The sequence below is a fragment of the Halobaculum roseum genome, assembly GCF_019880245.1.
Lineage (GTDB): Archaea > Halobacteriota > Halobacteria > Halobacteriales > Haloferacaceae > Halobaculum > Halobaculum roseum.
Genome location: NZ_CP082286.1, coordinates 2,006,552 through 2,117,221, shown reverse-complemented (window position 1 = coordinate 2,117,221; position 110,670 = coordinate 2,006,552). Strand labels below are relative to the sequence as shown.

The 110,670-nt window shown below is 70.4% G+C and carries 114 protein-coding genes and 2 tRNA genes (2 of these 116 only partly in view); 59 read left to right on the top strand and 57 right to left on the bottom strand.

The genetic code is table 11. The annotated features are described in order from the left end of the window. The 13 genes from btuC to K6T36_RS10665 all read left to right on the top strand — a co-directional run. On the top strand, positions 1-783 hold the 3' portion of the coding sequence (btuC, locus tag K6T36_RS10720; protein WP_222921276.1) for a vitamin B12 ABC transporter permease BtuC. It extends 360 nt beyond the left edge of the window; only the last 783 of its 1,143 coding nucleotides appear in the window; its start codon lies beyond the left edge, outside the window; its stop codon occupies positions 781-783. Next, the gene (locus tag K6T36_RS10715) at positions 780-1,664 is read left to right on the top strand and encodes an ABC transporter ATP-binding protein (protein WP_225935100.1); all 885 of its coding nucleotides are present in this window, start codon (positions 780-782) and stop codon (positions 1,662-1,664) included. The genes btuC and K6T36_RS10715 overlap by 4 nt, the downstream gene beginning before the upstream one ends. Before the next feature lie 144 nt (positions 1,665-1,808). Further along, on the top strand, positions 1,809-2,867 hold the full coding sequence (cobT, locus tag K6T36_RS10710) for a nicotinate mononucleotide-dependent phosphoribosyltransferase CobT (protein ID WP_222921275.1): 1,059 nt from the start codon (positions 1,809-1,811) through the stop codon (positions 2,865-2,867). Next, the gene (locus K6T36_RS10705; protein ID WP_222921274.1) at positions 2,864-4,162 is read left to right on the top strand and encodes a cobyrinic acid a,c-diamide synthase; all 1,299 of its coding nucleotides are present in this window, start codon (positions 2,864-2,866) and stop codon (positions 4,160-4,162) included. Before cobT ends, K6T36_RS10705 begins: the two co-directional genes overlap by 4 nt. Before the next feature lies 1 nt (position 4,163). Further along, positions 4,164-4,883 (top strand): HAD family hydrolase, encoded by a 720-nt coding sequence (locus tag K6T36_RS10700; RefSeq protein ID WP_222921273.1) that lies wholly within the window; start codon positions 4,164-4,166, stop codon positions 4,881-4,883. Beyond that, positions 4,874-5,881 (top strand): CobD/CbiB family cobalamin biosynthesis protein, encoded by a 1,008-nt coding sequence (locus K6T36_RS18920; RefSeq protein ID WP_225935099.1) that lies wholly within the window; start codon positions 4,874-4,876, stop codon positions 5,879-5,881. The genes K6T36_RS10700 and K6T36_RS18920 overlap by 10 nt, the downstream gene beginning before the upstream one ends. Continuing rightward, positions 5,872-6,666: an adenosylcobinamide-GDP ribazoletransferase gene (gene cobS, locus K6T36_RS18915; protein WP_345778295.1), complete on the top strand. Its 795-nt coding sequence runs from the start codon at positions 5,872-5,874 to the stop codon at positions 6,664-6,666. The genes K6T36_RS18920 and cobS overlap by 10 nt, the downstream gene beginning before the upstream one ends. Further along, positions 6,666-7,349, top strand: coding sequence for an NTP transferase domain-containing protein (locus K6T36_RS10690; protein WP_222923428.1), 684 nt, complete (start codon positions 6,666-6,668; stop codon positions 7,347-7,349). The genes cobS and K6T36_RS10690 overlap by 1 nt, the downstream gene beginning before the upstream one ends. Then, the gene (locus K6T36_RS10685; protein WP_222921272.1) at positions 7,346-8,359 is read left to right on the top strand and encodes an aminotransferase class I/II-fold pyridoxal phosphate-dependent enzyme; all 1,014 of its coding nucleotides are present in this window, start codon (positions 7,346-7,348) and stop codon (positions 8,357-8,359) included. The genes K6T36_RS10690 and K6T36_RS10685 overlap by 4 nt, the downstream gene beginning before the upstream one ends. After that, positions 8,349-9,119: an adenosylcobinamide amidohydrolase gene (locus tag K6T36_RS10680; RefSeq protein ID WP_222921271.1), complete on the top strand. Its 771-nt coding sequence runs from the start codon at positions 8,349-8,351 to the stop codon at positions 9,117-9,119. Before K6T36_RS10685 ends, K6T36_RS10680 begins: the two co-directional genes overlap by 11 nt. A gap of 64 nt (positions 9,120-9,183) precedes the next feature. After that, complete coding sequence (locus K6T36_RS10675) at positions 9,184-9,918, top strand: cob(I)yrinic acid a,c-diamide adenosyltransferase (RefSeq protein WP_222921270.1); 735 nt, start codon at positions 9,184-9,186, stop codon at positions 9,916-9,918. Beyond that, positions 9,918-11,510, top strand: coding sequence for a cobyric acid synthase (locus tag K6T36_RS10670; RefSeq protein WP_222921269.1), 1,593 nt, complete (start codon positions 9,918-9,920; stop codon positions 11,508-11,510). Before K6T36_RS10675 ends, K6T36_RS10670 begins: the two co-directional genes overlap by 1 nt. Before the next feature lie 30 nt (positions 11,511-11,540). Further along, positions 11,541-12,530, top strand: coding sequence for a class I SAM-dependent methyltransferase (locus K6T36_RS10665; protein WP_222921268.1), 990 nt, complete (start codon positions 11,541-11,543; stop codon positions 12,528-12,530). Positions 12,531-12,639: 109 nt separating this feature from the next. On the opposite strand, the gene K6T36_RS10660 is transcribed toward K6T36_RS10665, so the two are convergent. Both K6T36_RS10660 and K6T36_RS10655 read right to left on the bottom strand, forming a co-directional pair. After that, positions 12,640-12,903: a type II toxin-antitoxin system RelE family toxin gene (locus K6T36_RS10660; protein ID WP_222921267.1), complete on the bottom strand. Its 264-nt coding sequence runs from the start codon at positions 12,901-12,903 to the stop codon at positions 12,640-12,642. Continuing rightward, positions 12,896-13,171 carry a ribbon-helix-helix domain-containing protein gene (locus K6T36_RS10655; protein ID WP_222921266.1) on the bottom strand — a complete coding sequence of 92 codons (276 nt, stop codon included), beginning with the start codon at positions 13,169-13,171 and terminating at the stop codon, positions 12,896-12,898. The genes K6T36_RS10660 and K6T36_RS10655 overlap by 8 nt, the downstream gene beginning before the upstream one ends. A gap of 303 nt (positions 13,172-13,474) precedes the next feature. On the opposite strand from K6T36_RS10655, the gene K6T36_RS10650 reads away from it, so the two are divergent. Beyond that, positions 13,475-13,547 (top strand) — tRNA-Thr (locus K6T36_RS10650). A 156-nt stretch (positions 13,548-13,703) separates the two neighbouring features. On the opposite strand, the gene K6T36_RS10645 is transcribed toward K6T36_RS10650, so the two are convergent. After that, complete coding sequence (locus K6T36_RS10645; RefSeq protein ID WP_222921265.1) at positions 13,704-14,468, bottom strand: mechanosensitive ion channel family protein; 765 nt, start codon at positions 14,466-14,468, stop codon at positions 13,704-13,706. A 297-nt stretch (positions 14,469-14,765) separates the two neighbouring features. On the opposite strand from K6T36_RS10645, the gene dph5 reads away from it, so the two are divergent. Further along, positions 14,766-15,578 carry a diphthine synthase gene (dph5, locus tag K6T36_RS10640; RefSeq protein WP_222921264.1) on the top strand — a complete coding sequence of 271 codons (813 nt, stop codon included), beginning with the start codon at positions 14,766-14,768 and terminating at the stop codon, positions 15,576-15,578. Positions 15,579-15,673: 95 nt separating this feature from the next. On the opposite strand, the gene artA is transcribed toward dph5, so the two are convergent. Continuing rightward, complete coding sequence (gene artA / locus K6T36_RS10635; protein ID WP_222921263.1) at positions 15,674-16,687, bottom strand: archaeosortase A; 1,014 nt, start codon at positions 16,685-16,687, stop codon at positions 15,674-15,676. A 148-nt stretch (positions 16,688-16,835) separates the two neighbouring features. Here artA and K6T36_RS10630 point away from each other — a divergent pair, with 148 nt between their 5' ends. Both K6T36_RS10630 and K6T36_RS10625 read left to right on the top strand, forming a co-directional pair. Continuing rightward, complete coding sequence (locus tag K6T36_RS10630) at positions 16,836-17,357, top strand: DUF7342 family protein (RefSeq protein ID WP_222921262.1); 522 nt, start codon at positions 16,836-16,838, stop codon at positions 17,355-17,357. Positions 17,358-17,359: 2 nt separating this feature from the next. Then, on the top strand, positions 17,360-17,791 hold the full coding sequence (locus K6T36_RS10625; RefSeq protein WP_222921261.1) for a hypothetical protein: 432 nt from the start codon (positions 17,360-17,362) through the stop codon (positions 17,789-17,791). Between the two features lie 377 nt (positions 17,792-18,168). On the opposite strand, the gene K6T36_RS10620 is transcribed toward K6T36_RS10625, so the two are convergent. From K6T36_RS10620 to K6T36_RS10595, 6 genes are all read right to left on the bottom strand, one after another. Beyond that, positions 18,169-18,624, bottom strand: coding sequence for a type II toxin-antitoxin system VapC family toxin (locus K6T36_RS10620; protein WP_222921260.1), 456 nt, complete (start codon positions 18,622-18,624; stop codon positions 18,169-18,171). Next, on the bottom strand, positions 18,621-18,980 hold the full coding sequence (locus tag K6T36_RS10615; RefSeq protein ID WP_222921259.1) for a helix-turn-helix domain-containing protein: 360 nt from the start codon (positions 18,978-18,980) through the stop codon (positions 18,621-18,623). Before K6T36_RS10615 ends, K6T36_RS10620 begins: the two co-directional genes overlap by 4 nt. 240 nt (positions 18,981-19,220) lie before the next feature. Next, positions 19,221-21,887 carry a BGTF surface domain-containing protein gene (locus tag K6T36_RS10610; RefSeq protein ID WP_222923426.1) on the bottom strand — a complete coding sequence of 889 codons (2,667 nt, stop codon included), beginning with the start codon at positions 21,885-21,887 and terminating at the stop codon, positions 19,221-19,223. 480 nt (positions 21,888-22,367) lie between these two features. Then, the gene (locus K6T36_RS10605; RefSeq protein ID WP_222921258.1) at positions 22,368-23,687 is read right to left on the bottom strand and encodes a hypothetical protein; all 1,320 of its coding nucleotides are present in this window, start codon (positions 23,685-23,687) and stop codon (positions 22,368-22,370) included. After that, positions 23,680-24,360 carry a hypothetical protein gene (locus K6T36_RS10600; protein WP_222921257.1) on the bottom strand — a complete coding sequence of 227 codons (681 nt, stop codon included), beginning with the start codon at positions 24,358-24,360 and terminating at the stop codon, positions 23,680-23,682. The genes K6T36_RS10605 and K6T36_RS10600 overlap by 8 nt, the downstream gene beginning before the upstream one ends. A gap of 79 nt (positions 24,361-24,439) precedes the next feature. Next, complete coding sequence (locus K6T36_RS10595) at positions 24,440-25,633, bottom strand: AI-2E family transporter (RefSeq protein WP_222921256.1); 1,194 nt, start codon at positions 25,631-25,633, stop codon at positions 24,440-24,442. Between the two features lie 143 nt (positions 25,634-25,776). Between K6T36_RS10595 and K6T36_RS10590 the strand changes: the two genes are divergently transcribed. Beyond that, on the top strand, positions 25,777-26,730 hold the full coding sequence (locus K6T36_RS10590) for an AAA family ATPase (RefSeq protein ID WP_222921255.1): 954 nt from the start codon (positions 25,777-25,779) through the stop codon (positions 26,728-26,730). Between the two features lie 102 nt (positions 26,731-26,832). Here K6T36_RS10590 and K6T36_RS10585 read toward each other — a convergent pair whose 3' ends face one another. The 8 genes from K6T36_RS10585 to K6T36_RS10550 all read right to left on the bottom strand — a co-directional run bounded on the left by K6T36_RS10585 (position 26,833) and on the right by K6T36_RS10550 (position 34,609). Next, positions 26,833-27,495 carry a DUF7519 family protein gene (locus K6T36_RS10585; RefSeq protein ID WP_225935098.1) on the bottom strand — a complete coding sequence of 221 codons (663 nt, stop codon included), beginning with the start codon at positions 27,493-27,495 and terminating at the stop codon, positions 26,833-26,835. Positions 27,496-27,542: 47 nt separating this feature from the next. After that, complete coding sequence (locus K6T36_RS10580) at positions 27,543-29,060, bottom strand: DUF58 domain-containing protein (RefSeq protein ID WP_225935097.1); 1,518 nt, start codon at positions 29,058-29,060, stop codon at positions 27,543-27,545. Next, on the bottom strand, positions 29,053-29,736 hold the full coding sequence (locus K6T36_RS10575; RefSeq protein ID WP_222921253.1) for a DUF7269 family protein: 684 nt from the start codon (positions 29,734-29,736) through the stop codon (positions 29,053-29,055). Before K6T36_RS10575 ends, K6T36_RS10580 begins: the two co-directional genes overlap by 8 nt. Beyond that, positions 29,733-30,578, bottom strand: coding sequence for a DUF4129 domain-containing protein (locus K6T36_RS10570; protein WP_222921252.1), 846 nt, complete (start codon positions 30,576-30,578; stop codon positions 29,733-29,735). The genes K6T36_RS10575 and K6T36_RS10570 overlap by 4 nt, the downstream gene beginning before the upstream one ends. Positions 30,579-30,762: 184 nt before the next feature. Then, positions 30,763-30,906 carry a hypothetical protein gene (locus tag K6T36_RS10565; protein WP_222921251.1) on the bottom strand — a complete coding sequence of 48 codons (144 nt, stop codon included), beginning with the start codon at positions 30,904-30,906 and terminating at the stop codon, positions 30,763-30,765. 365 nt (positions 30,907-31,271) lie between these two features. After that, on the bottom strand, positions 31,272-32,024 hold the full coding sequence (locus K6T36_RS10560; protein WP_222921250.1) for a VOC family protein: 753 nt from the start codon (positions 32,022-32,024) through the stop codon (positions 31,272-31,274). 55 nt (positions 32,025-32,079) lie between these two features. Next, entirely contained in the window at positions 32,080-33,462 is a 1,383-nt protein-coding gene (locus K6T36_RS10555) for an ATP-binding protein (protein ID WP_222921249.1), read from the bottom strand. Positions 33,463-33,526: 64 nt separating this feature from the next. After that, positions 33,527-34,609, bottom strand: a complete 1,083-nt coding sequence (locus tag K6T36_RS10550; protein ID WP_222921248.1) for a hypothetical protein — start codon at positions 34,607-34,609, stop codon at positions 33,527-33,529. A gap of 124 nt (positions 34,610-34,733) precedes the next feature. On the opposite strand from K6T36_RS10550, the gene K6T36_RS10545 reads away from it, so the two are divergent. The 3 genes from K6T36_RS10545 to K6T36_RS10535 all read left to right on the top strand — a co-directional run bounded on the left by K6T36_RS10545 (position 34,734) and on the right by K6T36_RS10535 (position 37,618). Further along, complete coding sequence (locus K6T36_RS10545) at positions 34,734-36,068, top strand: FG-GAP repeat protein (RefSeq protein ID WP_222921247.1); 1,335 nt, start codon at positions 34,734-34,736, stop codon at positions 36,066-36,068. A gap of 65 nt (positions 36,069-36,133) precedes the next feature. Further along, positions 36,134-36,634 (top strand): hypothetical protein, encoded by a 501-nt coding sequence (locus tag K6T36_RS10540; protein ID WP_222921246.1) that lies wholly within the window; start codon positions 36,134-36,136, stop codon positions 36,632-36,634. Positions 36,635-36,694: 60 nt separating this feature from the next. After that, positions 36,695-37,618: a DUF7979 domain-containing protein gene (locus K6T36_RS10535; RefSeq protein ID WP_222921245.1), complete on the top strand. Its 924-nt coding sequence runs from the start codon at positions 36,695-36,697 to the stop codon at positions 37,616-37,618. Positions 37,619-37,647: 29 nt separating this feature from the next. On the opposite strand, the gene K6T36_RS10530 is transcribed toward K6T36_RS10535, so the two are convergent. Together K6T36_RS10530 and K6T36_RS10525 are read right to left on the bottom strand one after the other, a co-directional pair. Further along, on the bottom strand, positions 37,648-38,097 hold the full coding sequence (locus K6T36_RS10530; protein ID WP_222921244.1) for a TIGR04206 family protein: 450 nt from the start codon (positions 38,095-38,097) through the stop codon (positions 37,648-37,650). A 1-nt stretch (position 38,098) separates the two neighbouring features. Then, positions 38,099-39,208: an OBG GTPase family GTP-binding protein gene (locus K6T36_RS10525; protein WP_222921243.1), complete on the bottom strand. Its 1,110-nt coding sequence runs from the start codon at positions 39,206-39,208 to the stop codon at positions 38,099-38,101. Between the two features lie 229 nt (positions 39,209-39,437). Here K6T36_RS10525 and K6T36_RS10520 point away from each other — a divergent pair, with 229 nt between their 5' ends. The 8 genes from K6T36_RS10520 to K6T36_RS10485 all read left to right on the top strand — a co-directional run bounded on the left by K6T36_RS10520 (position 39,438) and on the right by K6T36_RS10485 (position 44,837). After that, positions 39,438-39,638 (top strand): VNG_1110C family protein, encoded by a 201-nt coding sequence (locus K6T36_RS10520; protein WP_222921242.1) that lies wholly within the window; start codon positions 39,438-39,440, stop codon positions 39,636-39,638. A 64-nt stretch (positions 39,639-39,702) separates the two neighbouring features. Continuing rightward, complete coding sequence (locus K6T36_RS10515) at positions 39,703-40,080, top strand: DUF7541 family protein (RefSeq protein ID WP_222921241.1); 378 nt, start codon at positions 39,703-39,705, stop codon at positions 40,078-40,080. Between the two features lie 166 nt (positions 40,081-40,246). Next, entirely contained in the window at positions 40,247-40,645 is a 399-nt protein-coding gene (locus tag K6T36_RS10510; protein ID WP_225935096.1) for a DUF6684 family protein, read from the top strand. A 133-nt stretch (positions 40,646-40,778) separates the two neighbouring features. Continuing rightward, positions 40,779-42,527: a cbb3-type cytochrome c oxidase subunit I gene (locus tag K6T36_RS10505; protein WP_222923424.1), complete on the top strand. Its 1,749-nt coding sequence runs from the start codon at positions 40,779-40,781 to the stop codon at positions 42,525-42,527. A gap of 29 nt (positions 42,528-42,556) precedes the next feature. Continuing rightward, entirely contained in the window at positions 42,557-42,751 is a 195-nt protein-coding gene (locus K6T36_RS10500; protein WP_222921240.1) for a hypothetical protein, read from the top strand. Beyond that, positions 42,748-43,056 carry a DUF7520 family protein gene (locus tag K6T36_RS10495; RefSeq protein WP_222921239.1) on the top strand — a complete coding sequence of 103 codons (309 nt, stop codon included), beginning with the start codon at positions 42,748-42,750 and terminating at the stop codon, positions 43,054-43,056. Before K6T36_RS10500 ends, K6T36_RS10495 begins: the two co-directional genes overlap by 4 nt. 123 nt (positions 43,057-43,179) lie before the next feature. Continuing rightward, positions 43,180-43,581 carry a universal stress protein gene (locus K6T36_RS10490; RefSeq protein WP_222921238.1) on the top strand — a complete coding sequence of 134 codons (402 nt, stop codon included), beginning with the start codon at positions 43,180-43,182 and terminating at the stop codon, positions 43,579-43,581. Positions 43,582-43,673: 92 nt separating this feature from the next. Further along, positions 43,674-44,837, top strand: a complete 1,164-nt coding sequence (locus tag K6T36_RS10485) for a hypothetical protein (protein WP_222921237.1) — start codon at positions 43,674-43,676, stop codon at positions 44,835-44,837. A gap of 109 nt (positions 44,838-44,946) precedes the next feature. Here K6T36_RS10485 and K6T36_RS10480 read toward each other — a convergent pair whose 3' ends face one another. Together K6T36_RS10480 and K6T36_RS10475 are read right to left on the bottom strand one after the other, a co-directional pair. Then, positions 44,947-46,554, bottom strand: a complete 1,608-nt coding sequence (locus K6T36_RS10480) for a glycosyltransferase family 39 protein (protein WP_222921236.1) — start codon at positions 46,552-46,554, stop codon at positions 44,947-44,949. Then, positions 46,551-47,948 carry an aryl-sulfate sulfotransferase gene (locus K6T36_RS10475; RefSeq protein WP_225935095.1) on the bottom strand — a complete coding sequence of 466 codons (1,398 nt, stop codon included), beginning with the start codon at positions 47,946-47,948 and terminating at the stop codon, positions 46,551-46,553. The genes K6T36_RS10480 and K6T36_RS10475 overlap by 4 nt, the downstream gene beginning before the upstream one ends. 347 nt (positions 47,949-48,295) lie before the next feature. On the opposite strand from K6T36_RS10475, the gene K6T36_RS10470 reads away from it, so the two are divergent. Then, on the top strand, positions 48,296-50,092 hold the full coding sequence (locus tag K6T36_RS10470; RefSeq protein WP_225935094.1) for an ABC transporter substrate-binding protein: 1,797 nt from the start codon (positions 48,296-48,298) through the stop codon (positions 50,090-50,092). Positions 50,093-50,097: 5 nt separating this feature from the next. Beyond that, positions 50,098-51,012: a phosphatase PAP2 family protein gene (locus tag K6T36_RS10465; protein WP_222921234.1), complete on the top strand. Its 915-nt coding sequence runs from the start codon at positions 50,098-50,100 to the stop codon at positions 51,010-51,012. A 24-nt stretch (positions 51,013-51,036) separates the two neighbouring features. On the opposite strand, the gene K6T36_RS10460 is transcribed toward K6T36_RS10465, so the two are convergent. The 8 genes from K6T36_RS10460 to K6T36_RS10425 form a co-directional block, all read right to left on the bottom strand. Continuing rightward, complete coding sequence (locus tag K6T36_RS10460; RefSeq protein WP_222921233.1) at positions 51,037-51,744, bottom strand: DUF4013 domain-containing protein; 708 nt, start codon at positions 51,742-51,744, stop codon at positions 51,037-51,039. 209 nt (positions 51,745-51,953) lie between these two features. Further along, positions 51,954-52,673 carry a thioredoxin family protein gene (locus K6T36_RS10455; RefSeq protein WP_222921232.1) on the bottom strand — a complete coding sequence of 240 codons (720 nt, stop codon included), beginning with the start codon at positions 52,671-52,673 and terminating at the stop codon, positions 51,954-51,956. A gap of 1 nt (position 52,674) precedes the next feature. After that, positions 52,675-53,367, bottom strand: coding sequence for an ABC transporter ATP-binding protein (locus tag K6T36_RS10450; protein ID WP_390182333.1), 693 nt, complete (start codon positions 53,365-53,367; stop codon positions 52,675-52,677). A 197-nt stretch (positions 53,368-53,564) separates the two neighbouring features. Then, entirely contained in the window at positions 53,565-54,323 is a 759-nt protein-coding gene (locus K6T36_RS10445; protein WP_222921231.1) for an ABC transporter ATP-binding protein, read from the bottom strand. Further along, a complete protein-coding gene (locus K6T36_RS10440; RefSeq protein ID WP_222921230.1) occupies positions 54,320-55,510 on the bottom strand; it encodes a branched-chain amino acid ABC transporter permease in 1,191 nt (396 codons plus the stop codon). The genes K6T36_RS10445 and K6T36_RS10440 overlap by 4 nt, the downstream gene beginning before the upstream one ends. Next, positions 55,507-56,460 (bottom strand): branched-chain amino acid ABC transporter permease, encoded by a 954-nt coding sequence (locus K6T36_RS10435; RefSeq protein ID WP_222923421.1) that lies wholly within the window; start codon positions 56,458-56,460, stop codon positions 55,507-55,509. The genes K6T36_RS10440 and K6T36_RS10435 overlap by 4 nt, the downstream gene beginning before the upstream one ends. Positions 56,461-56,586: 126 nt before the next feature. Continuing rightward, on the bottom strand, positions 56,587-57,936 hold the full coding sequence (locus K6T36_RS10430; RefSeq protein ID WP_222921229.1) for a substrate-binding protein: 1,350 nt from the start codon (positions 57,934-57,936) through the stop codon (positions 56,587-56,589). Positions 57,937-58,122: 186 nt separating this feature from the next. Further along, positions 58,123-58,797, bottom strand: a complete 675-nt coding sequence (locus tag K6T36_RS10425; protein WP_222921228.1) for a haloacid dehalogenase type II — start codon at positions 58,795-58,797, stop codon at positions 58,123-58,125. A 180-nt stretch (positions 58,798-58,977) separates the two neighbouring features. Here K6T36_RS10425 and K6T36_RS10420 point away from each other — a divergent pair, with 180 nt between their 5' ends. The 4 genes from K6T36_RS10420 (at position 58,978) to K6T36_RS10405 (ending at position 61,657) form a co-directional block, all read left to right on the top strand. Next, on the top strand, positions 58,978-59,733 hold the full coding sequence (locus K6T36_RS10420; protein WP_222921227.1) for a GNAT family N-acetyltransferase: 756 nt from the start codon (positions 58,978-58,980) through the stop codon (positions 59,731-59,733). 138 nt (positions 59,734-59,871) lie between these two features. After that, complete coding sequence (locus K6T36_RS10415; RefSeq protein ID WP_222921226.1) at positions 59,872-60,723, top strand: P-loop NTPase; 852 nt, start codon at positions 59,872-59,874, stop codon at positions 60,721-60,723. Positions 60,724-60,791: 68 nt separating this feature from the next. Further along, positions 60,792-61,079 (top strand): hypothetical protein, encoded by a 288-nt coding sequence (locus K6T36_RS10410; protein WP_222921225.1) that lies wholly within the window; start codon positions 60,792-60,794, stop codon positions 61,077-61,079. After that, the gene (locus tag K6T36_RS10405; protein WP_264083986.1) at positions 61,004-61,657 is read left to right on the top strand and encodes a fructosamine kinase family protein; all 654 of its coding nucleotides are present in this window, start codon (positions 61,004-61,006) and stop codon (positions 61,655-61,657) included. Before K6T36_RS10410 ends, K6T36_RS10405 begins: the two co-directional genes overlap by 76 nt. Before the next feature lie 73 nt (positions 61,658-61,730). On the opposite strand, the gene K6T36_RS10400 is transcribed toward K6T36_RS10405, so the two are convergent. The 3 genes from K6T36_RS10400 to K6T36_RS10390 form a co-directional block, all read right to left on the bottom strand. After that, positions 61,731-63,341: a long-chain-fatty-acid--CoA ligase gene (locus K6T36_RS10400; protein WP_222921223.1), complete on the bottom strand. Its 1,611-nt coding sequence runs from the start codon at positions 63,339-63,341 to the stop codon at positions 61,731-61,733. 239 nt (positions 63,342-63,580) lie between these two features. Beyond that, positions 63,581-65,575 carry an acetate--CoA ligase gene (gene acs / locus K6T36_RS10395; protein ID WP_222921222.1) on the bottom strand — a complete coding sequence of 665 codons (1,995 nt, stop codon included), beginning with the start codon at positions 65,573-65,575 and terminating at the stop codon, positions 63,581-63,583. A 144-nt stretch (positions 65,576-65,719) separates the two neighbouring features. Then, complete coding sequence (locus K6T36_RS10390) at positions 65,720-67,423, bottom strand: acyl-CoA mutase large subunit family protein (protein ID WP_222921221.1); 1,704 nt, start codon at positions 67,421-67,423, stop codon at positions 65,720-65,722. 126 nt (positions 67,424-67,549) lie between these two features. On the opposite strand from K6T36_RS10390, the gene K6T36_RS10385 reads away from it, so the two are divergent. From K6T36_RS10385 to K6T36_RS10375, 3 genes are all read left to right on the top strand, one after another. Continuing rightward, the gene (locus tag K6T36_RS10385; protein WP_222921220.1) at positions 67,550-67,993 is read left to right on the top strand and encodes a DUF5788 family protein; all 444 of its coding nucleotides are present in this window, start codon (positions 67,550-67,552) and stop codon (positions 67,991-67,993) included. A gap of 390 nt (positions 67,994-68,383) precedes the next feature. Beyond that, positions 68,384-70,180 carry a DNA polymerase/3'-5' exonuclease PolX gene (locus K6T36_RS10380; RefSeq protein WP_222921219.1) on the top strand — a complete coding sequence of 599 codons (1,797 nt, stop codon included), beginning with the start codon at positions 68,384-68,386 and terminating at the stop codon, positions 70,178-70,180. Then, positions 70,177-70,713, top strand: coding sequence for a Mut7-C RNAse domain-containing protein (locus tag K6T36_RS10375; protein ID WP_222921218.1), 537 nt, complete (start codon positions 70,177-70,179; stop codon positions 70,711-70,713). Before K6T36_RS10380 ends, K6T36_RS10375 begins: the two co-directional genes overlap by 4 nt. Before the next feature lie 64 nt (positions 70,714-70,777). Here K6T36_RS10375 and K6T36_RS10370 read toward each other — a convergent pair whose 3' ends face one another. Next, positions 70,778-71,803 (bottom strand): cell division protein CdpA domain-containing protein, encoded by a 1,026-nt coding sequence (locus K6T36_RS10370; protein ID WP_222921217.1) that lies wholly within the window; start codon positions 71,801-71,803, stop codon positions 70,778-70,780. Positions 71,804-71,988: 185 nt separating this feature from the next. On the opposite strand from K6T36_RS10370, the gene K6T36_RS10365 reads away from it, so the two are divergent. Together K6T36_RS10365 and K6T36_RS10360 are read left to right on the top strand one after the other, a co-directional pair. Beyond that, a complete protein-coding gene (locus K6T36_RS10365) occupies positions 71,989-72,279 on the top strand; it encodes a DUF5789 family protein (protein ID WP_222921216.1) in 291 nt (96 codons plus the stop codon). Positions 72,280-72,362: 83 nt separating this feature from the next. Further along, a complete protein-coding gene (locus K6T36_RS10360) occupies positions 72,363-72,812 on the top strand; it encodes a DUF302 domain-containing protein (protein WP_222921215.1) in 450 nt (149 codons plus the stop codon). Here K6T36_RS10360 and K6T36_RS10355 read toward each other — a convergent pair. The 3 genes from K6T36_RS10355 to K6T36_RS10345 form a co-directional block, all read right to left on the bottom strand. Continuing rightward, positions 72,788-73,213, bottom strand: a complete 426-nt coding sequence (locus K6T36_RS10355) for a hypothetical protein (protein WP_222921214.1) — start codon at positions 73,211-73,213, stop codon at positions 72,788-72,790. The two genes, K6T36_RS10360 and K6T36_RS10355, sit on opposite strands and share 25 nt — an antisense overlap. A gap of 103 nt (positions 73,214-73,316) precedes the next feature. Further along, the gene (gene nreA, locus K6T36_RS10350; RefSeq protein WP_222921213.1) at positions 73,317-74,591 is read right to left on the bottom strand and encodes a DNA repair protein NreA; all 1,275 of its coding nucleotides are present in this window, start codon (positions 74,589-74,591) and stop codon (positions 73,317-73,319) included. A 330-nt stretch (positions 74,592-74,921) separates the two neighbouring features. After that, on the bottom strand, positions 74,922-75,929 hold the full coding sequence (locus tag K6T36_RS10345; protein ID WP_222606564.1) for a transcription initiation factor IIB: 1,008 nt from the start codon (positions 75,927-75,929) through the stop codon (positions 74,922-74,924). Between the two features lie 85 nt (positions 75,930-76,014). On the opposite strand from K6T36_RS10345, the gene rnhA reads away from it, so the two are divergent. Together rnhA and K6T36_RS10335 are read left to right on the top strand one after the other, a co-directional pair. Further along, positions 76,015-76,605: a ribonuclease HI gene (gene rnhA / locus K6T36_RS10340; protein WP_222921212.1), complete on the top strand. Its 591-nt coding sequence runs from the start codon at positions 76,015-76,017 to the stop codon at positions 76,603-76,605. Between the two features lies 1 nt (position 76,606). After that, entirely contained in the window at positions 76,607-77,257 is a 651-nt protein-coding gene (locus tag K6T36_RS10335) for a DUF7108 family protein (RefSeq protein ID WP_225935092.1), read from the top strand. Between the two features lie 48 nt (positions 77,258-77,305). Here the strand turns inward: K6T36_RS10335 and K6T36_RS10330 are convergent, their stop codons facing one another. Continuing rightward, positions 77,306-77,671 carry a PadR family transcriptional regulator gene (locus K6T36_RS10330; protein WP_222921211.1) on the bottom strand — a complete coding sequence of 122 codons (366 nt, stop codon included), beginning with the start codon at positions 77,669-77,671 and terminating at the stop codon, positions 77,306-77,308. A 333-nt stretch (positions 77,672-78,004) separates the two neighbouring features. Between K6T36_RS10330 and K6T36_RS10325 the strand changes: the two genes are divergently transcribed. The 6 genes from K6T36_RS10325 (at position 78,005) to K6T36_RS10300 (ending at position 82,017) form a co-directional block, all read left to right on the top strand. Then, positions 78,005-78,538, top strand: a complete 534-nt coding sequence (locus tag K6T36_RS10325) for an inorganic diphosphatase (RefSeq protein WP_222606561.1) — start codon at positions 78,005-78,007, stop codon at positions 78,536-78,538. Positions 78,539-78,665: 127 nt separating this feature from the next. Continuing rightward, entirely contained in the window at positions 78,666-78,833 is a 168-nt protein-coding gene (locus K6T36_RS10320; RefSeq protein ID WP_222921210.1) for a hypothetical protein, read from the top strand. Positions 78,834-78,982: 149 nt separating this feature from the next. Further along, positions 78,983-79,906, top strand: a complete 924-nt coding sequence (locus K6T36_RS10315; protein WP_222921209.1) for a rhomboid family intramembrane serine protease — start codon at positions 78,983-78,985, stop codon at positions 79,904-79,906. Between the two features lie 4 nt (positions 79,907-79,910). Continuing rightward, positions 79,911-80,777 carry an endonuclease V gene (locus K6T36_RS10310; protein WP_222921208.1) on the top strand — a complete coding sequence of 289 codons (867 nt, stop codon included), beginning with the start codon at positions 79,911-79,913 and terminating at the stop codon, positions 80,775-80,777. A gap of 96 nt (positions 80,778-80,873) precedes the next feature. Next, positions 80,874-81,698 (top strand): SDR family oxidoreductase, encoded by an 825-nt coding sequence (locus tag K6T36_RS10305; protein ID WP_222921207.1) that lies wholly within the window; start codon positions 80,874-80,876, stop codon positions 81,696-81,698. Between the two features lie 4 nt (positions 81,699-81,702). Then, on the top strand, positions 81,703-82,017 hold the full coding sequence (locus K6T36_RS10300) for a DUF8152 family protein (protein WP_222921206.1): 315 nt from the start codon (positions 81,703-81,705) through the stop codon (positions 82,015-82,017). Positions 82,018-82,026: 9 nt separating this feature from the next. Here the strand turns inward: K6T36_RS10300 and K6T36_RS10295 are convergent, their stop codons facing one another. Both K6T36_RS10295 and K6T36_RS10290 read right to left on the bottom strand, forming a co-directional pair. Next, positions 82,027-83,259 (bottom strand): ArsA family ATPase, encoded by a 1,233-nt coding sequence (locus K6T36_RS10295; RefSeq protein ID WP_222921205.1) that lies wholly within the window; start codon positions 83,257-83,259, stop codon positions 82,027-82,029. Positions 83,260-83,514: 255 nt separating this feature from the next. Further along, entirely contained in the window at positions 83,515-84,615 is a 1,101-nt protein-coding gene (locus tag K6T36_RS10290) for a pyridoxal phosphate-dependent aminotransferase (protein WP_222921204.1), read from the bottom strand. Between the two features lie 75 nt (positions 84,616-84,690). Here K6T36_RS10290 and K6T36_RS10285 point away from each other — a divergent pair, with 75 nt between their 5' ends. Next, positions 84,691-85,230, top strand: coding sequence for a CinA family protein (locus K6T36_RS10285; RefSeq protein WP_222921203.1), 540 nt, complete (start codon positions 84,691-84,693; stop codon positions 85,228-85,230). A 133-nt stretch (positions 85,231-85,363) separates the two neighbouring features. Next, entirely contained in the window at positions 85,364-85,870 is a 507-nt protein-coding gene (locus K6T36_RS10280; protein WP_222921202.1) for a metal-dependent hydrolase, read from the top strand. A gap of 53 nt (positions 85,871-85,923) precedes the next feature. On the opposite strand, the gene K6T36_RS10275 is transcribed toward K6T36_RS10280, so the two are convergent. Then, positions 85,924-86,685, bottom strand: a complete 762-nt coding sequence (locus K6T36_RS10275; RefSeq protein ID WP_222921201.1) for a PHP-associated domain-containing protein — start codon at positions 86,683-86,685, stop codon at positions 85,924-85,926. Between the two features lie 179 nt (positions 86,686-86,864). Here K6T36_RS10275 and K6T36_RS10270 point away from each other — a divergent pair, with 179 nt between their 5' ends. Further along, positions 86,865-87,161: a DUF7565 family protein gene (locus tag K6T36_RS10270; protein ID WP_222921200.1), complete on the top strand. Its 297-nt coding sequence runs from the start codon at positions 86,865-86,867 to the stop codon at positions 87,159-87,161. A 148-nt stretch (positions 87,162-87,309) separates the two neighbouring features. Here K6T36_RS10270 and K6T36_RS10265 read toward each other — a convergent pair whose 3' ends face one another. From K6T36_RS10265 to K6T36_RS10240, 6 genes are all read right to left on the bottom strand, one after another. Next, complete coding sequence (locus K6T36_RS10265; RefSeq protein ID WP_222921199.1) at positions 87,310-87,765, bottom strand: transcription elongation factor Spt5; 456 nt, start codon at positions 87,763-87,765, stop codon at positions 87,310-87,312. 2 nt (positions 87,766-87,767) lie between these two features. After that, positions 87,768-87,941, bottom strand: a complete 174-nt coding sequence (locus K6T36_RS10260) for a protein translocase SEC61 complex subunit gamma (protein WP_222606548.1) — start codon at positions 87,939-87,941, stop codon at positions 87,768-87,770. 237 nt (positions 87,942-88,178) lie between these two features. Continuing rightward, positions 88,179-89,369, bottom strand: a complete 1,191-nt coding sequence (gene ftsZ / locus K6T36_RS10255; protein ID WP_222921198.1) for a cell division protein FtsZ — start codon at positions 89,367-89,369, stop codon at positions 88,179-88,181. A 173-nt stretch (positions 89,370-89,542) separates the two neighbouring features. Next, on the bottom strand, positions 89,543-91,066 hold the full coding sequence (locus tag K6T36_RS10250) for a D-aminoacyl-tRNA deacylase (protein WP_222921197.1): 1,524 nt from the start codon (positions 91,064-91,066) through the stop codon (positions 89,543-89,545). 84 nt (positions 91,067-91,150) lie between these two features. Continuing rightward, positions 91,151-92,476, bottom strand: coding sequence for a sodium:calcium antiporter (locus K6T36_RS10245; RefSeq protein ID WP_222921196.1), 1,326 nt, complete (start codon positions 92,474-92,476; stop codon positions 91,151-91,153). 126 nt (positions 92,477-92,602) lie between these two features. Then, positions 92,603-93,604, bottom strand: coding sequence for a calcium/sodium antiporter (locus tag K6T36_RS10240; protein WP_222921195.1), 1,002 nt, complete (start codon positions 93,602-93,604; stop codon positions 92,603-92,605). Positions 93,605-93,741: 137 nt separating this feature from the next. On the opposite strand from K6T36_RS10240, the gene K6T36_RS10235 reads away from it, so the two are divergent. The 6 genes from K6T36_RS10235 to K6T36_RS10210 all read left to right on the top strand — a co-directional run bounded on the left by K6T36_RS10235 (position 93,742) and on the right by K6T36_RS10210 (position 99,339). After that, positions 93,742-94,578, top strand: coding sequence for a shikimate dehydrogenase (locus tag K6T36_RS10235; RefSeq protein WP_222921194.1), 837 nt, complete (start codon positions 93,742-93,744; stop codon positions 94,576-94,578). 103 nt (positions 94,579-94,681) lie between these two features. Next, positions 94,682-95,500: a helix-hairpin-helix domain-containing protein gene (locus tag K6T36_RS10230; RefSeq protein ID WP_222921193.1), complete on the top strand. Its 819-nt coding sequence runs from the start codon at positions 94,682-94,684 to the stop codon at positions 95,498-95,500. Between the two features lie 74 nt (positions 95,501-95,574). Next, positions 95,575-97,251, top strand: a complete 1,677-nt coding sequence (locus K6T36_RS10225) for an anthranilate synthase component I family protein (RefSeq protein WP_222921192.1) — start codon at positions 95,575-95,577, stop codon at positions 97,249-97,251. Then, the gene (locus tag K6T36_RS10220; RefSeq protein ID WP_222921191.1) at positions 97,248-97,838 is read left to right on the top strand and encodes an anthranilate synthase component II; all 591 of its coding nucleotides are present in this window, start codon (positions 97,248-97,250) and stop codon (positions 97,836-97,838) included. Before K6T36_RS10225 ends, K6T36_RS10220 begins: the two co-directional genes overlap by 4 nt. Continuing rightward, positions 97,835-98,878, top strand: a complete 1,044-nt coding sequence (locus K6T36_RS10215) for an aminotransferase class IV (protein ID WP_222921190.1) — start codon at positions 97,835-97,837, stop codon at positions 98,876-98,878. Before K6T36_RS10220 ends, K6T36_RS10215 begins: the two co-directional genes overlap by 4 nt. A gap of 35 nt (positions 98,879-98,913) precedes the next feature. Then, positions 98,914-99,339, top strand: a complete 426-nt coding sequence (locus K6T36_RS10210; RefSeq protein WP_222921189.1) for a Rieske (2Fe-2S) protein — start codon at positions 98,914-98,916, stop codon at positions 99,337-99,339. 30 nt (positions 99,340-99,369) lie between these two features. Here the strand turns inward: K6T36_RS10210 and K6T36_RS10205 are convergent, their stop codons facing one another. The 4 genes from K6T36_RS10205 to K6T36_RS10190 form a co-directional block, all read right to left on the bottom strand. Continuing rightward, a complete protein-coding gene (locus K6T36_RS10205) occupies positions 99,370-99,822 on the bottom strand; it encodes a hypothetical protein (protein WP_222921188.1) in 453 nt (150 codons plus the stop codon). 283 nt (positions 99,823-100,105) lie between these two features. Then, positions 100,106-100,180, bottom strand: a tRNA-Met gene (locus tag K6T36_RS10200). 110 nt (positions 100,181-100,290) lie between these two features. Further along, on the bottom strand, positions 100,291-100,740 hold the full coding sequence (locus K6T36_RS10195; protein ID WP_222921187.1) for a GtrA family protein: 450 nt from the start codon (positions 100,738-100,740) through the stop codon (positions 100,291-100,293). Beyond that, entirely contained in the window at positions 100,737-101,666 is a 930-nt protein-coding gene (locus tag K6T36_RS10190) for a glycosyltransferase (RefSeq protein ID WP_222921186.1), read from the bottom strand. The genes K6T36_RS10195 and K6T36_RS10190 overlap by 4 nt, the downstream gene beginning before the upstream one ends. A gap of 122 nt (positions 101,667-101,788) precedes the next feature. On the opposite strand from K6T36_RS10190, the gene K6T36_RS10185 reads away from it, so the two are divergent. Further along, positions 101,789-104,176 (top strand): DUF2298 domain-containing protein, encoded by a 2,388-nt coding sequence (locus K6T36_RS10185; protein WP_222921185.1) that lies wholly within the window; start codon positions 101,789-101,791, stop codon positions 104,174-104,176. Positions 104,177-104,210: 34 nt separating this feature from the next. Here K6T36_RS10185 and K6T36_RS10180 read toward each other — a convergent pair whose 3' ends face one another. From K6T36_RS10180 to K6T36_RS10155, 6 genes are all read right to left on the bottom strand, one after another. Beyond that, positions 104,211-104,477 (bottom strand): HAH_0734 family protein, encoded by a 267-nt coding sequence (locus K6T36_RS10180; protein WP_222921184.1) that lies wholly within the window; start codon positions 104,475-104,477, stop codon positions 104,211-104,213. A 118-nt stretch (positions 104,478-104,595) separates the two neighbouring features. After that, entirely contained in the window at positions 104,596-105,432 is an 837-nt protein-coding gene (locus K6T36_RS10175; RefSeq protein ID WP_222921183.1) for an ABC transporter ATP-binding protein, read from the bottom strand. Then, complete coding sequence (locus K6T36_RS10170; protein ID WP_222921182.1) at positions 105,429-106,259, bottom strand: ABC transporter ATP-binding protein; 831 nt, start codon at positions 106,257-106,259, stop codon at positions 105,429-105,431. Before K6T36_RS10170 ends, K6T36_RS10175 begins: the two co-directional genes overlap by 4 nt. Next, positions 106,252-107,655, bottom strand: a complete 1,404-nt coding sequence (locus K6T36_RS10165) for a branched-chain amino acid ABC transporter permease (RefSeq protein WP_222921181.1) — start codon at positions 107,653-107,655, stop codon at positions 106,252-106,254. Before K6T36_RS10165 ends, K6T36_RS10170 begins: the two co-directional genes overlap by 8 nt. Further along, entirely contained in the window at positions 107,652-108,599 is a 948-nt protein-coding gene (locus K6T36_RS10160; protein ID WP_222921180.1) for a branched-chain amino acid ABC transporter permease, read from the bottom strand. Before K6T36_RS10160 ends, K6T36_RS10165 begins: the two co-directional genes overlap by 4 nt. A gap of 6 nt (positions 108,600-108,605) precedes the next feature. Beyond that, on the bottom strand, positions 108,606-109,940 hold the full coding sequence (locus K6T36_RS10155; protein ID WP_222921179.1) for an ABC transporter substrate-binding protein: 1,335 nt from the start codon (positions 109,938-109,940) through the stop codon (positions 108,606-108,608). A 137-nt stretch (positions 109,941-110,077) separates the two neighbouring features. Between K6T36_RS10155 and K6T36_RS10150 the strand changes: the two genes are divergently transcribed. Further along, positions 110,078-110,670 carry the 5' portion of an HVO_0234 family beta-propeller protein gene (locus tag K6T36_RS10150; RefSeq protein WP_222921178.1) on the top strand. 262 nt of this gene lie beyond the right edge of the window, so the window shows 593 of its 855 coding nt (coding positions 1-593); the start codon lies at positions 110,078-110,080; its stop codon lies off the right edge, out of view.

The following is a 110,670-nucleotide window of genomic DNA, read 5'->3' as shown; positions in this document are numbered from 1 at the left end:
TTCCGCAACCCGATGGCCGACCCGGGGATCATCGGCGTCTCCTCGGGGGCGGCCGTCGGCGCCGTCTCGTGGATCGTCGCCCCCGCGTCGCTGCTCGCGCTGCTCGGGCCGCTCCGGCCGCTGCTCGCCGACGGCGCCGGCCTCCAGATCGCCGCCTTCTGCGGCGCGCTGGCGGCCGGGTTCGGCGTCTACCTCATCGCGAGCCGCGACGGCCGGACGCCCGTGGCGACGCTGTTGCTCGCGGGCGTCGCCGTCCAGACGTTCCTCGGCGCCGTCGTCTCGTATCTCCTCCTCCACTCGGGGGAGTCGATCCGGCAGGTGACGTACTGGCTGATGGGCCACCTCAGCGGCGCGAACTGGGCGGAGGTGACCGCCGCGGCCGTGGTCGTCCCCCTCCTGACGCTCGTGTTGTTCGCGTACGCCCGCGACCTGAACGTCCTCCTGCTCGGGGAGACCGACGCCGTCGCCCTCGGCGTCGACGCCGAGCGGAGCAAGCGCGTCCTGCTGGCCGTCTCGTCGGTCCTGACCGGCGCGGCAGTCGCCGTCTCGGGCGTCATCGGCTTCGTCGGCCTCATCGTCCCCCACGGCGTCCGGCTGGTCGTCGGGCCGGATCACCGGGTGCTGCTGCCGACGAGCGCGCTCGCGGGCGGGAGCTTCCTCGTCGCCGCTGACACGTTCGCGCGCTCGGGCGTCGCCGAGCTCCCCGTCGGCATCGTGACGGCCGCCGCCGGCGCGCCCTTCTTCCTGTACCTGCTTCGCACCCGTGAGGTGTACGACCTGTGAGCGGACGCGAGGACGCCGGCGACGACCCACGCGACGGCGACGCGAGCCGGGACGCCCGCGATCACGGCGATCAGGACCGAGACCACGACAACGAGCCCCCGATGATCGCCGTCCGCGACCTCGTCGTCTCACGCGGGGGCGAGCGCGTGCTCGACGGCGTCTCCCTGTCGGTCGACCGGGGCGAACTCGTCGGCCTCGTCGGTCCCAACGGCGCCGGCAAGACGACGCTCGTCGCCGCGTGCAACGGCACCCTCGGGATCGACGGCGGCGCCGTCGAGCTGGCCGGCACCGACCGCCGGGAACTGTCCCAACGGGAGGTGGCCCGTCGCGTCGCCACGGTCCCGCAGGAGACGAACACGGCGTTCGAGTTCCCCGTCGAATCGGTCGTCGAGATGGGCCGGACCGCGTACGTCTCTCGGTTCGGGACGACCACCGAGGCCGACCGCGAGGCGGTCCGCCGGGCGATGGAGCGCGCGGAGGTGGCGGAGTTCGCCGATCGGTCGGTGACGACGCTGTCGGGCGGCGAGCGCCAGCGCGTGCTGTTCGCCCGTGCGCTGGCCGCCGAGACGCCCGGCCTCCTGCTGGACGAGCCGACCGCCAGCCTCGACATCAACCACCAGATCCGGACGCTCGAACTCGTCCGGGAGGCCGTCGACGACGGCAAGGCCGCGCTCGCGGCGATCCACGACCTGAACCTCGCTGCGCGGGTGTGCGACCGGCTCGTGTTGCTCGCGGGCGGCGAAGTCCGGGCGTCCGGAACCCCACGCGAGGTGCTCTCGGACGACGCGCTCGCGGAGGCGTTCGGCGTCCGCGCGGCCGTCAACGACGACCCCGCGGTCGGCTCGCCGATGGTGACGGCGCTGCGCGAGGAGGACCCGTAGCGACCCGGTCAAGCGAACTTGTCCTAGCGCACTCACAATTGTTATGCCGGGCGCCGTGTCTCGTACGGGCATGCAGCAGTCATCGACGACCGGCCGCCGACCGGGCGCGGCGAGGACACACCGGAGCGCGGGGGCGGGGCGCACGTGAGAGTCGTCCTCGTCGCCGGAACGACCGAGACCGCGGATGTTCCGGGGATCAGCGCCGCCGGCGCCGACCCGGAGCTGATGCGTCACACCCCCGGCGCGGACCTGGACATCGTGACCCACGGCGAGCCGACGCTCGCGCCGGTCGTCCCCGTGAGTCCGAGCGGCTGTCCGACCCCCGCGGTGGCGACGCGCGCCGCGCGGGAACTGCTCGGGTTCGACGTGGTTTGCGTCGACGCCGGGATCGCGGGTCGGACCGGGTCGCCAGCGATCGACGTGGGGAACGGGCCCGGCGCGGACGTGCGAGAGCCCACGGCGGTTCCCGATGCCGAGGAGACGTACGAACGAGCGCGCGAACTCGGGGCCGCGCTCCCCGACGACCGCCTCGTGATCGGCGAGACGATCCCCGGGGGGACGACGACCGCCCTCGGCGTCCTCCGGGCGCTCGGGGAGGAGCCGTCGGTGTCGTCGTCGCTGCCGGAGAACCCCCTCGACTTGAAGCGGCGGGTCGTCGCCGAGGGGCTCGACGAGAGCGGGCTCGCCCCCGGCGACGCCGCGGGCGACCCCCTTCGGGCGGTCGCGGCCGTCGGCGATCCCGTGCTCGCGGCCGTCGCCGGCCTGACCGTCGGCGCCGTCGAGTCCGGTACCACGGTGACGCTGGCGGGCGGGACGCAACTCGCGGCGGCCGCGGCGCTGGTCCGCCACGCGGGCGTCGACGCCCCGCTGACGCTCGCGACCACGTCGTTCGTCGCCGCCGACGACTCCGCGGGGATCGCGGGGCTCACCGATTCGCTGGGCGTCGACCTGACCGTCACGGACCCCGGATTCGACGCGGTCGAGCACCCCGCGATGGACGCGTACGTCGCCGGCGAGGCGAAGGAGGGCGTCGGCATGGGCGGGGCGCTTCGCCTCGTCGACGAGTCGGCCGCGGCGTCGATGGCCGACCTCCGCGAGCGGATCGTCGACGTGTACGACCGCCTGCTCGCCGGCCGCGAGCCGGGAGAGGACGCGTCGGGTGGGGGGACAGCGACATCCGAGGCTCCGGAGCCCGAGCGATGAGGGGGTTCGTCCTCGGCGGCACCGCCTCCGGCGTGGGCAAAACCGTCGCGACGCTCGCAGCGATCCGGGCGCTCGACGACGCCGGATACGCGGTCCAGCCGGCGAAGACCGGCCCGGACTTCATCGACCCGAGCCATCACGAGCGCGTCGCCGGCACCCCCTCGCGGACGCTCGACGCCTGGATGCAGGGCGAGGCGGGCCTCCGGCGGAACTACCATCGCGGCGAGGGCGACCTGTGCGTGGTCGAGGGCGTGATGGGCCTGTACGACGGCGACGGGTCGAGCACCGCGATGGTCGCCGACCTCCTCGATCTGCCGGTCGTGCTCGTCGTCGACGCGAGCGCGGGGATGGAGAGCGTCGCCGCGACGGCACTGGGCTTTCGCGAGTACGCCGCCCACGCCGGCCGCGACATCGAGGTCGCGGGCGTGATCGCCCAGCGCGCCCACGGCGGCCGCCACGAGCGGGGCGTCCGCGAGGCGCTGCCCGACGCGATGGCCTACCTCGGGCGGGTCCCGCCGAACTCCGATCTGGAGATCCCGGACCGCCACCTCGGGCTCCACATGGGCGAGGAGTCGCCGCTCCCGACCGAGGCGCTCGATGCGGCCGCCGACCACCTCGACAGCGAGGCGCTGGCGGGACTGGCGCGCGAGCCGCCGCGGCCGTCCGAGCGTGCGTCCCGCCCCCCGACCGGGAATCGCGTCGCCGTCGCCGACGACGCCGCCTTCGCGTTCCGCTACCCCGCGACGCTGGAACGCCTACGCGAGCGGGCCGAGGTCGTCACGTTCGCGCCGACGCGCGGCGACGCCCTCCCCGACTGCGACGCGGTGTACCTCCCCGGCGGCTACCCCGAACTCCACGCGCCCGCGCTGGCCGACAGCGACGCCCTCGACGACCTCGCGGACCGGGCGGCCGACGGGCTGCCCGTCCTCGGCGAGTGCGGCGGGCTGATGGCGCTCTCGGAGACGCTGACGACCGCCGACGGCGACACCCACGAGATGGCGGGCGTGCTCCCCGCCGACGTACGGATGCACGACCGATATCAGGCGCTCGACCACGTCGAGCTTCGCGCCCGCGGCGACACGCTCACCGCCCGCGAGGGCGGGACGCTGCGCGGCCACGAGTTCCACTACTCCTCGGCCGATGTCGCCGACGACGCCCGGTTCGCCTTCGAGGTGGTCCGCGGCGACGGCATCGCCGACGGGCTGGACGGCCTGACCGAGCACCGGACGCTCGGCACGTACGCGCACGTCCACCCCGAGAGCGGTGCGTTCGACGCGTTCCTGGAGGCGATCTGAGATGGGGGCCGGCGGCGCCGTCGACGACGGAGCGGACCGGAAACGCGGCGACGGGACGGACCGGGAACCCGGCGACGGCGTCGCCGCCGTCTCGTTCGACCTGTTCGGCACGCTCGTCGACGTGGAGCCGCCCGACGACCCGGCCGCCGCCGTCGCCGACGAGCTGCGCGCGCGCGGCGTCGCCGTCCCCGGCGACTGGGCCGACGCGTATCGCGAGGCGCACCTGGAGTACGAGGACGGCGTCGAGCGCCCCCTGCACCACCACGTCGCGGCGGCGCTGGCGAGCCGCGACCCCGGGCGCGAGCCGCGCGCGTTCGTCGACGACGCCGCCGTCGCGGTCCGCGCGGCGTTCGACCGTCCGGTCGAGACGCGCCCCGGCGCCACCGAGGCGGTCGCCGCGCTGAGCGAGGAGCACCCCGTCGGTGTCCTCTCGAACTGCAGCGTTGCCGGGCTCGTCGCGCGGTCGCTGGCGCGGTCGGCCGTCAACGAGGCCGCGTTCGACGCCGTCGTCTCCAGCGTCGCCTGCGGACGGCGCAAGCCCGACGCGCGGGCGTTCGAGACGGTCGCCGACGGGCTCGGCGTCCCGGTCGACCGGCTGGTCCACGTCGGCGACGACCCGGCGACGGACGGCGGGGCCGTCGACGCGGGAGCGCGGTTCGTCGCCGTGGACGAGGTGTCGCTTCGGGAACTGCCGTCGGTCGTCGCACGGCGATGGGACTGACCGCGCTCGCTGTCGTCGGGACGGCCGCGGCCCTCGACGCGGGGTTCTCGGAGCCCCCGGGGCGCGTGCATCCGATCGCACTGTTCGGGCGCGTCGTCGGCGCGGTCGACCGCGAATGGACCCGGCCCCGGGCCGTCGGCGTCGCCGCCGCGGTCGTCCTCCCGCTGGGATTTGCGGCGGTTGCGTGGGGCGTCGTCGCCGGGAGCGGTACCGTCGTCGCCGGGAGCGGTACCGTCGTCGCCGGGAGCGGTACCGTCGTCGCCGGGAGCGGTACCGTCGTCGCCGGGGGCGGTACCGGTATCACGGGCGACGACCGCGTCGCCGCCGTCGCGACCGCGGTCGTCGCCGGCCTCGCGCTGTTCTCGCTCACGAGCCTGCGGATGCTCGTCTCGGTCGCCCGGGACGTGACCGAGGCCGCCGACCGCGACGCCGACGCCGCCCGGGAGTCTGCGATCGCGCTCGTGGGGCGGGACACCTCGTCGCTGTCGGCCGCGGAGATCCGCAGCGCCGCCGTCGAGAGCGCCGCCGAGAACCTCGCCGACGGCCTCGTGGCGCCCCTGCTGGCGTTCGCGCTCGGCGCGCAGGCCTCGGTCGCCGTCGGCGTCGCCGCCGCTGCGTGGGTGAAGGGGGTGAACACGCTCGATTCGATGCTCGGTTACCCGGACAGGCCGGTCGGGACCGCGAGCGCGCGCCTCGACGACGCGGTTATGTGGGTGCCCGCCCGCGTGTCGGCCGTGTTGCTCGCCGTCGCAGCCGGGTCGCCGCGGTCGCTGGTCGACGCCCGACGCTGGGCGCGGGTTCCCGCCTCGCCCAACTCCGGGTGGCCGATGGCGACCGCGGCCGCTGCCCTCGGCGTCCGACTGGAGAAGCGCGACGCGTACACGCTGAACCCCGAGGCGGCGCTTCCCTCGATCGAGGAGGCGCGCGCCGGCGTCCGGACGGTCGCGCTCGCGGGGGCGCTGGCGTTCCTGCTCGCGGGGGTGGCGGCGTGGCTGTGAACGCGCTCGCGGCCCTGCGTGGCGCGCTCGGCTTCCTCTCACGGGTTCCGGTCGGTCACAGCGACGCCTCGTGGGAGGCGTTCCGCCGAACGCCGACGGCGATCCCGGCCGCCGGCTACCCGATCGGCGCGCTGCTGGCGCTTCCGTTGGCGACGATCGCCGTCGCGCCCGCCCGGGGCGCCGCCGTCCCGACGGAAACGGTCGCGGTTGCGTTCGTCGCGTGGCTGTACGCGGTCACCGGGATCACCCACCTCGACGGCGTCGCGGACCTGGGCGACGCCGCGGTCGTCCACGGCGACGCCGACCGCCGCCGCGAGGTGCTGAAGGACAGCTCCCTCGGCGTCGGCGGCGCGCTGGCGCTGGGGCTGGTCGTCCTCGGACTCGCCTCGGTGGCCCTGCTGCTTGCCGATCTCGCTCGGTTCGCCCCCGTCGCCGCCGTCGGCCTCGTGGTCGCCGCCGAGGTGGCCGCGAAGGCGGCGACGGCGACGGTGGTGTGTCTCGGCGACGCCGCCCACGAGGGGCTCGGGTCCGCGCTGACCGCCGAGTCCGGCCCCCGCTCGCTGCTCGGTGTCGGTGTCGTCGCCGCGCCCGTCACGCTCGTCGGGTGGCCGGCGCTCCTGCCGGGGATCGCGATCCTCGCCGCCGCCGGCGTCGTCGCCGCCGCGGCGCTGTGGTGGGCGCGGAGCCGCCTCGGCGGCGTCAGCGGCGACGTGCTCGGCGCGACGAACGAGATCGCCCGCGTCGTCGGGATCCACGTGGGGGTGATCGCGTGGACGCTCTCGTGATGTCCGGCGGGCGGGGCACCCGCCTCGGGGCGGTGGGCGCCGACACGGAGAAGCCGCTGGTCGAGGTCGCCGGCGAACCGATGATCGACCGGGTGCTCGCGGCGCTCTCGGCCGGGCGCGTCGACCGCGTCCACGCGGTCGTCTCCCCGAACGCGCCCGAGACCGCGGCGTACCTCCGCGACCGCGAGAGCGACGCCTTCGGCGACGATAGTGCCGACGACAGCGACGGCGACGACGCCGCGACGGCCGGCGTTTCGGTCGTCGACGCCCCCGGCGAGGGCTACGTCGCCGACCTGGGTTACGCGCTGGAGCGGGTCGAGCGCCCGGTGCTCACGGTCGCCGCGGACCTCCCGTTGCTGTCGGCCGGGGACATCGACCGCGCGATCGACGCCGCCGGCGACGCGTCGCTGTCGGTGTACGTCCCCGTCGAGCTGAAGCGCGAGCTGGGCGTCAGCGTCGACGAGGAGACGACGACGACGGTGGGCGACCGAACGGTCGCGCCGACCGGATTGAACGTCGTCGGCGACGACGACGGGGAGTACGGCGACGAAACCGCCCTCGTCGTCGAAGACGAACGCCTCGCGGTGAACGTGAATCGGCCGCGGGACATCCGGGTCGCCGAGGCGCTGTTGCGGCGGCGCGAGCGAACCGAGACAACTCCCGATCACGGAGACAAGCAATGAACTTCGACACCGCGCGCGGCACCCCGCGCACGCCCCACGGCAGCAGCGACGACCCCGACGTGCTGGACTTCAGCGCGAACACGAACCCGCACATCCCCGAGGGGACGGAGGCGGCCTACCGCGACGCCTTCGAGGCGGCGCGGACGTACCCCGCGGAGCCGCCGGCGGCGTACCGCCGCGCGGCCGCCGAGTACGTCGGCTGCGACCCCGAGGAAGTGATTCCGACCCCCGGTGGTCTCGCGGCGATCCGGCTGGCGATCGACCTCGCCGTGGACCCGGGCGACTCGGTCGCGGTTCCGTATCCGAGCTTCGGGGAGTACGCCCGCGAGGTTCGCCTCCAGGGCGGTGAACCGGCGTTCGTCCCGCAGGCGGAGATGCTGGAGACGGATCCCGCAGCGCACGCGCTCGCGATCGTCTGCAACCCGAACAACCCGACCGGGAACGCCTACGACGACGGGGACCTCCGGGCGTTCGCGGCCGACTGTCGGGCGGCGGGGACGCCGCTGCTCGTCGACGAGGCGTTCCTCGGGTTCACCGACCGCCCGTCGCTCGCGGGCGAATCCGACGTGATCGTCGCCCGCTCGCTGACGAAGCTGTTCGGCCTGCCCGGCATCCGCGCGGGCTTCGCCGTCGCGACCGGCGAGTGGGGGGAGGCACTCGCGAACGCCCGCCGCACCTGGAACCTCGGGGCGCCCGCGCTCGCGGTCGGTGCCCACTGCATGCGACAGGCGGGCTTCGTCGCCGAGACGCGCGACCGGGTCGCCGCCGAGCGCGAGCGCATGCGCGAAACGCTCGCCGACGCGGGGTACGGGGTGCACGCCTCGGATTCGCCGTTCCTCCTGCTCGATGTCGGCGAGCGCGGGGTCGACGCGGTCGTCGACGGCGCCGCCGACGCGGGGATCGCGGTCCGCGACGCCCGGACGTTCCGGGGGCTCGACAGTCACGTCCGGGTGGCGGTCCGGACGCCCGCCGAGAACGACCGCCTGCTGGAGGTGCTGCGTGGGCTTTGAAACCGCCGTCTCCGAGGCGGTTCTGCGCCTGCGGCGCCCCGACACGCGCTGGCTCTCGACGGGGTTCGACGGGGGGTTCGCCGAGGCGTCGACGGCGTACAACGTCTCGGTCCCCGAGGGGTGGGAGCGGACCGACCTCGACGCGTACGTCGCGGGGCGGCTCGACGCCGCCGGGTTCGCGAGCCCGGGAGACGACCCCGCGGGCCCGGCGCTCCTGACGGGGGTCGACATGGGCCACGCGCGGGTCGCGCGCGCCGGCCCGGTCGTCGCGGTCGCGACCGCGGGGGTGTCGAACCCCGCGGCGCTCCCGATGGACGCCGCCGCGGTCGCGGGCGGCGACGGGTCCGACGGCGTCCCCGCCCGAGCGGACGAGTCGCCCCGCGTCGACGCCGCCGACCGCCCGGGTCGCGGCACGGTGAACGTCCTCGTCGCGACGACGCGGCGCCTCGACGACGGCGCGCTCGCGAACCTCGTCGCGGTCGCCGCCGAGGCGAAGGCGGCGACGCTGCTGTCGGCGACGGGGTTCCCGGGGACGACGACCGACGCGGTCGTCGCCGGCAGCGCCCGCGACGGCGAGCCCGCGGCGTTCTCGGGGAGCGCGACGCCCGTGGGCAGCGCCGCGCGGGCGTGCGTCCGCGACGCGGTCCGCGCGAGCCTCGACTCGCGGTACGCCGCCGGCGACGTGCCGCTGCCCGACTCCGTCGACGACGCGGAGTACGGCGTCGTCACCGACCGCGAGACGGAGGTGACGCGGCCGTGAGTCGCCGGCGAGCCGGCCGAAGCGACCCGGAAGCGTTTGCCGACCCACACCGTAGGAGCCACCCATGACCGACCAGAACACCGCGGACGACGACGGAACCCGTACCGACGACCGAGAGGAGGACCACAACGAGACCCCCCGCGCCCGGACGCCGGGGAAGGGCGTCACCCCTGCCGCCCGCGACATCGAGCCCGCCGCGCCCGAGGAGTTCGGGCTGGTGCAGACGTGGTGGGGCGACGGGAAGGGGAAGACGACGGCCGCGCTGGGGATGGCGTTCCGCGCGGCGGGCCACGGCTACCGCGTGCACCTCCTCCAGTTCATGAAGGGTGGCGCCGACAGCGTCGAGGACGTCCGCGGCGAGTACAACGCCATCGCGGCGCTGCCGGGGATCAGCTACGAGAACTCCGGCCACTACGGCTGGCACGGGATGGCCGACGGCTCCGACGAGACCGACCACGCCGCCCGCGCGGCCGCGGGGTTCGAACGCGCGCGAGAGCTGGTCGATGGGTGGAGCGAGGTCGACCTCACCGAGCCGCTGCCCCTCGACGGAGACCCCGAGGACGGCGCACACATGCTCGTGCTCGACGAGATGGTGTACGCCGCCAACCGCGAGCTGGTGGACCCCGACGACCTGCTTGAGTTGATCGAGTCGAAGCCCGACCCCCTCGAACTCGTGCTCACGGGCGGCCACGAGGAGCCCGAGTACCTGCGCGAGGCGTCCGACCTGATCACCAACGTCCGCAAGGTGAAGCACCCGTTCGACGACGGCCACCGCGCCCGCAAGGGTACCGAGTACTGATGGACGGGAGCGAGCGCGCGAGCGCGGAGGGCGGCGACGACGCCGTCACCCTCCTCGTCGGCGGCACCGCGAGCCACGTCGGCAAGAGCACCGTCGTGGCCGGGCTGTGTCGCCGCCTCGCCGACGCGGGTGTCTCGGTCGCGCCGTTCAAGGCCCAGAACATGAGCAACAACGCCCGCGCGGCGCGCACGCCCGACGGCGAGTGGGGCGAGATCGGCGTCTCCCAGTACGTGCAGTCGCGCGCGGCCGGGGTCACGCCGACGACGGACGCGAACCCCGTCCTGCTCAAACCCCGCGGGGAAGGCGAGAGCCAGCTCGTGATCGACGGCGAGGCGGTCGGGCACTTCGCGGCCGGCACGTACTACGACGAGCACTGGGATCGGGCGCGGACGGCCGCCCTCGAGGCCCACGGGCGACTCGCGGCCGCCCACGACGTGATCGTCGCCGAGGGCGCCGGCTCCGTCGCGGAGATCAACCTCCACGACCGCGACCTCGCGAACGTCGAGACCGCCCGCTTCGCGGACGCGTCGATCCTCCTGTTGGGCGACATCGAACGCGGCGGCGTGTTCGCCAGCCTCTACGGGACGCTGGAGCTCATGCCCGCGGACCTCCGCGAGCGCGTCGTCGGGACCGTGATCACGAAGTTCCGCGGCGACCCCGCGATCCTCGAACCCGGGCTGGAGGACCTCGAATCGCGCACCCGCGTCCCGGTGCTCGGAGTGCTCCCGTACGACGACCCCGGGCTCCCCGAGGAGGACAGCGTGTCGCTGCCCGCCGACGGCGAGCGGGCGGTCGTCGGCGACGACGACGGCGTCGACGACGCGGCCGCGGTGACCGTCGCGGTGCCGCGGTTCCCGCGCGTCTCCAACTTCTCGGACCTGGAGCCGCTGGCGCGCACGCCCGGCGTTCGAGTCGCGTACGTCCCCCTCGACGACGACCTCGGGGACGCCGACGCGGTGGTGCTGCCGGGCACCAAGAACACGGTCGACGACCTGCTGGCGCTGCGGGCGGCGGGCTTCGGCGACCGCCTCCGGACGTTCGACGGGCCCGTCGTCGGCGTCTGTGGCGGCTACCAGATGCTCGGCGAGCGCGTCACGAACGCCGCGATCGAGGGGACCGGCGACGCCGACGAGGTCGCCGGGATCGGGCTGCTCCCGGTGGAGACGCGCTTCTCGACGGACAAGCGGGTCCGGGAGACGACCGTCTCCGTCGACGGCGCCGGTCCGCTCGCGGGGGCCGACGGGACGGTGTCGGGGTACGAGATCCACATGGGACGGACTGAACCGGTCGACTCGGACGCCGTCGCGACGCCGCTGGAGCCGGGGAGCGCGGCCGTCGGCGACGTGGTCGGGACGTACCTCCACGACGTGTTCTCCGCCGACCCCGTCCGGGAGGCGTTCGTCGACGCCGTCTTCGCGCACGCGGGCCTGACGCGCCCCGGTGGGGCGGCCGACGCCCGCGATCCCTACGAGGCGGCCGCCGACCTCGTCGCCGAGTTGGACCTCGCGACGCTGTTCGGCGACGCGGTGTCCCTCGACGCCGGGGCGATCGGGGACGCGTCAGCGGGCTCGGCGGTCGACCCGGACCGGTAGCCCTTTTCGCGCGGGCGGCCGAGGCCGGGTATGACCACGCCGTGCGTCCGCGCGCCCGTTCGGGAGGGCGAGGCGACGAGGGCGGCGCTCGCCGAGCGCGACCTGCTCGACGGCGACCGCGAGATCGCCGTCGAGGACGGCGAGATCTTCGTCCCCGTCGTCGACGCCGCCGCCGCCCGCGAGGCGGGCTACGAGGTCGTCGACCGCGAGACCGCCGAACGCGACGGCCCGACGCCGCCCGCGGAGGTGCTCGGGTTCGAGCCGTCCTACGAGCGCCTCGGCGACATCGTCATCCTCGACGAGGACGACCCCGACCGCGCACGGCGGATCGCAGACGCGATCGTCGAGTCGGACGTGCCCTGCGAGACGGTGGTGAACCGCGCCTCGAAGGTCGCCGGCGAGTACCGCGTCCGCGAGTGGGACGTGCTCCACGGCGACAGCACCGAGACGGTCCACCGCGAGTACGGCCACGAGTTCGCCCTCGACGTCGCCGAGGTGTACTTCTCCCCCCGCCTCGCCACCGAGCGGCACCGCGTCGTCGAGCAGGTCGAGGCCGGCGAGCGCGTCGTCGACATGTTCGCGGGCGTCGGCCCCTTCGCGGTGCCGATGGCCGCCCGCGGCGCCGAGGTGCTCGCCTGCGACGTGAACCCCGCGGCGATCCGCTACCTGCGCGAGAACGCCGAGCGCAACGGCGTCGCCGACCGCATCACCGCGCTGGAGGGCGACGTTCGCGAGACGACCGCCGACTACGACGGCTGGGCCGACCGGATCGTGATGAACCTCCCGCACAGCGCCGACGAGTTCCTCGACACCGCGGTGCGGCTCGCGGGAGACGACTGCGTGCTCCACCTGTACGACATGGCCCACGAGGACGACCCGTTCGGGCCGGGCGAGCGCGCGATCCGGGCGGTCGCCGAGCGCGCGGGCTACGAGGTCGAGGTGCTGACGCGTCGGGAAGTACGGTCGTACGCGCCGCACGAACTGAACGTCTGTCTCGACGTGCGGATCCGGCGGACCTGAGGAAGTAGGGGCGTCGAACCCGGGTAGATTGCCTGCTATCGGAGTTCCTCGCCGAGCGCAGTCGCATGTCTCCCGATCGGAAACTACCCCGAACTGGAAAAACAGGCACTCACGGCGGGAGGTGCCGGTCATAGATGTTTCGCCGGTGCCCGACGGCCTCCACGCGGATGAGATCGGCGCCGCGATCCCAGGTGATGATAGCCCGGTAGTCTCCCGCCCGGAGCTTGTAGTAGGGATATCCGGAAAGCGACTCCAGGCGGTGCTCGGTCCACTCGGTCGCCTCGCCCACTTTGTTCATCACACGGTCGGCGACCTGCGGGTCGAGGCCGTCCAAGTGGTCGAGGGCCTGTTCGGTGTACTCGACATCAGTCATCCAGCCCCAGCCGCTCGCGGGCCTCCTCTGCCGACACCGTCTCGCCCCGTTCCACCTGATCGCGACTCTCCTCCAGGTCGGCGAGCGTCTCTTCGGACAGCGTCGCCGGTGGGTTCACCCAGTCGCGCAGCGCGTCACGGATGGCCTCGGACTTGCTGGAGTACCCGCGGCGTTCCCATTCCTCGTCGATACGCTGCAGCAGGCTCTCCGGGACGCGGACGTTGATCTTCTCCATCCGGTCGTCACCGGCGTTCGTGTCGGTGCTCATGAGCTGTGATACATTGGTATCACACAAAAGACTGTCTCTCGGCTCGCACTGGTGGATTCAGAGTCCGGCGACGACGTTCTCCAGCAGCCCGTCGTTCGTGCTGTCGAAGGTCAAGTAGGACAAGGGCGGCGTCTCCCGATCGGGATGTGATGAACGCGTCCCGATCGAGTCTACAACTATCGCCACAGTCGGGGACCTCGGGATCGTTCGAACCCACTCCTGAGGAAAACGTGCGAGTCCGGGTCACGCCGACGCACATTCGCAACCCTTATTCCCGTCATGGCAGTACGACTGATCGCACGCGCCGGTGTAGCTCAGCTGGCAGAGCGATTCCTTCGTAAGGAATAGGCCGAGGGTTCAAATCCCTCCACCGGCTTCCTTGCTGCGAACGAACGTGGGCAGCGGAAGCCACCCGTGGAGGGATTTGAACTAGACCGGGCGAGCGAAGCGAGTCCGGGCGTAGTTCACAATCCCCTCCACCGGCGTTCTCGTCGCGTCGACTGTTCCCACGAGTCGTGACGCTCGCGTTCGATCAGTCGTCGTCGGTCGCGGGCGCGCCCTCACCCTCCCGGCGCTTGTTCCGGGGCCGGGGCGTCGCCGAGGACACCTGGCCGGCCCACCGACCGATGTTCTCCTGCACGTAGGTGTGGCCGCCCCAGCCGACGGCGACGCCGACGCCGATGGCGATGGCCGCGGCGAGCCCCCACGCGATCGCCTGGGCGAACACCGTGAGGATGCTGGTGTCGACGCCCATCGTCGACAGGCCGATCACGACGGCGGTGAAGTACAGGAACAGCCGTGTGCCCGTGGCGAACCACGAGGTGTACTCGTTCTCGGTCGCCGCCTCGGTGCGGGTGATCGCGTCGCCGATGAAGTCCGCGACGACGAACCCGAGGACGATCACGAGCAGGCCGCCGACGAACGCCGGGAGGTACGACACCGCCGTCTGGATCCACTCGGACAACAGCGGGATCGCGAGCACCTTCGCGGCCGCAAGCACGGCCAACGCGTAGACGAACCACTTGCCGAGCGTCCCGAACGCCTTCGAGACGGCCGACTCGGTTCCGCCGAGGATCGTCCCCAACGGCGTCGCCAGCACCGCACGATCGACCTCGACGCGGTCGGCGAGCACGCGGATCACCCGCGCGGCGCCGGTTCCCACGAGCCAGCCGATGAGGAGGATGACGACCGCCCCGATCAGCCGCGGCAGGAACGCGAGCGTCTCTGCGACTGCCGTCTGTAAGAACTCGGGAACCCCGATCTGGGCGACGACCACACCGCCAGTGTCGATGAACATGACTCCCTATATGAACGTCGCCGACCGCTTTGTTAGCCACCTCGCCGTGCGAGGGCGACGTCGGCAAGCAACGGTTACTCCTCGAAGGTGGCTGGGCGCCGATCTCGTCGACTGCGTGGGGTGTGGACGTCGACTCCGCGGGGTTGCCGCTCGTTGGGCGGGTAGGGAGTCCATTTCGAACCGGTACCGAGTCCGGCGGCGACGTCCCGTCGGCGTCGACCGCCCGTGCGCGAGGATCCACTCGTGACCGAAACGCCGGAGCGAAACCGGGAAGCGACGGGCGGACGTTCTCCGGATATGCTCACCTTCATCGGCCTCGGCCTCTGGGACGAGCGCTCGGTCACCGTCGAGGGACGCGAGGCGCTGCGGGCGGCCGACCGCGTGTTTGCGGAGTTCTACACCAGCCGCCTCGCGGGCACCACCGTCGAGGCGCTGGCGGATCACCACGGCGTCGACATCGAGGTCCGCGACCGCGCCGGCGTCGAGCAGGACCCGACGCCGATCCTCGATGCGGCCGCCGAGGAGGACGTGGCGTTTCTCACCGCCGGCGACACGATGATCTCGACGACGCACGTCGACCTCCGGGTGCGCGCGGCCGAGCGCGGCATCGACACCCGGGTGATCCACGGCGTCACCGCCCAGTCGGCCGCCTCCTCGCTGACGGGGCTGCAGAACTACCGCTTCGGCAAGGCCGTGACGCTCCCGTTCGAGTACGCCCACGGGGCGGACGGAACCCCGCAGTCCGTGATCGAGGGGATCGAGGCGAACCGCGAGCGCGGGCTCCACACGCTGGTGTATCTGGACATCAAGGTCGCGGGGTCGTCTCCGGCTGGGCCCGCCGAGGGCGAACCCGACGAGTACATGACCGCCGACCACGCCGCCGCGGCCTTAGCGCGCGACTGGGACGAGGACGCCATCGGAGTGGCCGTCGCGCGAGCGGGCAGCCCGGAGCCGGTCGTCGCCGCCGATACGCTCGCGGCGCTCGGCGAGCGCGACTTCGGCGACCCGCTGCACATGCTCGTGATCCCCGGTGAGTTGCACCACCTGGAGGCGGAGGCGCTCGCGGCGTTGGCCGGGTGTCCCCGGGACGTGTTGCCGGCGGTCGAGTAGCGCAGTACAGCGAGCACGACGCCACGGTCCCGTTCGGTCGGGTCGGTCGAAGACGCGGAGAACGGTAGACGAGAGGAGTGGGTGGGCGGCCGAGACTACGGCTCGTTAGGGTCGTCGGGAGCTTCGGACACGCCGCCGTCGGCTCGAACCGGCTCTCTCGGAAGATCAAGCGACTCCAGCAGGTCGTACTCCTCCTTCGTGATCATGTACAGCACGTCCTCGATCACGGTGACGAGTTCGGGGAGTTCGCGGACGACGAGGTAGGTGATCCCGACGAGCGCGACGACCGCGAGCACCTGCGAGATGACCCGATCGGAGAGGAAGAACGACACCATGTACGGGTCCGAGGAGCCGAACAGGAACAGCACCTCGTCGACGAACAGCTGGAGGTACTGGTTGCCGAAGGTGATCCCGATGAACGTGGTTCGGGCGATGTTGAGCAGCCAGATGATCGGGATGGAGACGGCCAGCGCGCGCAGCTTCCGGCCGAGGGGGGCGCGCACCGCGGCGATGAGCCCCGCGAAGATCGCCATGCTCCCCAGCCCGGTGCACGCGAGGACGACCTCGAACAGGAGGCCGTGTCCGTCGGCGGTGACGAACCGGTAGGCGTTCTGATACCCGAGGATCGGCCCCTCGACCAGCGCGGGCTCGTAGCCGAACTGCGCCATCGCCCAGCCGGTCTGTTCGGTGACGACGAGGATCAGCGTCCGCTTGAGCACCTCGATCGACTCGAACGGGAAGTAGACGACGCCCATCGCGGCGACCGCCCGCGAGAGCACCAGCAGCGAGTCGCGGCCGTTCCACAGCAGCCACCCGGCGTACAGACACGCGGGGACCGCGAGCAGCGAGAGCACCCCCTCGACGTAGCTCTTCTGCGTGAACGCGAAGTGCGGGAACAGCGCGAGCCAGAAGGCGGCGAACAGCACCCACCCCGCGGTCGCGAGCGTGCGCTCGGGCGGGGTCTCGGGTGTGTCGAGGCGGCCTCGGAGGGTCGCCAGCGCGCCCGCGTCGTCGCCGACGCGGTTGCGTCGGACGTACTCGACGCCCGCGCCCGCGAGGAACGTCGCGATCACCACCCACCCCAGCAGGTCGGTGTAGATGCTCGCCATTCGTTCGTGGATCGGCGCTGTCGGGTAAAGCCCTTGTCGTCTCGTGTGTGGCGGACACGCTGCCGTTCGTTCCACAGTGGAGCGCGGCAGTAGATCGACTATTCTATCCGAAGATAGATTTATTGAGCTTGCAACGCGAGTACTCGGTATGTCCGAGGAGGATCCCGGTGTCGAGGAGTGGAAGCGGCAGACGAGCGCGTTCGACAGGGTCGAGTCCGTCGCGAGCGGCCTCTCGCGTCCGCGTTCCGCGTCGTACATCGCGTCGGAGGCCCACGTCGCGGAGAACACGGCACGGGGGCACCTCGAACGGCTGGTGCGGATGCACGTCCTCGTCCGCGAGACGAGCGAGGGGACCGCCGTCTACGCGCCGGACCCGCTTCACACCCGAATGCAGGCGATCCGCGACCTGTTCGAGGAACACGACCACGAGGGGCTGCTCGATCTGAAAGCCGCGTTACAGGCGGAGATCCGGGACTGGCGCGAGGAGTACGGCGTCGATTCGCCCGAGGCGCTCCGAACGCACGGGGCGGACGCGGACTCCCCCGAGGAGACGCGAGCGATCGCGCGGACGGCGAACGACTGGGAGCTCGCGTCGTACCGGCTGGGACTCGTCGAGGAGGCGATCGAACGGTATCCCGAGTACGGCGGGAACTCGCGGGCGGTCGCCTGAGGATGGACGGCGGCACGTCAGATCCCGGGGCGGCGTCACACCGAGCGCTGCGCGCCATCAGGCGGGAACTGGAGCGGCATCCGGCGGTCGAGTCGGCTCGCGGACTCCCTGAGGGTTCGTTCGTCCAGGTGGTCGCCCAGCTCTCGACGGATCACCCGGCGATCGGCGGCGACGCGACCCTCACCGTTCGATGGTTCGCCGGTTCGAACCGGGCGGACCCACCCGAGTTCTCGTTCCACTACAGCGACGCCGACGGCGACTTCGGATGGCACCACGAGCCGAATCCCCACGTCGACGGCTGGGGGCACGTCCAGCGGCGTGGGAGGCACGAATCGTCGTACGCGTACCGTCCGTACGAGTTCGCCTCGCTGGAGCCGGCTCGTGTGGTCTGGGAGGTCATGGATCGGTGTCTCGACGAACTGTCCGAGGAATGAACGGCGGCGTCGCGATGGCGGAGCCCGACTGCCTTTAGCGGTCGTTGCGCTACGATAGGAGGAACCGTCCTGCAGTCGTGCGCTACGAGTTAGGGCGCCTCGGCGAACGCCGGATCCACCTCGTATCCCGCGAGGTCGTGTGCTTCGAGTCCGTTGCCGGCCATGTCGGCCAGTCTGTCGTCGTTCTCGAACGCGCCAGCTACGGTCATATCGATCGAGATGCGATGTTGCACAATACGTGTTCTGGCTCGGAGTGTTCGGTCGGCCGTCATTCGACCGCTCGACGGCGTGTCGGAGGCAACGCGATCGACGGCGCCACCGCTGGCCGATGTGAGCGCGTCGAAAGAACGGGTCCGCGTGAAGCGGAAATGGCCGGGTTACCGTTCCGGGATATCGATGTCGTCGGGAACGAGCGAGAACCCCAACGTCCGAAAGTCGCTGTCGAACGCGAACACGTGGTCGACGTTCCGCTCGCGGGCGAGCACTCCCGTCGTGTGGTCCACGAAGGATATCTGTTGGTCGTCGAAGCGCTCGAACTCCGCACAGACCGCCTCGAACTGCGATCGGTCCGGGTGGAGGACCGTTACCGCCGACGAGTCCCGAACCCGCCGAAGCGTATCCATCGCCTGCTCGTGGCCCGTCTTCCGAAGCACGAGCGTCGTCAGTTCGCCGAGAACGTAGCCGGAGGTGTACAACGGACGGAATCGGAGATCCCCGGCCGCGATCGCGTTCATCACCGCGCGAGCCCGCCGGTGTCGAGGGGCGTTCTCGACGAAGTGGGCGAACAAGGCGCCCGTGTCGACGAACAGCGGCGTCGTTCCGGGGCCGCTCATCCCTCGATCTCGCCGTAGAGCACGTCGTCGATCCCGTCCTCGTCGACGGGGTCGTCGACGGCGAACGAGGGCGCCGCAAACAGCGGGTCGTCGTCCGATCCGTCGGCGGTCCGGTCCGCATCTGCCGTGTACCACCAAACCACGGTTCGACTACCGAGCGTGACCTTCTCGAGACGCCCGTCCTCCGCCAACCGGCGTAACCGACGGTAGGCAGTCGATCGGTCGATGTCGAAGCGTTCGGCTACCTCGCCCGCGGTGTGAAACGGTCGTCCCTCCGTGAAGTATCGCAGGAGGTCGTCGTCCGCGATCCCGGAGTCGAACTGGCCGCGGTCGTCGCGGTCGGTGTGTTCGGACACGGTCGCTCGCGCTACCGTACCGGCCGTACACTAATAGGTGTTTTCCACGGGGATCACACACGACGTAGTGTGTGGATAGCACCGAATTCGTCCGGGCGCGAGTCTCGGCGGCGCCACCTGCCAGTTCGGACACGCGATCCGGGTCGGTCGATAGCCGCCGCTGGCCGATGTGAGCGCGTCGAAAGAATGGGTCCGCGTGAAGCGGAAATGACCGGGTTACGCCCGGTCAGTCGTGGTTAGTTAGTTGTCGCGGCGGACTGCCAGCAGTGCAGCGCCGATGAGGGCGATGACTGCCAGCACGGCGCCGAAGCCGGGCGTCGACGTGGACGTCTCAGTCTCGTCGCCGCCGTCGTCGGGCGTCGCGGTGGCCGTCGGCGTGCCGTCGTCAGGCGTCGCGGTGGCCGTCGCCGTCGCGGTCGCCGTCGCGGTCGCCGTATCCGTCGGCGTGCCGTCGTCAGGCGTCGCGGTGGCCGTCGGCGTGCCTGCGTCCTCGACAACAACACCGTCAGCAGAAGCGATCTGGTTGCCGCTCTTGCGGACGGATGCCGTGAACTCGTCCTCAGCCGACTGCTCCGTGAAGTTGAACGACGCGTTGAACGTGCCGTCAGCCTGCACGGTCACAGTCTCGGTGTTGAAGAACCGCGGCTGCGTCCCGTCGTTGGAGCGAACGCGGACCGTCAGCTCCGTACCGGGCGCGTAGTTGGTCGTGCCGGACACGACCTGGTCAGCGGCGGCCTCAACTTCGACAGGGTCGCTGTCGAAGTCAGTCTCGGCCGACTCGACCTCGAAGGTCGCGTTGACCGACTGGTGGTCCTCGTCGTCCTCGGACATCAGGAGACGGTCGTCAGCGACCGTGAAGGTCGCCTCGAACTCGTCGCCGTCAGCGAGGCCGTTGCCGCTCCCGCTCACGTCGGAGCCATCACGCTCGACGTCGACGTCCGAGGAGCCGGTGTCGACGGCGATGTAGTAGGCACCGTCACCCTCGACCAGGGTGATAGCGTCGAGCGAGTTCGTGACGTTGATCGTCTTGGGGTCACGGTTCTGGATCGGGTTCGTCTGCTCGATCGTCACCGTGACGCTGCCGTTCGCGATAGCGTTAACGAAGCTACCGTCGGAGTCGATGACACCCTCCAGACCGGTCGCGGTGACCTGGTGGATGAGGTAGTCGCCCGCGGTGATGGAGTCGTCCTGCGTGACGGCACCATCCTCGATGAGCGTCGAGATGTCGCTCTCCTCTACGCCGTCCTCGCCGTCAGCGTCGAGGTCGGCGCCACCGGGCGCGGTCCACAGCTGCATGTCGTCCGTGGAGCGCTCCTCGATGAAGAGCGTGCCAATGTCGTTCGGCGAATCCAGCGTGGTGGCTGCATCGGACGAACTCGTGTAGATCGTGTACTCGCCCGTCGCGAGGATGGCCGAGACAGACTCGTTAGCGTTGACAGTCACGGAGTCGTCACTGTCCTCGGCCGTGGCGATCGTACCCAGCGAGTTGTTGCCCGCCGTGTAGGTGTTGAACAGAACGGTAACCTCGCCGTCAGCGTCGCCGTTCGCACCGTCCTCGACGCTGATGTTTGCTTGGTAGCCGTCTTCCTGGCTGTCACCGACGATGAGGGTGCCGCTCGTCGCGGCGCCGTCCATCTCGATGGTGATCGCGGCGACGTCGCCCTGCGCGACCTCGACGTTACCATCAGCGAAGGCGGTCTCGCCCGCGCCGATATCGTTCACGGTGACCGAGTCGGAGTCCTCAGCGGTCGTGTCCGTGACGCTGAAGGTGAAGTTGTACTCGCCACCCTCGATGTCCGAGAAGTTGGCACCGTCGGTCTGCGTACCGTCGGTGACGGTCAGCTCGACACCGTCGTTGTCGTCCTCACCGTCGCCGTCAACGTCGGCGTCGAACGCGCCGAAGTTGTCGTCGAAGATGGCGACGAGGTCATCGTCCGAGAGGTTCTCGGACGTCACGGTGACGTTGTAGTCCTCACCGCGGTTCGTCGACTCGAACGCGATGTCGACGTTGGTCGTGCCAGCGTTGTCGACGGAGTCCTCATCGAACGCGGCGCTGAAGTCCTGTTCGCGGACGGTGAAGGTGGTGTCCGCGTCAGCAGGATCGCTACCGTTGTTCGAGATGAAGTAGGTCTGGCCAATTTCAAGCCCAGACGTGGTCGCGTTGACCCAGCCGTTGGACCGGCTCAGCTGGCGGACGGGCGAACCCGTCGACGAGTCGACACGCTCGTACAGGTAGTACGTGCCGGAGCTGAAGTCGTTGTCAGCGTCGACCGCATCGTAGGAAGCGGTCTGGCCCTGGAAGACGAGACCACCGTCGCTGAAGGTGGAATCGTCCGTGCCGTCGCTGCCGTCGGTGTTGTTGATCGTCAGCGCGATACCGTCGTACGTGTCTTCGGCAGTGCCGTCGACATTCTCGTCAACCGAGAATACGGCATTGGCCGTAGTATCGCTGTTGACGTCGGGAGCAGCAACGTTCGTGATTTCGAACGTCACATTAACCGTGTCGTTCTCTGCGGTGGTCGCACTAGTGTCGTCCTGCAGAGTGACAGTCACCGTGTCACTCGTAGAGTTGACATTAGTGGTACCGAACGTCACGGCACCCTCGTTGACCACCGAGTTGGTGACACCACTACTGGAGGTGTCAAGCGCATCAGGCAGGTCAACGATGACATCCTGGTTTCCGTCACCAGTGGTGTTGATGTTGTCTACAACGAACGTTACCGTGTGAGTGTTTGTCGTTCCCTCGTCCACAGACGTCGGTGAGATACTAGTATTCGTAGTATCCACGACGGCTGTCGCGGACGCCGCAGCCGCAGTTCCGGTGAACGCGACGGTGCCCGCGAAGACGGAGAACACCATCAGCGCCGTCAGGAACAGGGCGCGGATCTTGTTGTTAGTTTCTGTCATGGTTTGCTAGGTCGCACTGCAAGCGGCGACAACACCGTTCGCCCACACCTGTCGCAGAGCGCCCGCGACGCGGACTCGGCGAGGGATACTATCTGCTGTCACCATGGGTAGGGGTACGGACGTAACCAACGCCGGACCTTATAAATGTCTTGTGGTAAATCCAGAGGCGCGTCAACGCTTCACACACCAGATTTCGGGGGATAGCGGCCCGCTCGCCCGAACCGAGAATAAGTACTTTGTGGAGGATCGTGTGGTACGTTGGCACGCCGTCGCGACGGGATCTGGTCGGGGTTCCGGCCGCGCGCGCTGCGAGCCGACAGTCAGGTGGTCGAAGCCGAGCGACGAGGATCGACGGCTGTCGTCGTGGTGTGTGCCTCCTCGAACGTGGCGAAGTCGGAGACGGTTCGGCCGTCGTCGGGGTCCTCGGCGGGCCCGTCAACGAACACGGACTGGGAGAACGGCGCGACCGTCCCGACAGTGTCACTCCCGCTCCAACGCTCGGGCCACGGCGGCGCTGGCGTCGTTGACCGACCGCGCGACCGCCTCGACCCGCACGAGGTCGCGCAGTTCCCAGTCCAGCCGAGAGAGCGCGATCTCGTCGTCGGCGTCGACACGCGCCAGCCGATCGTCGACGTATCGCAACACGGCCGCGAGCCGGTGGGTCTGCACCCGGTCGAGCCGCGGGTACTCCCCGTCCTCGTGGGCCGCGACGACCGCCTCCCGGGCGCGAGTCCGGATCGCGTCGACGTCCTCGGGCGACGCGGGATCGATCGCCTCCCCGGAACCGACCCGCGACCGAAGCGTCTCGACGGCGCCGATCCCCGCGAGCGTCCCGTGTGCGCCGACGATCGCCTGCGGGAACCCACCGGTCGCCAGCGTCTCGCCGATCTCGTCGCGTCGAACGTCGTCGCGGAGGTCCCTGAGGGCCCGCTCGGCGGGCGTCGCCTCCCGGTCGGCCTCGGCGGTGAACGGCCCCTCGGCGAGGCCGACTGCGGCGCGACGATCGGCCACCCGGTCGGCGAGCGCGTCGGCCGCACCCGCGAGCGCGTCTCCGCGGTCACGCGCGCCGTCGCGTGCACGGAGACGATCGAACAGGTGTGACGCGTCCCGGAGTTCCCCGCGGGCGGACGCGAGCTGCTCGTCGGCCTCGGCCACGTCGAGCGCGGTCGTCGTGTCGCGCTCACGCGTCGCCAGCACGCGGTTCAGGCCGCCGATGCACGACCGGACGAGCCCCGCGATCGCGTCGTTGACCACGGTCGCCTCGATCGCGTCGGCGCCGAGGTACGTCCACCGCCGACGGAACGCGTGGATGTCCTCCCGAAGCCCCTCCCCGTCGTCCCGCACGTCGGGGACCGTTCGACCGTCGTCGACCGCGGCCCATCCGCCGACGACGTACCCCACCTCGCGACGGGCGTGGCGGAGGCTGCCGGCGCGTTCCCGAGGCGTCGGTTCCTCGGCGGCGGCGGTGAGCGCCTCGCGGGCGGCCGCCGAGTTCCGGTTGAACCGGTCGCGCATCGCACCGTTCGGGATCTGGTCGGCGCCGAACGGCGTCGGAACCGACGCCAGCGCCGACTCCAGATCGTTCGCGACGTCGTCGAGGTACGTCGACTCGAACGCGACCGGAAGCCGATCCGGGATCGACGGCGGCTCATCGGCGAGGATCGTCGAGAGCCGCTCGCCCGTGACCGTCGGCTGTGACTCGCCGATCGGGAGCCCCGAACAGCCCGCGAGCGACGCCGTGACCGTCGCGCCCGCGCCCGCGAGGACGGCGCGACGCGTTCGTCCGGACGACTCACGCATCGTCGCCCTCCGCGGTCTCGTTCGACGCCGGGACCGCGTCGGCGGTGATCGCCGGCTCGTGCTCGGCCGGCGGACCGCGCTCCGCACACGAGCTCCCGCTCATGCCCGACCCGTAGCTCGTGATCCGGTCGGGGTCGAGCGCCTCGGGGATCCGGACGAACCACGCCGTCGAGTCCCGGGCGTCCGGGTCGCAGGCGACGTCCGCGTCGCGAAGCACCCGGCCGAACTGCGTGTCGATGTCCGTCTCCGACCACGACACGTCGCACAACTGGAGCTCGTAGCAGCGACGGACCGGATACCGTTCGAGGTAGATCGTCTCCGAGTCGAACGTCGTCTCCGCGAGGAACGACCGGGCGGCCTCGACGCCCTCGACGTCGGCAAACCGGAGGCGGTCGGCTCGGTCGCGGGAGGCGACGAACGTCGGCCGTCGTCGCCGCGGCTCGCCGTCGGTGTCGGTCCGCGTCTCGTCGGGGAGCCACGCCAGCGGCTCGTCGGTCGCTGCGCGAAGGCTGCGGTGTGGCGGCACCGACTCGGGGTCGAACGGCTCGCGCGCCGGAACGGTCGGCGTCGCCTCGTCGCCGCCGCCCTCGCTTCCGCTACAGCCCGCGAGCGCGGCGAGCGCACCCGCGGCGCCGAGGAGGGTTCGTCGTCGAGTGAGTTCGGAGGGGACCATCGCGGGGAACTGCACGCGAGCGCGACAAGTGTCTTGTTCTTCGGTCGCTCGGTCGCCCGTCCGGTGGGCCCTGCGGGGCTCACCCGGTCGGGTCGGGATCGACGCCGGCCCCGTCGTCGACACCCGTTCCGGTCCCCTCGTCGACGCCCGGGTTCGAGTCGTCGTCCCGCCCGCGGTCGTTCCCCTCGGCGTCCTCGGAGTCGGTCAGCGTCGTCTGGGCGTCGTCGGCACCGAGCAGCCGCGGGAGCGCGGTGTTCGCGAACGTGAGCCCGACCACGAGCACGATCGGCGCGAAGAACAGCCCGTAGAAGCCGAGCACGACCGGGCCGAGCGTGTACGCCAGCATCAGCAGGCCGACGTGGGTCTCGTCGCCGCTCAACAGCGGCCGGAGCACCAGATCCGGGACCGTGTCGACGACGACCACCGCGACGACGAGGAACGCGAACACGTACCCGAGTTCCGCGAACGACCCGTCGAGCACCGGCGGGACCGCCATCGCCGCCGTCACCGGGAGGTAGACGATCTTCATCCCGACGATCGGAACGAGGCTCGCGATCCCCGTGAGCGCGCCCGCAAGCGCCGGGTACGGGACGCGGACGCCCGCGGGGACGAGGGCGTTGTACGCGCTGAACGTCGCGATCGCGATGAGCGAGATGGCGACCACGTTCAGGAGGTTGCCGAACAGCACCGCCTCCAACTCGCGGTCGACGGCCTCCAAGTACTCCCGGACGATCGCGTCGTCGTCGAACCGGAGCAGCCAGTCGCTGATGCGGTCGCCGTCGACGAGCAGGTAGTAGGTGACGATGGTGACGACGAACAGGTTGAGCACGAACTCCGAGACGACCTGCGTGAGGAAGGTGGCGTTGTCGGTCGCGAACTCGACGAACGGCTCCAGGTCGCCCGACTGGTACGCCGCGTAGATCCCCTGCACGCTGAACTCGGGGATGCGCTCGATCGCGGCGAACCACGCGATGTTCGACGCCGCCGCGCTCACCAGCGCGGTGTCGGCGGCGAACTGCCGCGCCTCGACGACGAGCAGGACCGCCGCGTAGCTGATGAGCAGGATCAACGGGATCGCGAGCGACGCGAGCACGATCCCCGCCCGCACTCGCGGCGGGAGCCGGAACCGCGCCAGGAACCGGTGGTACCGTCTCGTCGAGTAGTAGAGGAACACCGAGACGGTGAACGCCGCGATGAACCGGTACGCGAGCGCGCCGATGACGACCGCGACCGCGAGCCCGAACAGCGCGACGACGAAACGCTTCTCGTTCATGTGTAGATCCGCTCACGTGTCTCGAATAAATCATCCGGAACGGAACACTCGACCGCGTTCCCCGGCACATTGCACTCTTGATCGGGTCTCCCTAGCTCGCGTATCGAGAGGATAACAATCCGGTCGATCGCACAGCACAGAGCATGGAACCGGAGGCCGTACGGCGACAGTGTGACGAGCTCCTCGACGAGATCGCCGGCGCCGTCGTCACCGAGCGGTCGACGCTGCGGACCATCCTCGTCGGGATCCTCGCGGACGGACACGTCCTGCTCGAGGACGTCCCGGGGACGGGAAAGACGCTCACCGCGCGGTCGTTCGCGGACGCGCTCGGCGTGTCGTTCTCGCGGGTGCAGTTCACGCCCGACCTCCTGCCCTCGGACGTCGTCGGCTCGAACGTCTTCGACGAGGCGACGCGGGAGTTCGAGTTCCGCCCGGGGCCGGTGTTCGCGAACGTCATGCTGGGCGACGAGATCAATCGCGCGCCGCCGAAGACGCAGGCGGCGCTGCTGGAGGCGATGGAGGAGGGACAGGTCACCGTCGACGGCGACGCGTACGCGCTTCCCGACCCGTTCGTCGTCATCGCGACGCAGAACCCCGTCGAGATGGACGGCACGTTCGAGCTCCCGGTCGCCCAGAAGGACCGGTTCATGGTCAAGACCACCCTCGGATACCCCGATCGCTCGGGCGAACTCGAACTGATCGACCGCCGGGCCTCGCGGCGGTCGAAGTCGGCGTCGGTCGAACGGGTCTGCACCCCGGAGCGACTCGACGGACTGCGGGAGGCACCCGAGACGGTCCGCGTGGAGCAGGCCGTCCGCGAGTACCTCGTCGACATCGCCCGCGCGACCAGGGAACACGAACGCATCCGGACGGGCGTCTCGCCGCGGGGCGTCCAGAAGTTCTTCGAGACGATCCGCGCCCACGCCGCCCTCGAAGGGCGGGACTACGCGACGCCCGACGACGTCAAGACGATGGCGCGGCCGGTCCTCTCCCACCGGCTCGTCATCACCCCCGACGCTCGCGTCGACGGCGTCGAGACGACGGACATCGTCTCGGAGATCCTCTCGGACGTACCAGTTCCGCAGTTGAACGCGTGAGGCTGGGCTCCCGGCGTGGCCGATCGACGGTCGGTCGCGTCCGGAACGGCACCGCGTCGACGGTGGGGGTTCATCCGTGTGAAACGGGAGCGGAGACGACGGTCACCGGTGGGAGGCCAGCAGCAACGCGACCGCGGCGACGAGAAGCGCGACGAGCGCCGCGAGCGGGAGGCTGTCGACGCCGAGGCGGGTCACCCCGAGGACGGCCACGACGGCGGCGACGGCGAGCCCGCCGCTGAGCAGCACGTGTGCGAGTTCCGCCCGGACGGTGGCCGTCTCAGGGTGGGAACCGATCTGCCCCCCGAGCGAAACGGCGTTCTCGGCGGCGTCCCACGAGAGGATCGTCGCCCCCGCCGCGACCACGAGCGCCGTCGTGGACGCCCCGCGGACGACGCCGCTCGTGAGCACCGCGACGAACAGCAATCCGGATCCGACGGCGACGAGGAACCGACTCCAACGGAACCGCATCGGCACGAGCGCCGCGGCGAGGACCCACAGCCCCAGTATTCCTGGCAGCAGTTCGAGCCGTTGAGTGATCCGTGGGGGTTCCGTGACGGCGTAGCCCGCCGCGGCGACGACGACCAGACACCCGCACGCCGCCAGACCGACGCCGATGACACCGCGACCCCGTTGCCACAGCCGGCCGCCGAGGCCGAACGAGCCCACGCCGACGAGCGCCGCCAGCAGGATCCGTCGCTGGAGCGTCGTCTCGGCGATCAGCCCCACCGCGACGGCTCCTGCGGCGACGGCGAGGACGCCGCTCACGGCAGTCGGGTGTCGAAGGAACCGGTCCGCCGGCGACGTGGCGGCCGTCACCGGTTCCCCCGTTCGACGGTCGCCAGCGCCGCCCCCAGCGGCTCGTCGGGGTCCCAGTCGACGGCGGGGATGCCTGCGTTCCGGAGCGTCGTCAGGCGGTGATCGCGCTCCAGCCGGGCGAGCCGGCCGCCGGGGGTTCGTCCGGTCGTGACATCGGGGCTGACGACGGTCACCGCGGGGCCGTCGCTCTCGATGCGCTGGGCGATGCGATGGGCCCCGTCGTCGCACAGCGGGGTCAACAGGATCACCTGAGTGTTCGTCCCGACGTGTGCTCGAAGTTCGGAGAGCTGGCGGTCCAGGGTGTCGCCGTCGACGCGGTGTGAACCGACGGCGTCGTCGCCCGGTCGCGCTCGCCTCGGGCGGACCGACGGCGGCGGGGTCAGCGAGAACGCCGGATCTGACGCCAGGTATCGACGGAACCGGTCGGCGTGATCGACGCCGTTCCCGGGAGCGAGCAGACAACTGCTGCGTCCAAACGCCGCCAGGCCCACCCGGTGATTCGCGTCCAGGAGGACATCACCGAGGCGTCCGGCAGCGTCCACGGCGTGCGCGACCGCGTGGGGTTCGGACGGGTCGCTCGCGCGGTAGGCTTCGGGTCGTGCGTCCACGCAGATCACCACGTCCGCGAGCCGCTCGGTTCGGAACGCCACCGACGTGAGTTCGCCGGTCCGCGCGAACCGCCGCCAGTCGATGCGTCTCGCGGGGTCCCCCCGTTCGTACTCCCTGACGGAGTGGAACTCGATCCCCTCGCCCGACTCGTCGGTGACGAGCGGACCGCTCCGCGGGCGGCTCCGGGCACGCAGTGGAGCCGTAGGAACGCGAGACGAACACTCGATCACGGTCTCGGCGGTGACCGCGGTCTCGACTTCGACCGACCCGCCGGCGTCGCGACACAGCAGCGTCGTCGGCTGGAACCGGTGGCGACCCGGCCGGGCGCGCACCCGGTACTCGACGGACACCTCCTCGCCCGGTCGGAGCATCGTCGCACAGCGGGGCGATCCCCCACAGACGGAGAGCATCGCCGGCGTCCCGTCGACGACGCGGAGATCGAACAGCGTCCCGTCCCCCTCGTTTCGAACCGTCGTTCGCACGTCGACGGCGTCTCCGTCCGCCGGCGACTCGGGGTCGACGACACGGCTCACCGAGAGGTCGGGATCGGGGGCCGCCGTGACGAGCGGGTAGGCGGCGAAGGCGACGCCGACGGCCCCGACCAGCAGGAGCGAGGGTCGCTTCGCCAGGACGCCGACGGCCACCGCGAGCAGCGCGACGGCCACGATGCCACGCCACCGACCGGTCGATCGAACCGTCGGCGTCCGCTCCTCCGTTGCTCGGCCGTCCGAGATCTGCCTGCCCGCGGCTTGCCCACCCGCGGTCCGGCCGTTCGCGACCTGCCCGTTCTCGCCGGCTCCGTCCTCGGCCCCGTTCGTCCGCTCGGCGTCGATGCTCGGAGCGGAATGTGAAGAGGCGAACGGTCGGCTGAACCTCCCGAAGGGCCCGGTCACGGGGCTACTCACTCACCCCAGAATCTCGCTCGTCTTCGCGGTCTGTTCCCCTCTCGTCGGTCAACCGGACGATCGCGTCGACGGTTCGCCGGACCGACTGCGCGTCCAGGCTCCCGTTGCGTCCCCTCCATCCCCGTCCACCGCCGTCGCGAGCGTCGGACAGCGAGCGAACCGCGACGGGATCGGTCGTCCAACTCCCCTCCGCGACACGGCGCTCGGCGACGTTCCGCGAACAGCCGTCCGCACGCATCGTCGCGCGAACCGCAGCTTCGCTGAGCCGCTCGCGGCGCTCGTCGCTCGGGGGTTCCCCGGCTCGGCGGTGCCCGAACCCCCCGGTGGACCGATCCAACTGCTCACCGGGGTAGATGGCCGACTGAACCGCCTCGACCAGGGGTGGCTCAGCCTCGTCGACACCCCGAACGACGCGAGCACCGACGATGAGCACCGAGAGTCCGACTGCCAGCAGCCCGACGACCGCGACGACCACGTAGTCGCTCCCGAGCGTCGTGATCGCCGCCTCGACCGGGATCAGTCGTTCCGCCTCGGGGTCGAACACGACGGCGACGCCGACACCCAACACCGCGAGTCCCGCCACCAGGAGCACGCCACGGATCAGGCCCACCGCGAGGACCCGCCACCGACGCCCGTCGGTGGGTTCGGTCCCGTCGTCGACCCTGCGGTCGGTCATCCGTTCTCACCGTCCGCGCCGTCCGACCCGGCGAGTCGCCGGATCCCCTCCCTGGCGCGGGCTTCCTCCTCGGCGACGGAGGCGCCGCCGTAGTGGACGCGTTCGAACGCCGTCGCGATCGACTCGACGGCGCCGGTGTCCAGGTTTCGCTCGCGAGCGAGCCTCGCGCACTCGGCGGTCGTGATCGTTTCCGGCCGGTCGGGGTTTACCCGCTGCACCAACGTTACCCACGCCCGATCGACGACGTTCGAGGGGGTGACCCCGGGCCACGCCTCGGCCTCGGAAGCGGACTCGCTCGTCGACTCCGCCCCCGATCCGCCGCCGAGGAGCCCGAGAAGCGTCTCGCGGTAGCGATAGCAGATCGCTCCGACCGCGAGCAGCGCGACGAGGGGCCAGAGGAGTCGCAGTACTGTCGCGAGCAGGGCCAGCAGGCGGTCGAGGAACGTCAACTCGCCGGCCACGGGAGCCGTCGCCGAATCGAGTCCCGCGTCGCCGCCGTCGGGTTCGGCGTTCGACTGGTCGGCCGCGGCGTTCGACGACTCCGCCGGACCATCACCTGCGCTCGACTCCTCGATCGTCTCGTCTCCCGCTCCCACGTCCTCAGCCCCCTCGCCGTCGGCGTCCGCAGCTACCCGGTCGGCCTCGCGCTCCCCGTCGCCGTCGGCGATCTCCTGTTTGATGTCGGCCGCGTCGCCCTCGCCGATCGGCAAGCGGTCCCAATCCGGGTTGATCTCCTCGTCGGGATCCGTCGTCAGCGTGCTCTCCAGGGAGGTCGCCGTGACGCCCAGGGCGGCGATCGCCATCACGGCGATCACCACCGGGACGACTCGTGTCCGGGTCATACCGTCGCGAGCGCCCCTGTAGCTCTACTGAGAACGTGAAGATGCGACTCGGCGGGGGCTCGCTCCATTCCTCGGAGCGGAGAGGCGACGGGCGGATAGTTATACGGTGCTTAGTGGCACGAGAACGAACGGTAGGGAAGCCTTTCGCGACAGCGGCCGTGAACGTCCCGAGTGGATCGCGTTCTCACTGCATCGTCTCGATCGCGTAGTGTGCGATCGAGTGACCGCAGACCGGGCACGCGCTCGCCCGCTCGTCGACGTTCACTCCACAATGCCTGCACTCGTAGTGATCGATCCGGTCTCTCCCCAGGTCCGGTAGCAGTCCCATCCCGGATACCGACAGGATAGATCCACGCTTAATACCGAGCGACGGTCCCGGTCCGTTTCCGGCAGCCACGAGACATGTAACGGACTGAAACGGTGCCGGCGGCGACACGGGCGACCGTTGCGGTCAGTTTCGATCGGCGCCGCCTCCCACGAATAGCGGCGCCGGCTCGCTCACGGTCGGCGTGCGAGACCGGGATATCCGTCTCGGCGACGACGTGGAGGTCGTCCGATCGGGCGAGAATCCCGCCGAGAAGTCGAACGAGGACGGACGGGTCAACGGAGTCGAACGGGACGGACGAGTCGGCGGAACCGTAGCGGCTGAATCGTCCGCGTTCGTACTCCCGGAATCACCGATGGTCGAACTCGTTACCGCTCCAGCAGCTCGATCTCGTGGCCGTCGGGGTCCGTCGTGAACGCGTAGTTGTAGTCGCACGACTCGGGGTCGCGGTAGTCGGCCGACTCCCGCGTCATCAGGGTCTCCCAGTCGTCTTCGAGGTCGTCCGCGCGCACGCACACGTGCCCCCACGCGTCGCCCATCGTGTACTCGCGGCCGTCGTAGTTGTACGTGAGCTCCATCGCCATCGCCTCCTGGGCGGCGTCCTCGGGCTTCATGAAGTAGTTCGCGAACGTGTCGGCCTCCCAGCGGCCGGTGTGTTCGTATTCGAACGTCCTGGTCCAGTAGCCGAGCGCCTCGGTGGCGTCCTCGACGCGGATCATCGTGTGGTCGATCGACCAGCGGGCGCCGTGGTCGCGCTCGACGATCTCGATCTCGTGGCCGTCGGGGTCCTTGACGAACGCGTAGCCGGGGTTTTCCTCGGGCGGGCGGTAGTCCTCGACGCCCTCGTCCATCAGCTCGTAGTACGCCTCCTCGACGTCCTCGACGCGGACGGCGATGTGGCCCCACGCGTCGCCCAGCTCGTAGGTGTGATCGCCGTGGTTGTAGGTGAGCTCCAGGAGCGCGCCCTCGTCGTGCATGTCCTCGGGCCCGAGGTAGTAGTTCGTGAAGTCGCCGCCCTCCATCTCACCCTTGATCTCGTAGTCGAGGTGCTCGGTGTACCAGTCGAGCGACTCCTCCTCGTCCTCGATCCGCATCATCACGTGGTCGAGCGTGTACGCCATGTTCGAAACACCGGCCGCGCCGTCGAAAAGCGTACCGAACGGGGATGTCACCTGATCACACGTTCGGGTCGAACAATCCGACGACGTCGTCAACGGTGAACAACCGGAGGTCGTCGCGGTCGGCCTCCAACCGTTCCACTTCTGCCGTGAATCCAGCTTTCGAGAACAGTGCGTATGTCACGTCCCGCTGTGAACCGTGCCAGCGCACCTCCGGTTCGAGCGCCTCGAGATTGTCGAGGAGCGCCTCGTCGACCGGGCTGTTCGTCCACTTGCATTCGCCGAGGAGTAGCCTCTCGGTCTGTTCGTCGATCCCGACCACATCGATCTCGTCTTTCCCGTACCACCACCGACCGACACGAGAACAGGAAACGGGGAACGACGGTCTCGAGGCCGATTGCCTGCACACGTCCTCGAACGTCCAACTGACGTGTGTGGGAAACGTCTCGGCGATCGACGCTCGCACGGATTCAGTGTGTCCCTGTTCGAGCGTACTACGATTCGGCGCGACGTACCGAAACCAGAATCGCAAGAATTGATCGGAGAGTCGATACATTCCTCTTCCGTCGGGGTCAGTGACTGGGGTCTCGCGTTCGACGAGGGCGAGTTCTGAGAGGTTCTGTAGGTAGCGGGACAACGAACTCGCGTCTCGTCCGATCTCGTTGGCGATCTCCGAAACACGGGTCGCACCTGCCGCGATCGCTTCCAGTACCGCCATGTACGTCGTCGGTTCGCGAAGCTCCTGTCTGAGGAGGAACTCGGGTTCCTCGTAGAGGAACGATCCCTTCCTGAGGACGTTTCGTTCGACGTTCTCGAGCAGAGACTGTTCGAGGTCGAACTGTTCGAGATACGCGGGGATTCCGCCGACGACGCTGTATGTGCTGACGAGTGCTGTCGGATCGTAGTCCGGAAAGAACCCCCGAACCCCGTCGATCGCGAGGGGTTCGAGTCGCCACTGTCCGGTTCGACGCCCGTACAGTGGACTCTCGTAGCTCAACACTCCCTCTTCCATCATCGAGATAGACGACCCGAGTAACACGAGCGAGATCTCGGTCCCGTCGAGCGTTTCATCGACGATCGTCTGGAAGACGGACGGGACCGTTTCGTCCTCCTCGACGAGATACGAGAACTCGTCAAGCGCAACGACGAACGGGCCGTCCGCACGGCGGGCGAGGTATCGAAACGCGTCGACGAAGTCGTCGACCGCGGGAGTCACATCGTCGAACACGTCCGCACACCGTTCGGCGAACACGCGAGCGTTGTGCGTCGGCCCGCGCTGATCGCAGAGATGATACACCGACGGGGTCGCGAGTCCGTCGAGCACCTCCGTCACGAGCGTCGTCTTCCCGACGCGTCTGCGCCCGTAGACGACGAGGAGCTGTCGCGACCCCTCGGTGAGCTGTGAACGCAGCCACGAGCGCTCCGATTCGCGGTCGATCATTATGCACGCGATAATATGATCGCATGCATAATATAGGTTCGCCCGACCGGAATCGACGAGGCGATCAGAACCGCTTCTTCCGTTTCTCCGGGACGTAGCTCGGGTCGACCCGGCCCATGACCTCGGCGGCCGAGTCGTGGGTGAACGACGGCTCCTCGTTCAACGAGAAGGTGTCCGCGCGCGTGCCCGTCTCCCAGCGGAGCGCGGCGCCCGCGACGCCGCCGGAGAACGGCGTCAGCGACGCCCCGTACTCCGCACACAGCGCCTCGAGGAACTCCCCGCGGGTCGCCGCCCGCTCGTCGGCGTACGTCGGCTCGGTCTTGTTTCGCGCGACCGACGCGAACCGTTGGTCCGTCTCGCCGTGGCGCACGTGCCAGAGGTGGCTCGCGTACCGCCACCGCAGTCGCGCCGTCTCGCGCAACGCGAGCGTGAGCGCCTCGTCCAGCGACCGGTCCTCGTCCTCGTCGGGCGCGTAGTCGAGAAACAGCAGATCTCGGTCGATGCGCTTCAGCGCGCCGGTGTCGAGCAGGTCGAGGCACAACACCCCGTCGCCGTCGCGGACGCGCATCGTCGGGCGGTCGCCATCCATCTCCACGACGCCGGTTCGCGGACCGACCGCCAGCCGGTAGGCGGCCCGCAGCGCGAACAGGTGGAACCACTCGATCCGGCCGCCCGATGCCGCCTCCCCCGACAGCGGCGGGTCGAACGCGTCGGCGTCGACGACGCGCGTCGGCGTCGCGTCCGGCCCCGGAGCCAGCGTCGGATCCGAACCGTCGGTGTCGCAATCGGCCGCGTCGTACTCGCGGGTACGGATCCCCTCCGCGAGCACCGGCACGATCTCGATCGCCATCGGCACGGCCAGCAGCGGGCGGACCCCCCTGTGCGTGACGACGAACACGTCGGTCGTCGAGAACGGAACGAGCTTCTCTCCCAGCTCCGCGAGCCGGCACTTCATCGTGGGACCGTCGGCGGTGTCGAACCAGTGGGGCGCCGTGACCGGGCCGTCGAAGTGCGTCCGACGGACGTACTCCCCCATGCGGTCGGCGAAGCCGTCGTGGGAGTCGACGCCGACGCGGTACACCTTGTACCACCGCTCGCCGGTGCCGCGGCGAGTCTGTTGGAAACACACGAGCGCGTCGGAGTCCATCGATCTGTGGGAGCCGGACGGGCGGACATAACGCTTCGGCGCTGAATATCGGGATCGATTCTCGGATGTGTGGCGATCGTCCGCCCCCAAAGGTCATAGTTGTGGACGGACAGCCGCGAACGAGATGGTCCCCAGACGAGTCCTCCTCCGAGCCGTCGCCGCGTCGGCCGTCGGCGCACTCGCCGGGTGCGCCGGGTTGACCGACGACGGTGATCCCGCGGAACCGACGGACGGACGGTCGGCGGAGCCAACGGCTACCGACGCGACGCCGACCGCGACGGCGGAACCGACCACGACGCTGACCGCGACGCGGACCCCCGAACCGCGGACCGCGACGGCGACGCCGAACACGCCAGCGACGCCGACCACGGGCGTGGCCTCCGAGCGCGAGCTCGGGGCGGGCGTCGACGGGTTCGGCCGCGCGGTCGCGCTCTCGGAGGCAGCGGCGATCGTCGTCGCCGAGGGGCACGGCGCCTACGCGTTCGACGCGGCCGGCGGGTGGGAGGGACCGACGCTGCTGTCGCCGGAGGCGACGGACGACGAGGGGTTCGGCGGGCACGGCGTCTCCGCCGCGATGGTCGACACGAGGGCGGTGATCGGCGGGCCGTCCGCGGGGCCGGACCCGAACGGCGGGGCGATGTACCTCTTCGAGCGCAACGACGGCGAGTGGGTTCAGCAGCGACGGTTCGGATCCGCCGGCGACGACGACACCGACGAGTTCGGTCGGTCGGTCGCGTTCGACGGCTCGCGGATCGTCGTCGGCGACGTGCACAGGCCCTACACGATGGTGCCGTGGACCGGCGGCGTCGAGGTGTTCGCGATCGCCGACGGGGAGTGGCGTCGCGAGGCGTCGCTCGGGACCGACGCGTCCGACCTGTTCGGGACCGCCGTCGCCGTCGACGGCGACGTCCTCCTCGTCGGCGCCCCGTACGCGGACCCCGACGACGACGACCGGACGACCGGGGCGGTCTACGCGTACGAGTTCACGGACGGCGAGTGGGAACGGCGTGCGACGCTGTCGCCCGCGGAGTTCGACGGGGGAGAACACGTCGGTCAGTCGGTCGCCCTCGACGGGGATCGGGCCGTCGTCGGCGCCCCCGGCGACGGCGACGGGAGCGCGGTCGTCTACGAGCGGGAGGGACGCGAGTGGACGCTACAGACCGTGCTCCCCGCGCCGGGCGGCGACGCCGAGGGCGGGTTCGGCGACGTGGTCGCGACGGCGGACGGAACCGCCGTCGTGGCCGCGCCCGACGCCGTCGAGGGCGGTCGGGCGTACGCCGTCCCTGGCGACGACTGGTCCGACCCCGTCCGCCTCGCCGCCGACGTCGACCCGGACGCCGAGTTCGGGGCCGACGTGGCCCTCGCCGGCGACGCCGCGCTCGTCGGCGCGCCCGTGTCCGACGACGCGAGCGACGCCTACCTGTACGACCTGTCCTCCCTCCCGAACGGCGAGACGTAGCCGACCCCGGATACCCGGACCGGCGGAACCCGGTTGTTTTGTGGTCCAGACGCGTCCCGGCGGTCGTGTACTCCCGACACCACGCGGCGATCTCCGCGGTCGTCGCGGCCGGGTTGGTCCTCTGGCTGCCGCTGGGCGCGACACCTGCGGCCGCGGCCGGCGCGTGGGCGCTGCTCACCGCCGCGGGCGTCGCGATCGACCTCGACCACTTCCTGATGGCGCGGCTCGTCCGCGGCGACTGGGCGAACACGCGCCGAGCCATCGCGGATCCCCGCGCCGCCCTTCTCGACCAGTCGGAGCTGTTCGACCCGGGCGACCTGTGGCCGTTGCACCGGCTCCTCAGTCACGCGGTGCTCGCCCCAGTCGCGGTGGCCGCGGCGTGGGCTGTGGGGGACGCGCTCGCGGCCGCTGGCTTCGACGTGGCGGCGACCGCGGCCGCGCTCGCCACGGCGGTCGTCCTGTACGTCCACGTCCTCACCGACCTGATCTGGGACGTGTGGCGCCAGGACCGGTACCACGAGAACGTTCGGCGCGTCGCGGGCAACGACGACCCGACGGGGCCGTGAGCCGGTCGCCGCCCGGAGTACCCACAAAGCACATTCGGCCGGATCCGAGAAACCCGTGATATGGTCTCCACGCGACGCAGATCCCTCCTCGCGACCCTCGGTGCGGCCGCCGCCGCGGGCTGTCTCGGGGACGCTCCGACCGACCCGCCGGACGGTTCGGCGACCGACGCGGCCGACGCGACGGAATCGGACCCGAACGCCGGCCCGGAGGGCGGCGCCCCCGACGGTGACACCCTCCGCCTCGCCAACGCCGACGGGCTTCCGACCGACAGCCCCGTCAGCGTTCACCCGCGTCCGCTCGCGGAGCTCCTCGAACGCGGCGCCGCGACCGACGGGCCGGTTCGAGCGACGGGCGCGACCGTTTTGACCGGAAAGCCGCCGTTCTTGCCGGGCGAGCGGACGGTTCGACTCGTCGGCGACGAGGTCGACGACGGCGCGTACGCGCTCGACATCGACGGCGGGCTCCTGTACGAATGGCTCCTCGGCGCGACGGCGGTGGAGGACCCGCCGGCGGACGCCGACATCGTCGCGGTCGAGGGTCTCTCGGACGAGCGCCGGTCGCTGGCGGTCGAGGCCATCGAGGGCGGCCGGGCGACCGTCGAGCCGCACACGCCGCTGGGGACGTGGGCGCGCACAGAGTTCGTCGGCGGCTACGTCCGCTACGACGGAACGGTGTACCGCGGTCGCGAGCGCCAACAGACCGACGCCGCGTTCTTCTCGACGACGGTGTGGTACGTCGGGACGGTGACGCCGACCGAGGAGGCGGCGGGCGACGGATCCGCGACCGACGCGCCGACCCTGCACCTCGACCCGCTCCCCTCGGCGGCCGCTCGCGTCGTCGACGACCTGCTCGGGGACTGGGCGTCGAATCTCGACCCCGTCGAGGCGGACATCTCCGACCTCGACGATCCGGCGCGGCGGGCACTCGCCGAGACGGACTTCCTGCTCACGCACGTCACACCGTTCGAAGTGAGCATCTCGTGAGCCGCGGCGAGAGCTGAGCAGAGGGCACGTTACTGCCGCGTCCACGCGCGGTAGCGCCACGCCGCGACCGCCCACAGCGCGAGCGTCCCGACGGGGTAGCCGGTCCGCGACGGCTGTATCCCGAACCGAAGGGCGACGGAGGCGTTCACCGCGCCCGCGAGTACGAGCAGTCCGGCGGTGACCCGCGGGTCCTCGCGGTCGACGAGCGCCAGCGACGCGGAGGCGACCGCGAGGAGCCAACACGCGGCGGCGACGACCCACGGGACCAGCAGCGGCGACCCCGACAGCGCGAGGTACTCGGGGAGCGTTCGCGCCTCGATCACGGGCGTGAACGAGAGCCCGCCCCAGGCGAACCGGAGGAACGGGACGCTACTCGCGGAGAACAGCTGCACCGACCACGGAACGAGCCCGCACAGCAGCACGACGACCAGCACGCGTCGGGGAGTCGCCCGCGGGAGGCGCGCCCACACGCCGACCACGCTACTTCCTGGCGACGATCCGGAGCACGTCCTCGTCGGCGAGTTCGTGTCCCTGGCCGACCTGCTGTTCGTCGTGTTTGGCGGAGGGGCCCGAGACGCGCGCGAACTTGAAGCGCTCGTCGAAGCTCCCGCCGAGCTTCGCGCAGGCGTCGCCGACGGTGTCGCCCTCGCGGAGCACGAGCGGCTCGTCGTAGTCGACGCCGCGGCCCGGCTTGTCCATGTAGATCCGGATGAGCCCGAGCGCGTCGAAGATGCGCTCCTTCAGGACGTCGAGCCCCTTCTCCTCCACGGCGGAGATGAAGATCGCGTCGTCGGGGTCGATGCCGTGCTCGCGGAGGTTCTCGTTGACCGTGGGGAGGTAGTCCTCGTCGATGAGGTCCGCCTTGTTCACCGCGACGATGGAGGGGAGGTACTCACGGTTGTCCATTACGCCGTCGATGAGCTCGTCGATCGTGAGGTCGTGGGGGATGGTCACGTCGGCGTTGACGAAGCCGTGCGCGCGGAGGACGTCCTTCACCGTCTCCTCGTCGAGCGACACGTCGTCGCGCATCGTCACCTGGATGCCGTCCTTGTGCGTCTTCCGGACGGAGATGTTCGGCGGCTCGGTGTCGAGGCGGACCTTGTTCTCGTACAGCTCGTGACGGAGGCGCTCGTACTGGTCGATCTCGAAGACGGAGAGCATGAACACCACGAGGTCGGCGGTGCGCACGACCGACAGCACCTCCTTGCCGCCGCCGCGGCCGCCGGCGGCGCCCTCGATCAGCCCCGGCACGTCGAGGATCTGGATGTTCGCGCCGCGGTATTTCAGCATCCCCGGGTTGACGTTCAGCGTGGTGAACTCGTACTCGCCGGTCTCGCTGTCGGCGTTCGTGATGGCGTTGATCAGCGTGGACTTGCCGACCGAGGGGAACCCGACGAGCGCGACCGTCGCGTCGCCGGTCTTCTCGACGGCGTACCCCTGGCCGCCGCCGGAGGAGGACTGGTTCTCCAGCTTCTCCTTCTTCTGGGCGAGCTTCGACTTCAGCCGGCCGATGTGGGCCTCCGTGGACTTGTTGTACGGGGTTTCGGCGATCTCCTCGCGGAGTTCCTCGATCTCGTCCTCGAGTCCCATCACTAGCCGGTGGGCCGTCCGCGCGCCTAAACGCTTCCCTTCGACGGGGCGGGCCACACACCGTGGACGTTCCGGCGGAGTCACGGCATCGCGGGGTCCGCGTGGCCGTCGAGCAGCGGTATCCCAGTGCCCCGGTCGACTGTAGCCGTCCGTGCGTGCCTGTCACTCCCGTGCTTCGGACTTCGATACCACTATACCTCGGCGTGGCTCATGCGGTTTCAAGGACGGCATGCCGGATCCCTCCCGCCTCCGAGACAGCACGCAGATCGTTCTCCCGAAGCGGGAGCTGGACGGGATCCGGTCGACGCTCGAGTCGGAGTTCACCGTCTCGGTGTTCACGACGGGCGACCAGTGCCGGATCATCGGCAGCCCCGTCGAGATCAAGGCGGTGTCGGACTTCCTCGCCCGCCACGGCGTCACGATCCCCTGAGCGGGGCGGCGTCGCCTCCGGCCGGACCGACAGGCTTTGGACGAGCAGGCCCCTCGATGGGGACATGGACGAGAATCCGGGGGTGAGCGAGGAGTACCGGATGGTCAGCCCGTGGCCGCTGTTCGTCGCGCTCGGGCTCCCGATCGCCGAGATCGGGATCCTGTTCGGGCTGGTCCCGCTGGCCGTGGGTGGGCTGTTCCTGTTTTGCGGGTCGATCGCCGGGATCCTCCGCGAGAACGAGTACGTGTCCTCGACGTGGCGGGGACTCGCCGTGCTGTCGGTGCCCGTCGTCGCCGGAGGGCTGGCGCTGTGGTACGCCGACGGGGCGACCGCCTCTGACCTGCTGATCCGCGCGTACTCGATGATCGGCACGGGCGTGTTGATGCTCGTCGCCGGGCTCGGCGGCGACCTGTTCGCGCGCGACGCCGAGATCGGTATCTGAACGCGCAACTCTGAACGCGCCCGGGCTCGTGGGCGAACAGGTTCGGGCCACGATGCCGTTCGCGCGTCGTAATGGCGTCTAGTGAACGCTCGGGCGACGACGACCGGCGACCCCCCGACCGCCGAAATGGGCAAGGTATTAGGTCGCGACGGTGTACGTTCCGGGCATGGCAGAGATCTTCGACAGGGACACCCTGCTGGATCTGACGGTCAACGTCATCCCGCTGGGCATCATCCTGTTTTTCGTCGCGGCGTTCGTCCTCATCGACCCGTTCGGCGGACTGGATTTCTACGGGCGCGTGCTCCAGATGGGGCTGCTGGTGTTCCCGTTCGTCGCGCTCGCCATCCTGACGTACATCTCGGGGAAGGCGATCGCGGGCGACGAGAAGCGCTCGGAGGTGTTCTTCCAGGGACAGGCGACGATGGAGGACGCCAAGACCAAACACGAGGTCGAGGCCGAGATCGAGGCCGAGGCGAACGGCGAGGCCGAGCCGGACGCTCCGGGCGACGGGGTCGACGGCGACGCTGACGGCGACGGCGCCGGTGCCGCGGACGACGACGAGTAGGATCGACGGTTCCGACCTCCGAACGACCCCAGAACCGACGGCCCGCGGCCGGGCGCGACCCGAATCTTTCTTGTGTATTCGCCGCTGAGGCGTGCCCATGGAGACTACCGGCCAACTACTGCTGACGGTGCTCATGGGGGCGTTCCTCCTGGGCGTGGCGGCCTTCCTCGCGCGGGTCGAGGACTGGCGGTCGTACTCGCCCCTGGGCGCCGGCGGCGGCGCTGTCGGTGAGACCGGACACGGGCACGCCGAGAAGCCCGCCGGACTCATCCGCTGGTTCACGACGGTCGATCACAAGGACATCGGGCTACTGTACGGCGCGTACGCGACGGTCGCGTTCGTCGTCGGCGGGCTGATGGTGGTGCTGATGCGCGCGGAGCTCACCACCCCGGACACGGCGGTGCTCGGCTCGGCGACGTTCTACAACTCCCTGCTCACCAGCCACGGGATCACGATGCTGTTCCTGTTCGGGACGCCGATCATCGCGGCGTTCGCGAACTACCTCATCCCGCTGATCATCGGCGCCGACGACATGGCGTTCCCGCGCATCAACGCCATCGCGTTCTGGCTGCTGCCGCCGGGCGCGCTGCTCATCTGGGCGGGCTTCTTCCCCATCCCGGACGTCATCCCCGCCCAGACCGCCTGGACGATGTACACGCCGCTGTCGGCGGGCGTCGGCAACGGCAACCAGATGAACGTCGGGGTCGACCTGATGCTGCTCGGCCTGCACCTCACCGGCGTCTCGGCGACGATGGGGGCGATCAACTTCATCGCGACCATCTTCACCGAGCGCGCCGAGGAGGTCACCTGGGCCAACCTCGACATCTTCTCGTGGACCATCCTCACCCAGTCGGGGCTCATCCTGTTCGCGTTCCCGCTGCTGGGCTCGGCGCTGGTGATGCTGCTGCTCGACCGCAACTTCGCGACGACGTTCTTCGCCGTCGACGGCGGCGGTCCGATCCTCTGGCAACACCTGTTCTGGTTCTTCGGTCACCCCGAAGTCTACATCCTCGTGCTCCCGCCGATGGGGATCGTGAGCTACGTGCTCCCGCGGTTCTCCGGCCGGAAGCTGTTCGGGTTCAAGTTCGTCGTCTACTCCACGCTCGCGATCGGCGTGCTCTCCTTCGGCGTGTGGGCCCACCACATGTTCGCGACGGGCATCGACCCGCGCCTGCGCGCCTCGTTCATGGCGGTCTCGTTGGCCATCGCGATACCGTCCGCGGTGAAGACGTTCAACTGGATCACGACGATGTGGAACGGGAAGCTCCGGCTCACGACGCCGATGCTGTTCTGTATCGGCTTCGTGAGCAACTTCATCATCGGCGGCGTGACGGGCGTGTTCCTCGCGTCCATCCCCGTCGACCTCGTGCTCCACGACACCTACTACGTCGTCGGGCACTTCCACTACATCGTGATGGGTGCCATCACCTTCGCCGGGATGGCGGGCATCTACTACTGGTTCCCGCTCGTCACCGGCCGGTGGTACCAGCGCCGCCTCGCGAAGGCGCACTTCTGGCTGTGGATGATCGGCACCAACATCACGTTCTTCGCGATGGTGCTGCTCGGCTACGGCGGCATGCCGCGCCGGTACGCGACGTACCTCCCGCAGTTCGCGACGCTGCACCAGATCGCCTCGCTCGGGGCGTTCCTGCTGCTCGTCGGCGGGGTCATCTGGGTGTACAACGTCTTCGTCTCGTGGATGGAGGGGCCGCACGTCCAGTCGGGCGACCCGTGGCGCCTCGACGAGACGAACCTGAACACCGCCGAGTGGGACTGGTTCGAGGCCAAGCGCGAGACCTCGCTGGCGGCCACTGACGGTGGCGAGGAAGTCGAGACCGACGGCGGCCGGGAGATAGACGGCGACGACGACACGGCCGAGTAACGGGGCAGTTCGGCGGTTCGGCGGTTTTTGTGTTTTTCGAGGTTTTCGGGGTTCTCCGAGGGTCCGTTCACGGCGAGCCCCGCGGCCGCGCCGTCGCGGACGGCCGGGCTTTTGTTCGCGCGGCCCCGAGCGGGGGTATGAGCGACAAGGACCTCCTCGGACTCGTGCTCGGCGGCATCGCCCTGCTCATGTTCGCGACCGGCCTGATCCTCGTGTTACAGTGAGCGCGTCGCGAGCCGACGCGGACGGGAGCGACCGGAGCGGGGGCAGGCGGTTCGGCGGCCGACGCGTCGTCGTCGCGCTGTACCTGCTCCTCACTGCCGTCGGCGGGACCGCCGGGGTGCTGGTCGCCACGTTCGTCGACGAGTTGAGCGCGCCGGAGCTGTTCGCGGTGATCCCGCTGCCGGCGACCCCGCTGGGGTTCGGCGTCTACGGCGCGGTCACGATCGCGACGGTGCTTGGGATCCCGCTCGCGCTGGTGGTGTACGTCTCACGGCGGATCGACGACCCGGCCGCGATCGACAAGTGAGTCGGCCCCCACCCGGGCGGTCGACGGCTGCCGGTCGCCGACCGCCCGAGCGACAGCGAGTTTCGGGGGCGCAGCGTCGCCGGCGGCGAAAGGACTAATCCCCGTGCGGGAGTGGTTCGCCGTATGTACCACGTAGTACTCGGCGTCGACGAGGACGAGGAACACGCGCGCGCCGCCGCCAAGGAGATCGTGAACCTCCCGGGCGACGGGAGCGATACCGAGGTCACCATCGTGCACGTCTTCCAGGACAACCCCAGCGGCGCCTCCGCGACGCAGGTCGCGTCGGTCCGCGAGGCCGAGGAGCTGCTGGAGGACGCGGGGATCGCCGTCGACGTGACCGAGTCCAGCGGCGACCCCGCCGACGCGATCATCGAGGTCGGCGAGGAGGCGGACGCGGACCTGATCGTCGTCGGCGGGCGCAAGCGCTCGCCGGCGGGGAAGGCGCTGTTCGGCTCGGTGACCCAGACGGTCATCCTCAACGGCGGCCGCCCGGTGATGGTCACCGGCGTCGTCGACGACGAGTAGGAACCCCGGACGGCCCCGTCCCGGTCCGGTCCGCTGACACCGGGATCGGCCCCCACACGTATGGTCACGCACCCGGTAGCGACTGCTGTGGGATGCGGATCAGACTGATCGCGTTCGTCGCCATCGTCGTGTTCGCCCTCCTGGCCAGCGTCGCGGTCGACCCGTCGACGCCCGGGACGGGCGAGAACCCGGCTCCCGAGCGCCTGTATTCCCTCGAGGAGACCGGGAGCCACCTCTGGCCGTACACCAGTCGGACGCGGTCGATCGAGGGGCGGACGCTCGCGATCAACGTCGTCGTCCGGGCCGATCCCGAGGAGCTCAGGACGGCGCTCGTCGACCGCTCGGACGGGAACTGGACCGAGGTCGAGGGCGACGACGCGGGGGCGGTAGGGGGCGACGACGCCGTCGGGGTCGACACCTCGCCGTGGCGGCCCGCCCGCGGCGCCGCGCGGTACACGTACGTCGCACCCGGCCGGGAGGCGGCCGGAACGTGGGTCGACGCCGACTACCAGTTGAGCACCGGCGCGTACCTCGGCCGCCGGATCCACATCCGGGTGTATCCGGCTCCCGGGAGCGACTGGAACGCGATCCAGGCGCACGCCGAGTACTGGGACTGGTTCCGGCTGCGTCACACCGTGACCGGGATCCGACCCGGGGCGCAGTTCATCGAGCGCGATCTGCGCGACGAACCGTTCGTCGAGCGCGTCGCCCGCGAGTACCACGGCTACCACGGCGGCGGAAGCGACGGGTGGACGACGACCATCGAGTTCGCCGCCCCCCTCGCGCTCGTCGGCGCCGTCGCCGCCGGCCACAGGCGCGACTGGCTCGACGGCCGCTGGTCGCCCGCCGACGTCGCCCTCCCGGTCGCGCTCGCGGGCGTGTTGCTCGGCGTCCGGTCGCTGGGGTTGGCCGTCGAGAGCGCCGTCCCCGCTGCCGACCCGCGGATCTTCGCCGCCGGGCTGTACCCGGTGATCGCCTTCGGGCCGCCGGCGCTCGTGGTGTGGCTCGCGAGCGACCGCCCGCCCGAACGGACGGCGGTGGTCGCGGGCGGCGGGCTCGGCACCGGCGTCGTGCTCGACCTCCTCGGCGTCGGCGTCCGGGAGGTGCCGATCCGGCTGGCGCTGCATCGGTTCGCGCTGTGTTGTGCGCTCGGGCTGTTCGCGCTCGGCATCGCCCGCGGCGACCGACGGATCGCCGCCGCGGGCGCGATCGCGTGGCTGCTCGCGCTCGCGGGACCGCTGGGCGGGTACGTGTGACCGGGGGAGCCGACCGGACCGCCGACGGGGCCGGGCGGCCGCCGCGAGCCTCACTCGGTTGTCACAGCCTCGGCCGGAACTCGCGGGCGTCAGTCGGAAGTCGCAGGCGTCACTCCTCCGTCGTCTCAGTCGATCGGTAGACGACGACGCCGTCGTTCTCGTAGGCGTGCGTCCACCCGTCGGCGTGCGCGAACGAGCGGTTCAGCGTGCCGAAGGTGACCCTCGACTCCCCGCGGACGGTGTATCGCCCCTTCGGGAGGTAGACGTGCGTAGGCGTAGCGCCGACCGAGTCGGACGCCCGCTCGACGCACTCCGCGCTGTGACACGCCGACAGCGTCTCGAACGCCTCGAACTGTCGCTCGTACGCGCCGGGGTCGCGCCACTCCACCCCCCACGGCCCGACGAGCAGCGTCCGGCCGGTCAGCGCGGGGAGCCACTCGGCGGCGTCGCCGACGGCGACGAACGTGGCGTCGGGGGGCGTCTCGGCGGCGACCCACGCCATCGCCTCGCGGTCGTCGCCGTCGACGAACTCCGGGGTGGAGGGGTCGCTCGCGAGCGTCATCTCGTAGCCGAGGGCGGCCCCGCCCCCCGCCGTCGCGACGAGGATCGCGACCGCCGCGAGCACGGCGCGGGCGTCCGGCCGGTCGGACGCCGACGGTACCGGGGAAGACGGCGCGAAGTGTGTGAGGCGGTCACCCGCGCTCGCGAGCGCACCGTCGGGTATCCGACCGGCGAGGTCGACGGCGACCGCCGCGAGCGCGACCGCGCCGACCGTGTAGGCGAACCGCGGCTGTTTGAACAACAGCTCGGCGACGACGACCCACATCGGGAGCAGCCGGTCGCCGCGCGCGAGGAGGTACGCGGCCGCCGCGAGGGGCACCAGCGTGAACGGCGACAGCTCGCCGGCCAACAGCGCCGCGCCGCCCCCGACGCCGCCGTGGGTGCCCGCGGCGGCGCCGAACACGCCCGGGCCGTGGGTGGCGACCGCCCACGCCAGCCACGGCGAGGCGACCGCCGTCCCGCCGAGCCCGACGGCCAGCCCGCGGAGCAGTCCCGCCGGCGACCGGTCGAGCGTCGCCCACAGGACGACGTAGCTCGCGACGACGAACAGCGCGTACGTCGGGTGCGACAGCGCGGTCAGCCCGAACAGGACCGCGCCGGCGACGAGCGCCCGCCGCGATCCCGTGGTGTACGCGCGGTAGCCGGCGTAGATCGACGACATCGCGTACAGGAACGCGAACGCGCGGACGACGCCGCCGGCGGAGACGTGCCACTCCAGGACCTGCGGGTTCACGGCGACGAGCGTCGCCGCCGCGGCACCGCCCGCCCGCGACCCGGCGATGTCGCGCCCGAGCAGGTAGACGGGGACGGCGACGGCGACGACCGCGACGCTGGGGAGGAAGCGGGCGACCGCGAGCGGGTCGGCGCCCAGATCCAGCAGGACCGCGAACGCGTAGAACTGCAGCGGCGGGTACGCGAACGGGACGCCCTCGGCGGTGTAGCCGGGGATCGACGCCGGCGGCAGGTAGCCGTTGGCCGCGATCTCGGCGGCGATCTGTGCGTACAGGCCGGCGCCGTACGCCGGATACGGGTTACTCGCGAGGTACACCGCGACGGCGACGAAGGCGGGCACCAGCGACAGCGCCAGCCACGGCCGGTCGCGGGCGTCGACCGGGAGCGCGTCGAGCGCGTCGGCGAGGTCGCGTCCCCTCGTCATTTTCGCTCGAAGCGGACGGGCCACCGCAGCGACGCGGAGACGCCGCGGCGTCGGTACTCGCTCCACGCGAGCGCGGGCAGCGACACGAGCAGCGCGAGGACCGCCGCGCCCTCGGCGAGCCCGACCCACCGCGGGCGGACGTACGCGACGGCGTTGACGAGCGTGGGCGGCGCCGCGGCGGCGACACGGTCGAGCGTGGACCCCGTCTCGGGGTCGAACGTCCGCGACTCCAGGCCCAGCGACGCCGCCGACTCGCCGCCGGCGCTCTCGTCGCCGGTGCCGAGGCGCTCTGACTCGTACGGGAAGCCGATGTCGGCAGACCAGACGACCTCCCCGTCGGTGTCGACCTCGACGACGCGGTCGCCGTTGGAGTCGGTGATCAGCGTGTGGCCGTTGGGCAGGCGGTCGGCGTCGCGGGGCCACTGCACGCGGTCGTCGCGCCAAGTCCACGAGCGCTCCCAGGCGCCGTCCTCGCGCTGGTACTCGACGACGCGGCCGTTCTCGGAGTCGGCCACGAGGAGGGCCGGACCGCCGCGTTCGGGCGGGATGTAGTCGGGGTTGTGCTGCTCGTAGAGGGTGTCGTGGTCGCCGTCGCTCCCGAGCGTCCAGTCCTCTCGCAGGCCACGCTCCATGTCGACGAACACGACCTGGTCGTGGTTGCGGACGCTCACCATGACCGTCTCCCGGCCGTCGATCTCGACGTACTCCACGTCGTTGATGTGGGTCCAGTCCTCGGGGAACGGCCCGCCGCTTTCGGTCGGATCGAAGTCGGACTGGGCGTCCCACTCCCACTCGGTCAGCCCGGTCGTCGTGTTCACGACGAACGCGCGGTCGCGATGGATGTCGGCCACGAGCAGGCGCTCGTCGTCGATCCGGTCGGCGTCGTGCCAGCGGGTGGAGTGTTTCCCGGGCGTGATCCGGCTGAACACGTCCGTCGACTCGCCGGTGGTGAGGTTGACGCGCTCGACGCCGTTGCGGGTGCAGACGCTCCCGTCGCACTCGTCGGCGTCGAGGTGGTCCGCGTACACGAACTCGACGGTCGCGTCGGTGCCTTCGACGGGGTCGACGTCCCAGTACCGGGTGTGTTCGTTCTGGTGGTAGTAGACGTTCCCGTCGGGGGCGAACGCGACCAGCTCCGCCTGGGCTCTCGGGCCGTCGTTCTCGTCGGCGACGAACGCGTTCGAGTCGGTCGCGACGACGGTGATGTCGTCGCGTTCCCCGACGACCGCGGCGTCGTCGCCGGTGCGCAGCGCCTGTTCGACGGCCGGGTCGCCGGTGACGTCCTCGCTCGAACGCTGGGCCTCGACGTAGCCGACGGCGAGCGTGGCGGACGCGACGAGGACGACCGCGAGGAGGAGGAGGCGGGGTGACGGCATCGACGGTCCCGGGGGCATGTCACACGCTCCGCCTCGCCCGCACAAATACCCACCGTGACGCGGACATCCACCCGACACGGGTCAGCCGTCGGAGACCCGACACGGATCAGCCGTCGGAGCGGGATCGACCGAACCGTCGGAGCGGGATCGATCGGCCGACGTGGTGGGATCGTCGTTCCCCGAGCTCGGAAACTCCAAAGGCATATTCAACCAGGTACCCAAACAGACGGCAGATGGATCCCCGTCCGTCGTCCGGACCGTCACGCCGGCGTGCGCTCGCGACGATCGCGAGCGGCGCTGCCGTCGCCGCGAGCGGTTGCGTCGGGCGAATCCGTACGATGTCCGGGTGGGAGTCGCGGAGCCAAGTGACGCTCGATATCAAGGCCGCCCCGGCCGACGAGGACCCGTACGCGCTCCGCGTTGGACGACAGGTCGCCGAGTGGTACCGCGCGGCCGGCATCGACGCACAGGTCACCCCGGTGTCCGAACAGGAGCTGTTCAGACAGGTGCTGTTGAACCGGGAGTTCGACCTGTTCGTCGCGCAGACGCCGACGCGGTTCGAGCGGCCGGACGGGCTCTACTCGCTGTTGCACTCCCGGTTCGTCGAGACGCCCGGCTGGCAGAACCCGTTCGGGTACAGCGACCTCGGCGCCAACGAGCTCCTCGAGACGCAGCGCCGGACGACAGGCCGCGAGCGCGAGGAGGCGATCGCACAGCTACAGCAGGCGATCGCGAGAACCCAGCCGTTCACCGTCGTCGCGTTCCCCGACGACATCCGGGCCGCGCGCACCGACGGGTTCGACGGCTGGCGGGAGGCGGACCTCCGGTCGCCGACCGGCTATCTCTCGCTCGAACGGACGGGCCGGGACGGACCCGAGGACGGCCCGCGGACGACCGCCACGGAGTCCGCCCCGGCGGACGGCGACCGGTCGGCGTCGACGCTGCGGGTGGCCGTGACCGACCGGCGCGGCACGTCGAATCTCAACCCGCTCGCCGTCGAGTTCCGGCGCAACGGCGTGTTGACCGGGCTCCTGTACGACTCGCTCGGGTACGTCGCCGAGGACGGAACCGTCGAACCGTGGCTCGCCGAGTCGTGGGGTGTCGACGCCGACGGGGAGGCGCCGGTCGCGCGGGTGCGGCTGCGGGCGGACGCGACGTGGCACGACGGGGAGCCGCTCACGGCCGAGGACGTGGCGTTCACCTACGATCTCCTCGCGGACACCTCGCTCGGATCCGACGGCGGCGAGGACGCGAGCGGCGACGGGTCGGGCGGCAACGGCGGAGACGGGTCGGGCGGCGACGGCGACGACGGGCTCCCGGACGACGAGGAGGTCCCGTCGCCGCGGTTCCAGGGCCGGATCAGCCTCGTCGAGGAGGCGCGGGCGATCGACGACCGGCACGTCGAGATCCGGTTCGTCGAGTGTACCCCCGGGATCGCCGTGCGCGCGCTCACGGTTCCCGTCCTTCCGAAGCACGTCTGGAGCGAGCGGACCGACACGGCCGCGTTGGCGGGGATCGAGATCGGCTCGGTGACCGACGCGCTGGTGACGAACAACATCCCGCCGGTCGGGAGCGGCCCCCTCCGGTTCGTCGGGAACACCCCGCGCGAGTCGCTCACGCTGGAACGGTTCGACGACCACTTCCTCGTCGACGCGGCGCCCGAGACGCTCCCGGAGGGCGTCGACGGCCCGCCCGCGTTCGACCGGTTCGCCGTGCGGGTCGTCGGCTCCGGCGTGAGCGCCGTCGGCGTCGTCACCGACGGCGAGGCCGACGTGACCGGCACGCCCGTCGGCGCCGGGACGGTGCCGCAGATCGGACGCTCGGACGACACCGACCTGATCGTCGACGGCCGAACGCCGCCGTACGTCGTCGGCTACAACGCGCTCGCGGCGCCGCTGTCCAACCCGCAGTTCCGCAACACGCTCGCGCGGCTGATCGACCGCCCGACGCTCGTCGGCGACGTGTTCGACGGCTACGCGCGGGCGTCGGTGACCCCGCTCGCGGGCACCGACTGGGTGCCCGAGGAGCTCGAGTGGGACGGCGTCGACCCGGTGACGCCGTTCTTAGGCAGCGACGGCGAGGTCGACCCCGAGAGCGCGATGGAGGCGTTCGAGACGGCGGGATACAGCTACGACGACGGGCGCCTCGTCCGGACGGACTGATCACGATGAGTCTGCTCGATGTCGTCCTCGAGGTCGTCGCGGTCGTCGGCGTGCTCCACCTCGCGTCGGTGCTCGTGTTCGTCGCCCGCGACCGGCTCGTGGACGCCCCGCGAACGGTCCGGTCGACGGTACACGACGCGAGAGGGCCGCTGGTCGTACTGCTCGTGGTATTGGCCGTCAACGGCGTCGTTCGGCGGATCGGCGTCGAGCTGTCGTGGGTGGTCGGGGCGAACGTCACCGGCGTGATCTACGCGCTCGAGGGCACGTTCGTGGCGGCCGTCCAGTCGTACGCGACCCCGACCGCGACGGCCTACTTCGCGTTCGTCTACGTGTTCGGGTACGTGTACCTCCTCACGTTCCCGCCGATCGCGTACGCGCTACGGGGTGACGGCGGCGGGCTACGGAAGCTGCTGATAGCCTACGGGCTCAACTACGGGGTCGGCCTGGTCTGTTACGTCCTGTTCGTCGCGTACGGCCCACGGAACCTCATGCCCGAACTGGTCGACTCGCTGTTGTTCGAGAGCTGGCCGCGGTCGCAGCTGCTCACCAGCCAGGTGAACGAGAACACCAACGTCTTCCCGTCGCTCCACACGTCGCTGGCGGCGACGGTCGCGCTCGTGACCTGGCGGGAGCGCTCGTGGCGGCGGTGGACCCCGATCGCGGTCGTGCTCGCGGCGTCCGTCGTCGTCTCGACGATGTATCTCGGCATCCACTGGGCGACGGACGTGGTCGCGGGGATCGCGCTGGCGGCCGGCAGCGTCGTCGCCGCCGAATGGATCGAGTCGGGTCGCGACCGCCCCGCCCGTGAGGACGCCGGCCCCCCGAACGACGCGACCGACCGCGACCGACCGGCCGACACGGACGACGATCGCGGACGGAACGAGGGGCGGGAGCGACACGACGGGCGTGCATCAGAGTGACCCCGTGACCCGTCGACCTCGACCTCAGACGGCCGATCCCCCGGCCTCGGGCCGGCTCGCCCCCTCGGCCTCCGTGCGGGCGTCGGCGTACCCGTCGGCCCACAGGCGCGCGGCGACGACCTGGGCGTAGAAGAACACGAACGCCCCGACGACCGCGCCGAGGATCGGGATGCCGTTCAACACGCCGACGAGCACGCTCGCCGCGAGGAAGACGACGAGCGAGAACGCCCACGCGGTCGCGTACGTCCCGCTGAGGACGACCGGCTTGAGGATATCCAGATCGAACGCCGCGCCGACGCGCCGTTCGTCGGCGAAGGCGACGACCGCGGCCACGGCCACGTAGCCGAAGACGATCGAGAGGACCGCCGTGAGCAGCCCGCCGACGACGAGGCCGGCGATGCCCGTGGCGGCGCCGCCCCGCGTCCCGGTCGCGATGGCGACGATCGACCCGCCTACGGTCACCGCACCTACGATCGCGGGGACGAGCATGTAGGCCGCCCCGACGAGGAACGCCTTCGCGCCGTCGACGACGAGTTCCTCCCAGTCGCCGAACGTCGGCGGGCGCGGGTCGCCCTCCAGCGAGTGCCGGATGACGCGAACGACGTAGCCGTACACCGGGAGCAGGGGGAGCAACAGGAACCCGAACGCCGAGAGGACCCCGCCGATGAGGACCGTCTTCACCCAGTCGTCGTGTTCGGTCGGGTACGTGACCGCGTCGCTGATCTGAGACATAGCGGCATATCACGCCGGTTCTGCTTAGTAAGGCACAGGGTACGCGGGGTACGCGGGACGAAACCCACCCCGACGGCCGGGGTCGATCGCGACTGCGCCGGGGACGGGTTGACGCCGGCGAGTGAGTCGAGCGGACGCGACGCGAGAAAGAGCGTCAGAAGAGTAAGCGAACGCGACGCGAGTGAAGGCGTCGGGGCCTGGTCGACCGGTCAGTCGTCGCCGAAGGCGTCCGCCACCAGATCGGCGACGGCCGACGGCGACTGGTACCCGGTCTCGACCCCCGCCTGCCGGCCGTCGGCGACGCACACAACCGCCGGCGCCACGTCCACGTCGAACCGCTCGCGAACGGTCGGCGTGGCCTCGCCGTCGACGCCGGCGACCGCCACGTCGTCGGGGAGCAAGTCGAGCGTCTCCGCGAGTTCGGCCTTCATCGACTCGCAGGGGTCACACCGGAGCCGCCAGACGAACACGACCGCGCGCTCGTTGGCGTCGAGGAACGCCTCGACCTCGTCGTCCTCGAGTTCGCGCATCCCCTGCGGGACGGGCGTCGCCGGCGCCACGTCGACGACGATGGACGCCATCGTCGCCCGTTCGAGCGGGTCGGGCACCGACTCGTCCTCGTCCTCGAAGTGCGAGCGAAGCGAGAGGTACGCGACGAACTCCTCGCGGGTGACGCCCTCCTCGTCGATGCGACGGACGGCCTCCGAGTACTCGAGGCCGAACGCGTCGGCGACGGCCTCGGTGAACTCCTTGTCGGGGAGGTCGCCGTAGCTTTGCTCGTACAGGTCGATGATGTCGTGCAACGCCGCGGAGATCCGGAGCGTGTCGTTCTCGTCCTCGCGGATCGCGCCGACCTCGATCAGCCGGTCGAGCATGGCCTCGGGGTCCGGGGGGTCGGACGCGTTTCCGGGGGTGGGATCGGCCGCCATCTCAGACACCCAGGTACTTCTCGCGGGTTTGCTCGTCGGCCCGGAGCTCCTCGGAGTCGCCGGCGAAGACGACCTCGCCCTGGTCGATCACGTACGCGCGGTCGGCGATGTTCATCGCGGCGACGGCGTTCTGCTCGACGAGCAGGATCGTGGTCCCGGCGTCGGCGATCTGCTCGATCGCCGCCTCGACCGTCTCGATGATCTGCGGGGCGAGCCCCTCGTAGGGCTCGTCGAGCATCAGCAGGTCCGTGTCCTGCTTCAGCGATCGCGCGATCGCGAGCATCTGCTGTTCGCCGCCGGAGAGCGTCCCCGCCTTCTGTGAGCGACGCTCCTCGAGCCGCGGGAACACCTCGTACACCTCCTCGTCGGACATCCCCGCGTGCTCCATCGACACCTCGCGTCCGAACGTGTTCGACCAGTTGCGCGCGACGTCCGACAGGTGGAGGTTCTCCTCCACCGAGAGGTTGGGGAACACGCGACGTTCCTCCGGCACCAGCGAGATACCCAGCGAGGAGACGTCCTCCGTCGAGTAGTCGGTGATGTCGGACCCCTTGAACCGGATCACGCCGTCGCGGACGTCCGGCGGGCGAGCGCCCGCGATCGACCGCAACGTCGTCGTCTTGCCCGCGCCGTTGCGCCCCAGCAGCGTACACACCTCGCCCTCCTCGACGTGCATCGAGAGGTCGCGGAGGATGTGACTCTGCCCGTAGTAGGCGTCGACGTCCTCGACCGAGAGGAGGTGGTCGCCGTCGGCGGCCGCGGCGGTCGCCCGCGCGGCGTGAGAGTCGGCCTTCTCCACCGCGGCGGCCTCCTTGGCCGCGTCCTCGTCGGTCGTGTCCGCGGCGGCGGCCCCGTCGGCCGCGTCCTCGGCGGAGTCGGGGGCGTCGGAGCTCACAGCTCCACCCCCCCGAGGTACGCCTCCTGCACCTGTTCGCTCTGTTGAACCTCCTCGGGCGTACCGTCGGCGATGACCTGCCCCCGGTTCAACACGAGGATCCGGTCGGCGATTCGGAAGATGATCTCCATGTCGTGTTCCACGATGAGTATCGTGAGCCCGAGGTCCTCCTGGAGTTCCTCCACGAGGTCCACGGTTTCGGCCGTCTCGTCCGGCGACATGCCGGCGGTCGGTTCGTCCATCAGCAACAGGTCCGGCTCGGAGGCCAACGCGATCGCGATCTCCAGGCGGCGCTTGTCGCCGTACGGGAGGCTCGCCGCCTCCACGTCGGCGTCCCCGAGCAGATCGACCGCCTCGAGCATCCGGTCGGCCGTGTCGTGCACCGCGTCGAACCCGGCGAGTCGCTTGAGGAAGTTGACCTGGAACGAGCCGTGTTCGGCCGCCAGCGCGGCGATCTCGACGTTCTGCCGGACGGTCATCTCCGGGAAGATCGACGCCGTCTGGAACGACTTCGAGATCCCCGCCTGCACGGTCTCGTGCGGCTCCAGGTTCGTGATGTCCTCGCCGTCGAACTCGACGCTCCCGGCGGTCGGCTCGAGCGCGCCGGTGATGCAGTTGATGAGCGTCGACTTGCCGGCGCCGTTCGGGCCGATGACCGCCCGGGTCTCGCCGGACTCGACCTCGAAGGTCACGTCGTCGACGGCGACCAGCCCGCCGAACTCCTTCGTCAGGCCGTCCGTGTGCAGGAGGCTCATTCGCGCTCACCCCCGTCGGCCGCGGCCGGCTCGTCGCCGTCGCCGCCGCCCCGGCCGTTCACCATCGCCGCGAGGTCCGCGAACGCGCCGTAGATGCCCCGCGGGAACACCCACACGATGAACACGAACACCGCACCGAGCACGAACCGCCACAGCGAGCCGATGGAGCCGATCATCGGCAGGCTGACGCCGGAGATGACGTTCGCGACGTACTCGAACACGAGCGCGCCGAACACCGGCCCGATGAGGCTGCCGGTGCCGCCGAGGACCGTCATGATGACGAAGTCGCCCGACTGGATCCAGTACAGCCCCGTCGTCGGGTGGATGTACTGCTCGTGGATGACGAACATCGCGCCGCCCACGCCGGCGAACACGGCGGAGATGATGAACGCCATCAGCTTGTAGCGGAACACGTTGAGCCCGACGAACTCGACGCGTTCCTCGTTCTCGCCGAGCGCCTCGAAGATGAGGCCGTACGGCGAGTTGATGATCCGGTTGCCGACCCAGAGGGCGGCGAGCATCACGACCGACGTGAACCCGTACATCACCGTGTACGAGTCGAACACGGGGACCAGCTGGGCGTCCAGCGGGAGCGCCCCGACGAACAGCCCGTGTGCCTCGATCCCCGAGAAGCCGTTGTCGCCGCCGGTGAGCCACGACCCCGGGCCGAGCGCCCAGAAGTACAACGCCTGCCCGAACGTCAGGGTCAGGACGGCGAAGTACACGCCCGACCGGCGGATCGAGACGAACCCGATCGGCCACGCGAGCAGCGTCGCGACGATCGTGCCGGCGATCACCATGAGGATCGGGCTCGGGACGACCTGACTGAACAGCGCGGCCGAGTACGCCGCGGATCCGAAGAACGCGGCGTGACCGAACGACAGCAGGCCGGTGTAGCCGAGCAGGAGGTTGAAACCGATGACGATGATGCCGTAGATGAGCACCAGCGACGGCAGACCGGTGTAGCCGCCGATGGAGATGCCGATCACGTCTCCGACCGCGCCGAGGATGTCGATCAGCAGGAACGGGAACACGACCAGCGCCGCCGCCGTCGCGATCACGACGAAGTCGTCGCGGTCGCGCAGCCCCGCCAGCGCGGAGCCGCCGGAGCCGCCGGCGGCGTCCTCGGTCACGGTGCCGCCGTCGGGGACCGCCTCGTTCGCGTCGCCCGAGCGGTCGCCGCTCATTCGCCCACCTCCGCGGAGCCGAACAGGCCCTCGGGCTTGACGATGAGCATGAGCGCGACGAACAGGTAGAGAACGATCTGCGCCCACTGGCTGTACGTCTGGGTCATCGCCGAGATGATGACGCCCAGCACCAGGCCGCCGGCGATGGCCCCGCGAACGGAGCCGGCGCCGCCGACGACGATGGTGAGGAACGCCGGAACCAGCGCCTGTTCGGTACCGATCTGGGGGCTGACCGTCTGGATCGACGCGCCGATGAGGCCCGCGAAGGCCGCGAGCGCAGCCCCGACCGCGAACACCAGGCTGTACGAGCGGTTGATCGGGATGCCGAGGATCCGGACCATCTCGGAGTCGTGGGTGCCCGCCTGAACGACGAGCCCGAAGTCCGTCCGCTCGATCACGAGGTACGTCAGACCGATGACGAGGAACGCGATGCCGATGATAAACAGCCGCCACGACGGGAACAGGCCGACGAGCGGCAGGCTGATCGGCTGGGAGACGTTGACGCCGAAGATCGTCGAGGGAGCGATCGACTGGAACGTGTTCCCGCCGATGACGTTCTTGACGGTCTCCTCGACGATCAGCGCGAGGCCGAACGTCACGAGCAGTTGGTCCGTCTCGGGCCGATCGTAGAACGGCTCGGCGACGAACCGCTCCATGAGGAGCCCGATGCCGAACCCGACGATCGGGACGACGAACAGCGCGGCGAGAAAGCCTCCCTCGAAGCCGAGGGTCGTTATCCCGGAACTGTACAACAGCCCGTTCGAGAGGGCGGTTTCCTGAAAGACGATCAGTCCCGTGTACGCGCCGACGAGATAGAGCGCCCCGTGCGCGAGGTTCAGGAACTCCATCGTCCCCAGGATGATAGTGAGGCCGATACCCAACAGCGCATAGATCGCGCCCTGTTGGAGGCCGTTGAGGAGTATCGATGCGATCTCGGACTGTAGGAGCAACATTATCGTTCGTGTAGGTGCGGTGTGGTCCGCTTGGTAGTAGTTGTCGGTGTTGACATTCGTTGACGTGGTTCAGGTGAGTCGATAAGAACGTGCCGGTACGGAGCGGGAGGACCTAGCCGTCGGTCACTCGTCGCCGTAGTCGCCCAGCTCACACTCGGCGGCCGGACCGGCGTCGCACGCGTACCCCAGGTCGTCCCGCGAGGTCTGGCTGACGATATTGAGCAGCAGGTCCTCCGTCTGCTCGGAGGGATCGACGCCCTGACACACGAGCACGTCACGCTGTGCCTGGTGGTCGCAGCCGCGCATGGTCTCGTTGCCGAGACCCGCGCCGCTGTACTCGTGGCCCTCCAGCTCGCGGATGACCTCCGGCGCGTAGAACGTCTCCGCCCGCTCGACGGCCGCGGCGTACTGCAGCGTCTGCGTGTACGCGATGCGAGCGCCGTAGCTGGGCGCGCGGTCGTGCTCCTCGCGGTAGAACTCGACGAACGACTGGGAGGCGTCGTCCTCCAGCTGCCAGTTCCAGTCGGCCGTGCCGAAGATGCCGCCGATGGAGTCGCTGGCGGCCTCGGCCATCAGCCGGTTGTACAGCGGGACGACGATCTCCATGTCCTGATCGAGGCCGGCCTCGATCGCCTGCGGGAGGGAGTTCGCCGCGTCCAGCCCGTAGTGGTTGAGCACGAGCACGTCCGTCTCGTCGCGCGGCACGTCCGAGAGGTACGACGAGTAGTCGGAGGTGCCGAGCGGCGTCGGCACCGACTCGATCTGGCTCCAGTTGCCGACCTCGGTGAAGAACTGCTCCATCGACGCCTGCTGGGTCTGCCCCCACGAGTAGTCGGCGTACAGCTGGTAGAAGTTCAGATCCTCGCCGTACTCCTCGGCGAGGACGGGCGCGAGCGCCTGTCCGGTCATGTACGCGTTGAACATCTCCCGGAAGGAGTAGCGGACACACGAGCCCCCGGTGGTGTCGTTGGAGTGGGTGATACAACACTGGAACTGGACCTTCTCCTCCTGACACAGCTCCTGGACCGCGATGGCGACACCGGAGGACGACCCGCCGGTGATCATGATCGCGTTGTCGCGGCTGATCATCCGCGACGCGGACTGTCGCGCCGTGTCGGGGTCGGTCGCCGTGTCACCTTCCACTGCGGTGACCGTCTTGCCGAGGACGCCGTCCCCGGAGAGCCCGTCCCAGTTGTCGACCCAGCCGCCGCCGTTGTTCAGGTGTTCGACCGCGAGGTTGTAGCCGCGCAGTTCGTCCGCGCCCTCCTGGGAGTACGACCCCGACTGCGGGACGTTGAACCCGAAGACGACCTCGTCGCCCTCGACCGGGTAGTTCCCGAGCGCCGGGTACTCCGAGTCGCCGCCGCCGCCGACGCCGGCACAACCTGCCAGTCCTGTCAATCCTGCGGCGCCGGCCGCGCCGGACGCCTTGAGCACATCACGTCTGCTGAGTGCGGTGGTATCCCGTGCCATGACCCAACCGCGGGAAGCAACCTTAATGAACGTTCCGCCCATATCCCCTTAAATCGTGTTAATATTGGTAATATGGAAAGCGGAGATCCCCCATGATAATGGTTATCACTCGTAGGCCGTTTCAGTCTGTCGATCAAGCAATAAACTTCGTCCCGATGGCTCCCCGGTTCGCCCCGGGCGCGGCGGTCAGGCGAGTTCGTCCGCGACCTCCGAGAGGGAACGCACCTCGAGGGAGGGGTCGACGCCGATCTCCTCGAACGGGTCGTTCGCTCGGTTCACCCACGCGGTCGCCATTCCCGCGCTCCCCGCGCCCGCGACATCCCAGGCGTTGCCCGAGACGAGCCGACAGCGGTCGATCGGCGTGTCGGTTCGGGCGGCCGCGTTCTCGTACACCGCGGGGTTCGGCTTGAACGTCGACACCTCGTCGGCGCTGATCACGTCGTCGAGGTGCGGCGCGAGCCCCGCGTTGTCGGCGAGCGTCTCCAGCATCTCGGGGTTGCCGTTCGACAGCACCGTCACCGTGTGGCCCGCCTCCGAGAGCCGGGTCAGCGTCTCGATCGCGTCCGGGTACGGGTCGAGGTGCTCGTAGGCGGCGAGGATCCGCTCGCGGGTCGGGTCGTCTGCCTCGACACCCCACTGGTTCAACGCGTACGCGAGCGCGTCGGCGGTCACGTCCCAGAACGGCCGATACTCCTCCATCAGGGCCGACTGGTAGGAATACTGGAGCTGCTTCGCTCGCCATGTGGCGTCCAGCTCCGACACGAGGGCGTCGGGCGCGTCGAGCTCGTCGGCGAGCGTGCTCGTCACGCTGCTCGTGTCACACAGCGTCCCGTACATGTCGAAACAGAGCGTCTCGGGCATACTCCACCGATGTACATCGTGCGTGATAGTACCACGGGAGGCGGCGGTTCGTGACGGTGGTTGTGTCCGCGACCGCGGGGGTCGGCCTCCCGTCCGCGCCGGGTGGTAAGCGGGTCGTACCGGATCGACGCGGGGGTAAGCGCCCGCGTGATTAAGTAACTGACCGTGTTACAGATCCACATGGACCTCAGGGACGCGACGACCGAGGACGTTGACGACATCCGCGAGACCGCGCGCGCATCGCTGTCGGCCTCCTACAGCCACGCGCTCTCGGCGGACCTCATCGACGACGCCGTCGAGTCGTGGTACGACGCCGAGACGGTCACCGACGCGCTCGCCGGCGAGAACGCGGTGTTCGTCGTCGCCGTGGAGGACGGCGATATCGTGGGGTTCGTCCAGAGTCAGCTCGTCGAGCGCCGCGAGCCGGTCGGGGAGCTGGACTGGCTCCACGTGCATCCGGATCACCGCGGGAAGGGGATCGGCGACGACCTGCTGCGCCGGGCGGAGACGGAGCTGCTAGAGCTGGGCGCCGAGCGACTCGAGGGGCGCGTGCTCGAGGCCAACGAGGCGGGCGGCGAGTTCTACGAGCGCGAGGGGTTCGCCGAGATCGGCGACCGAACCGTCGAGATCGGGAACGAGCAGTTCCGCGAGCGCGTGTTCGCGCGCTTCCCCAGCGGCGACGGCGAGCAGGTGCTCACGGAGGCGCGCGTGACCGACGACGGCGAGCAGGTGTACGTCGCCTACGACGAGGCCGAGCGCGCGTCGGAGGCCCCCTTCTACGCGACGTACACCGACCGCGAGCGGACCGAGCGGGAGGGGTACGTCTGCGGCAACTGCGGCAGCTTCGCGGTGAGCGTCGACACCATGGACCGCGTCGAGTGTAGCGAGTGCGGGAACAAACGGAAGGCGAGCCGGTGGGACGCGGCGTACCTCTGAGTCGGGCGGGCGACCCCGAAGTCCGGCCGTCGGTCGCGCGCGGCGGCCGACCGCGACGGCGCCGGACCCGGCCCCGGCAGTCTCACGCGCGATACTTCGGGGGCGGCAGTTAAGTCGGGAGCACGACGAACCCCGGGCATGGACGGACGCGTGCTCGCCGTCGTCGGCGCGAAGGGGGGCGTCGGCAAGACGACGACGAGCCTCAACCTCGCGGCGGCGCTCGCGGAGGACGGTCGCGCCGTCGCGGTCGTCGAGGCGGACCTGGCGATGGCGAACGCCGTCGACTTCCTCGACATCCGCGTCAACGGCGGCCGGACCCTCCACGACGTGCTCGCGGGCGGCGCCGGCGTCACCGACGCCACCTACCCCGCGCCGGGCGGGTTCGACGTGGTGCCCAGCGGCGTCACCCTCGACGGCTTCGTCGACTCCGATCTGGACCGCTTCCCGGCCGCGATGGACGCGCTGAAGGCCCGCTACGACGCCGTGCTCGTCGACACCGCCGCCGGCGTCAGCAGCGAGACGGTCGTGCCCATGTCGGGCGCGGACGCCTCGGTGCTCGTGTCGACGCCGCGGGTCGCCTCCATCCGCGACGCCGACAAGACGATCACCGTCGCCGAGCGCGCCGACGCCCCCGTCGGCGGCGTCGTGCTCACGAAGTCCGGGACGGGTCGCTCGCCACCCGCCGACCGGATCGCGAGCTTCCTCGACACCGAACTCCTCGGGCACGTCCCCCACGACGAGTCGATCCCGAAGGCGCAGGACGCCGGCCAGCCGGCCGTCTCCTACCGCCCGCACAGCGACGCCGCCGACGCCTACCGGGAGGTCGCCGCCGCGCTGCGCAAACGCCCCGACATGCTCGGGATGACGGTGACGACGAACGCCGGCGGCTTCCGCTTCGGCGACGGCGACGACGGAACGGATGCGTTCGCCGACGGCGGCGAGGGCGACCGCGGCGGCCGCGACGACGGATTCACGAACCCGTTCAGCTGACGGTCCGCGCCAGCACCCCTGCGCCGCCGACCGGAACGCCTACCGGCGAGCGCCCCGCTCGCGACCACGTGAACGACGGAACCGACGAGGCCATCGCCGCCGTCGAACGGTGGGCCGATCGCACGGTCGCGGAGGCGACCCTCCTCGACGGCGGCGAGGTCGGGACGGTCCGCCGCCTCGACCTCGCGGACGGCCGCCGGGTCGTCGCGAAGGCCGGCCCGACGACCCGCGCGTCGAGGCCTGGATGCTCCGGCACCTGCGCGAGGCGGGCGGGCTCCGCGTGCCAGCGGTCCACCACGTCGGCGACGGCGTGCTCGTGTTGGAGCACGTCTCGAACGACGGCGGCGCCGAGGTGACGCCTGCCGTCGAGCGGGACCTCGCCGAGCGCCTCGCCGCGCTCCACGCGACGACGCCCGAGACGGACGCGTTCGGCTTCCCGTTCGACACCCTCACCGGCCCGTACGACCAGCCGAACCCGTGGGTCGACTCGTGGCCCGCGTTCTTCGGCGAGCATCGGCTCGCACACGCGGCTGCGCGAGCCGACGAGGAGGGCGTGTTGCCGGCGGCGGACCGCGAGCGCGTGGCGGCGCTCGTCGGCGACCTCCCCGGGCTGCTGGATCACGAGCCGGCGCCGTCGCTGATCCACGGCGACGTGTGGGCCGGAAACGTCCTCGTCGTGGGCGATCGGGTGGCCGCGCTGGTGGACCCCGCGTGCTACTACGCCGACCGAGAGGTCGAACTGGCGTACGTCGAGTGGACGGGCACCGGCGGCGACGCGTTCCGCGACCGCTACCGCGAGGTCGCCGGGGTCACCGACGGGTACCGGGAGCGCGAACCGGCCTACCGACTGTATCCGCTGCTCACGCACCTCCGGTACTTCGGCGAGGAGTACCTCGACGAGGTTCGGGCCACGCTGTCGGCGCTCGGGTACTGAGTGTCGGCGTCAAAAAACGGGGGACAGCGGGTCGTCGTCAGGAGTCGGTGCGGTCGGAGCCGGCCGTGACGGACTATCCCTCCCCGACCATCCGCTCTTCCTCCTCCCACTCCTCCTGGCGGAGTTCGTACTTCTGGATCTTCCCGGTGGAGGTCTTCGGGAGCTGCTTCACGAACTCGATCCGCGTCGGCGCCTTGTAGTGGGCCATGTTGTCGCGGGCGTACTGGATCAGGTCGTCGGCGGTCGTGCCGGGGTCGGACGGGTCGCCGCCGGCGGGAACGATGAACGCCTTCGGCGTCTCGCCCCAGTCGTCGTGCGGCGAGGGGATGACCGCCACGTCGTCGACCTGTTCGTGGCTGAAGAGGGTGTCCTCGACCTCGATCGAGGAGATGTTCTCCCCGCCGGAGATGATGATGTCCTTCTTGCGGTCCTGGATCGAGATCATCCCGTTGTCGTCGACGACCGCGAGGTCGCCCATGTGGTAGTACCCCTCGAGGCGCTCGGAGAACGCCTCCTCGGTCGCCTCGGGCTTGTTCCAGTAGCGGTCCATCACCGAGTTGCCGCGAACGACGACCTCGCCGATGGTCTCGCCGTCCTGCGGCACGTCGTTACCGTCCTCGTCGACGACGCGGATCTCGGTGCCGAGGTAGCCGAACCCCTGCGTCTTCTTCACCGCGAAGCGGTCGTCGGAGTCGTCGTCGAAGTAGCGCCGCGCGTCGCTGGAGGTGATGAGCGGCCCCGTCTCGGTGGCGCCGTACACGTGCTTGAGGTACCAGCCGAACTCGTTCTCGACGGTCCGGATGACCGCCTCCGGCGGCGCCGCGCCCGCGGTGGCGACGCGCACGTCCTGTCCGGCGTCGGGCTCGCCGCCGTGCTCGTCGATGTGGTCGCCGAGCATCTTCAGCACCGTCGGCGCCGCACAGAAGTACGACACGTCCTCGGTGCGCAGCTTGTCGAAGACGTACTCCTCGTCGACGCCGCGGGTGCAGACGTGCCGGGCGCCCATCCCGGTGACCGCGTAGATGTGCCCCCAGCCGTTCACGTGGAACATCGGCAGCGTCCACAGGTACGTGTCGTCGTCGCGGAGCTCCTGGTGGATCGCGATCTGGTAGGCGTGGACCGTCTCCGTCCGGTGGGTCCGGCAGACGCCCTTCGGGTCGCCGGTCGTCCCGGAGGTGTAGTTGATCGTGATCACCTCGTCCTCGGACATCTCCGGCCGGTCGTAGTCGGTCGACTCGGCGATCACCTCGTCGAACTCCTCCCAGTCGCCCTCGACGGCGTCGGCGTCGTTCGTGACGAACGTCTCCGTCGGGACGTCGTCGCGGATCGCCTCGACCTTGTCCGCGTACGCGTGGTCGGCGTAGATCGCGTCGACGCCGGCGTCGTTCAGGATGTACTCGAAGTCCGACTCGACGAGCCGGTAGTTCAGCGGCGTGTGGACCGCGCCGGCCTGGAAGCTCCCGTAGGCGGCCGCCAGGTGGTAGTGCGTGTTCGGGTCCAGGACCGCCACGCGGTCGCCCTTCTCGATGCCGCGCGCCTGGAGCGCGGCCGCGAACCCGTCGGCGCGCTCGCCCAACTCGTCGTACGTGAACCGGTCGCCGTCCACCCCGAGGACCGCCTCGTGGCTCCCGTAGTTGCGGCGAGCGCGGTCCAGGAAGTCGGTCACTAACAGCGGTTTTTCCATAGCCAGCGAAACTTCAGGCACGTTCGTGATAATCGTTGCGGGGGCGGTAACGGGCGACACGGGGGGAGTTCACGTCTCCGGACGGTCCATCGTCGGTTCGCAGCGTTCGACGGCGACGAGGACCGGTACCGCCGGGCCGGGCGGCGCGTGGCGGCGTGGCTGGCGGGCGAGGAGCGGAAAAATCGTGGATCGGGTCGCCGGTGTGGCGGAACGACGGTACGGCCGTGAGTCCGACGCGTTCAGTCTCCCTGAACGACCTGGCGGATGTCCTCGACGATGTCGGGGTTGCGCAGCGTGGAGGTGTCGCCGAGCTCGTCCTCGTTGGCGATGTCCTCGAGAAGCCGGCGCATGATCTTGCCGGAGCGGGTCTTCGGGAGCTCGGGCGTGAAGATCACCTGTTCGGGGCGGGCGATCGGCCCGATCGCGTCCTCGACGGCCTCGACGATCTCCGCGCGGAACTCCTCGGTTTCGGCCTGCCCCTCCTCGGTGATGACGTACGCGTAGACGGCCTCGCCTTTCACCTCGTGGTCGCCGCCGACGACGGCCGCCTCGGCGACGCCCTCGACGCCGACGATGGCCGACTCGATCTCCATCGTCCCGAGCCGGTGGCCGGAGACGTTGATAACGTCGTCGACGCGGCCGAGCACGGTGATGTAGCCGTCGTCGTCGATCTTGGCGCCGTCCTCGGGGAAGTACACCCAGTCCTCGGAGTCGGAGGAGTCGGTGTCGGAGTACTCGGCCCAGTACTCCTCGATGAAGCGCTCGTCGTTACGGTACAGCGTGCGGAGCATCCCGGGCCACGGCTTGTTCACCGTGAGATAGCCCGCGCGGCCGGGCTCGACCTCCTCGCCGTTGGTGTCGACGATCTGCACGTCGAGCCCCGGCAGCGGCGGCCCCGCGGAGCCGGGCTTCATGTCCTTCACGCCCGGCAGCGTCGTCACCATCATGCCGCCGGTCTCGGTCTGCCACCAGGTGTCGACGACGGGGCACTCCTCGTCGCCGATGTGCTTGTAGTACCACTTCCACGCGCGCGGGTTGATCGGCTCGCCGACCGTCCCCAGCAGGCGGAGGCTGGAGAGGTCGTGGCGCTCGGGGTACTCGGGACCCCACTTCATGAACGCGCGGATGGCGGTGGGCGCGGTGTACAGCTGGTTCGCCCCGTAGTCCTCGATGATCTCCCACAGGCGGTCGCGGTCGGGATGGTCGGGCGTCCCCTCGTACATCATCGTCGTCGTCCCGAGCGCGAGCGGCCCGTACACGATGTACGAGTGGCCAGTGATCCAGCCGATATCGGCCGAGCAGAAGTACGTGTCCTCGGGCTTGATGTCGAGCACCGCCTGGGAGGTCCACGCGGTCCACGCGAGGTAGCCGCCGGTGGTGTGTTTCACCCCCTTCGGCTGGCCGGTGGTGCCGGAGGTGTACATGAGGAACAGCATGTCCTCGGCGTCGCGGTCGACCGGCTCCACCTCGGCGCCCTCGTTGGCGGCCATCAGCTCGCCCCAGTCGTGCTGGTTCGCGGCGAGGTCGTGGCCGAAGTCGTCGCCGTTGGGACCGAGCCGGTCGACGACGACCGTGTCGGTGTCGTGCTCGACGCCCGACAGGCCCTCGTTGGCCTTGTCGAGGTGGTCGAGCGGGTCGCCGCGGCGGTAGTAGCCGTCGCAGGTGACGAGGTACTCGGAGTCTGCGGCGTTCATCCGGGTCGCCAGCGCGTCCGCCGAGAAGCCCGCGAACACGACCGAGTGGGGCGCGCCGATGCGGGCGCACGCCAGCATCGCGATCGGCAGCTCCGGGATCATCGGCATGTACATCGTGACGACGTCGTCCTCGCCGACCCCCAGGTCCCGCAGCGCCGCGGCCGCCTCGTTCACCTTCTCGTGGAGGTCGTTGTACGTGAGCGTGACGTTGTCCTCGTCGACGGGCTCGCCGACCCACTCGATGGCGGCCTCGTCGCCGCGTTCGTCGAGATGGCGATCGATACAGTTCGCCGAGGCGTTCAGGCTGCCGTCGGTGAACCACTCGTAGAACGGCGGGTTCGAGTCGTCGAGCACCTGGTCGTACGACTCCTCCCAGTCGAGGAGGTCCGCGGCCTGCTCCCAACACTCCGGCCAGTTCTCCTCGAACTCGTCGTAGATGGCGGCGTCCGACACGTTCGCCTGCTCGACGAACTCCGCGGACGGCTCGAACACCTCCTGCTCCTCGAGCCGGGCCTCCAGTTCCACGTCATCGTCTGACATAGTCACGCGATACGTCGGAATCGACCGTGATAAAACTGCCTCACTCCGTCAACATCCACGTGTCGTCGCACGGTTTCGCCGCGGGAGAACTGGCGACGTTCGGGTGCCGCCGCGCCCGGGGTCGCCGCGATCGGCCGGGCCGGGCTACGACGCGAGCCCGATCGTCTCGCGGTAGGCGCCGTGGTGCTTCTCGAACACGTCCATGATCTCGCCCATCGTCGCGTACGTCTTCACCGCGTCGACGACGTGCGGCATCACGTTCTCGTCGTTCCCGATGGCCGCATCGAGCGCCGAGAGCGCCTCCTCGACGGCGTCGTCGTCGCGTTCGGCCTTCACATCGGCGAGCCGCTCCAACTGTCGGTCCTGGACCTCCTCGTCGACGTGGAGCAGGTCGGGGTCGGGGTCGTCCTCGACGGTGTACTTGTTGACCCCGACGACGACCTCCTCGCCGTCGTCGACGCGCTCCTGGTACTCGTAGCTCGCCTCCTGGATCTCGCGGTGGAAGTAGCCCTGCTCGATCCCCGAGAGGACGCCGTCGCGCACGGAGCCGTCGCCCATCTCCTTGAGCTCCTCCAGGTACGCCATCGTCTTCTCCTCGACCTCGTCGGTGAGGCTCTCGACCATGAACGAGCCCGCGAGCGGGTCAGCCGAGTCGGCCGCGCCGGACTCCTCGGCGATGATCTGCTGGGTCCGGAGGGCGACGCGGACCGCCTGCTCGGAGGGCAGCGCCAGCGCCTCGTCGAAGGAGTTCGTGTGAAGGCTCTGCGTGCCGCCGAGCACGCCCGCCAGCGCCTGGATCGTCACGCGGACGATGTTGTTGAGCGGCTGCTGGGCGGTGAGCGACTGCCCCGCCGTCTGCGTGTGGAACTTCAGGCGCTTGGACGCCTCGTCCTCGGCGTCGTACCACTCGTCCATGATCCGCGCGTAGATGCGTCGTCCCGCCCTGAATTTCGCCACCTCCTCGAAGATGGAGTTGTGGGAGTTGAAGAAGAAGGACAGCTGCGGGGCCACGTCGTCGACATCCAGCCCGCGCTCGGCGGCGTCCTCGACGTACGCGAACCCGTCGGCGAGCGTGAACGCGAGCTCCTGGACCGCCGTCGACCCCGCCTCGCGGATGTGGTACCCCGACACCGAGATGGGGTAGATCCCGGGCGTCTCGTCGATCGCGAACTCGACGGTGTCGGTGACGAGATCGAGGGACGGCTCGGGGGGGATCACCCACTCCTTCTGGGCGATGAACTCCTTGAGCATGTCGTTCTGGAAGGTGCCCCGAAGCTCCTCGCGCGGGATCCCCTTCCGGTCGGCGAGCGCGACGTACATCGCGAAGATCACGGGCGCGCTGGGGTTGATCGTGAAGCTCGTGGAGACCTCGCCGATGTCGATGCCGTCGAAGAGGATCTCCATGTCGCGCAGGGTGTCGACGGCGACGCCCTCCTTGCCGACCTCGCCGTCCGAGAGCGGGTCGTCGGAGTCCTTGCCCATCAGGCTGGGCATGTCGAAGGCCGTCGAGAGGCCGGTCTGGCCGTTCTCGATGAGGTAGTGGAAGCGCTCGTTCGTCTCCTCGGCGGTGCCGAAGCCGGCGAACTGTCGCATCGTCCACGTGCGGCCGCGGTACATCGTCGGGTACGGCCCGCGAGTGTACGGCTCCTCGCCGGGGAAGCCGATGTCCTCCTCGTAGTCGATGTCGGCAACGTCGTTGGGGCCGTAGAGGTCCTGGATCTCCAGGTTCGAGACGGTCGCGAACCGGTCCTTGCGCTCGCCGTGAGCGTCCAGAACGGGGTCACGGGTCTCCTCCTCCCACTCCTCGCGGTTCTCGCGTATCTCCGCGAGGTCGTCGTCGTCGTACATGGACGCAACAACTGCCGGAAGGACCATTAACGATTCGGGTGGCGGGGATCTTCGCGATCGGCCCCGATCCGGGTCGCCCGAGCGAAACACGAAACACGCTGGCGCCCCGATCGTCGACGACAGACCGTGCAGGAGTACCAGCGCAAACAGCTCCTCGAACGCGTGAACAAGGAGAGCGCGACCATCGGCGCGGACATCCCCGACCGCATCGAGGTGCAAGGCGAGGAGATCGACCTCCGGACGTTCGTCTTCGAGATCAAACGCCGCGAGACGATCCCCGAGGGCGAGCGCGAGCGCGTCGAGCGGGCGAAGCGCAACCTCCGGCGCGAGCGACTGGAACGGCTGGAGGAGATCGAGGAGAACCGCGTCGACTTCGAGACGGGCGAGGAGCTGGCGGCGTCGATCATCGGCATCGACCGCGCGCTCGAGGCCCTCGACAACCTCCGGCCCGCGGACGTGGAAAGCGAGGCGCGACGCCAGGAGGCGATGGACAAGAAGCGCTGGATGAGCTTCCTCAAGAAGGCGCTGGGGCGCGAGGACGCCAGCGGGAGCAAGCGCGGCGGGTACTGACCGACCGCGGCGCGTGCAGGTCCGGTGGAGGCGCAGGCGACGATCCCCGACTACCCGCGGCGGCCCACGCGGTAGTCCCCGAGAACGGCACCGCCCGTCCGAACAACGGGTGGGACTGAAAGGGGCCGGACGGCTCGTGAGCCGAGACGAAGCAAGCACCGTAGTGGAGTGAGCGAAGCGAACGGAGCGAGGAGCGTGGTTCGAGACGGCTTCGCCGTCTCGTCATCACGAAAGACGCTTCGCGTCTTTCGAACGACAGCGAGTCGCAGGCCACGAGCCGTCCGGGGGCTTTCGCGGTCGTCGTCGCCGTCGCCACGGCGACGGAGGAACCAACGACCACGGATCGCGGCCCGTCGTTCTAAGTCACATCCACTCGGATGGACACGTAGCATGCGCAACGCCGAGGTCGCCGGCCTGCTGGAGGAGTTCGCGGACCTGCTGGAGGCGCAGGGCGTCGAGTACAAGCCGAACGCCTACCGCCGTGCCGCCGACAACGTCCGCGACCACCCGCGCGCGATCGAGGACCTCGCGAGCGAGGGCGGCGAGGACGCCGTCGCCGAGATCGACCGCGTCGGCGACGCGATCGCCGCGAAGATCGTTGAGTACCTGGAGACCGGCGAGATCGCGGAGCTGGAGGAACTGCGCGAGGACCTCCCCGTCGACATGGCCGCCCTGACGCGGGTGGAGGGCGTCGGCCCGAAGACCGTCGGCACGCTGTACGAGGAGCTCGAGATCACGACGCTCGACGAGCTGGAGGCGGCCGCCGAGGCGGGGAAGATCCAGGAGATCAAGGGCTTCGGCGCCAAGACCGAGCAGAACATCCTCGACAACGTCGCGTTCGCGAGGGAGGCGGGCCAGCGCCAGCGCCTCGGCGACGCGCGCCCGCTCGCGGAGGACGTGATCGGCTACCTCGACCACGAGGCAGTCGTCGAGCGGATCGACGTGGCCGGCTCCATCCGCCGGTGGAAGGACACTATCGGGGACGTGGACGTGCTCGTCGGCAGCGAGGACGGCGAGGCGGTCGTCGACCTGTTCATCGACTGGCCCGACGCCGACGAGGTCATCGAGGCGGGCGAGCAGAAGGCGAGCGTCCGCGTCGACGGGATCCGTGTCGACCTCCGCGTCGTCGTCCCCGAGGAGTTCGGGTCGGCGCTCCAGTACTTCACCGGGTCGAAGGCCCACAACGTCACCCTCCGGAACCTCGCGATCGATCGCGGACTGAAGCTCAACGAGTACGGCGTCTTCGATGTCTCCGAGCTACGCTCGGACGGCCAGTCGGACGCGGACGCGTCCGACGATGTGAGCGACGTGGACGACCCGGACGCGGGGCAGCGCGTCGGCGAGCGCCTCGGCGGCGCGGAGGAGTCGGAGATGTACGGCGCGCTCGACCTGCCGGTGATACCACCCGAGATGCGCGAGGACACCGGCGAGATCGAGGCGGCCGTGGAGGGCGACCTCCCGGACCTCCTCACGGAGGGGGAGATCCGCGGCGACCTCCACACCCACACCGAGTGGTCCGACGGCGCGAACACGGTCGCCGAGATGGTGCGGGCGGCCGCCGACCGCGGCTACGACTACCACTGCGTCACCGACCACGCCGAGGGGCCTGGCGTCTTCGGCGACACCGGGCTGACGGACGAGGAGGTGCGCGAACAGGCCGAGGCGGTCGCGGCGGTCCGCGAGGACGTCGACATCGAGGTGTTCCACGGCGTCGAGGCGAACATCGACGCCGACGGCGACGTGACCACGAGCGACGACCTGCTCGCGGACCTCGACATCGTCGTCGCCTCCCCCCACGCCGCGCTCGATCAGGGGGACGCGACCGACCGCCTGATCCGGGCGGTCGAACATCCCCACGTCGACGTCCTCGGGCATCCCACCGGCCGGCTGATCAACCAGCGCCCCGGGCTGGAGGTCGACTTCGAGCGGCTCGCGGAGGCGGCCGCGGCCGCGGGCACCGCGCTGGAGGTGAATGCGAACCCCGCGCGCCTCGATCTCCACGGCGACGCGGTTCGGGCGGCCGTCGAGGCCGGCGCGACGGTCGCGATCGACACGGACGCCCACTCCCCGGCGGAGTTCGACAACGTCCGCTACGGCGTCCACACCGCCCGCCGCGGTTGGGCGGAGGCGACGGACGTCTTGAACGCGCGCGACGCCGACGGGCTGCGCGCGTTCCTCGACGGATGAACGAGGACGGCGGGATGGGCGGGCACGGGGGCGAGGACACCCACGGCGACGCGACTGACCCGAGTGCGATCGCACCCGACCGCGACGCCCTCCTGTTGGACGCCATGCTCGGGAACCTCGCGAGTTACCTCCGGATGTGCGGCTACAACGCCGCCTACACACTGGGTCGGGGAATAGAGGACGACGCCGCGGTCCGGTCGCTTGCGGCCGCCGAGGGCCGCAGGCTGATCACCCGCGACCGGAGCCTCGCGGCGTCGACCCCGGGCGCGGTTCTCCTGACCGAGCGCGAGACGACCGACCAGCTCCGCGAGCTGCGCGAGGCGGGCGTTGCGCTGGAGATCGAAGCGCAACCGTCGCGGTGTGGCGCGTGCAACGGGCCCGTCGAGCGCGTCGATATGGACGAGAACGAGAACGAAGAGCGACCCGAGTACGCGCCCGACGACGGACCGATCTGGCGGTGTCTCGACTGCGGTCAGTACTTCTGGACGGGAAGCCACTGGGACGACGTGGCGGAGACGCTCGCGTCGCTGTGACTCACGGACGAGGAGACGGCGAGAGAACCGAACGTCGACTGCTGCGCCCGATGTGCTCGGGTGTTCAGCGCGGACTCCAGTCGTCGCACGCCTCCATGTCCTCCATCAGGTCGTCGTGGAGGCCACAGTACGGCTGCATTCCCTGATCGGTGCGGACGTACTGGAAGTGCCCGCAGGAACCGCAGTAGGAGTCGCCGGGCGACTGCGACCGGGCCGTTTCTCGCTCCGACGCGGCCGACGACTCGACCGCGGGGCGCTCGGCCGACGGACCGATGCGGTCGATCCCCGGCGACGACTCGGGCTGTTGCCGCTCCGCGAGCGGGGTGATGTCGGACGACGACGCCCCGCCGTCGCTCGCCGCGCCCGCGGTCGGGTCGCCGCCCGGACCGGTGCCGCCGACGGTCGACGCGGACTGGGGCTCCTGATCCCGCTTCCGGCCTGACTCGGGGCGGTTCGTCTGCGTCTCCACGCTCCCGTCCGGGGTGGTTCCCAGCAGGCCGACGCCCCCGACGCTTCCGGTGGACCCCTTGGCGCCGCGGATCTCCTCAGCGGTCGATTTCGGTACCTCGATCACCTTCGTCTCTCCCTCGCGGGTGATCTCCAGGCTCACCGTCCCGCCGGGGTTGTTTCGCGCCTTGAAGTTCGCGACGCCGGTGAACAGACACCAGAACGTCGTGAACGCGCCGAGGAAGTACACGCCCGCCGTCGGGAGGGTGAGATCGGCGTACTGTCCGGCACAGCGCGCGCCCGACCAGTGACACGGGTACGCGTGGGCGAACAGCGCCACGCCGAGGACCGCGACGCCCGCGCCGACGACCGCGGCCGCCTGCGTTCGGCGGCTCGTCGGCATCACCACCAGCACGCCGAGGAACGTCGCGGGAATGCCGAGCCCGGCGAGGATCCCTGCGGTCTCGCGGGCCTGCCCGAGGTTCCAGCCGAGCACGGCCGTCGTCAGATCCGTCGACGCGATGACGATGCCCGCGACGACGAGGAGTGCACCGAGCGAGAACGACCCGACGCCCAGGTACAGTCGCCGAAGGCTGGCGTACTCGCCGACTTGGCCTTCGTACACCTCGGCGAGGCTGCTCATACACCGGTGTTATACCATCATCACTTAAAACGATACGTCAGACATCGGCATGACGCACGTCCCCACGGTCCGCCGGTTCCGCCGCGATCGGCAGGGAGGGATCCGTGCTCGCCCGCCGCGACGGGGAAGCCGACCCGTAGCGGCGCTCCGAAAGGATTAGGCGGACCGTGGGCGAACTCCGGGACATGGCTGACGACGACGAACCCGAGGAAGAGGAGCCCGCCGTCGAGCTCGGCGAGGGTCCGACGATCGAGGGGGCGCCGCTGGCGCGTGTCGCCTCCCGGCTCACGTGGCCCCAGGAGAAATCGAAGGTCCTCGACAAGGAAGGCGACGCGACCGTCCGGACGCCGGACGGCCCCCGCGACCTCGAGGACGTGCTGAGCGAGGTCGATATCACCTACTTCGACCGCCGCCAGACGTTCGTCGACGCCGTCGAGGACGTTATCGGCCGCGGTCCGGTCCAGACGGCGGAGTAGCCGGATCGAACCCGCACACGGCGGGCGGGCGCGAGCCGTGCACCGGCGCCAGCTTTTCGACGCCGCCCGCCGAACCGCGAGCCATGCAGCTCCCCATCGATCCCGAGGCGATCCGCGGCGACGACTACGGCGAGAAGCGCGCGACGCTCGAGATGGACCACGCGGACGCGGTCGAACACGTCCGCGAGACGTTCACCGCCCACGGCTTCGGCGTCCCGGTCGAGTTCTCCCCGTCGGAGCTGCTCAACGAGAAGGTCGACGCCGGCCGCGACCCGTACTACGTGCTCGGCGCGTGTAACCCGCGGATGGCCGATCGCGCGCTCGACGCGACCGACGGCCGCATCGGCGGGTTGTTCGCCTGCAACGTCGTGATCTGGGAGGAGGAGCCGGGCGTACAGACCGTGTACCACGTCTCGATCATGCGGATCGCCCGGCTGCTCGGACTCGACACCGACGCCGAGGAGATGGACCGTATCATCGAGGAGACCGGCGAGATGGTCGACGCCGCCTACGCCGACCTCGACTCCTCGTAGTCGGGATCGTCGTCGACTGAGGTGTCCGCGGTGTCGCCGCCGGCGTCGCCATCGGTATCGCGGTCGGCGCCGTCCGCGGTGTCACGACCGGCATCGCTCGCAGCGTCGGCGTCGTCCGCAGTGTCGCCGTCATCGTCGCTCACGGTGTCGCCGGCGGCGTCGGCGGTTCCGCTTCCGGCCGCCCCCGTCTCCTCGCGGAGCGCACGTAGTTCCGTGCGGGTCTCCGCCAATTCTCGTTCGAGCGACGCGATTCGGTCGTCGTCCGTGTCGCCGCCGATGAGCTTCACTCCCCCGAAGATCACGATCGCCGCCAGCGCCGATCCGCCGAACAGGAGCAGGAGCACGAGCAGGACGATCAGCAGTTCCGGACCGCCGGGGATCTGTCCGATCGGGAGGGCCATACCGGGGTGTCGGTGCCCGATCGAGTAACTCTGACGGCGGGGCTGTACGGAGACAGCACGGCTCCCGAAACCCGACCGACGGGAGCGAGCAGACGGGCTCGGGCTACGTCGTCCAGTCCGCGAGACTCGACTGCAGGCCCGCGACCATCGTCGATTTCCCTCGGAGCCGCGCGAGCGACACCGGAAGCTGCTCGCTCACGCCGCGGACGGCCTCCTCGAACGTCTCGGCCTCGCCGTGTTCGCCCTCGAAGGCGTTGCGGACGCTCTCGCGTACCTGCCAGACGCCGACCGGCCCCCAGTAGTCGTCGGAGACGTGTCTGAGGACGAGCACCTTCGCCTGTCGGCCGCGCTCGGAGAGGTGTTCGAGCACGCCGAAGCGGGAGGCGTAGTACGCGCCCGCCGTCTCGTCGACGTACGCCGACCGTCCCTCGCGGTTCTCGTGGGCCGACGAGAGGTACGTGTCGCCCTCGGGGTCGGGGTGCCAGATGCTCCCCGGCGACTTCATCTCGACCAACTCGAACTCCCAGTCGCCGGGCGCGAGGATCACCCAGAAGGCGTTGCCGAGGTACTCGTTGCGCCACACATGGACGGTGTCGACGCTCCGGCGGTCGCGGATCGTCCCCCGGAGGTACTTCCCGATCGTGTCGTCGACGGCGGTGATGGACCACCGCGTCGGCACCAGCCGTCGCTGGTCGTCGCGGCCGAGCGCGCCCGCCGAGAGGACGGTGTTGATGTCGTACACGTCGAACCCGCGGCGATAGAGGTAGTTCATCGCCCCCTCCGCGCGCCAGTCGTCGTCCTCCAGCGTCTTCTTCACCGGCCGCGGGACGTGCGGGTTCTCCGTCAGGTCCGCGTCGGCGGCGCGGGCGCGCGGTCCCGTCGGCGTCGCGATGTCGTCGGGCGACACGTCGTAGTCGATGGCCGGGCCGTCGTCGAGGAACACCTCCACGTCGACCGGGCGGTCGGCGATGGCGACCTCGCGCTGGACGCCGAGGAAGCCGTCCCAGGCGTCGTGGACGCTCGCGGCCTCGCGCGCGTCGACCCCCTTGTTCGAGTTGAGCAGCGAGGTGCGCCGCTCGAACACGTCCGAGATGGAGACGCCCTCCTCGTACCACGCGCCGCTCGTCTCGTAGGTCGCGGCGTCGTCCTCGTGGCCGACCGGCGACAGCAGGCCCGTCGAGAGGTTCGGGTAGTTCGAGGAGCCGACGAAGATCGACGGCGAGACGGACCCGAACACGGAGTCGCCGCCGGTCGCCTCGTCGAAGCGGTGCTGGAACGACTCGAGGTGGTCCATCAGCTCGTAGGACTTCTCCTGGGCGAGCCGTCGGCGCTCGGCCCGCTCGTTCGCCTCGAACTCGACGTAGTCGTCCAGCTTCACGGTCGGTTCGGCGTAGCCGCTCCGCGGACAAGAACGTTCCCCGCGCGTTCGTCGATGTCGGCGGTCGCGACGCTCAGGAGATGGCTGACAGGCGGTCGGTGCGTCGCCGGGACGGCCCGCGCGGGGCCGGCAGGGACGCGACACGCGACGGCTGACCGCACGCGCACACGGCTCGCGCCGTCCGCGCCGAGGTCTGAGCGGCCTCACACCCGCTGACCGTCGCGCGACGACTGTCAGGTCACGGCGAGCGTGGTCCCGGTATCCGACAAAAACGTTCGCGGCGTCGCGGAGGCGAACGCGGGAGAACGTCGGTTTCGAGTCCGTTCTCGCCTATCCGTGGATCCCCATCGCCTCGATCTGTTCCTGGTAGCGGTTGCGGATGGTGACCTCGGTGACCTGTGCCACGTCGGCGACCTCGCGTTGAGTCTTCTTCTCGTTACACAGCAGGGAGGCCGCGTAGATGGCGGCGGCGGCGAAGCCCGTCGGCGATTTCCCCGAGAGCAGTCCCTGCTCGGCGGTCGTCTCGATGATCTCGTTGGCCTTCGATTTGACCTCCTCGCTGAGGTCGAGTTCGGAACTGAAGCGGGGAACGTACTGCTTGGGGTCGACCGGCTTCATCTCCAGCCCGAGCTCCTGGGAGACGTAGCGGTAGGTCCGGCCGATCTCCTTGCGCTCGACCCGCGAGACCTCCGAGATCTCCTCCAGGGAACGGGGGATCCCTTCCTTGCGACAGGCGGCGTACAGCGTCGCCGTGGCGACGCCCTCGATGGAGCGGCCGCGGATGAGGTCCTCCTTGAGCGCGCGGCGATAGATGACGGAGGCGACCTCCCGGACCGAGCGAGGGACACCCAGCGCGCTGGCCATCCGGTCGATCTCCGAAAGGGCGAACTGGAGGTTGCGCTCGCCGGCGTCCTTGGTACGGATGCGCTCCTGCCACTTGCGCAGGCGGTGCATCTGCGACCGCTTCTCGGAGCTCAACGAGCGACCGTAGGCGTCCTTGTCCTTCCAGTCGATGGTCGTCGTCAGCCCCTTGTCGTGCATCGTCTCCGTCACGGGTGCACCCACCCGCGACTTCTCCTGGCGTTCGGAGTGGTTGAACGCCCGCCACTCCGGCCCGCGATCCACGTGATCCTCCTCGACGATCAGTCCCGTGGGTTCGTGCATCAGCTCGCCGTCGGCCGTGCGCACGAGGTCCTCCTCGTCGAACTCCTCCGGGTCGATGTCCTCCTCCGTTTCCTCGTCCGCTTCCGCCGTCTTCGTCGCCGATCCGTCGCCTCGGTCGTCCCCGGTCCACTGCCGTCGCTCGCGCTCGTCACGCTGCCGGGTGGGCCCTGTCATCGTGTTTACAAGGTGTCGCCGTGGAGACAGTTAAGGGTTGGTCCCGATGGCAACGCTTTCTCCGCGTCGGCGGCCATCGACTGGTATGCCGGTCATCGACTGCGACCCCGAGGCGGCCCGCGAGCGGGTGACGAACGCGGGTGTCGAGGTGAGCGCGGGCAACACCGACCACGAACGCTGGCGCGCCGAGCGCGACGGCGCCGTCGCGGTGGCGTACGACGACAAGGTCGTCGTCCAGGGGGGCGACCCGCAGCGCCTCGCGGCGCTGATCCGCGAGGGCGGCGGCCGCGGCCACGTCTACTTCGACGGCGCCTCGCGCGGGAATCCCGGGCCGGCGGCGATCGGCTGGGCGATCGTCACCGGCGACGGCATCGTCGCCGAGGGGGGCGAGCGCATCGCGGACACGACCAACAACAAGGCCGAGTACGAGGCGCTGATCCGGGCGCTGGAGGCGGCCGTCGACTACGGGCTCGACGAGGCGGACGTTCGCGGCGACTCCCAGTTGATCGTCAAGCAGGTCCGCGGCGAGTGGAACGTGAACGACCCCGGACTCCGCGAGAAGCGCGTTCGCGCGCTGGAGCTGTTGGATCGGTTCGACCGCTGGAGCATCGAGCACGTCCCGAGGGAGATAAACGAGCGCGCCGACGAGTTGGCGAACGAGGCGTTCGAGGGCTGAGATGGAACCCACAGAGGACACCACCGACGCGACGCGAGCGGCATCGACCGACGAGAACCAGGGGGAGGCCGACACCGACGAGGCCGACCCGGGCGCCGACGGCTGGGACGAGGAACTCCCGAAGCCGACCGTCGACGCCGCCGAGCGACTCACTCGACTGGCCCGCGAGGCCGTCGACGAGGCGGAAGCCGAGGCCTACCGCGAGGACCGGGGCGACCGGCTCGCCGATCACGGCTTCACCGCCCGCGTTCGCGAGGACGACGACACGCTCGTGTGCTATCCCGACGAGTGGATGGAGGACGGAACGGTACAGATCGACCGCATCGAGGACACCGATCGCGCCGTCGAGGTGTCGCTCTCGGGGCCGGGCGACCCGGACGACTGGAGCGAGATCGAGGAGCATAACGCCGCGCTCGTCGAGCGGGTCGCCGAGGAACACGACGAGACCCACGCCGCGAACGCCCGCGCGTTCGCCGATTTCATGGGGAATCACTACGCGCGGCCGATGGACTCGGCCGACGCCGACGAGGTACGGGAGTTCCTCGACGAGTACTTCCCGCGCAACGCGTGGCCGTCGGAAGAACAGCGCGACGCCGTGCGGGCGTCGGTGCGGTACGTCTTCGAGGCCGCGGACGAGCGGACTCCCCTGTGAACTCGTCCGGCGGCGACGTCCCGCGGGTGGTTCTGTGCGGTTGTGCGGTTACGCGTCGAGCGCGTCGTCGACGAGCGCACGGATGTCGTCCGCGCGCGACTCGTCGGTGACGTACTTGCCGACGACCCAGTCCAGGCGGTCGAGCACGGCCTTGCGGCCGGTCTCGGTCAGCTCGTACTGGTTCGTCCGCTTGTCGAGTTCGCTCTTCTCCACCAGGTCGAGCTCGACGAGGTCGTCGAGGTTGGGGTAGAGTCGCCCGTGGTTGACCTCGGCGTCGTAGTAGCTCTCGAGCTCTCGCTTGATCGCGAGCCCGTACATCGCCTCCTCCGAGAGGATGACGAGGATGTTCTGTTGGAACGCGGTGAGATCGCGCGCGATATCGACCACTTCGGTTTTCGATTGTGCCTCTGACATGGTCAGCCGGTGAGAGGTCACGGGAGTATTTAATTGTTACCAACCAAAAAGAACGATTCGGCGAATAGAACGCCTGAGGACCGACTATTCGGACGATTTGTGATCTCCCATCCCCCCCGGATCGTCGACTGCTCGTTTTCCAAAAAACGCGTGAGAGGGATAAGGCCTCGGCCGTCTATATTCGGGTGGTCGGGCCCACGTCATCCCCGAGGAGTATCGCCGTCGATCGGACCGCGACGGTCCGGCCCCGCGGTCGGCGGCGGGAACGCTTCGTTCGCTGATTTCACCGCATGCCGAAAGGTCTTTGCTCGCGTTGGCGGAACCGCCAGGCGCATGACGAACCTCTGGGAAGATCTCGAGACGGGACCGAACGCTCCCGAGGAGATCTACGCCGTCGTGGAGTGTCTGAAGGGAGAGCGGAACAAGTACGAGTACGACAAGGACATCCCCGGCGTGATGCTCGACCGCGTCCTCCACTCGAACGTTCACTACCCCTCGGACTACGGCTTCATCCCGCAGTCGTACTACGACGACGAGGACCCCTTCGACGTGCTGGTGCTCGTCGAGGACCGGACGTTCCCCGGCTGCGTCATCGAGGCGCGTCCGGTCGCGCTCATGAAGATGGACGACGACGGCGAGCAGGACGACAAGGTCATCGCCGTCCCGAGCGAGGACCCGCGGTACGACCACATCGAGGACCTGGAGGACATCCCGCAACAGCAGCTCGACGAGATCGACGAGTTCTTCGAGACCTACAAGAACCTCGAGGAGGGCAAGGAGGTCGAGACGCTGGGCTGGGAGGACAAGCAGGCCGCGATGGACGCCATCGAGCACGCCCAGGACCTCTACGACGAGCAGTTCGCGTAGGCGGCGAACCGCCCCGTTTTTCGCCGCGCCCGACCCCCGGATTAGCCGTGAGCATGGCCCCGCCCGAGCGCATACGTTATGAGCATGGGTAATCTTTTGTGGCACAACCGGCAAGGTACACCCGAACATGGCCGCGAAACAGCCCACCGTCGGCATCGACCACGTGACCGTCGTCCCGACGAACGCCGCCCGCGACGACGACGGCTCGACCGCCGACAGCGACGCGGACGACGCCGACGAGCACGGTGTCGTCGCTGCCGACGACGACGACGACCGCGCCGGCGACGACTCCTGATCCGACTCCCGACCGGACCGGATCGATAGGCCGATCGCCGGTAGAAAGACGGGGCACCCGCCGGGATCGGCCCGTCGGTCGCCGGCGCGTGTGTGCGTTCGGACCCGGAAGGGGGCAGACATATACCCCGCCCGGGGCTAGGGCGGGTAATGGCGAAGTGCGCGGAGTGCGGCGAGTACGAGAACCTCCCGTACCAGTGCAGACGCTGCGGACAGACCTTCTGCTCGGAGCACCGGCTTCCGGAGAACCACGACTGCGCGGGGCTCGGGGAGTGGAACGATCCCGGCGGCGTCTTCGACTCCGGCTTCGACGACGGCGTCGAGGAGGGCGACTCCGGCGGCGTCGGCTCCCGGGTGAAGTCCAGGATCGACCGCGAGACGAGCACCGGCGGCATCATGGGCGCGTTCCGCGGAAACATGACGTACGTGTTCCTCGCGGCGATGTGGGTCACGTTCGCCGCCCAGTGGGCGGTGATCCTCACGGGCGGCCCGTGGCAGGACATCTTCGTGCTCAGCGAGCGCGCCCTCCTGCAGGGGTACGTCTGGACGGTCGTCACCTCCATCTTCTCGCACTCCCCGACGGTCTTCTTCCACATCGCGGGCAACTCCATCGCGCTGTACTTCTTCGGCCCGCTGGTCGAGCGCTACCTCGGCTCGAAGCGCTTCACCGCGATGTTCCTCATCACGGGCGCGGTCGCCGGCCTCTCGCAGATCGGCGTGGGCGCGCTGCTCGGGGCGTCGCCCGCCGGCGGCGTTCTCGGCGCCTCGGGGGCGATCATGGCCGTCATGGGCTTCCTCTCGGTCGTGAACCCGAACCTGAAGGTGATGCTGCTCATCCCGCCGATCCCCCTGAAGATCCGGACGATCACGCTGCTGTACGCCGGCTTCTCGCTGTTCGGCGTCGTCTCCAGCGGGAGCGTCCTCGGCGGCGCCGGCGGCATCGCCCACGCGGCCCACCTCTCGGGGCTCGTCCTCGGCGTCCTCTACGCGAACGTCGCCGACGGCCGCCGGAGCGTTCCCAACCAGATCGGCAGCGGCGGCGGCGGGCTCGGCGGCGGCCGCCGGCGGTTCTGACCCGATGCCCGACCCCGTCCGCCCGGAATACCTCCCGGATCCCGCGCTCGACCGAGAGGCGATGGAGGCGCTCCAGCGCGACATCGCCGACGCCGCCGAGTTCGTCGACGGGCTCCCGTTCGACCCCGCGAGCGTCGATGTCTGCGGCGACAGCGACGACGCCGTCGACCTCGTGGACTTCGGCGGCGACGCGACCGACGGCGACGCCGAGGCTCCTCCGGCCGAGCGCGACCAACGCGACGGCGACCCGGCCGGTGACCCGCCCCTCGTCGCCGGCGTCGACCAGGCGTTCCTCGACGACCGCGCCGTCTCGGCCGTCGTCGTGCTCCGCGGCGACGAGGTGATCGAGCGCACGTACGCGGTGACGGAGCTGTCGATCCCATACATCCCCGGGTTGCTGGCGTTCCGGGAGGGCGGTCCGATCGTCGACGCGCTGGCGACCCTGGAGGCCGACCCGGACCTGTACGTCCTCGACGGGAGCGGCCGCGTCCACTTCCGGCAGGCCGGAATAGCCACCCACGTCGGCGTCCTGTTCGACGCGCCGGCCGTCGGCGTCGCCAAGAGCCTCCTGTGCGGGACGCCCGACGACCCGGTCGACGGCCGGCCCGCGGGCTGGCGGACGCCGGTCCGAGCCGACGACTCGGTCGACGCGCCGGCGGGGACGACGATCGGGCACGCCTACCAGTCCCGGCAGTACGACTCCTCCCCGGTGATCAATCCGCTGTACGTGAGTCCCGGCCACCGCGTGAGCGCCGGGACCGCGGTCGATCTCGTCGCGGCGCTGTGTGACGGCTACAAGCTGCCCGAGCCCACGAGGCTGGCGGACGCGTACGCCGACGAGGCGAAGCGCGAGGTCGCCGAGGGCGAGTGACCGCGCCGGAACCGATGTCGCCGGCGACGCGGTCGGCCGATACGACCCGGCGACGAGACGGCGGGAGTTAACTTCGGGGCCCCCGAGGGCGCTGACATGACCAGGACCGTGCTCATCACGGGGTGCTCGTCCGGCATCGGGCGGGCGAGCGCCGAGGCGTTCCTCGAGGAGGAGTGGACGGTGTACGCGACCGCGCGAAACCCGGCCGACATCCAGACGCTCGGCGACCACGACGACTGCAAGATCGCGACGCTCGACGTGACCGACGGGGACGACATCGAACGCGTCGTCGACCGGATCCTCGACGAGGAGGGTCGAATCGACGCGCTCGTAAACAACGCCGGCTACGGCCAGTTCGGACCGATCGAGGACGTGCCGACCGACACCGTCCGCGACCAGTTCGAGGTGAACGTGTACGGCCCCCACCGGCTGATCCGCGAGGTGCTGCCCGCGATGCGCCGCCGCGAGGACGGCGCCATCGTGAACGTCTCCTCGGCGGCCGGCCGGGTCTCGTTCCCCGGCGGCGGCGTCTACTGCGGCTCGAAGCACGCGCTGGAGGCGATGAGCGACGCCCTCCGCAACGAGGTCCGCGAGTACGGGATCACCGTCTCGCTGATCGAGCCCGGCCCCGTCGAGACCGGCTTCGAGGACCGCGTCGAGTCCGAGATAGACGGCCTCGACCGCTCGGGCGCCTACGAGTCCTTCTACGATCTCGTCGAGGACTACGACGCCATCGGCGGCGGCGGGTTCGGGGCAGTCGAGCCCGAGCGTGTCGCCGAGGACGTCGTCGACGCCGCGAGCTCGACGAAGCCGCCCGCTCGCTACCCCGTCGGCCCGCTCGCGACGGTCGCGGAGATCGGTCGGCTCGTCCCCACCAGGATCGCCGACTCGCTGTGGTCGTTCGCGTCGAAGCTCTCGTGAGCCCGTGAGCGACACCGACGACGGGGAGACGGACGACCGGCTCGACGCCCTCCACGAGCACCTCGCCGCGACCGCCGAGCGGCCGGTCGCGCGGGCCGCGAGCGCCCACCTCGGGGAGGCGGAGGCCGTCGCGCGCGACCTCGCGGAGCGACCCGCCGAGCCGGAGACCGTCCGCGAGCGCGCGGGCCACGTGGTCCGCCTGCTCCGCGAGGCCGGCGACACCGAGGACGAGGCGGCCGAGGAGCACGTCGCCGCGGCGCTGGAACTCGCTGAGGATCTGATCGATGAACCGGGCGACGGCGACGGCGATTCGACGTAGCAGACCCCCTCAGGCCAGACAGGCGGCGACGACTCGCAGGGCGTTCTCCCCGCGAACCTCGTCGGCGAGCAGGGGGACGCGCTTCACGTCGCGGCCGCGGTAGAGGTCGGTCGCCTTCGCGAGGCTGTTCTGCTGCACCTCCCAGCGACGCTGGCAGAACTCACAGTCCTCCAGGTTCGGCGTGACGATCCACGAGGGGTCGACGCCGTCGCCGAACTCCGCGACCTCGCGCGGGTCCTCCATCACGCGGTTGACGACGAGCGTGTTCACCGGGATGGAGAACTCGTCCAGCCGCTTGACGAGCCGCTCGGACTCGACGACGCTCATCTCCTCGGGCACCATCACGACCCGGAAGTCCGTCTTCGTGGGGTCCTGCAACGTCTCGCGCAGCCGCGTGATGCGCTCCTTCAGCTCGTCGAGGTCGGGCTCCCCGGCGGCGCCGTCGCCCATCCCGAACATCCCCTTCATCCCCTCCATCATCCCGGAGAACTGCTGTTTGAGTTTCATGATCCGCCCGACCATCGAGTCGAGCGTCTCGGGGAGTTGGAGCAGGCGGAGCGTGTGCCCGGTGGGTGCGGTGTCGACGACCACGCGGTCGAAGCGCGGGTCGTCGAGGTGTTCGAGCAGTTGGCGCATCGCGGCCGCCTCGTCGGCGCCGGGCATCGTCCCGCCGAGCATCCCGCCCATCGGCGAGTCGGCCATCGCCTCGCCCATCCCGCCGAGGCCGCCGAGGGGGTTCTCGCCGGCCCCCGAACCCGTATCGTCTCCCGCATCGCCGCCGGCCGCAGCCCCGGCGTCGTCGTCCTCGCCGCCGGTCGCCATCCCCGCGCCGAACATCCCCTCCTCCATCGCGGCGTCGGGGTCGATCTCCGCCGCGTACAGCGGCACGTCCTCGCGAATACGCGACGGGTGGGCGGGGATGTCGGTGTCGAGCGTGTCCGACAGCGAGTGCGCCGGGTCGGTCGACACGACGAGCGTCGCGACGCCGTCGTGGGCGCTCGCCAGCGCGGTCGCGGCCGCGCACGTCGTCTTGCCGACGCCCCCCTTCCCGCCGTAGAGGACGTACTCCGGGGCGTCCGGGCCGTCGAGCCCGGCCGCGCCGCGCACGTCGATCCCCGCGCCCATCCGCGACGGCGCCGCGTCGTCGCCGCCGGCGCCGTCGCCGGCATCGACCTCGTCGGCGTCCGCGGGGTCGTCGGGGTCGTCGATCTCGTCGACCGGCTCCACGTCGATATCGCTCATTGCCGGGGTGGAGGAGACGGGAACTTGTCTATCCGTTGGTAGCGCGACGACCGAACATGCGGGACAACCGAACGTGCGCGGGCCAACCGAACACGCGGTCGTCGGAACGGCCGACGGTTGAAATACGAAGACGGCACCACCTCGTCCCGGACGGTTCGGGTCGTCGGCGCCGACCCACAGTCCGCGTAGCCCCTCGCGTGCCGCCGGAGCGCCCGGGGCCGAGCAACGGAAGCGACGGCCGTCCGTCGACGGCAGTCAGCCGAAGTAGTCGGTGAGCCGTGCGGCCGCCTCCTCGACACGCGGCGTCACCAGAGCGAACCGGAGCCACTCGTCGCGCGCCGAGCCGAAGGTCTCGCCCGGCATCCCCGCGACGCCGCCCTCGTCGATCAGACGCTTCGCGTTCTCCATGGTCCCCGGGAAGCCCTCGAAGCGAGCGAGAACGTAGAAGGCGCCGTCGGGGGAGGTGTACTCGGCGCCGGCGGCGTCGAGCGCGTCGGTGAACGTCGCGGCGCGCTCGCGCAGCATCGCGCGAACGTCGGCGTAGTACTCGGCGTCCGTCTCGCGCAGCGCCCGCAGCACCGCGGCCTGCGGGGGACGCGAGGTCGTGACGTTGACGAGCATGTGCCGGGTCTTGGCGGCGTCGACGAGGTGCTCCGGGAGCACCGCGTAGCCGACGCGAAAGCCGGTGATCGCCATCGACTTCGAGTAGCCGGTCGTCACGATCACGCGGTCGCTGTCGAGCGTCAGCGCCGACTCGAACTCGCCGGTGAAGTCGAAGTGGTCGTACACCTCGTCGGCGACGAGCGTCGCGTCCACCTCCTCGGCGACGGCCGCGAGTTCCCGCATCGTCTCCCGGGAGTACACCGCGCCGGTGGGGTTGTTCGGCGTGTTCACCAGGATCAGGCTCGTCTCCTCGCTTGCGGCCTCGCGGAACCGCGCGGGGTCGAGGGAGCCGTCGCGTTCCGCGGGGACGAGCGTCGCGTCCGCGTCGAGCAGCTCGGTCTTCCCCGGGTAATACGGATAGACCGGGTCGGTCAGGAGCACTTCGGAGCCGGCGTCGCGATCCAGCGCGGCGGCCATCGCGAGGTAGTTGGCCTCGCCGGTGCCGTTGGTGACGACGATCCGGTCGGGGTCGACGTTCCGGCGTGCGGCGATCTCCTCGCGGAGGTCGCGAAGCCCCTCGCTGGGCGGGTACTGGAACTCGTCGGGGTCGGCGTCCGCGTACTCGCGGAGCCCGTCGCGCAGCGCGGCGGGCGGCTCCCAGTCGGGGTTGCCCGACACCATGTCCACCACGTCCCGGTCGGCGGACGCGGCGTACTGCATCACGTGAAAGAACTGCGGGCGCTCGTAGTGCACGGCTTGTCGGCGGTACTGCGAGCCGTCGCTCCTTCACTCCCGCGGTCTTAAGCCGCCGCCGAGAGACCGTCGGGTATGCGCGAGTCCGAGACACGCGAGTCCGAATCCGGTCCCCGGATCGAGGAGCGCGTCGGCGACGCGCTCCGGGACGCGGACGGGACCGTCGCGACCGCCGAGTCGTGCACCGGCGGCCTGATCGGGTCGCTGCTGACGGACGTGCCCGGCTCCAGCGACTACTTCGACCGCTCGGTCGTCACCTACAGCTACGACGCGAAGCTGGAGGAGCTGGCGGTGCCGCGGGAGCACCTCGACGCGGAGGGGGCCGTCTCCGAGCCCGTCGCCCGCGCGATGGCGCGGGGCGTCCGCGACACCGCCGGCGTCGACTGGGGCGTCTCGACGACCGGGATCGCCGGCCCGGACGGCGGCAGCGACGAGAAGCCGGTCGGGACGGTCTTCGTCGGCGTCGCGTACGCCGGCGCGTGGGGATCCGGGCAGAGCGAAGCGACCGTCGAGCGCTACGAGTTCGACGGAACCCGGACGGAGATCAAAGCGCGGATCGCGAGACAGGCGCTTTCGGACCTGCTGGCGGCCGTGGAGGAACGCGAGTCGGAGTAGCGGGTAACCGAGTCGGAGTAGCGGGTAACCGAGTCGGAGTAGCCGGGAACCCGCCAGTACCGCGCGACCGCGACCCGATCGGAGCGAGGCGGGAGCCGAAACGGTTTGGTCGCTCGCGGCGGCACGGGGAGACGTGAACAAGAAGGGCCACGTGCTGAACGCGATCCTCCTCGCTATCGGCTTGGGCTATGTCTTGCAGCCGTCGGGCGATCTGGAGACGTTCCGCACCATCGCCGAGCTGTTCGTCCCGCTCGTGCTCGGCGCGCTGTTTCCCGACGTGGACACCGCCTTCGGCAAGCACCGCAAGACGCTCCACAACCTCCTCGTCCTCGGCGTGATCCTCGCGTACCCGATCTACTTCGGGAACCTCCAGTTCGTCTGGATCGGCGTCGCCACGCACTACCTCCTCGACGTGGTCGGGAGCAAGCGCGGCATCGCCCTGTTTTACCCGCTGTCGAGTACCGAGTACGGGCTTCCGGTCGGGGTCCCTACCTCCAGCAAGTGGGCCGACACGCTCACCGTCGTCATCACGCTCCTCGAACTCGCCGCGCTCACCGCGGTCCAGTACTTCCTCGTCGACCTGAACACGGGGACGCCGCGGGAGGCGGTCGCGACCGTCCTCGCCGGGCTGCCTGTGTGAGGCGCGCGCCGGCGACGACTCCGGGCCGGGGACGAGCGCGCCGCGACCGCCGGTCAGTACACGGAAACGTCGTCGAACCGCCCGTCGTAGGCGATGTGTCGCGGGTGCGTCGCCTCCATGCCCGAGAGGAGGAGGCGGTCGAGCTTCCCCCACGAGTTCTCGTACCCGAGATGGGCGAACTCCACCAGCCGGCGGAGTCTCGTCGCCGGATCGCTCCGCTTGACCACCGAGCGGGGGACGCCGTCCTTCAGTGCCGACACGAGCGCGTCCTCCCCGCGAACGTCGCCCTCGAACTCGGTCCAGGCGGCGCCGACCGTCCCGTGGACGTGCGCGTACGAGGAGCCGAACGTCGGCAGGTCGAACGCCTCGGCGATCCGACGGCCGCGGTCGTTTTGCCCGCCGAACAGCTTCGCGTTGTACGTCTCGACGCCGTCGATCCGGTCGCGGTAGGCGCCGACCTCGGCGCGGGTGAGGCTCACGTTCAGGAACTCCGGATGGGGGACGAGCACGGCCGCGCCCTGTCGCTCGAACTCCGCGAGCGCCGCCTCGAAGGAGATGAAATCGGGGACGGGCTCGGAGAGCCCGATCGCGAGGAGGTGACGGCGGTTCCCCCAGTCGCCGGTGAACACCTCCCGCGCCGGCACCACGGTGAGGTCGTCCGTCGAGAAGCGCTCGGCGCGCTCGCGGATCTCGGGCAGGCGCGTGAAGTGCGGCGCGTACACGAGCGTGTCGACGCCCGACTCCCGCGCCCGCTCGACGACGCGCTCGTCGAGCACCTTCACGTGGGGGTCGACCCGCGTCCGTCCTCCGGTCACACGCGGAGGTACGTCGGGTCGAGGTTAGTGATTCCGCTTTGGGATCGAGGGCGGGCGCGGGGACCGACGATCGCGAACGGGGACGAGACCGGGGACGGGAGCGGAGACGGGAATGCAAACGGGGACGGGGCCGCGATCCCACGGGAACGTTTAAGCGAGCCTGTCGTCTGCATCCGGGTATGTCCCGGTGGGCCTGTGGCCTCGAAGGGTGCGACGCGGCGTTCGACGCGGTCGAGGACGCCGTCGTCCACCAGACGACCGCACACGACCGACACGAGTGTCAGGTGTGTGGCGCCGTCGTCCCGGACGGCTACTTCGCCATCCGGCACGCCTTCGACGAGCACACCCGCGCCGAGTTCGTCCGCGCGTACGACGCCGACTCCGACGACGTCCGCGAGCGCGAGCGGATCAAAGCAGACATCGAGGAGATCGCGGACCTGGACCGGATCGTCGAGCGCGTCGACGGCGCGGTCTGAGCGTCGCGCCGGAACGCGGGATCGAGATCGACCCGGAAGCCGTAGCGGTCGAACCGGAAGATATGGCTTCGGACGACTGAGAGCGGCGCGGAGAAGTCGAACCGAGCGGTTCGCGGGAGGTGAACTATCGCTCGTGTGAGTCGGGGCCCTACCGCTCGTCGGAATCGAGCACGCGGATCTGGTCGCCGCGGACCGTCACGGGGATCGGAACGGTCGCCTCGTACAGCTCGACGGTCACCTGGTCCTTGCCCTCGTCGATGCGCTGCACCTGCGCCTTCTCGCCCTTGAACGGGCCGGCGATGAGCTCGACGATGTCGCCCTCGGCGATCCCCTCAACGTCGGGGGTCGGCGAGAGGAAGTGCTCGACCTCCGACATCGACGACCGGCCCGCCTCGCCGCCGGGGCCCTCGACGAGCCCGCGGGCGTGGGGCACCTCCTCCAGCACGCGCCGGATGATCGCGTCGTTGTCGGCCTCGACCATCACGTAGCTCGTAAGCTGGTCGGGCGCGAGGACGGCGTGGATCTCCGCCATCTCCTTGCTCGCGATCATGTCCGCGACGGTGCGCTCCTGGCTGGCCGTCGTCTTCACGGAGTAGATGGGCACCGTCAGATCCCCCCGGTGAGGACCGACATGACCGCGAAGATGACGAATCCGAGGAACCCGACGAGGAAGATGCCTGCACCGGCGATCTTGGAGATCTGGGAGAACTCCTCCCAGGAGGGCGTGCTCGCCAGCTTGAGCACCCTGACGTAGCTTGTCAGGTCGTACTTGACATCCATGGTTATCGGGCGTACTTCGCCGCACCTTCTATATCTGTTGCTCTGCCCCCGAACCGGCCGTCACGGCGACGCACGCGCCGGGGAGGATAGGCTGCGCGCGCTGTGATGGATCGCCTGCGCGGGCCGCGGTGAATGGGCTGCGCGGGCCGCGTGATATGCGGGAAAACGGATCGCGGAGGGCGCCGAGGGCGGGGAGTCACCGCCGCGGGACTCCGGCGTCGGCGACGAACGATCGGATTATTCGACGTAGTCGATGTCCTCGAGGTTGTCGCCGGCGGCGACCTGCGCGGCCTCGTTGCGGCCGTAGATCTGCGGGGAGTCGACGCCGGTAACGACGATCATCGTGCGCATCTGGCCGTCGAGCTCCTCGTCGATCGAGGTGCCCCAGATGATCCGCGCGTCGGGGTCGATCCGGTCGTAGATCTCCTCCACGACGCCCTCCGCCTCCTCGATGCTCATGTCCGAGCCGCCGGTGACGTTCACCAGCGCGGAGTTGGCGCCGGAGATGTCCACGTCGAGCAGCGGCGAGCGGAGCGCGGACTGGACCGACTCCTGGGCCTTCGTGTCGGAGTCGGACTCGCCCAACCCGATCATCGCGACGCCGCCCTTCTCCATGACGGTGCGGACGTCGGCGAAGTCGAGGTTGACGAGGCCCGGCTTGGTGATGAGCTCGGTGATGCCCTTGACGCTGCGCATCAGCACCTCGTCGGAGATCTTGAACGCCTGGCGGACGGGGAGCTTCCCGACGGCGTCGAGCAGGCGGTCGTTGGGGACGACGATCACGGTGTCGGCCACGTCGCGGAGGCGTTCGAGCCCGGCCTCGGCGTTCGTCCGTCGCACCTCGCCCTCGGCCGTGAACGGCGTCGTGACGATGGCGATGGTGAGCGCGCCGATCTCGCGGGCCGCCTTCGCGACGACGGGCGCCGAGCCGGTGCCGGTGCCGCCGCCCAGCCCGGCGGTGACGAACACCATGTCCGAGCCGTCGAGCGACTCCGCGATCTCGGACTGCGACTCGATGGCCGCCTCCTCGCCGACCTGCGGGAGCGAGCCGGCGCCGCGACCCTGGGTCTTCTCCTGACCCATCAGGATCTTGGTGTCGGCCTCGATGTTGACGAGGTGTTGCACGTCGGTGTTGGCCGCGACCAGATCCGCGCCGTGGATCCCCTCCTCTGCCATCCGGTTCACCGTGTTGCCGCCGGCGCCGCCGCAGCCGACGACGGTGATGTTCGTCTGGAGGTCCTTCAGGACGTCCTGAAGCTCCTCGTCGGTCATCTTCCCCGTGCGCGGAGCGTCGTCCCCCGATCCGGACGAGTCCGCCGCGGCGTCGGCGCCGGCCTCGCCGGACGCCGGGTCCGCGGAGGCACCGTTCTCCCCCGCTTCCCCGGCCTCCTCGGCCTCGTTGATCGCGTCCTCAACGATGGAGTCCATAGGTATGGGCAGCCGTTGCCGACGGAGAGTTATTATCCTTCCCCCTCGCGTCTTGCATCCGTCAGACGCCCTCCCGTCGGTCGACGCGCGCCCGGAAGGCGGAGACTGCGCCGACATCGGCCCCTCCGAAGACCGACCGATCACCGTCCGACCGGTCGCAGGGCACCTTCCAGTCAGACAGAAAACACTTCCTCGCGCTCGCGAGCGACCGTCTCCGGACGGATCGTCTCGCCGTCGACCTCGACCGGCTCGCCGGCCGAGAGCGCGCCGAACTTGGGCCCCTCGGGGATCCCGAGCGTCGCCGCCCGCTCGGGGTCGAACGACTCGACGCGGGCGACGACCGCGCCGTCCTCGCGCGTGACCTCGTCGTACTTCTCGGCGAGCACGGCCGCGAGGTCGTCGACGAGCGCGTCGTACGGGTCGGCGGCGACATCGGCGGCGCCGTCGTCGGCGTCCGCGGGGTCCGAGGGATCCGCGGCGTCGACCTCGCCTGTTCCGCGGTCGGCGGGGAGCGCGACCCGCCCGGCCGCGCGCGTCCCGGCCTGCTCGGTCTCGAATGCGACGGCGTGGCGCTCGACGGCCGCGCGGGCCGCGTCGGCGTCGATACCCTGCGCCTCCGCGAGCAGGTCGGCGGGGAGATCGACGACGCGGTAGGCGTCGCCGGGGTCGGCGAAGTCGGCGCCCTCAACTTCGATGTCGCCGACGCGGTCGCCGAACCGGAGCCCGTCGTCGACCGGGCGGAGGTCGGCCTCGAGCGACGCGACGAGGTCGAGCGGGCGGTCGTCGACCGCGCGGAGCCACGTCTCGCTCACGACCCGCACGTCCCGGTCGGCGAGCGACTCGCGGAGGACGGGGCGATCGCCCTCGACGAGCGCGAACGCGGCGTCGCTGGCGCGGATCGCCGCGTCGAGCACGTCGCCGTGTTCCTCGGGGTGACCCAGTTCCTCCAATTGCCAGTCGGAGGCGATGTGTCCCACGCCCCACGCTGTCTCGCGGATCACCCGTTCGAATTTCGGGGCGTAGTGGCCGCCGCCGAAGCCGACGACGTGGCGCGGGCGGTCGGGGTCGCCGACGGCGATGCTCGCGCCCCGAGTTGGGAGTTCCAGCACCGCCCGGGCGACGGCGTCGGCGCCATCCGGGTCGTCCCACTGCTCGTCGTCGCTGCCGAGTTCCGCGAACACCGCGGGCGTCGCGAGGTCCGTGGGGCCGTGGTGGGTCCCCTCGATGGCGACGCCGTACCCCTCGGGCGCGTGCTCGTCGAACCCGGCGACGAGTCCCCGCTGGACGCCCGGGCAGGCGGGCGCGAACGATCCCGGCTCGCCGCCGTACTCCGCGTCCCCGAAGTTGCCCGTGAAGTGGCACGTGAGCAGCGGACCGGTGTCGCCGGAGTGCCGCGAGACGAACACGAGGTACTCCGGGGGCTCGGAGAAGGCGGGCGTCGGGTCGTCGAGGCGGATGTGGAGGTCGTCGAAGCTTCGGAGTTCGAACCGTGTGGGCACGTCGCCGGCGGAGTGTTCGTCGCGTCGGCCGACCGCGTCGGCGGCGACTGCGTCGGCGTCGAGCGTGTGGAACGTGCCGCCGCCGTCGGCGTCGTCGCGGGCGGGGTCCGTCCGTTCGGTCCACTCTGCGCGCGCGAGCAGCCGCTCGGCGATGTGGGTCGAGGCGCGGTCCGCTCGGGAGACGACGATGCCGATCACTGACCGGGCGTAGCGGCCCGGCGGCCGAATACGCGTCGGTTTCGGACGGGAACAGGAACGTGGGCGATCAGTTCCCGACGCCGGTCAGTCGGCCGGCTGTTCCGCGTCCCGGCCGACCGCGTCGCGGATGGTCGTTCCCGTGAGCGACGCGACGTCGCGGATCTCGTCGCGGCGGGTCGCGAGGAGTCCGATCGTGAGCACGATGTAGAGGACGGTGTACGCCTGCAGGAGGAGGATCGAGTTGGCCTCCGCCGCCGCCTCGGTCATCGTCCGGATGAAGTAGAACTCGATCAACACCTGCGAGAGGAACAGCGCGAGCAACACGAGCGCCTCGCCCACCGAGATCCGGAAGTTGATCAGGATGGCGAGCGCGAAGAAGCTCTGTGCGGCGGTGATCCAGATCTCGGCGGCCTGCTTCCCGTCGAACATGAGCACGCCGTACTGTCCCAGCGAGATGCTGTACACGACCGCGAGCGTCCCGATGAGCAGCGTCCACTGGTTCAGCTTCGAGGAGATGAGCGCGTTGAACGCCGCCGTCGCGCGCGCCTTGTTGACGAGGTACGCGGTGACGATGAGCTCCGGGCTCTCGGAGGCCAACGGCGCGATCCACTGGATCATGAAGAACTCGGGGATCCCGTACTGGAGGCCGAGCCCCTCCAGCCCGTGGGCGAACGGCTCGACGGCGGTGAAGATCAGCAGTCCGGAGTAGCCGAACAGCCCGAGGACGGCGGTCGCGCGGACGGGGAACGGCTTCGACTGGAGGTACGCCGGGACGCCGACCTGGTCTTCGATCTCCTCCACGTCGCCGCGGATGACGACGAGGATGTACGCGGCGTACAGCCCGACGAGCACCAGCGTGTCGATCCCGCCGATGCCGCCGCCCAGCGGCACGGTGAACGCGTAGACGGTCGCGGCGAACAGGAACGCGATCTCGAGGGCGATGTCGCGGTCGAGCGAGACGTAGTCGCCGAACGCCCGGTCGGTCGTGACGACGTTGGGGTCGTCGCCGCGGGTGTACGCCTGATAGATGGAGAACAGCGCGATGCCGGACCAGCCGATGCCGATGAGGATCCGGTTCGCGCCGGTCATGTTCGCGACCGCGAGGTTCGCCGCCTGCGCGTCGCCCTGGCCCGCCTGCCAGGCGTACAGCGCGTCGACGGCGTACTCGGGCGCGACCGCCAGCACGGCGAGCACGGCGATCGCGAACGCGCGCGGCACGTCCTTCTCCGCGGTCTCCGCGCCCCACGCGAGCAGGAACGACGCGCCCAGCACCGCGACGCCGCTCACGGCGACCGTTCCGAGCGTCGAGAACGCCGCGGCTCGCCCGGTCGCCCACGAGACGATCCACGGGAGGGTCAACGCCAGCCCACCGAACAGCGCGATGAGCGGGCTCCGAAGGCGTGAACTCATTACCGCCACGGAGCCGGGGGCTACCCCTTACTCTTGCGTTTCACCGCGATCGGGGCGAGCGGAATCGTCGCCGGCGACGGGAGATCGGCACCCGCGACGGCTCCGGCCCCGCCGAAGGCGACACCGTCAGGGAATCAGCAGGTAGAAGAACACGAGATACCCGCCCAACAGCACGGCGCCGTCGAGGCGACCGACCTCGCCGCCGCGCAGCATCACGACGACCGCGGCGACGGTGAAGGCGATGAGCGCCGGGAAGTCGAACGAGGAGACGCCCGAGGAGACGAACACCGGGACGATGACCGCGAGCAGCCCCAGGACGGCGAGCACGTTGTAGATGTTCGAGCCGACGACGTTGCCGACCGAGAAGTCGGCCTCGCCGCGGACGGCGGCGACGACGCTCGCGGCGAACTCCGGCAGCGAGGTCCCGAACGCCAGCACCGTCAGCCCGATGAGTCGCTGGGTGAACCCCAGTTGGTACAGCATCGACCGGCCGCTGTCGATGAGCCACCGGGAGCCGAAGAACAGCAGCGCGAGCCCGACCACCAGGTACACGACGTGGCGGATCGAGAGTCCTCCGGGGTCCACGTCGGGCATCTCCTCGACGACGGCCCCGCCGTCGGCGACCGCGCCGGACTCGTCGACGCCGGCGTCCTCGGCGACCGCCCCGCGGTAGAGAACGACCGTGAACGCCGCGAGCACGAGGAGGAACACGCCGCCCTCGAGGCGGCCGATCGTGCCGTCCAGCCCGAAGAGGACCACGAGCACCGCCGCAAGCGCCATGAACGGGACGTGCTTGCGGACGACCTCGCGCGACACCGACAGGGGCCGGATCAGCGCCGAGACGCCGAGCACGAGCCCGATGTTGGCGATGTTCGACCCGACGATCGCGCCGAGTCCGAGCTGTGCGTCGCCCTCGACCCCGGAGATCACGCCGATGAACAGCTCCGGCGCCGTGGTGGCGAACGCCACCACCGTGACCCCGACGAGCGCGGCGTGGAGGCCGACCCCGAGCGCGAGCCCGGCCGCCCCCTTCACGAGCACCTCCGCGCCCAGATACAACAGCACCACCCCCAAGAGCAGAAAGAGACCGTGTTCGGTCAAGAGTACCTCAGCGAGCTGTAACACCATCGTGCTGGCAGTTCGACGTACCTCACTTGAACACCGGTGCCCCGCATATCACAACTGAGTCCCGGAGACGGCTCCGTGGCGCCCCCGCGTCGTCCCGCCGTCGGGACGCTTTTCCGGCCGCTCCGGGAGGGGTCGGTATGGACGTGTACGGACTCATCGGGAACCCGGTCGGGCACTCGCTGTCGCCGCCGATGCACGAGGCCGCATACGACGCGCTCGGGATGGACGCCCGCTACGTCACCTTCGAGCCGGACGCCGACGACGGCGCCGCCGCCGTCGAGGCCGCGGCGACGCTCGGTGTCGCGGGGCTGAACGTGACGGTGCCGTTCAAGCGGGACGTACTGGACGCGGTCGAGCCGGACGACCTCGCGGCCGAGGTCGGCGCGGTGAACACGGTCGACTTCCGGAGCGACCCGCCGCGGGGGTACAACACCGACGTGGCCGGCGTCCGCCGGGCGTTCGACCACCACGGCGTCGAGCGCGACGGCGCCTCCGCCGTCGTCGTCGGGGCCGGCGGCGCCGGACGGGCGGCCGCGTTCGCCCTCGCCGAGGGAGCGGCGTCGCTCCATATCGCCAACCGCACCGCCAGGCGCGCGGAGTCGCTCGCTGTGGAGGTTCGCTCGGCGCTTGCGGACGACCCGGACACGCCGACGGCCGTCTCCGCGGGCGGACTCGACTCGTTGGCCGAGCGCGTTCCGGACGCGGACCTGCTGGTGAACGCGACGACCGTCGGGATGGAGACCGACGAGACGCCCGTTCCCGCGGCGTACCTGCACGACGGGCTAGCCGTGCTCGATGCGGTGTACGCCCCGCTGGAGACGCGCCTGCTGCGGGAGGCGGGCGAGGCCGGGGCGACGACGGTCGACGGCGCGTGGATGCTGCTGTACCAGGGCGTCGAGGCGTTCGAGCGCTGGACCGGCGAGGACGCGCCGGTCGACGCGATGAACGAGGCGCTCCGGACGGGACTGGAGTAGCCCTCCCACCGGGCGTGTGACACCGGGTCGTCACCGCTCCTCCCCGGTGTTTTCCCGCCGATCTGCGCTGGATTTTTAAAAAGGGACGGCGTGGGTTCGCCAAATGGGACTCCTTCAGCAGATCAAACGACTGCTTGGCATCGGCGGCGATCAGTCGGGCGGTCGAACGACCGAGACGTCGGTGACGGTTGAGCGCGAGCGCGACGAGCCGGAGCCGGAGACGACGACCGAGGACGCCGTCAAGGGGACCGACGAGGACGACGCTGGGGGCGTCGACGACGGTGAAGCCGACGACGAGGACGCGGCCGCCGCCGGCACCGACGCCGCCGCCTCGACCGGATCGACCGTCGACGCCGACGACGAGGGCGCCGCCGAGCCCGCCGAGGCCGCCGCGAGCCCCGGCACGGAGTCGGTCGACGAGGAGGTCGACGAGGACGCCGGCGAGGAAGTCGACGAGGATGACGACGACGTCGCGGAGGCGGACGAGACGGCCGAGGACGACGACGAACCCGTCGCCACGGACACCGACGCCGCCGCCTCCACGGACTCGCTGGTCGACGAGGCGGAGGCCACGGACGAGGCGGCCGCGAAGGCCGAGCCCGCCGAGGCCGCCGGCCCCGAATCCGAGGACGTTACGACCGACGTGGACGAGATCGAGCCCGACGACGACGACGAAGCGACCGACGCCGGCGACGAAGCGACCGACGCCGACGACGAAGCGACCGACACCGATACCGCCGACGTTCCGGTCGACCAGGTCAAGGGGATCGGTCCCGCGTACGCTGAACGCCTCGAAGAGATCGGGATCGAGACGGTGGCGGACCTGGCGGCCGCCGACGCCGAGGCGGTCGCGGACCGGACCAGCGTCTCCGAGAAGCGCGTCGGGCGCTGGATCGACCGCGCGGCCGAGTTCGAGGCGTAGCGACCTGCGCGCACCCCGGCGATAGCGCCGGCCCGAACCGAACCCGCTTTTTCGCTGCCGCGACACGGCCACCCATGGAGACGGTCACGGACCGCGAGCGGTTCCGACGGCTCGCGGCCGACGCCCCGCCGGACGCCCGGATCCCCGTCGAGGGGCGGGTCGCGGTCGAGGACCCCTTCGACGCCTACCGCCGCGCCCGACGCGGCGGCCGGCCCGGGATATTCTACGAGACGACCGGCGGCCAATCCGGTTGGGGACACTTCGGCGTCGACCCCGCGGAGACGCTGACGGTCGGTCCCGAGGCGGTCGTCCGCGACCCCGACCACCCGGGCCACGGCGACTACGCCGCCCCGTCGCCGACGCTGTCGGCGCTCTCGGGGCTGCTCGACGCCGGGAGGCTCGTCCGCGGCGACTGCGACGTGCCGTACCCGTGCGGCGCCTTCGGCTGGCTCTCGTACGACGTCGCCCGCGAGTTGGAGTCGTTCCCCGAGGACGGCGCGGTCGACGACCGCGGCCTGCCCCGGCTTCAGGCGGCGGTGTACCCGACTCTCGCGTCGTGGGAGGAACCACGGCCCGACGGCGAGACCACCCTCCGGATCACGTCGTGTCCCCAGCTCGCGGACCATCCGGACGCCGACGCGGCCTACGACGCCGGCGTCGCCGCCGGCGGCGACCTGATCGACCGGATACGCGACGGCGACCCAGAGGTCGGCCCCGCGCCCGCCACCGGCGACGACGGTGCCCCGGCCCCCGACGGCGACGAGTCCGGGCCGCCCGACTGCGACGACGCCGCGCCGGCATCGGCGTCGGCGACCTTCGAGAGCGACTGCGGTCGCGCGGCGTACGCCGACCGCGTCCGCCGCGTGAGGGAGTCGATCCGCGCGGGCGACACCTTCCAGGCGAACGTGAGCCAGCGCCTGGCGGCGCCGGCGGCGGTCCACCCCGTCACCGCCTACGCGGCGCTGCGGGCGCGCAACCCCGCGCCGTACTCCGGGCTGGTCGAGTTCCCCGGCGTCGACCTCGTGAGCGCCAGCCCCGAACTCCTCCTCCGCCGTGAGCCGGCCGACGACGACCCTGTCGGAGACAGCGGTGACGACGAGGGTGCCGGGGGCGCTCGACTCGAAACGGAGCCCATCGCCGGCACCCGACCCCGCGGCGACAACCCGGAGACAGACGACGCGCTGGAGGGCGAACTCACGGGCGACGAGAAGGAGCGCGCGGAACACGCGATGCTGGTCGACCTGGAGCGAAACGACCTCGGGAAGGTCAGCGCGTACGGCAGCGTCTCGGTGCCGGAGTACCGCCGGGTCGACCGCTACTCGGAGGTGATGCACCTCGTCTCGCTCGTCGAGGGGACCGAGCGCGCCGACCGCTCGCTGGCGGACACCCTCGCGGCGGTCTTCCCCGGCGGCACCATCACCGGCGCGCCGAAGCCGAAGACGATGGCGATCATCGACGCCCTGGAAGGCACCCGCCGCGGGCCGTACACGGGGGCGATGTTCGCCGCCGGCTTCGACGGCCACCTCGTCGCCAACATCGTCATCCGGACGCTCGTACGTACGGGCGACCGCTACCATCTCCGGGTGGGCGCCGGCATCGTCCACGATTCCGACCCCGAGGCCGAATACGAGGAGACGCTGGCGAAGGCCCGCGCGCTCGTCAGATCCGTGGACGACGCGCTCGACGCGGACATGGCGGTCGAGGGCGATGGCGCGGACGCGACAGGAAGGGACGCGGAGGTGGACGAGTGACCCGCGTCCTCGTCGTCGACAACTACGACTCGTTCGCGTACAACCTCGTCCAGTACGTCGGCGAGCTGGCCGACGAGGTGCTCGTCCGGCGCAACGACCGCGTCGGCGTCGGCGACATTCGCGCCCTCGACCCGGACGGGATCGTCGTCTCCCCAGGCCCCGGAACCCCCGAGGAGGCCGGCGTTTCGATCCCGGTGTTCCGTGAGCTCGCGTACCCGACGCTGGGCGTCTGTCTGGGTCACCAGGCGCTGTGTGCCGCCAACAGCGCCGCGGTCACGCTCGCGCCGGAGGTCGTCCACGGGAAGCCCTCGGACGTGCGCCACGACGGCCGCGGCGTGTTCGGCGACCTCCCCGACCGCGTCGAGGTCGGCAGGTACCACTCGCTGTGCGTCGAACACGACGCGATCCCGCCGGCGCTGGTCGAGACCGCCTGGACGGACGACGAGCGCGAGGTGGTGATGGGCGTGCGCCACGCGGACCGGCCCCACGTCGGCGTGCAGTTCCATCCCGAGAGCATCCTCACGCCCGACGGGAAGGCGATGATCCGCAACTTCCTCGGGATCTGCGACCGAGGTGGGATCGAATGAGCGACGACGCCGACGCGACAGCCGGCGATGACGGCGACGGCGACGATGGCGACGACCTCGTCTACCACGTCGACGGCGACCTCGTGCCCGCGACCGAGGCGTCGGTGTCGGTGACCGACCGCGGCTTCCAGTACGGCGACGCGGCCTTCGAGACGGTCCGGGCGTACGGCGGGACGCTCTGGCGGTGGGACGCCCACGTCGAGCGCCTGTTCGGCAGTCTCGACGCGCTCGGGATGCCGGCGGACGAGATGGGGCTATCGGCGCTCGACCTACAAGCACGAGTGCGCGGCACCCTCCGCGCGAACGACCTCGCGGACGCGTACGTCCGGTTGTCGGTGACGCGCGGGGAGACCGCGGGGTTCGCGCCGCCCGCGGCCGGCGAGACGGATCCCACGGTCGTCGTCCTGGTGAAGCCGCTTCCGCGGGGCGGCAGCCCGGACGCCGGCGGCGAGTCCGTCTGGGACGGCCCGGCGACGCTCCAGACGGTGAAGACCAGACGGGTGTCCGACCGGGCGATCCCGAGCGACGCGAAGACGCACAACTACCTCAACAACGTCCTCGCCCGCGTCGAGACGCGCGTCACCGGCGCCGACGAGGCGGTCATGCTCGACGACGACGGTCGCGTCGCCGAGTGTGCGACGGCGAACCTCTTTTTCGTCGACGACGACGCGATCCGCACCCCCTCGCTGGACGGGCCGGTACTCCCAGGCGTCACCCGCGCGGAGGTGCTCGACATCGCCCGCGAGGAAGGGTTCCCGATCGAGGAGGGCGCGTACACCCCCGACGACGTGCGCGGCGCCGACGAGGCGTTCATCGCCTCCTCGATCCGCGAGATCCGCCCGGTCGGGACGTACGACGGCGTCGAGATCGGAGGTGGACCGGTGACGACGCTGCTGTCGAGACTGTACGACGAACGCGTGGAGGCGGAATGCTACGCCGACGGACCGGACGACGACCCCGGTGTTGACGGAGCCGAGAACGACGGCCACGGCGGCGGCGACATCGACGGCGACGGCGACGCGGACCACGCGCCGGAATAGGGAGGCATACAAGCCCGCCCGTCCTCCCGGCGGGCATGGACGAGGACGCGCGCGTCGCCGACGCCGACGACGTGCCCGAGGGCGAGACGCTGTTGTTCACCGTCCGCGACGGCGACGGGGAACTCGCGGAGGCGTTCTGTACCCGCCTGTCGGACGGGACGGTCGTCGCGTACCGCAACTACTGCCAGCACTGGACGGACGTGCGCCTCGACAAGGGCGACGGCGCCCGCGTCACGAACGGCGAGGTGTGGTGTCAGAAACACGGCGCCACGTTCCAGCTCGACACCGGCGTCTGCGACTTCGGCCCCTGCGAGGGCTCGGTGATGGAGTCGGTGGACGTGACCGTCGCCGACGGCGGCGTGTACCTCAATGACGAGGAGTACGCCCTCGAGCACCTCGGGCCCAGCGGCGTCGACGAGGGCGACGGCGGCGACAGCCGGATCGACTTCACCGGGAACTGATCCGTCGGCCGGAGCGGGCGAACGACCTCCTCAGCCGTCCGACGACGAGAGCGCGTCGCCCGTCGCGCCCAGATCCGGACCGATCGCGTCGCGGACCGCCTCGACGGCCGCCGTCACGTCGGCGTCGGGATCGAGCGTGAGCAACAGTCCCTCGCTGTCGGTGTACACGCGAACGACCGTGAGGTGATCCATCCCGGTCGCGACGTACTCGACGCCGCCGGCGACGGGGAACAGTTCGTCGACGAACAGCCCGATCTCCGAGAAGTCGATCCCCGCGTAGCGGTGGATCCGGTCGAAGTGCCCCGCCATCTCCTCGTCGTCGGCGTAGAACGACCGCGTGAACTCGTCGCAGTAGGCGATCTCGTACGCGTCCGGCGTGAACGCCGCGGCGACGTGGAGGTCGGAGCCGTCGCCGAGCGCGTTCCGAATCGCAGCCGTCGCGGCGTCGACGTCGAGCGAGACGACCTCGTCACCCCATGTCATGGCACCGGGTTGCGGCAGGTGTGTGAAAACAACGTCGGTTGGTCGGAAATCGTGTCAGTCAGGTTTCCGTCGGTGCGATCGACCGATGGCCCACCGTGTCACGTGCCCCTGGAGGAGGAAGTGTCGGACCGCGAAAACATAGCGGGAGGTAGATTTGAACCACGCCCGGACGTGCTCACTAGCGCTGCGCACGTCCGGTCTACTTCAAATCTACTCCGAGACGAAGTCCGCCACACGGCTCACGATTCACTCCGTTCATCGTTCGCGGTGTGCAACGAAAACATAGCGGGAGGTAGATTTGAACTACCGATCTCCGGGTTATGAGCCCGGCGGAATCTCCTGGCTATCCCATCCCGCTACCGGATACAATTCGACCTGCACTTGTAAGGGTTGTGTTTCACATCCCGCCGCCGTGTGGGAGTTTCCACCACGATCCGTCGCCGCGTCCCGACGCGACGGCGCCGTCGGTCACTCCAGCACGCGCCAAGTGAACACGCTCTCGGCGACGTAGTTGACGACCATCCCGACGCCGATGCCGCCGGCCCGGGAGACCACGAACCAGAGGTCGATCCCGGCGACCGACAGCGGGAGCGCGACCACGCGGAACAGCGCCGTGAACACGAGCAGTTGGACCGCGATGCCGCCGGCTCGGACGACGTTCGACTTCGCCAGTCGCCGGAGCGTCGGGGCGAGCCCGCCGAGTCCCTCGTCGGCGAACGTCACGCGGTCGTTGAGCAGGAACATCACGACCACCGCGACCTCGATCCCGATGAACGCGGCGAGTTCGGGGAAGACGCCGAGTTCGCGCAGCGCCGTCGAGGTGGCGATGTCGAACGCGAAGCCGACGACGCCGACGGAGACGAACTGTCCGATCCGGGTCCCCGAGGCCAGCGCCGCGAGCGCGCCCTCCTCGTTCATCGCGACTCGGTCCCCTCGCCGGCGGTGTCGTCGCCGGCGGAGCCGCCGGTGCCCTCGCCCTCGCGGTCGTCGGGTCGCCCCGGCGCGGCGCCCCCGTCGCTCACGGCGCCGCGGTCGTCGGGTCGGTCGATCAGCGCGACGCCCTCCTCGCGGTCGATCAGGCTGTGGAGCCGGTCGTTCCGGATGAGACGCGCGCGGTGGCGTGCCACCAACAGCCCGCGACCCATGTCCAGCGTGTCGCCCACGGGCGAGACGGTCGAGCCCGGTTGGTCCTCCCACGTGACCGGCACCTCCACGATCCGGTAGTCCAGTGCCGCCGCGACGGCGACGAGCTCGATGTCCCACGCGAACCCCGGCTCGTAGAGGTGGTCGCGGGCGCGCTCCCACGCCGTCGCCGTGATCGCCTTCGCGCCGCACTGGTAGTCGTAGAGTTCCGCATCGAGCAGGCGGCGGGCGATCCACGCGAACCCGTCGCCGAGGAACCGCCGCGCGAACGTCTGGTGGGAGCGCACGTCGGCGTCCGGGTGGCGCCGCGACCCCGCCGCGAGGTCCGCGTCGCCGCCGCGGACTGGGGCGATCACGTCCGCCAGCGACGGCGCCGGCGTCGCGCCGTCGGCGTCGGCGAAGGCGTACACGTCCGTCGAGAGCGCCTCGAAGCCGGCGGTGACGGCCGCCCCCTTCCCGCGACGGCGACGGACGACGCGGCAGTCCACGTCGTCCGGGAGGTCGAAGGGCACCGCCGCATCGGTGGCGGCGTCGGCGGCGCCATCGGAGTCGACGCTCGCACCCCCGGCACCGTCGGGAAGGTCGAGTTCGACGCGGAGCTCGTCGGGGTCGATCGTCTCGCGGATCGCGCGGAGGTATGTCCGGAGCCGACCGGGGTCCGGGTGGTAGGCGGGGACGACGACGCCGACGGTCGGCTGCATACCGGTGGCTTCCCCGTCGCGGGATAAAAACGGTGTGAAACCGACGCATCGTCCCGGCACACGCGCGACGGCACCGCGACGGAGGGAAAGGAACTTACCCCGCCGGCGACCCGTGGGAACCGATGGAGTACGGTCTCGTCGTCCGCTGGCTCGTGGTCCTCCTCGCGCTCGGCGCCGTCGGCCTCCCGCTCGTGGCCCGACTGTTCCCGCGGTCGGCGACGCGGGGCGCGGGGTTCGCCCTCCCCGTCTCGGCGCTGACGCTCGGGCTCGTCGCCTTCTGGGTCGGCCGCGTCGCCTTCGGACCGATCGCGCTCGGCGTCGGGCTGGTGGTTCTGCTCGCGCTCGCGGGGGTCTCGCTGCTCGACCGCGGGGCACTCCGCGAGGGGAGCGTCGCGTTCGACGACGACGCGGTCGACCGGCTGCCCGACCGAACCGTCGTCGCCGAGACGGCCGCGGTGTTCGCCGTCGCGTTCCTGTTCGTGGTGCTGATCCGCGCGTTCGACCCCGCCGTCGACCCGATCGCCGGCGAGAAGTTCCTGGATTACGGCATCCTCAAGTCGCTGCTGCGGGCGGGCGCGCTCCCGCCGGAGGACATGTGGTTCGCCGGCGAGCCCGTCCGGTACTACTACGGCGGCCACCTCCTCGCGGCGCTGTTCACGACGCTGATGGCGACGCCGGCGCGGTTCGGCTACAACCTCGCGCTCGCGGGCTTCTTCGGGATGCTCGTCGCCGCCGTCTACGACCTCGCGGGGTCGGTCGCCGCGAGCCGCGGCCGGTCGCGCCGGACCGCGGGCCTGCTCGGGGCGTTCCTCGTCGGCGTCGCGGGGAACCTCCACACGGCGGGGTGGGTGGCCCTCCGGGCGCTCCCCCCCGGCCTTCGAGAGTCCGTCGCCGGCCTCGTCGGGTTCGACGCCGGGGAGGTCATCGCCCGCGACTTCTCCTACTGGACCGCCAGCCGGGTCATCCCCGGCACGATCAACGAGTTCCCGCTGTTCGCGTGGCTCAACGGCGACCTCCACGCCCACATGACGATGACCCCGTTCCTGCTGCTGGGGGCGGCGCTCGCGTTCGCGCTGTATCGCACGCCCGAATCGGAAGCCCGCCGCCGGCGACTCCTGCTGTTCGGCGCCGTCCCGCTCGTGGGCGGCTTTCAGGTCGTACTCGATACCTGGAGCTTCCCGAGCGTGTTCGGGCTCGCGTGGCTGGCGGTCGCGACCGCGCCGGCGGCGCCGCGGACGCTGTTGCCCGCGTCGCTTCGGCGTCCCCTCGACGCGCGCCTCGGCGAGGACGCCGGGGCTCGACTGCCGGCGGAACTCGGCCGCCCCGTCGTCGCCGCCGCGGTCGTCGCCGCCGCGGGGGCGCTCGCGGTCGCGGTCGCGGCCCCGTTCCTGCTCGTGGCCGTCGCCGGCGGCGGCAGCGAGCGCGAACTCGCGGTGCTCCCCGTCGAGATGCGCTCGTCGCTGGGCGAACTGCTCGTGGTCCACGGCGCCTTCCTGGCGACGTTTCTCGCGGGGCTGCTCGGGGCGGTCGGCCGGGAGCGTCCGCTCACGGTCATCGCCGGGGGCGTCGCGCTGGCGCTCGCCGGCGTGGCCGTCGGGCTGCCCGCGCTCGGCCTCTTCGGCGTCCTGCTGATCGCGGGGTGGGTCGCCCTGCGGACCGACCGCGCGGGCTTCGAGACCGTGCTGATCGTCGGGGGGGCGGGGCTGGCGCTGATCGTGGAACTCGTCTTCCTGAAGGAGCAGGCCGGCCCCGGCCGGATGAACACCGTGTTCAAGACGTACGCGCAGGTGTGGCCGCTGTGGGCCGCCGCCGCGGGCGTCGTCCTCGCGGGGTTCCTGAAGGCCGTGCCGCGCCCGGACGCCTCGGCGCTGTGGCCGAGTTCGGGCACGCGCGACGTGGCGGCGGCGGTGTTCGTCGCCGCGCTGCTCGTGTCGACGGGGATGTACGCCGCCTTCGCCGTCCCGGCGCACGTGAACGAGGGGTATCCCGACGAGCCGACGCTCGACGGCACCCACTTCGTCGGCGCGTTCCACCCCAGCGAGGAGCGCCCCGTCGACTGGCTGGACGCCCGCGAGGGCCAGCCCGCGATCCTCTCGGCGCCCGCGACCGGCGTGTACCCCGGCGCGAACAGCCGCTACGGCCACTCGCCGGGGATGTACACCTGGAACGCGAACCCCGCCGCGAGCCTCACCGGCCTGCCGACCGTCGCCGGCTGGCACCACGAGGTCGGCTATCGCGGCCCCGAGGCGTACTTCTCCCGGGTGCGGCAGGTCGACGACGCGTACACCTCGCGGGCGGCCGCCGTCGAGGCGTTCCGCGAGTACGACGTGCGCTACGTGTGGGTCGGCCCCGCCGAGCGCGAGCGCTACGACGGCCGCGGGATGATCGACTTCGCGTCCATCGACGGCGTCGAGACCGTCGAGGAGGCGTCGACGGGGTCGGTGATGGTGTTCCGGGTGACGGAGTCGGAGCTCCCGCCGGCGTCGTCGCTGCGGGACGAAGAGAACTGACGGCGAGAAAACCGGGGGCGAAGTCGTCGGGCGCTCAGACGTTGAGGTCGCCGCCGGACTTCACGACATCCAGGGCCTCGGCGTCGATCGTGTCGACCTCCAGCCAGTGCGGGACGTACGTCCGCCGCTCGAAGTCCTCGCGCTCGTCGTCGGTGCCGATGGTGCACCACAGCTGCGGCTCGTCGGGACCGTGGTAGTCGCCCTGCCGCTGAATGGAGAAGACGCGCATCTCCTCGCCGTCGTAGTCGATGATCCCGTCCTTGCGCAGCCCGGGGTCGCCGTGGACGATGAGCTTCTTCATGCGCCCGGCTTGGCGGGTTCGTACACTAAGGGTTTCGATGCCTCGCGTCTCCGGACGGCGCGGCGATCCGACGACGCGGCGCCCCCGACGGCGGGCGACGCCGACGCCGCGGCGGAGATCACCCGCCGAGGTACAGCCGCGACACCTCGGGGTTGTCGAGCAGCGCGTCCGCCTCGTCGGCGTACGCGACGGCGCCCTGGTCGAGGACGTACCCCGAGTCGGAGATGGACAGCCCCTTGCGGGCGTTCTGCTCGACCATCAGGATCGCCGTCCCGAGGTCGTTGACCGCCAGCACGTCGTCGAACACCTCGTCGGCCGTGTTGGGCGCCAGCCCGGCCGACGGCTCGTCGATGAGCAGGACGTCCGGCTCCATCACGAGCGCGCGGGCGAACGCGAGCACCTGCCGCTGGCCGCCCGAGAGCGTCCGGGCCTTCGCCTCGCGCTTCTCGGTGAGGATCGGGAACCGGTCGTACAGCTCGTCGATCACCGGCCCGAGGTCGTCGTCGCGGGCGACCCCGCCCATGCGGAGGTTCTCCTCGATCGTGAGGCTCCCGAACACGTTCTCGGTCTGGGGGACGTAGCCGATCCCCTCGCGGACGACCTCCTCGGGGGCCAGCCCGCCGATGTCGTCGCCGCGGTAGCGGATCCGTCCCGACCACGGCGTCAACAGCCCGAACACCGTCTTCAGCACCGTCGACTTCCCGGCGCCGTTCGGGCCGATGAGACACGCGATCTCGCCGTCGGACAGCGACATCGAGAGGTCGTCGAGCACCTGCACGTCGCCGTAGCCGCTGTCGACGTGCTCCACCGAGAGGACGGGCTCGTCGGCGGCAGTCTCTTCGCGGACGCCGTCCCCGGCGGCGGTGTCGTTGGCGGCCGCGGCGTTGGCGGCGGCGTCTCCGGCGTCCCCGGAGTCTCCGGCGTCGGCCGCCGACGGGGGCGTGCGGTCGCTCATTCGCCCGGCCCTCCGAGGTAGGCGTCGACGACGCGCTGGTCGGTTCTGACTTCCTCGGGCGTCCCCTCCACGAGGACGCTGCCCTGGTCCAGGACGACGATCGGGTCGGCGAGGTTCATGATGAACTCCATGTCGTGTTCGATGATACACAGCGTGACGCCCTCCTCGTTGAGGCGGGCGATGTGCTCGCGGAGCGCGTTCGCGAGCGTCGGGTTGACCCCCGCGACCGGCTCGTCCAGCAGGAGAACCTCGGGCTCGGCGAGCATCGCCCGCGCGAGCTCGACCAGCTTCAGCTGGCCGCCCGAGAGGTCGGTCGCCGGCTGCGTGGCGAGGTGGTCGATCTCGAACCGCTCCAGCATCCGCTGGGCGTCCTCGATGTTGCGCGTCTCCGCGGCCTCGACCTCGTCGGGGCTGGTGAACAGCTTCACGAACGACTCGCCGGGCTGGCGCTGGGGGCCGACGAGCATCGCCTCGCGGACGGTCATCCCCTCCAGCTTGCGGGGCGTCTGGAACGTCCGGATGAGTCCCTCGTCGGCGACCTCGTGGGGCTCGGCGCTCGTCACGTCGGTCCCGTTGACCGTGACGGTGCCCGCGTCGGGCTCGTAGAAGCCCGAGACGAGGTTGAAGATCGTCGACTTCCCGGCGCCGTTCGGGCCGATGAGCCCCGTGATGCTCCCCCGCTCGACGGCGAAGGAGGCGTCGTCGACGGCGACGAGGCCGCCGAACGCCTTCCGGAGGCCGTCGACGCGCAACACGGCGTCCTCCTTGTCGAGGTTCGGGCCGTCGTACAGCCCGGCCGATCGCTCCTCCTCGACTCGCTCACTCATCGGTGTCACCCCCGTTTCTGACCGCGGGCTCGTCCGGTTCCCCCTCGGGACCGGAGTCGGCATCGTGTGCGCCAGCGGCGGCGTCCCCCTCGATCGTCTCGCGGGGGTTCGTCTCGCCGGGCCCCGCCGAGGCGGCGACCGACGACGGCCAGATGAGTTCCCGCTGCGGCGGAAGCACCCCCTGCGGGCGGAACCGCATCACGAGGATGATGAGCACGCCGACCGCGAGCAGCCGCGTCGACGCGAAGTTGTTCACGACCGTCGCGTACGTGCTCGTCACGAGCGGCAGGTCGACCGGGAACGACGCCGGCAGCACCTCCCCGAGGAAGCGGGTCCCCTCGCGGATGGCGATGACGACGAAGCCGCCGAAGATCGCCCCGCGGTTCGAGCCGCTGCCGCCGAGGATCACCGCGATCCACACGTAGAACGTGTTGATCGGCGCCAGGTCGCCCGGGCTGACGAAGAGGTTCAGGTGCGCGTAGAACACGCCCGCCAGCGCCATGATCACGCTCCCGAGCACGAACGACTGCATCTTGAACGCGTAGGTGTCCTTCCCCAGCGCCTCCGCGAGGTCCTCGTCCGAGCGGATCGTCGCGAGCACGCGCCCCCACGGCGAGCGGTGGACGCGGCGCAACACCGCGTACACCGCGGCGACCATCGCGAGCACGAGCGCGACGTTCAACAGCGCCTGCCAGAACGGCGCCCCGAGCGTGAACCCGAGGAGCCGCGTCGTGAACACCCCCGGGAGCCCGACCGCCAGTTCGTGAACGCGAACCCCGGGTAACGTCTGCGGAAGCGTTCCCAGCACCGGCCAGCCGTCGAAGAACCCGGGAAGCCCCCGCAGCCCGGCGCTGCCGTTCGTCACGCCCCGCTGGTTGAGGAACAGCAGCCGGACGACCTCGGCGAGCCCGAGCGAGGCGATCGCGAGGTAGTCCGCGCGAAGCCGCAGCGTCGGAACCCCGATGGCGACGGCGACGGCCGCCGCGAGTGCCACCGCGAGCAGCAGGCCGAGAACGGTGAGCGGGAGGAGGCCGTAGAGGCGCGCTCCGGAGACCCACACCAGCTCCACCCCGGCGAGGCTGAATCGCCATCCGTCGGCCCCGACCGGCGAGTTGCCGGCGGTGAGCAGCGCCGTGCCGTACGCGCCGATGCCGAAGAACGCCGCCACCGAGAAGTTGATCAGTCCGGTGTAGCCCCACTGCACGTTCAGCCCGAACGACAACAGGACGTACATCCCGACCAGGCCGACGAGGTACAGGAAGTACGTCGGCGCGAGCCCGCCGGTGACGAGGCCGAACAGCAGCAGCGCCGCCAGGACGACGACGAAGCCGGTGACGCCCCGTTCCGCGCGGGTGAGCCCCGCGAACCATCCGCGGGCGGCGTCAGCGACGCTCACGCCGCGTCCTCCCCGGCGATGCCGGACGGTCGCACCAGCAGCACGGCGACCATGATCAGGAACGCGATGGCGTTCGCGTACTCGATGCCGATGGGGATGCCGAAGCTCTCGGGAACGAACGGGATCTCCTGTCCGAGTCGCGGGAGGATCGGCGTCAGTTGGTTGATCATCCCGATGAGGAAGCCGCCGGCCATCGCGCCGTACACGGAGCCGATCCCGCCGAGGATGACGGCCGCGAACACGACCAGGAGGATGTTGAACCCCATCCGGGGCGAGATGTTGCTGTACAGGCCGAGGAAGACGCCGCCGGCGCCCGCGAGCCCGGCACCGATGACCCACGTCCAGATCTCGATCCGGTCGGTCCGGATGCCCGAGACCCGCGCGAGCGAGGGGTTGTCCGCCGTCGCCCGCATCTTCCGACCGAGATCAGTGTACTGGAGCAGGGCGTGGAGGCCGGCCACCAGCACGACGGCGCTGGCGACGATCGCCACGTCGTGTAACGTCATGCGGATCCCGAACGGGATCAGCGCCTCGATCGGTCGCAACAGCGGGATCTGGAACTCGAGGAACCCGGTTCCGAAGCCGAGTTGGACGATCGCGCGATACACGAACGCGACCCCGATGGACGTGATGAGCAGGCCGATCGAGCCGACGTCGAGCGGCTCGTAGACGACCTTGTGGGTGACCACCGCGACGACGGCGGCGACCGCGACGCCGACGACCAGCGCGAGGAAGAAGCCCAGCGGCAGCCCGAGCACCTCCGCCCCGAGCGAGCCCACGAAGCCGAACGTCACCAGCGCGGTGTAGGCGCCGACGGTCATCGTGTCGCCGTGGGCGAAGTTGGCGAAGTTCGCGATCGAGTACACCAGCGAGAGCCCGATGCTGGACAACACGACGATGCTGCTGAACACGAGCCCGTTCGCCAAATATTCGAGAACCGACATCGAGGGTTAGCCCTCGATCGTACCGGAGGAGACGTACTCGTGGTCCTCCACGGTGAGGATCTGCAGGAAGCCGACCGGGTCGCCGTTTTCGTCGAAATCGATCGGGCCGGAGACGCCCTGGTAGTCGATGTCGTCGGGCGAGCCGTCCTCGCCGAGCACCTCCATCGCCTCCGCGAACGTGAACACCTCCTCGCCCTCCGGCCGGGTCACGTCGCGGACGGTCTCCTGGAGGGCCGCCCCGGTGAACTCGTCGGCGGTCGCGATCGACAGCGCCGCCGTGACCACGCAGTCGTAGGCGAACGCCGACCACGAGGTCGGCGTCTCGCCGTACTCGGACTCGAACTCCGAGGCGAACGCCTGGTAGTTGTCCTGGTCGACCGCCGCGGAGGGGACGACGATCTTCATGCCGTCGAGGCTCCCCTCGGGCGTGTTGCCGAGCACGTCCGACCCCTGGACGGAGTCGGCGCCGTAGAACTGCGCCTCGTAGCCGTTGGAGTACGCCTCCTGGGCCATCGAGGTGAACTCCGGCTGGTAGGTGATGAACAGCCACGCGTCCGCGCCGGAGTTGGCCATCCCCGACACCGTCGAGGAGTACGACGACTGCCCCTGGTCGTGGGGTTCGTCGTAGGCGATCTCGCCGTCCCACTCCTCGCGGAACGTCTCGGCGAGCCCCTGCCCGTAGTCGTTGTTCACCCACGCGAGCGCGACGGAGTCGTAGCCGTCCTCGCCGATGATGTTCGCCAGCGCCGTCGACTGGGTGCTCCCCGTCGGCGACATCCGGAGCAGTCCCGGGAAGTCCGTCAGGTCCGGGCTGGTGGAGTTCTGGCTCAACTGCACCACGTCGGTCCCCTGGATCACCGACTCGTAGATCGCCAGCGACACGCCCGAGCCGACCGCGCCGATGACGAACGGGACGCCGTCCTGGTTGACGAGCTTCTGGGCCGCCGAGACGCCGGCCTGCGACTGGCTCTCGGAGTCCTCGACGATGATCTCCAGGTCGCGTCCGCCGATGCCGACCTCGTTCACGTCGGCGAGCGCGAGGTCCTTCCCGCGCTGGTTGCGCTGGCCGAACGCCGACAGCGACCCGGTGAGCGAGTCGACCATGCCGATGGTGTACGGCCCGGTGTCCCCGCCGTCGTCTCCGTCCCCGCCGTCGTCGGCGGTGGTCTCCTCGTCGTCGCCGTCGCCGCCACCGGCGCCGTTCGGTTCCTCGGTCGCGGTGTCGGTCGCCGGGTCGTCGGTCGTGCTACAGCCGGCAAGCCCCGCGAGTCCCGCGAGTCCCGCGGCCCCGGACGCCTTCAGTACGTCCCGCCGGTTCGGTTCGGTGTCATCTGCTACCATGGCTAGCGGTATCTTTTCTCTACAGCCTTATCCGTATATCCCTTCCCGGCCACCCGAACGGGCGGGTTCGACCCGTCCGGACCGTCCCCGACGAGCGCTCCGCGGGGCTTATTCGCCCGGCCGCCGGACCCCCGCGTATGCCGACCATCGCCGAGAAGCGCGTGTTCACGAAGCGCGACGACGTGGTGCGGGCGCTCGCGGCCTCCTCGATGGGCGTCGTGGGCGTCTCGCTGTCGGGCGACATCGTGGGCGAGTTCGGGTTCGAACACCGCTGTGACGCCCGGGACGTGGCCGCCCGCGGCGAGGCCGTCGCCGTCGCCACCGCTGAGGACGTGCTCGTCGGCGACTTCGAGCCGACGGGACATGGCCCCGCGGTCGCGGTGAGCGTCGCCGGGGACGGCGTGCTCGCGGCGGCGCCCGACGGCACTATCTCGCTGCTCGGCGCGGGGGAATCCGACGACGGCGACGGCAACGACGGCGCGTGGACCGCCGTCGGCGCCGTCGACGACCCCCGCCGGCTGGACGGCCGGCTCGTCGCCGCCGGCGACGGCGTCCACCGCCTGACCGACGGCGAACTGGAGTACGCCGGCCTCGACGACGCCAGGGACGTGAGCGACCGCGGGGTCCCGCTGGCGGTGACCGGCGAGTCGCTGTACACCCTCGGCAACGGCTGGATGCGCGATCTCGAACCGGACGGGGAGGGAGCCGACCGGAGCGTGCGGACCGGGGC

What these genes read in the sequence shown, in the direction of transcription:
- K6T36_RS10705 (WP_222921274.1), top strand. Translation starts at nt 2,864, where the DNA reads ATGAGGGGGTTCGTCCTCGGCGGCACCGCCTCCGGCGTGGGCAAAACC.
- K6T36_RS10700 (WP_222921273.1), top strand. Translation starts at nt 4,164, where the DNA reads ATGGGGGCCGGCGGCGCCGTCGACGACGGAGCGGACCGGAAACGCGGC.
- K6T36_RS18920 (WP_225935099.1), top strand. Translation starts at nt 4,874, where the DNA reads ATGGGACTGACCGCGCTCGCTGTCGTCGGGACGGCCGCGGCCCTCGAC.
- K6T36_RS10690 (WP_222923428.1), top strand. Translation starts at nt 6,666, where the DNA reads ATGTCCGGCGGGCGGGGCACCCGCCTCGGGGCGGTGGGCGCCGACACG.
- K6T36_RS10685 (WP_222921272.1), top strand. Translation starts at nt 7,346, where the DNA reads ATGAACTTCGACACCGCGCGCGGCACCCCGCGCACGCCCCACGGCAGC.
- K6T36_RS10675 (WP_222921270.1), top strand. Translation starts at nt 9,184, where the DNA reads ATGACCGACCAGAACACCGCGGACGACGACGGAACCCGTACCGACGAC.
- K6T36_RS10670 (WP_222921269.1), top strand. Translation starts at nt 9,918, where the DNA reads ATGGACGGGAGCGAGCGCGCGAGCGCGGAGGGCGGCGACGACGCCGTC.
- K6T36_RS10665 (WP_222921268.1), top strand. Translation starts at nt 11,541, where the DNA reads ATGACCACGCCGTGCGTCCGCGCGCCCGTTCGGGAGGGCGAGGCGACG.
- K6T36_RS10660 (WP_222921267.1), bottom strand. Translation starts at nt 12,903, where the DNA reads ATGACTGATGTCGAGTACACCGAACAGGCCCTCGACCACTTGGACGGC.
- K6T36_RS10655 (WP_222921266.1), bottom strand. Translation starts at nt 13,171, where the DNA reads ATGAGCACCGACACGAACGCCGGTGACGACCGGATGGAGAAGATCAAC.
- K6T36_RS10645 (WP_222921265.1), bottom strand. Translation starts at nt 14,468, where the DNA reads ATGTTCATCGACACTGGCGGTGTGGTCGTCGCCCAGATCGGGGTTCCC.
- dph5 (WP_222921264.1), top strand. Translation starts at nt 14,766, where the DNA reads ATGCTCACCTTCATCGGCCTCGGCCTCTGGGACGAGCGCTCGGTCACC.
- artA (WP_222921263.1), bottom strand. Translation starts at nt 16,687, where the DNA reads ATGGCGAGCATCTACACCGACCTGCTGGGGTGGGTGGTGATCGCGACG.
- K6T36_RS10630 (WP_222921262.1), top strand. Translation starts at nt 16,836, where the DNA reads ATGTCCGAGGAGGATCCCGGTGTCGAGGAGTGGAAGCGGCAGACGAGC.
- K6T36_RS10625 (WP_222921261.1), top strand. Translation starts at nt 17,360, where the DNA reads ATGGACGGCGGCACGTCAGATCCCGGGGCGGCGTCACACCGAGCGCTG.
- K6T36_RS10620 (WP_222921260.1), bottom strand. Translation starts at nt 18,624, where the DNA reads ATGAGCGGCCCCGGAACGACGCCGCTGTTCGTCGACACGGGCGCCTTG.
- K6T36_RS10610 (WP_222923426.1), bottom strand. Translation starts at nt 21,887, where the DNA reads ATGACAGAAACTAACAACAAGATCCGCGCCCTGTTCCTGACGGCGCTG.
- K6T36_RS10605 (WP_222921258.1), bottom strand. Translation starts at nt 23,687, where the DNA reads ATGCGTGAGTCGTCCGGACGAACGCGTCGCGCCGTCCTCGCGGGCGCG.
- K6T36_RS10600 (WP_222921257.1), bottom strand. Translation starts at nt 24,360, where the DNA reads ATGGTCCCCTCCGAACTCACTCGACGACGAACCCTCCTCGGCGCCGCG.
- K6T36_RS10595 (WP_222921256.1), bottom strand. Translation starts at nt 25,633, where the DNA reads ATGAACGAGAAGCGTTTCGTCGTCGCGCTGTTCGGGCTCGCGGTCGCG.
- K6T36_RS10590 (WP_222921255.1), top strand. Translation starts at nt 25,777, where the DNA reads ATGGAACCGGAGGCCGTACGGCGACAGTGTGACGAGCTCCTCGACGAG.
- K6T36_RS10575 (WP_222921253.1), bottom strand. Translation starts at nt 29,736, where the DNA reads ATGACCGACCGCAGGGTCGACGACGGGACCGAACCCACCGACGGGCGT.
- K6T36_RS10570 (WP_222921252.1), bottom strand. Translation starts at nt 30,578, where the DNA reads ATGACCCGGACACGAGTCGTCCCGGTGGTGATCGCCGTGATGGCGATC.
- K6T36_RS10565 (WP_222921251.1), bottom strand. Translation starts at nt 30,906, where the DNA reads ATGGGACTGCTACCGGACCTGGGGAGAGACCGGATCGATCACTACGAG.
- K6T36_RS10560 (WP_222921250.1), bottom strand. Translation starts at nt 32,024, where the DNA reads ATGGCGTACACGCTCGACCACGTGATGATGCGGATCGAGGACGAGGAG.
- K6T36_RS10555 (WP_222921249.1), bottom strand. Translation starts at nt 33,462, where the DNA reads ATGATCGACCGCGAATCGGAGCGCTCGTGGCTGCGTTCACAGCTCACC.
- K6T36_RS10550 (WP_222921248.1), bottom strand. Translation starts at nt 34,609, where the DNA reads ATGGACTCCGACGCGCTCGTGTGTTTCCAACAGACTCGCCGCGGCACC.
- K6T36_RS10545 (WP_222921247.1), top strand. Translation starts at nt 34,734, where the DNA reads ATGGTCCCCAGACGAGTCCTCCTCCGAGCCGTCGCCGCGTCGGCCGTC.
- K6T36_RS10535 (WP_222921245.1), top strand. Translation starts at nt 36,695, where the DNA reads ATGGTCTCCACGCGACGCAGATCCCTCCTCGCGACCCTCGGTGCGGCC.
- K6T36_RS10525 (WP_222921243.1), bottom strand. Translation starts at nt 39,208, where the DNA reads ATGGGACTCGAGGACGAGATCGAGGAACTCCGCGAGGAGATCGCCGAA.
- K6T36_RS10520 (WP_222921242.1), top strand. Translation starts at nt 39,438, where the DNA reads ATGCCGGATCCCTCCCGCCTCCGAGACAGCACGCAGATCGTTCTCCCG.
- K6T36_RS10515 (WP_222921241.1), top strand. Translation starts at nt 39,703, where the DNA reads ATGGACGAGAATCCGGGGGTGAGCGAGGAGTACCGGATGGTCAGCCCG.
- K6T36_RS10510 (WP_225935096.1), top strand. Translation starts at nt 40,247, where the DNA reads ATGGCAGAGATCTTCGACAGGGACACCCTGCTGGATCTGACGGTCAAC.
- K6T36_RS10505 (WP_222923424.1), top strand. Translation starts at nt 40,779, where the DNA reads ATGGGGGCGTTCCTCCTGGGCGTGGCGGCCTTCCTCGCGCGGGTCGAG.
- K6T36_RS10490 (WP_222921238.1), top strand. Translation starts at nt 43,180, where the DNA reads ATGTACCACGTAGTACTCGGCGTCGACGAGGACGAGGAACACGCGCGC.
- K6T36_RS10485 (WP_222921237.1), top strand. Translation starts at nt 43,674, where the DNA reads ATGCGGATCAGACTGATCGCGTTCGTCGCCATCGTCGTGTTCGCCCTC.
- K6T36_RS10480 (WP_222921236.1), bottom strand. Translation starts at nt 46,554, where the DNA reads ATGACGAGGGGACGCGACCTCGCCGACGCGCTCGACGCGCTCCCGGTC.
- K6T36_RS10475 (WP_225935095.1), bottom strand. Translation starts at nt 47,948, where the DNA reads ATGCCCCCGGGACCGTCGATGCCGTCACCCCGCCTCCTCCTCCTCGCG.
- K6T36_RS10465 (WP_222921234.1), top strand. Translation starts at nt 50,098, where the DNA reads ATGAGTCTGCTCGATGTCGTCCTCGAGGTCGTCGCGGTCGTCGGCGTG.
- K6T36_RS10460 (WP_222921233.1), bottom strand. Translation starts at nt 51,744, where the DNA reads ATGTCTCAGATCAGCGACGCGGTCACGTACCCGACCGAACACGACGAC.
- K6T36_RS10455 (WP_222921232.1), bottom strand. Translation starts at nt 52,673, where the DNA reads ATGGCGGCCGATCCCACCCCCGGAAACGCGTCCGACCCCCCGGACCCC.
- K6T36_RS10445 (WP_222921231.1), bottom strand. Translation starts at nt 54,323, where the DNA reads ATGAGCCTCCTGCACACGGACGGCCTGACGAAGGAGTTCGGCGGGCTG.
- K6T36_RS10440 (WP_222921230.1), bottom strand. Translation starts at nt 55,510, where the DNA reads ATGAGCGGCGACCGCTCGGGCGACGCGAACGAGGCGGTCCCCGACGGC.
- K6T36_RS10430 (WP_222921229.1), bottom strand. Translation starts at nt 57,936, where the DNA reads ATGGCACGGGATACCACCGCACTCAGCAGACGTGATGTGCTCAAGGCG.
- K6T36_RS10425 (WP_222921228.1), bottom strand. Translation starts at nt 58,797, where the DNA reads ATGCCCGAGACGCTCTGTTTCGACATGTACGGGACGCTGTGTGACACG.
- K6T36_RS10420 (WP_222921227.1), top strand. Translation starts at nt 58,978, where the DNA reads ATGGACCTCAGGGACGCGACGACCGAGGACGTTGACGACATCCGCGAG.
- K6T36_RS10415 (WP_222921226.1), top strand. Translation starts at nt 59,872, where the DNA reads ATGGACGGACGCGTGCTCGCCGTCGTCGGCGCGAAGGGGGGCGTCGGC.
- K6T36_RS10400 (WP_222921223.1), bottom strand. Translation starts at nt 63,341, where the DNA reads ATGGAAAAACCGCTGTTAGTGACCGACTTCCTGGACCGCGCTCGCCGC.
- acs (WP_222921222.1), bottom strand. Translation starts at nt 65,575, where the DNA reads ATGTCAGACGATGACGTGGAACTGGAGGCCCGGCTCGAGGAGCAGGAG.
- K6T36_RS10390 (WP_222921221.1), bottom strand. Translation starts at nt 67,423, where the DNA reads ATGTACGACGACGACGACCTCGCGGAGATACGCGAGAACCGCGAGGAG.
- K6T36_RS10380 (WP_222921219.1), top strand. Translation starts at nt 68,384, where the DNA reads ATGCGCAACGCCGAGGTCGCCGGCCTGCTGGAGGAGTTCGCGGACCTG.
- K6T36_RS10375 (WP_222921218.1), top strand. Translation starts at nt 70,177, where the DNA reads ATGAACGAGGACGGCGGGATGGGCGGGCACGGGGGCGAGGACACCCAC.
- K6T36_RS10370 (WP_222921217.1), bottom strand. Translation starts at nt 71,803, where the DNA reads ATGAGCAGCCTCGCCGAGGTGTACGAAGGCCAAGTCGGCGAGTACGCC.
- K6T36_RS10365 (WP_222921216.1), top strand. Translation starts at nt 71,989, where the DNA reads ATGGCTGACGACGACGAACCCGAGGAAGAGGAGCCCGCCGTCGAGCTC.
- K6T36_RS10360 (WP_222921215.1), top strand. Translation starts at nt 72,363, where the DNA reads ATGCAGCTCCCCATCGATCCCGAGGCGATCCGCGGCGACGACTACGGC.
- K6T36_RS10355 (WP_222921214.1), bottom strand. Translation starts at nt 73,213, where the DNA reads ATGGCCCTCCCGATCGGACAGATCCCCGGCGGTCCGGAACTGCTGATC.
- K6T36_RS10345 (WP_222606564.1), bottom strand. Translation starts at nt 75,929, where the DNA reads ATGACAGGGCCCACCCGGCAGCGTGACGAGCGCGAGCGACGGCAGTGG.
- rnhA (WP_222921212.1), top strand. Translation starts at nt 76,015, where the DNA reads ATGCCGGTCATCGACTGCGACCCCGAGGCGGCCCGCGAGCGGGTGACG.
- K6T36_RS10335 (WP_225935092.1), top strand. Translation starts at nt 76,607, where the DNA reads ATGGAACCCACAGAGGACACCACCGACGCGACGCGAGCGGCATCGACC.
- K6T36_RS10330 (WP_222921211.1), bottom strand. Translation starts at nt 77,671, where the DNA reads ATGTCAGAGGCACAATCGAAAACCGAAGTGGTCGATATCGCGCGCGAT.
- K6T36_RS10325 (WP_222606561.1), top strand. Translation starts at nt 78,005, where the DNA reads ATGACGAACCTCTGGGAAGATCTCGAGACGGGACCGAACGCTCCCGAG.
- K6T36_RS10320 (WP_222921210.1), top strand. Translation starts at nt 78,666, where the DNA reads ATGGCCGCGAAACAGCCCACCGTCGGCATCGACCACGTGACCGTCGTC.
- K6T36_RS10315 (WP_222921209.1), top strand. Translation starts at nt 78,983, where the DNA reads ATGGCGAAGTGCGCGGAGTGCGGCGAGTACGAGAACCTCCCGTACCAG.
- K6T36_RS10310 (WP_222921208.1), top strand. Translation starts at nt 79,911, where the DNA reads ATGCCCGACCCCGTCCGCCCGGAATACCTCCCGGATCCCGCGCTCGAC.
- K6T36_RS10305 (WP_222921207.1), top strand. Translation starts at nt 80,874, where the DNA reads ATGACCAGGACCGTGCTCATCACGGGGTGCTCGTCCGGCATCGGGCGG.
- K6T36_RS10295 (WP_222921205.1), bottom strand. Translation starts at nt 83,259, where the DNA reads ATGAGCGATATCGACGTGGAGCCGGTCGACGAGATCGACGACCCCGAC.
- K6T36_RS10285 (WP_222921203.1), top strand. Translation starts at nt 84,691, where the DNA reads ATGCGCGAGTCCGAGACACGCGAGTCCGAATCCGGTCCCCGGATCGAG.
- K6T36_RS10270 (WP_222921200.1), top strand. Translation starts at nt 86,865, where the DNA reads ATGTCCCGGTGGGCCTGTGGCCTCGAAGGGTGCGACGCGGCGTTCGAC.
- K6T36_RS10260 (WP_222606548.1), bottom strand. Translation starts at nt 87,941, where the DNA reads ATGGATGTCAAGTACGACCTGACAAGCTACGTCAGGGTGCTCAAGCTG.
- ftsZ (WP_222921198.1), bottom strand. Translation starts at nt 89,369, where the DNA reads ATGGACTCCATCGTTGAGGACGCGATCAACGAGGCCGAGGAGGCCGGG.
- K6T36_RS10245 (WP_222921196.1), bottom strand. Translation starts at nt 92,476, where the DNA reads ATGAGTTCACGCCTTCGGAGCCCGCTCATCGCGCTGTTCGGTGGGCTG.
- K6T36_RS10240 (WP_222921195.1), bottom strand. Translation starts at nt 93,604, where the DNA reads ATGGTGTTACAGCTCGCTGAGGTACTCTTGACCGAACACGGTCTCTTT.
- K6T36_RS10235 (WP_222921194.1), top strand. Translation starts at nt 93,742, where the DNA reads ATGGACGTGTACGGACTCATCGGGAACCCGGTCGGGCACTCGCTGTCG.
- K6T36_RS10230 (WP_222921193.1), top strand. Translation starts at nt 94,682, where the DNA reads ATGGGACTCCTTCAGCAGATCAAACGACTGCTTGGCATCGGCGGCGAT.
- K6T36_RS10225 (WP_222921192.1), top strand. Translation starts at nt 95,575, where the DNA reads ATGGAGACGGTCACGGACCGCGAGCGGTTCCGACGGCTCGCGGCCGAC.
- K6T36_RS10215 (WP_222921190.1), top strand. Translation starts at nt 97,835, where the DNA reads ATGAGCGACGACGCCGACGCGACAGCCGGCGATGACGGCGACGGCGAC.
- K6T36_RS10210 (WP_222921189.1), top strand. Translation starts at nt 98,914, where the DNA reads ATGGACGAGGACGCGCGCGTCGCCGACGCCGACGACGTGCCCGAGGGC.
- K6T36_RS10205 (WP_222921188.1), bottom strand. Translation starts at nt 99,822, where the DNA reads ATGACATGGGGTGACGAGGTCGTCTCGCTCGACGTCGACGCCGCGACG.
- K6T36_RS10195 (WP_222921187.1), bottom strand. Translation starts at nt 100,740, where the DNA reads ATGAACGAGGAGGGCGCGCTCGCGGCGCTGGCCTCGGGGACCCGGATC.
- K6T36_RS10190 (WP_222921186.1), bottom strand. Translation starts at nt 101,666, where the DNA reads ATGCAGCCGACCGTCGGCGTCGTCGTCCCCGCCTACCACCCGGACCCC.
- K6T36_RS10185 (WP_222921185.1), top strand. Translation starts at nt 101,789, where the DNA reads ATGGAGTACGGTCTCGTCGTCCGCTGGCTCGTGGTCCTCCTCGCGCTC.
- K6T36_RS10180 (WP_222921184.1), bottom strand. Translation starts at nt 104,477, where the DNA reads ATGAAGAAGCTCATCGTCCACGGCGACCCCGGGCTGCGCAAGGACGGG.
- K6T36_RS10175 (WP_222921183.1), bottom strand. Translation starts at nt 105,432, where the DNA reads ATGAGCGACCGCACGCCCCCGTCGGCGGCCGACGCCGGAGACTCCGGG.
- K6T36_RS10170 (WP_222921182.1), bottom strand. Translation starts at nt 106,259, where the DNA reads ATGAGTGAGCGAGTCGAGGAGGAGCGATCGGCCGGGCTGTACGACGGC.
- K6T36_RS10160 (WP_222921180.1), bottom strand. Translation starts at nt 108,599, where the DNA reads ATGTCGGTTCTCGAATATTTGGCGAACGGGCTCGTGTTCAGCAGCATC.
- K6T36_RS10155 (WP_222921179.1), bottom strand. Translation starts at nt 109,940, where the DNA reads ATGGTAGCAGATGACACCGAACCGAACCGGCGGGACGTACTGAAGGCG.